Source organism: Arthrobacter sp. SLBN-112, from assembly GCF_006715225.1.
Lineage (GTDB): Bacteria > Actinomycetota > Actinomycetes > Actinomycetales > Micrococcaceae > Arthrobacter.
On record NZ_VFMU01000001.1, the window covers coordinates 569,654 to 680,916 of the forward strand.

The window sequence follows — 111,263 nt, forward strand, 5'->3', positions numbered from 1 at the left end:
TCCTCACGGGCGAAGCGCTGTACCACCTGGACAAGGGCCGGTTCGATACGGGTCGGGAAATGATCTCGGTTTCGCACCTCAGCGCCGTGTTCGGCCTGGTGGAGATCTGCAGCGAACTGGTGGATCTGGTGGACGATCCGGAGTTCGAGCGGGCGTGGCTGCAGTACTGCCGCCTGTTCCTGGCCAGCAAGGAGGAGCAGGTGGATGCCGTGGGCCAGCCGCTCGACGGCATCTACCTCACCCAGGCGCACAGCCGGCTGACAGCCTACGCGGCGGCCAAGCTGAACGACCCTGATCTGGCAGCCCGCGCGTGGCAGAACTTCGCCAAGGGCGGCGAGCACCTGAACCACGAATCCGCCTTCACGCTCCGCAGGATCGCGCCGCCGCACGTGCTGCTGCCAGTGGACGAAGCGCCCACCGTCTCCACCAACGACACCGCCCAGTTCGGGCTCGCAGTCATCCAGAACCTGGCACTGGTGGGCCAGTACCTGGGCTGACGCTGCCGGCCCCAAACAGACCGCGGCGGCGGCACCCACCCACGTGCCGCCGTCGCGGTTTTCCATGCCCGCTGAAGTGAGGCTCTGGAAACATCCGCACCCAAAAGGTATGTTGGTAAGCATGCTGATGATTTTTCCTACTCATCAGTTCCCGGTAGCAAAGCGAAGGAGACGTTATGAGCACGAAGGTGGAAAAACGCATTCTGGTGAACGTACCGGTGAGCACCGCTTATAACCAGTGGACGCAGTTCGAGGAGTTCCCGCACTTCATGGGCGGCGTCAAGAGCGTGACCCAGCTCAGTGATGACCGGCTGGAGTGGGTGGCCGAGATCGGCGGCGTCCGCAGGCAGTGGGAAGCCAAGATTTTGGAGCAGGTTCCGGACCGCAAGGTTGCCTGGGCCGCAACCGAAGGTGCCACGAACGCCGGCGCTGTGGAATTCGAAGACGTGGGAGGCGGCCAGACCTCCATCCGGCTGACCCTCGAATACGAACCCGAAGGCCTGATTGAGAAGGTGGGCGACAAGCTCAACGTCGTGGACCGGCAGGCCGAGGCCGACCTCCAGCGGTTCAAGGAATTCATCGAGGACGAAGGCTACGCCAGCGGTGCATGGCGCGGTACCGTCAACCCCGGCGCCACTGTGGGCACGCCCGGCGTTGAGCACGCGGGCGCATCCCGCGGTGATTCCGGCAAGGCCGGCGTCTCCGGCAAGGTTGCTGCCGGCGTGGGCATCGCAGCGGCGGCCGGCGCAGCAGCAGCCATGGCTGCCAGCGGCAACAAGGGAGAAACAGCGGCTGCCGATGAAACGGTAACGCCAGTAACTCCCGGGGAGCCGGCCACCGTCACCCCGCTGACGACGGACACGACCACCACAGACACTTCATCCACCGGCACCGCCCGCGCAGTCCCAGCCGAGCCCCTCACCACCGGCGCCACCACTGGCAGCGCCTACCCGGGCACGGGGACAGCTGACACCACAACGGCAGGCACGACGTCGGCAGCCGGCACCTCCGGCTCCCTCGCCGACCTGGATGACGGCAGGATCGGCCACACCTTCGACCAGACCAACGGCCTGGTGGACACCACGGGTGAGTCCGATGAAACACTCGAGGGTGAGAACCTGAGCGCCGGAGAACGGCGCGGGGATGACCGCAACGACGGCGGCCTGCCGCCTGTCGGTGGCAACCTCGGCGGCCACTGACCGCCACCCGCAAAAGCAAGTGCCGCCCGCCTTCCCCCAAGGCGGGCGGCACTTTGCCGTTATGCAGGGTGGGTTACTTGGCCTTTCCTGCGTAGAAGACTGCCGGCGCGGCGGGGGTCTGCATGCCCTCGCCAATGAAGAAGCTCGGGTGTGGAGGCTGGTTGTAGCCCACTGTTTCGCGGGCTACCGCGGTCCGGTACATCGGGTCGTGCATCAGGGTGCGGAGCCGGACCCCGGTGGGCGAGGTGGTGGTGTAAACCCGCAGCTCGGTGCTGTCCGCGGACGGGAACACCAGCTCCTCGCGCCAGTCGCCCAGCAGGTCCGCCTGAAGTGACGGGTTTCCCTTGGTGTGGTTGTTGGTGCGGGCGCCGGTGGCCGTCAGGAGCCGGTCGCTGGTTTCGGTCTCCCAGTTCCACTTGGAGATGGTGGGTACGCCCACGCCGGCCTCGGCATTGAAGTCGTGGTCGACGATTTCCCGCAGCAGGTCGCCGTCCCACCACGCCATGAAGTTGGCGGCCGGGATCTTGTCCGAAATCCGCTCGCCCTTGGCGGACATCAGGAACCCGACGGGCGAGTTCCAGGCAGCGTCGCCGCCTACGGCCCAGCTTTCCGAACCGGGAAAGCGGGGGTCGATGTCGCCGGTGGCGCCGCGGCCGGTGTCCTTGACCGCGGGAATGCTCCACAGCACCTCACCTGTTGCGGCATCGCGGAATGTGGCTCCGCGGTTGCCGCTCTGGCTCATGCTCTCGTGCACGGCGAAGGTCTCCAGGCCAGGCCGTGAGGGGTCCAGATCACCGGTGTGGATGGCGTCGCCGTGGCCCAGCTTGGTGTTGTACAGCGGGGTGCCGTCGTCGTCGATGGTCATGGAGCCGAAGACGAACTCATCCTTGCCGTCCTGGTCCACGTCCGCCACGGACAGGTTGTGGTTGCCCTGGCCCTTGTACTCGGCGCCGGCAACGTCCGAATCAAACTTCCACCGCTTGACCAGCTTGCCGTTGACCAGGTCATATGTGACCAGGACGGTGCGCGTGTAGTAGCCGCGGCTGAACATCAGGGACGGGTGTTCACCGTCGAGGTACGCCACGCCGGCAAGGAAACGGTCAACACGGTTGCCGTAGCCGTCGCCCCAGGCGGCAACGCTTCCGCGGGGCGGATCGTAGGGAACGGTGTCCATGATGGTGCCACTGGCGCCGTTGAACACCGTGAGGAATTCCGGCCCGGACAGGACGTAGCCGGCGCTGGTGCGGTAATCCGCCGCCGGATCGCCGATGACGGTCCCTGCCGCATCGGTGGTGCCGTCCGCCGTTTTGAAGGCCACTTCACCCTTGCCATCGCCGTCGAAGTCATAGGCCAGCATCTGGGTGTAGTGGGCACCGGCCCGGATGTTGTGGCCCAGGTCGATGCGCCACAGCTTGGTGCCGTCCATCTTGTAGGCGTCCACGTATACGTTGCCGGTGTAGCCGGACTTGGAGTTGTCCTGCGCGTTGGAGGGGTTCCAGAGCTGGATGATTTCGTATGCGCCATCGCCGTCCAGGTCCGCCACGGTCGAATCGTTGGCCGTGTAGGTGTACGGCTTACCGTCCTTGCTGACGCCATCGGCCGGCTTGTCCAGTTTGATGGGCAGGTAGTTCTGCGCCAGCGGGCTGAACTCCGCACTGAGCTTGTCCTGCCCATTGCCGTTGCCCACCGTCTTGATGACGTACTTCGAGGCCGCCGTTCCCGTCGGGTCCACATAGGTGGTGGTGCTGCGGATGGGCTCGTCGGTGATCTGGACGCCGTCGCGGATGACATGGAAGCCCACGCTGTCCTTGTCCAGGCCCAGCATCCGCCAGCCCAGGGTGACGCCCTGGTCCGTGAGCACTGCCACCGGGGCGCGGTCCAGGTTTTCCACCTGGCGCGTGGGTCCGGACGCTGCCGGGGCTGCCGGGGCTGCCGGGATTGACTGGCCGGGATCAGCAGCGGCGAACGGGACGCCGGTGAAAGCGAGAGCCGCTGCGGCGAGAGTGGCCGCGGCTGCGGCAGGGGCCACCTTCCAGGCTCTGCCCGCCGGGGACTTCGGGGAACACATTGAGGGGTGTGCCAAAAGAACATCTCCTTTGATGCGGCGGCAGCTGAGTCTGCCGCACGACAGTTTTGTAACGTTTCATTCACCAGCCGCACATGCCCTCAAAAGTGATTTCGAGGGGAGTTGGGCTGCGAGGAAACGCTTTCTGCCCTTCAGGTTTATCAGCGCCTGACAAAGCCCGTCAACAGTTTGACCGAAAGTTATTGGGAGAATTTGTTCTATTGCGTTTGCTTCTACAATCGCCACTGTGCCGCTATCTGCGTGTTGCCGCCTGCAGCAGCGGGAGGGTGCGGGTGGGCATGACCTCCACCAGGGACATGGCCGTGCTGGTGCGGACGACGCCGTCAATCGCCAGCATCGCGTTGGTGATGCGATGCAGGTCGGCCGGGTCCTTCGCGGCCACCTTGGCGAGCAGGTCAGCGTCACCGGTGGTGGCATGCATCTCGATGATTTCCGGGATGGTCTGCAGTGCCGCCACAGCAATGTCACTGGAGGACTGGCTGATGGAAATGGAGATAAAGGCCAGCAGCGGCAGGCCCAGCGCTTCCGTTCGCACCCGCTGGCTGAAGGGCGCCAGGCTCCCGTCGCTGGCAAGGCGGCGGAGCCGGGCGTGCACAGTATTCCGCGCCACACCCAGCGTCCTTGAGAGGGACAGCACGGTGGCCTGGGGGTCCTGGTCAAGTGTGAGGAGGATCTCTGCATCAAGAGCATCGATGAGGTGCATACTAAGCATTTTGCCACCCCCACCCTTCATACAGCCCCGATCTGTCCTCCACCAAACAGTTGTGTTGCGCAAACGTCCTGAATCCGCGCACCATGCTGTCCATGACCAGCACCCTTCCCGAAGCCGCGGCACCCGAGGTCCGCGCCGCCGTCGCCCAGCTTCCCGCCTACGTGGCCGGCAAGAGCGCGCAGTCTGCCCTGACCGCTGCCCTGGCCTCGAATGAAAGCCATTTCACTCCCCTGCCATCTGTCATCGAAGCCATCTCAGTCGAGGCGGGCAGGATCCACCGGTACCCCAGCATGGGTGCGGTGGAGGCAAGGGATGCCATCGCCCGCCACTTCGGTGTCAGCGCCGGGGAAATTGCCGCCGGGCCGGGAAGCTCGGGGGTGCTGCAGCAGATCATCTCCGCCGTCTGCGGCCACGGCGACGAGGTGGTGTACGCGTGGCGTTCGTTCGAGGCCTACCCCATCCTGGTGGCAGTGGCAGGCGCCGTTTCGGTCCCCGTGCCGCTGCTGGCCAACGAACACCATGACCTCGACGCCATGGCCGCGGCCATCACCGACCGCACCCGTCTGGTGATCCTATGCTCGCCCAATAACCCCACGGGCGTGTCCATCAGTGAGGCCGCCCTGGAGGAGTTCCTCCGCTCCGTTCCGCCGCGCGTGCTGGTGGTGCTGGACGAGGCCTACATCGAGTTCCAGCGCGGTCCAGGCGTGAATTCGCTGGATTTCTACCGCCGCTACCCCAACCTGTGCATCCTGCGGACCTTCTCCAAGGCATACGGGCTCGCAGGCCTGCGGATCGGCTACGCCATAGCCCGCCCCGACATTGCGGAAGGCCTCCGCCGCACCGCCGTCCCCTTCGGCGTCAACAGGATGGCGCAGGCGGCCGCTGTTGCATCACTGGCGGCCGAGGACGAGGTCCTTGAGCGGACCGAGGCGGTAGCCCGGGAGCGCACCCGGGTCATCGAGGCGCTTCGGAGCTACGACTGGGATGTGCCGGACAGCCAGGCCAACTTCTACTGGCTGCGTGCCGACGACGATCTGCGCGTGCGGCTGCTCGATGCGTTGGCAGACGCCGACATCCTGGTCCGCGGCTATGCCGTCGACGGTGTACGCATCACCCTGGCCGATAAAGCCACGAATGATCGTGTCCTTGCTGTCCTGGCGGACCGCGCGCGGTTCCTGCGCGGGGCGGGCACGGCCCAGTGAGTACCTCCACAGAAGCACCTGCTGCCGCAACCCCTGCTGCCCCCGCCCCGCACATGGAAGGGCCGACGGCGGCACCTTCAGCGCCGCCGTCGGCCGTCCGTCATTCTGTGGTTGAGGACGTCCTGGGCATCCTGACCGGCACCTTCGCCGCGTCGTTGGGACTGTTCCTCCTCAAGTCGAGCGGGGCGGTGACCGGCGGTACCGCCGGCCTGGCGCTGCTGCTCAGCTATTCGGTCGCGCTGCCATTCGGCGTCATCTTCTTCACGGTGAACCTGCCGTTCTTCGCCCTGGCGGTGTGGAAGAAAGGCTGGAACTTCGCCCTCCGCACCGGTGCCGCCATCGCCCTGGTCTCGGTGATGGCCAGCCTGCACCCTGCCGCCCTGGGATCGCTGCATATTGACCCGGTGTACGGCGTGCTGGGCGGAAACCTGCTCGCCGGCGTCGGCCTCCTGATCCTGTTCCGGCACCAGTCCAGCCTGGGCGGCTTCAACATCCTGGCCCTGCTGCTGCAGGAAAAGCTGAAATGGCGGGCCGGCTATGTGCAGATGGTGCTGGACGTGGCCATCGTCCTGGCATCGCTCATCCTCGTGACGCCGCTGATGGTGCTGCTGTCCGCGGCCGGGGCCACCCTCCTGAACCTGATCCTTGCCCTGAACCACCGGCCGGGCCGCTACCTGGGGAAGTAGGCAGGTGACCGGGCATTTATTCCCCGCAGGCCGCTGAAATATCTGCGCGGGGACCTGCGTTGGCGCCCATATGACAACAATCGGAATCATCGGTGCAGGACATATTGGAAGCCAGGTTGCACGGAAGGCCGTGGAACTGGGCTACGACGTAGTCATCAGCAACTCCCGAGGCCCGGAAACCCTCCAGGACCTGGTTGCTGAACTTGGCCCCAAAGCCAGGGCGGCCACGGCAGCTGAAGCGGCAGCCGCCGGCGACTTCGCCGTGGTCACAGTGCCACTGAAGAACTACAAGGACGTTCCCGTGGAGCCGCTCGCGGGCAAGATTGTGATCGACACCAACAACTACTACTGGGAGCGGGACGGCAGGATCCCCGCCCTGGACAACGGTGAAGCCACCACCTCGGGCCTGCTGCAGGAGCACCTGCCCCAGTCCAAGGTGGCCAAAGGCTTCAACCACATTATGGCCAAGGACATCACCACCGACGGAACCCCGGCGGGCACCGAAAACCGGCGTGCGCTGGCCACCGCCAGCAACTACCCCGAAGCAGCGGAGCTGGTAACCCGCCTCTACGACGAATTCGGCTTCGACACCGTGGACGTCGGGCCGCTGTCCGAGAGCTGGCGCGTCGAGCGGGACCGCCCTGCCTACGTGAAACGGCAGAACGCGCTGGAGCTGAAGGACAACCTGGCCAAGGCGCCCCGGACTGTCTGATCCGCCCCCTCCATAACTTTCGTCCCGTCAAACTGGCTGGCAGTTCCTACTGCCAGCCAGTTTTCTGATTTCGGCACTACTTCCACGCGGGTACCAGCACCACTTCGAACGGGCTTGGCGGCTGGTTGAACTGGGCATTGACCGCAGCGAGAGTGCCCTCACCGAACAGGGCCACGGTGGTGGGGATATTGAATGCGTCGCTCTTGATGATGTTCCTAGCCTCGGCGGAGGACAGGTCACTGGAAAGATCAAGGCGCGTTATCTGGTTCAGCTGGTTCTGGACCGCCCAGACGTTGTCGCCGCGCACCAGGATGCCGTCCACAAACGGTACGCTGGCGCCGTTGATCGCGGCACTCTTACCGTTCCTGGGGTTGACCGTGTACAAGGCTCCGTTCATGGAGTGGGCCACAATGAGCACCTTGCCGTCCTCAGAGGCGGCAATGCCGTTCAGGTTGAACCCCTGCGTGAGCTCCGACGCCGGGCCGCTGAGCTTGAGGGTCTTCACCTTGCCCAGGTGGCCGTGTTCGCCCACCGGCAGGAAGTAGAGTTCCGCCGCCGCTGAATTGGTGAACCAGGCTCCGTCGCCGGTGAGCGTAACGTCGTTGATGAACCCTTTGCCCAGGTCGAAGTCGGCAACGGGCGTGCCGGTTTCGGTGCTGTAAACGAACGCCTTGCCGGTGGCTCCCCCTGCCACAAACAGCAGATCGTTGCAGGTATCGGCCTTCATCCCGGCGGCGGCGCGGCCGGTGGGAGCGTCGATGAAGCGGGTTGCGGTGCCCTTGCGGATATCGCCGCGGAAAATATCGCCAGTGGTGAGCTCGCCTGCGTAGAAAGTCTTGCCCTCCCCTGCCGCGATGCCCTCGGCGGAGGTGGCGCCGTCGAGCACGATCTCCCTGGGATCCGGCGCGGCCAGCGCCGGAAGGGCAGTGGGAAGAAGCAATGAAAACGAGGCCACGAGCCCGGCGGCGGCACGGCGGCGTACTGTTTGGCGCATGCTGGTTCCTTAGTCTGGGTTGATGCGCGCGGGGCCCATCTGCGGAAGCTCCGCACGATTGGTGCTGCTAGTTTAAGCGCCCGTATTGGGCTTGCGAAGGCATGGGGCTACCCAATCTGCTTACAATCGAAACCTCTGACCACTACTGAGGGACCCATGAAGAAATTCGCCACAGCCCTGTTTGCCGCCGGCCTCGTTGCTTCCGCCACGGCCTGCTCCGCCACGCACCAACTGTCCACCGCTGAAACCTGTGAGCGGATCCAGGCCGTTGTGTCGAACCCCGCCAACAACGCCGGCAAGACGGGCATGAACAACCTCGCAAACCAGATCCGCCCCATCCACGCGGTTGCCTCGGACGATCTCAAGCCCGCCCTGGCCTCGATCCTTGCGTACACGGATGAGCAGGCCAAGGAAAACCCGGACAAGGACAAGCTGGCCGATCTCCAGTCGGGCTACCAGGAAGCAGGCAGCACGTACAGCAAGTTCTGCGGCCAGGCCGGCGGCTAAACCACCCGCCTAAAAGGGGACCGGCCGCCTGCGGACAGGCGGCCGGTCCCCTTTTCGTGTCCGGGCCTAGAGCGTGGCCGGATCCGTATTGGCGCCGCACAGGATGACCGCAACACGTTCATCCTTCCCCGGCACGTAGGCGCCGGAGGTCAGCGCGGCGTAGGCAGCTGCAGCGCCGTGCTCCACAACTATCCGGTAGTCGTTCCACAGCGCGGAGCGTGCGGCAATGATCTGTTCATCGGAGACCAGGACGCTTTCGACGCCGCAGCGGACCGCGACGGAGAATCCAATGTCGCCTACGCGCCGGGCGCCCAGGGAGTCCGCCGCCACTCCCGATACCGCTACGTCCACCGGCTTGCCCGCCGCCAGCGCAGCGTGCAGGGTGGGGGCGGTTTCGGGCTCAACGGCCACGGCTTTGGCAAAGCCTTCGACGGCGGCAGCTACTCCCGCCATCAGCCCGCCGCCGCCGACGGCCACCAACACGGTGTCCACGTCCGGCACCTGTTCCAGTAACTCCGAGCCAACGGTCCCGGCACCCGCGGCGATTTCCGGCTGGTCATAGGCATGGCAGTAGATGGCGCCGGTCTCCTCCGCGTGCACGACGGCGGCCTGGTAGGCGGCTGCGTACTCCGCGCCGCCCTGGACCACGGTGGCGCCGATGGCCTTCAGTTTGCTGACTTTGACGGCCGGCGCTGCTTCCGGCACGAAGACGGTTGCGGGCACCCCGAGCTGCCTGGCCGCATAGGCGTTGGCCAGGCCCGCGTTTCCGCCGGACGCCACCACAACGCCCACGTCCGCCCGCAATTCACCCCGCTCCTTGTTTGCCAGGATCCGGTTGAGCGCACCCCGGGCCTTGAACGTGCCCGTGTGCTGCATGAATTCGCATTTGAACCAGACCTGGCCCTTGAATCCGTCAGGATCAGCCTGCAGGACCGGCGTCCTGCGGATGAGGCCGGCGGTCCGGTGCGCGGCCTGGTCGATATCGGCGCGGGTGATCATCCGTCAGACTTCGTCATCCCACGTGCCGGGCTCCTCCAGCGCCTCTTCGGGCTTGTGCTCCGGCGCCGCTGCCCCGCCGCCCACGTACGACGCCGGGACTGTGCCGGCAGCGTGTGCCTGCTGTTCCTCCCGGATGTTCGACGCACCCGGCTGTTCAGGGTGCATGCCGGCCTGCGGCGCCTCTTTGGCTTCGTTGCTGGCCTCGTCCGGGTCTCCCGGTCCGCGAAGGTCTGCGGTGTTCTGGGGATCGTCGCTGGAAACGGTCATGGTCCTGCCTTTCACCTGGGGACTGCTGTGCAACCGGCCGGGTAACCCCGCCCGGCCTCCAGCCTACGGTCTAGAGGTAGTCGCCGGCCCGTTCCCGCGCGATTTCCAGCAGGGTTGAGTGGAAGGCGACCTCCGCCGGGGCGTACACCTTGTCCTGCCGCTGCGCCAGCAATACCCTGCGCAGCGGCGCAGCCTCGCCCAGGCTCAGTACCCGCACGTCGGGGTGCTGCAGTGCCACTGCGGTCTTGGGGACCATGGCCACCCCCATCCCCACGCTCACCATCGCCTGGGCCTCCTGGTAGTCGTTCGCCTGGAAGGCAATCACCGGCTCGAACCCGGCGTCATGGGCGGACCGCTGAAGCACCTCCACCACCGGGTGCGCCTCCGCCCGCACAATCCACGATTCGGCGCGAAGATCCTCCATGCTGACCTCCTCCCGGTCGGCCAGCCGGTGCCCCCGGGCCACAAGGACAACGGTGCTCTCACGGAAGACTTCCGTGACGCGGATGGCGTCGTCATGAAAGGGATTCCACGGGTAGTCCCAGAGCAGGCACAGCCCGGTAACCCCGGATTCGAGGTCCGCCACAAGCTCATCGAAGCGGGCGCTGCGCAGGGACAGGCCTATCGCGGGGTAGCGCTTCTTGAAGGCACGGATGACGAGCGGCAGGAAGGATCCCGCCAGCGTTGGAAACGTACCTACAGTCAGGGAGCCGCGGTTCAGTCCTGCCAACTGGTTCAGGTCGGACTGCGCCGCCCGCATCTGGCGCACGATCTTGCGTGCGTGGCCAGCCAGCATCTGTCCTGCTTCGGTGGGCACCACCCCACGCGAGCGGCGGTTCAGCAGCGGTTGCCCCACCTCCTGCTCCAGCTTCCGGAGCTGCTGGGACACGGCCGACGGGCTGTACATCTTCAGCTCGGCTGCCGCGGTGATTGAGCCCTGCTCCACCACCTCCAGCAGCAGGGCGAGCCGCCGGATATCGAATAAATAGTCCTCTTCTTCGTGAAGCAACCCTTCATCCTTCCCTGGATTCAGTTCACTGACTGAAGTCGCTCGAATAAAACCTGATTCCTGCGGAAGTTTTAGAGTGGCAAGCGCGAAAATTGCTGCTCCCTGCGCCCCGTACTTCTGCTGATTGAAGCAATGCTACATCCCTCTTCAGCTATTGAACATTGTCTTAATTTGTGATCTGGCTCATTCTCGATTCAGGCGCCACAACGAAAATCAGGCACAAGGAGATGTGGGAAACAATGAGGTTTGAAGCGGAATGGATGCGCGGGGGCACCAGCAAATGCTGGGTGTTCGAGGCCGGGCACCTCCAGGAGGGCGGCGCCAGCCTGGATGTGCTGCTGCCGCGGCTGTACGGGAGTCCCGACTCCCGGCAGATTGACGGCGTAGGCGGGGCCACGTCCACCACCAGCAAGGCAGTGATCCTGCACCGGCCGGCCGGGGAGGGCGTGGACATCGAGTTCACCTTTGCGCAGGTAGGCATCGAAGAGGCCACCGTGGACTGGGGCAGCAACTGCGGAAACTGCTCGGCAGTAGTTGGCCTGTACGCCATCGAGAAGGGGTGGGTGATTCCGGACGGCGACGTCACCCGCGTCGTCACCAGGAACACGAACACCGGCCAGATCATCGTCCAGCGCGTCGCCACTCCGTCCGGGGAACTGCCGGACGTACCGTCGGCCCACATGCCCGGCGTACCGTTTGCGGGCCACTTGGTGGGGTTGGGTTTCCAGGACCCCGCCGGGAAGACCACCGGGGCCCTGCTGCCCAGCGGCGCACCGAGCGACACCATTTCTGCCGGCGGGACGCCTTGGACTGTCTCCATGGTGGATGCCGGAGCTCCTGTGGTGATGGTCCGGGCCGCTGAACTCGGCCTGGACCCGGCCCGCTACGAAACCTGGCAGTCCGGCATCGAACAACAACTCGACGTCCTGGAACAGATCCGGCGGCAGGCAGCGGTGCGGATGGGGCTGGTTTCCACCATCGCCGGCGCGGCCCGCGCCATCCCCAAGCTCGCCGTCGTCGGACCTCCCGCTGACCGGGACCCGGACTGCGATGTAAACGTCATGATGCTTTCGATGGGCAAGCCGCACCCGGCGCTGGCCATCACCGGGAGCATCGCCCTGACCCTGGCCGCACGCACGCCGGGAACTGTGCTGCACGCCATGACCGGCGGCCCCCTGGGCGCCACCCTGCGCCTCCGCACCCCGGCCGGGGTGATCGAAACGTGGACCGAGGACCACGACGGAAGCCTGCTCGTCGGCGTCGACCGCACGGCCCGCACCATCGCCACCACCATCATCCATCTCCCCGAGGTTTCCCGCAGCGCCGCCGCTGCAGCCCTCGCGGGCGCTACCTTCTGAGGAGACCATCATGACCAATACTGTCCAGACCAAAGATGTGCTGGCCGACGACCCGCAGACCAAGGACGTGCCGGCCCACGGCGTGGAGCCCGGCGCAGCTCATGTACCGGAAACACAGGATAAGCGCCCCGCGCGCGCTTCCTCCCGGCGTCGTCGTATCCTGCTGTGGGTGGTGGCCGGCCTGGCCATCCTGGGTGTGATTGCCCTCGTTGTCGGCGGCATCTTCAACCAGGGAGCCGCCACGGACCCGGAGCCGACCATGACCGCTGTCCAGATCATCCCGCTGGTGATCCTCGTGGTGATGTTCGTCGTGGCCACCAAGTGGCCGCTGAACATCGGCGTGATGGGGCTCGTGGCGTCCTTCGGCGTCGGCTACTTCATGCTGGGGATGACCGACAAGCAGATCCTCGAAGAGTTCCCTGCCAGCATCGTCCTGACCATCATCGGTGTCACGTACTTCTTCAGCATGGCCCAGCGGAACGGCACCATCGACATCATCGTCAAGGGCTGCGTGCGGATGGTCCGCGGCAAGACGCTGCTGCTGCCGTGGGTGTTCTTCCTGATCGCCGCCGCACTGACCTCGCTCGGAACGTTCTCCCCCGCCGCCATCGCACTGCTGGCACCGGCCGCCATTGGATTCGCGTACGAATCGCGCATCCACCCGGTGGTCATGGGCGCCTTCATCATCAACGGTGCACACGCCGGTGGCTTCTCCCCGCTGTCCGTGGCCGGCGTCCTGGTCCACGACATCGCACTGAAGAATGACTTCCCGATTTCCCAGGGCGGCCTGTTCATCGCCAGCTTCGCCCTGAACCTGATCCTGTCGGTGCTGACCATCGTCCTGTTCGCCCTGATCGGCAAGCTGCGTGACGGCGCAAGCGGGCAGCACGTGGACGTTGACACGTCCTCCACCGGGCGCCCGCACGGCCAGCAGGTCCTGACGCTGGCGCTGATCGCGGCAATGCTGGTGTGCACCCTCGGTTTCCACATGCCCATCGGCTTCGTGGCCCTCACCGCCGGCCTGCTGCTCGCATTCATCAATATCAAGGAACACAAGACCTTCATCGGCGGCATCTCCTGGTCCACCGTCCTGCTGGTGGCCGGCATGATCACCTACGTGTCCCTGCTGCAGCACGTGGGCGTCATCGACACCCTGGCCGAGCAGGCCCTGGCCCTGGGGGCTCCGCTGCTGATCGCGCTGGTCCTCTGCTATGTGATCGGCGTTGGCTCCGCCTTCGCGTCGTCCACCGCCCTGCTGACCGCGTTTATCCCTCTGGCCGGCCCGCTCCTGGCCACCAGCTCGCTCAGCGCCTCCGGAACCGTTGCCGCCCTGGCCATCGCCGCCACCGTCGTCGACGTCTCCCCCTTCTCCACGGACGGTGCGCTGGTCGTAGCCAACGCCCGCGACGACGACCGGCAGCGCGTCTACAAGCAGCTGATGTTCTACGCAGGCGGCGTGGTGCTGGTAGCCCCCGCCCTGGCCTGGGCATTGCTGGTACCCACCGGCATCATGTAGGCCAGCTCTTTCACCACAAACGGCCCGTCGGCATGTGCTGACGGGCCGTTTGGCTGTTCCCTTTAATTCCGCTCTCCTGCCCGAATCTGTCTTCCAGCTGTGAATTGCAGCCCACCCGGGACGTTGCGCCCGCCCGCGGCGTTAAACGGAACGGCGGAAGGAGGCCGGATGATCATTGCGCTGACGGGCATCGACGGATCGGGGAAGTCGACGGCGGCCCGCGCCCTGGTGTCCTCGGTGCGGGCGCAGGGCGGCAGGGCGCTGCTGTTGAGCAACCACGCGGGCCGGCGGGTCATGTCCCTGCTGGCCGCCCGGCTGGGAGTGCGCGTGCCCGTCCAACTGGCTGACGCCGTCGAAACCGCCCTCCGGGTGGGCAACGTCCTGGTCTCGCACCTGCGCGCCCGCCGCTTTGACGGCCTGGTGGTCATGGACCGGCACCTCCACTGCCAGCTGGCGCTGCGTGCCGCCAACGGACTGCCGCGCGGGCAGTTCCTGCCCTGGCTGCTGGCCCGACTGCCGCAACCGGACGCCATCGTCCACCTGGACATCGACCCCGCCGAGGCACACCGCCGCATCGTTTCGCGCGGAACGGATTCCGAGAACCTTGCCGATCTCGCCGCCTTCCAGGCCGGGTACCGGGAACTGCCGGAGTACGCGGGGTTCGTGAAAGTCGACGCCTCCGTCCCGAAAGAGCAGCTGATGGCGGAGCTGCTCTGGCGGCTGGCCGACGTCGGTGGAAACGGGCTGCGCCATATCCCGCTAGACGCCTTGTCCTTACAGAAAAGGGGGCGGGCCAGGATAGAAAAGTCCTGGCCAGCCCCCTGATCAATGTTGCGGAGTGGGCGCCGCTACCGGGTGGCCGTCGGAGAGGCCGACGACGTGGAGCCGCTGCCCGAGGACATCGTCGCCGAAGAGGTGGATGTGGCCGTGGACGAGGCTGAGCTGCTCGGCGAGGACTTGCTAACCGAACCGGACGAGCTGGTGGAGGTGGGGCTCGACGTTGCAGCGCTTTCGGCCTTCTGCAACACGTCGTTGATGAGGTCTTCAAGCTCCTTCTGGTCCTGGTCGCCCAGGTCCGTGCCGCTCTTGGTGGCAACCACCAGCAGGCGGCCGTCGGCAGCGGAAACCTGCATCAGCTTCTGCTGGTTGTCGCCGCTGCGGGTGCTGACGGTGGCGAAGGTCTTTTCAGCGTCCGTGTCCGCCTTCAACTCCTGGCTGGAAACGTCGTACTTCTGGCCCAGGGCTGAGACCGAGAACTTGGCGCACTGACTCATCTTGCCGCTGATGTCGTTCAGCGTCTTGACGGCGTCCGGGCCCTCGCTGCCGGACTGGGCGGACAGGGTGCGCGGCTGGTTGCCCTCGGAGAGCGCCACGGCAACGTCGCCGCTTTCCACCTTGTCCAGCAGGCCGGCGGTGGCGATGTCCTTGCAGTCCTTAGGATCAATGGTTGCCGTGCTCATGAGCAGGTTGGCGATGTTTCCGCCCTGGTCAACCTGTTCCTTGGAGTAGAGCTTGAGTTCGTTCCCGTCGGCGTCCTTCTTGCCCGAAATAAGGTTGCGGAGCTCATCCTCCGAATACACCTTGGCGTTCGCGGTCTGGGTGGGGGAAGGGGTCGCGGATGTGGTGGTGCCTGACGGGGTGGCAGTACCGCCGCCTCCTCCCGTGCAGCCGGCCAAGGCCAGCATCGCCGCAGTCACCACTCCAAGCGCAGAAACTTTTCGCATCAGGATCAACCTCCGAAATAGACAGCATGCTTAGTAGTTCTAAGCGTAGAGGGTGAAGGGCGGGGACGGAAATAACGGAATGATTTCAAATCCGGCGGGTTCGCCCCCAGTTGACCGCGGCTCAGGCGGGGAAGTGCCCCGATGGTGGGCTGACGCCCGGCCCGGCAACAAAGGTGGCCTGGCGGCGCCGACGGCCCCCGCCTATGGAATAATCCAAGCAGGTGGTCCGGACCGGACTTATCCAGCAGCAGGAGGGGCCCCAATTGTTCGCCAAATCAAGGAGCGCCGCGGGAGCGGCGGCCACGGCCATCAATAACACCCAGGTCCCCAAGCACGAGCAACTGCGGCTGATCATACTCAAGCTCGCCAAAGAGGAACTGGAGCCCGGCGCCCGGCTTCCCAGCGAGCGGACGCTCATGGACTCTTACGGCGTCAGCCGCATCACAGTCCGCGCCGCCATCGGCCGCCTGGTCAATGAGGGGCACCTGGTCCGGGTTCCGGCGAAAGGTACCTTCGTGGCGGATTCCCCAGTGCAGTCAACGCTCCACCTGGCCTCGTTCACGCAGGAAATGGAGGCGATGGGACACGTGCCCAGTACGGTGGTGCTGGTGGCCGAGGCGGGCACTGCCCCCGCGGATACGGCCGAGGCACTCAGCCTGCCACCGGGCTCCGAGGCCATCCACTTGAAGCGCCTCCGCCTGGCAGACGGCCGGCCGGTCAGCGTGGATGACGCCTGGTACAACCCCGAGCATGCCCGCGGACTTCTGGATATCGACCTGACAGGCTCGGTTTACAAAGCCCTCGCCGCGCAGTTCGGGCACCAGATCGACAGGGCCCGGCAGAGCGTGAGGTCCGAGGGCGCCCCCGCGGATGTGGGGGCGCTCCTCGGAACCGGCACAGGGGCGCCGGTACTGGCCTTCGACCGGGTGTCCTATTCAGGGCCCCTTGCCATCGAACATTCTCGCTCGTGGTACCGCTCCGACCGCTACTCCCTGAACATGGAAGTCCGGCTCTAGAAACAAACCCCTAGTCCAGCGAGAACAGCTCCTGGCCGGCGGTGACAGCGCCGGCTCCAGTGAGCGTTGCCATGTCCGGCTTGGTGTCGAGGACGACGACGGGACTCACCATCGAGTAACCGGCCGCGAGGGCGGCGGTGGGATCGACGCGCATGACGGCAGCGCCGGCGTCGACAGTGTCGCCTTGGGCAATCAGCAGCTTAAAGCCTTCGCCTTTGAGTTTGACCGTGTCGATGCCCACATGGGTGAGCACACCGCGCCCTGAGGACTCAACCACTACAAAGGCATGCGGCAGCAGCTTGATCACCTTTCCCGCGACCGGGGAGACGACGTCGAACATTTCGCCTGCCGGCGGTTCCACTGCGGCGCCGGAACCCACCATCTGGCCGGCGAAAACAGGGTCGGGGACTTCGGCAAGCGGAACTACGGTACCGGCAATGGGTGCCAGCACCACCAGGGACTGTGCCACTAGAGGAGGTCCTCGATGTCTTCGGCCAGGGTGTCGGCCTCGGGGCCAACGATGACTTGGACAGCCGTGCCGGAGGCCAGCACGCCGTGGGCTCCGGCGGCCTTCAGGGAGGCCTCGTTCACCAGGGAACCATCTTTAACCTCAGTGCGAAGGCGGGTAATGCAGGCTTCAATCTCCACGATGTTGCCGGCTCCGCCCAGTCCTTCAATGATCTTTTCTGCTTTGGACATGGTTGCCCTTTCTGACGGTGCCCGCTCGGAGCACTGCTTCCTCACCGGGGCCGGCGGCCCAAGTGCGACCAATTATGGCTTCCACCACCGGCCTTTTGAATGGCCCGGCAGGATTTCCCATTGCCTTGACAGGCGCTCGTGGGATGGATCACACTGATCTGGTCATAACCAGACAGTACCGGCTGGAACCCCTCCTTTACAAGCCCCACCAGAACCCGCAGAGGTGCAACCATGTCAACATCCGAGACCGCCGCCTTGGCTCCCGAAAAGAAGCCAAACAAGGCGTTTGCCACACTGCAGCGCCTGGGCCGCACCCTGATGCTGCCCATCGCTGTTCTTCCCGCCGCAGGCATCCTGCTGCGCATTGGCCAGGCCGACCTGCTCGGGGCCATCCCTGGATTTGAAGGTGGCGCCGCCGTCATCTCCGCAGCCGGCAATGCCGTTTTCACTTGGCTGCCGCTCATTTTTGCAGTGGGCATCGCCATCGGCTGGGCCAAGAAGGCCGATGGGTCAACCGCACTGGCCGCTGTGGTGGGCTACATGGTGATTGACGGCGTCTTCAAGGCCATGTCCCCGCTGGTCCTGGCCGGACAGGTTGATCCGGCGGGCAAGCCCGCCATGATCAACTACGGTGTCCTCGCCGGCATTGTGGTGGGCCTGCTTTCCGCCACGCTGTGGCAGCGGTTTTATCGCACGAAACTGCCTGACTTCCTCGGATTCTTCAGTGGCCGCCGGTTGGTGCCCATCCTGACCTCCGTCACGAGCCTGGTGGCCGGCGTCGTCCTTGCCCTGGCCTACCCGCTCTTCAACGCCGGCCTCTCTGCAGTGGGCCAGGCCGTGGCCAGTAACGCCGTAGCCGGCGGCGGCATCTACGGCTTCGCCAACCGCATGCTGATCCCCGCCGGACTGCATCACATCCTGAACTCCGGTGTCTGGTTCCTCATCGGCGACTACACGGACGCCTCAGGCCACCTGGTCCGCGGTGACCTCAACCGCTTCTTTGCCGGGGACCCCAGCGCGGGCATCTTCATGACGGGCTTCTTCCCCATCATGATGTTCGGCCTGCCTGCAGCTGCACTTGCCATCTGGCGCCACGCCAAGCCCTCGCAGAAGAAAATCGTGGGCGGCATCATGCTCTCCACCGCGCTGACCGCTTTCTTCACCGGCATCACCGAACCGCTTGAGTACTCCTTTATGTTCGTGGCCTTCCCGCTCTACATCGTCCACGCCGCCCTAACCGGAACGTCCATGGCGCTGGTCAACGCGCTGGGAATCCATCACGGGTTCACGTTCTCTGCAGGCCTGATCGACTTCGTCCTCAACTTCGGCAAATCACAGAACGGCTGGCTGCTCATCCCCATAGGACTGGGCTACGCGGCGATCTACTACTTCCTCTTCTCCTTCGTGATCAAGCGCTGGAACCTGCGCACCCCTGGCCGCGAGGACGACGAGGTCACCGTGGAGACCGACGCTGCGAAGTAGCGTCACGCGCCTTCATCCTCATCTCCCGCAACTGCAACCGGAAGCACCCAGACCGCATGGAAATCATCATTCTCCCCACCCCTGCCGAGGTCGCCCGCGCGGCCGCGGACGCCGTCGAGGACCAGGTCCGCCGCGGCCCGTCCGTCCTGGGCCTGGCCACCGGGTCCACGCCACTGGGCACCTACCAGGAACTTATCGAACGGCACCGCAGAGGCGGCCTGAGCTTCGCAGAGGCCCAGGCGTTCCTGCTGGACGAGTACGTGGGACTGTCCGCCGGGCATCCGCAGTCATACCACTCGGTCATCCGCGAGGAATTCACGGCAAGCGTGGACTTCGGCGCCGACGCGGTGCATGGCCTGGACGGCATGGCGGAGGACCTGCAGGCCGAGGCGGAGCAGTACGAGGCGCGGATTGCAGCTGCGGGAGGGGTGGATCTCCAGATCCTTGGCATCGGCACGGACGGGCATGTGGGCTTCAACGAACCGATGTCCTCGCTCGGCTCGCGCACCCGGATCAAGACCCTTACCCGCCAGACGCGCCAGGACAACGCCCGCTTCTTCGACTCCGCGGACGCTGTCCCGGACCACGTCCTGACCCAGGGGCTGGGCACCATCCGCGAAGCCCGGCACCTGCTGCTGCTCGCCATGGGCGAGGCCAAGGCCGAGGCCATCGCGGCCGCCGTCGAGGGCCCGGTCGCCGCCAACTGCCCCGCGTCCGCGCTCCAGCTGCACCCGCACGTCTCGGTCCTGGTGGACGAGGCCGCAGCCTCGCGGCTGGCCCACCGGGACTACTACACGGACACCTTCGGACGGAAGCCGGCGTGGCAGGGGCTCTGAGCACGGGACAGGGCACGCCGGCTGCTGTCCGCCGCCCGCAGCTGGAACTTGCCGTGGAAAACGCCGACGGCGTCCTGCTGGCCGCCGCCGTGGGCGCGGCCCGGGTTGAACTCTGCGCCGCCCTGGCGGAGACGGAGGGCATCACGCCAAGCATCGGCACCATCGAGCAGGCGTGCGGCCTGGGCCTTCCCGTCCACGTCCTGGTGCGTCCGCGGCCGGGCAACTTCACCTATTCGCCCGGTGAGCTCGATGTCATTGAGCGTGATGCCGCTGCGGCTTTGGGTGCCGGAGCCGCGGGCGTGGTGGTTGGTGTCCTGGCATCCGACGGCGGCCCGGATGTTAAGGCAATCCGGCGCGTCGTGGCAGCAGCGCGGGCCGTGAGGCCGGACGCCGAAGTCACGTTCCACCGCGCGTTCGATGCAGCCCTGGCCGCCGGCCTGGACCCCGCCGAGGCGCTCTCCCGGCTGGAGGAGGCCGGGGTGGACCGGGTCCTCACCAGTGGTGGTGGCCCCGACTGCGCAGCAGGGTTGGAGATGCTTGGCAGGATTGTGAAGCAGGGACGCCGGAGTGCTCCCTCGGTCCAGATCATGGCAGGCGGGGGTGTCACCCTGGCGCTGGTACCGTCGCTCCTTGAAGCGGGAGTCCATGCCGTGCACACCTCGGCGCGGCCCCGGTACGGAGGCGGGGACCGGGCTGGCGCCGCAGACCACGGCCTGGCCGCCCGCATGGCTGCCGCCGTGTCCGCCGTGCCGCTGATGCAACCGACGAACGAAGGACAGTAAACGATGGGCAATGAACTGTTTCTTCGCGGCCGTATAGTCACCGCGTCGCTGGATATCGCGGACGGAGTAGTGGCGGCCGACGACGGCCTGGTCACCTTCGCGGGCCCGGCGGAGGACTTCCCCGGGGTACTTCCGCCGGACGCACCCGCCGGCCGCGTCCTGCTGCCGGGCCTGGTGGACGTGCACTGCCATGGCGCCTATGGTTCGGATTTCTCCGAGGGCGATCCCGACGGCGCCGAGCGGGCTGCACGCTACCTGCACAGCCGTGGAACCACTACCCTGCTGGCCAGCGTGGTCACCGGAGAGCCCGCGGACCTGGTGCGGAACCTCGGGATGTTGCGGGAGCTGGTAAGCCTGGGGCTGATTGCGGGATCGCACCTGGAGGGTCCTTTCCTCTCGGGCCAGCAGTGTGGCGCGCACGATCCCGCCCTGCTCCTGGAACCAGATCCGGATGTAGTGGCCCGCATGCTGGCCGCGGCAGGGCCGACCTTGGCCTCCATGACCTTGGCGGCCGAGCTGCCCGGCGCCCCCGAACTTGCTGGCCAGCTCGCCGCCCGCGGCATCATCCCGTCGCTGGGCCACACGGCCGCGGACCATACGACGGCTTCAGCCTTCCTGGCCCGCGCGGCGGCGGCTTTGGACTCGGCTGGCAATTCCACCCTGAGGAACCGCCCGACGGTAACCCACTTGTTCAATGCCATGCCTTCCCTGCACCACCGCTCCCCCGGCCCTGTCTCGGCCAGCCTCAGCGCGGCAAAAGCTGGAAAAGCAGTGGTGGAACTCATTGCCGATGGCGTGCACCTGGCCCCGGAAACTGTGAAGCTGGTGTTCGACCTTGTGGGTGCGGAGAACATCGCCCTGGTTACCGACGCGATGGCCGCCACCGGCCTGGACGACGGACGGTACCGGCTGGGTTCCCTCTCGGTGACCGTCAGCGGAGGCGTGGCGCGCGTGGATAACACGGGGGCCATCGCTGGTGGTACCAGCACTTTGCTGGACGTCGTCCGGGCCACCGTTGCTGCTGGTGTTCCCCTGCGGGATGCGGTGACGTCCGCGACCGCCGTCCCCGCCGCCGTGCTGGGGCTTTCAGCTAAGGCAGGCGACCTGCGGCCCGGGATGCCCGCGGATGTGGTCCTGGTTGATCAGGACCTGAACCTGGCCGGGGTGCTGCGAAAGGGTGCTTGGGCCACCGCACCAAGCTGAGTGGCCCGATACGGCAAGTCCCGGTCGTCCTGGCCGGGGCTTGATGCCTGGGAACCGTAGTTCGCAGACCCAGTTGCCTATGCTGCCTCGGGGCCTCCCGCAATGCGCCGCCGACGAAGCGGGATCCGTAGAGCGCGCTCCCCGGCAGCCAGAGCCCGTAGCCGGGGCGCAACTCCCATGGCCAGCGGCGGCCCATGGCCGGGTGCCAGCAACCGGGGGCCCAGCTCCGCCAGGCGCGCAGCCGAGTCCTTTGACAGCTTCCAGTTCCACGTGGTGTACCGGGGCGGTCCGGACAGATCCGGCACCCCGAACAGGATTCCGCCGATCGAATTCAGGTTTACTGTCACAACAGCATCGCCGGTGATCAGGACGCCGTCGCTGGAGCGCCAATACGCTACATGCCCGGCGGTGTGGCCAGGGGTGGGGACGGCAGCCCACTCGGGCAGGCCAGGCACTTTCCCGTCCGGGGGAAGGCTCTGCACCACGTCGGTAATGTCGCCTGCCGCTTCGATCCGCCGGCGTGCCCGGGCCGGCAGGGACCACAGGAACGGGGCGATGAACCACCTGTCCAATGGCATGGAAAACTCAGGGATGTACCGCCCGGAAGCCATAGGCAGCTCGGCCTGGTGGACGAACACCGGGACGCCCCACAGCCGCGCCAGGGCTCCGGCTGCGCCGGAGTGGTCCGGGTGGATGTGCGTCAGGAAGATGGCTGCGGGGGCGTGGCCGGATCCGAGCATTTTTTCCACCGCGGCCCGGACCGGTTCCGCGCTGCCCGCCCATCCGCAATCAACCATCACCCACGTGGGACCGGACCTCACCAAGTAGAGGTTTGAGGCCGTCGGTCCGGAGCCTGTGGTCATGAGGATCACTCCGGAGGCAATCTCCCGTGGTTCTGAAATCCGCATCATTGCCCTCTCACACCACCGGGTGGCGAATCAGGGTGCGCAGCTTTTCCGGTGCACTGCGCCGGGGATCACCCAGGTAAATCTCGTGGTGGCGCCCTCGGACCTTTAGTCCGGCTTCCGTGATGGCTGCGTCCAGTCGGGCAATAGTGGGACCTTCGTCCGCGTAGGGACCGATATGGAGCACTTGGGCGCACCGGCCTTCTTCCCAACGTTCGAAGCGGACCAACGCCAAGCCGGGAAGACCTTTGGGACGGGAGCCGTCCAGGGCCCGTTCCAGAAGGGCTTCATCGACAGGTTCCGGCTGGACCATCATGGCCTGCCACCGCCATGATTCCCGGGGAATGCCTGAGAGTCCCGTAAAGCCAGCGGCCACGCCTTCCAGACTTTCCGCATGATTCGGGTCCTCAAACCACCACAAGGCTTCCAGGGGCATCACTTTTGTCACCTCACCGGACTGCTTCCTGAGCCCGAAGTGCGCCGCGTAGCTGACGGTAAACAGCGCCTGGACCGCCTCGGCGAATGCCGGTCCGTCAGGGTCCCCCTCACCCTGGACAAGGGCGAAAAGCAAAGGAGGGACGTCCACGAAGTCGACGGACCCCTTGCGTGTTTTATAGAGAGCCGCAACGTCCTGCCGAAGGTCGCTCACCGTACATGCACTCCATTCGGCTGCCTTGGATGGAAGGGAATGGAACGCCTACGGTCACCCCGGGTGACCTGCACGGGAACGGGAGCGAACAGGCCCGGCAAGCCAAGGCGTTCAGGGCCAAGCCAGCTGCCGAGCGCCATGACGGCCCCGCCCGCAATGGACGTCAGCGCAACGACTGCAAGCACCGCCAGGAGGGCAACCCGCCTCATGGCCTCACTCCAATGGACCTCGCCATGAAGCCAGTTTTCCCCCGCCCTGGAGTAGCCAGTAGGGCCGAATGTCCTTCTCTACCCGTCTGCCCCGGGCAGGCACACTTCCACGAGCTCCCCACTCACGCGGGTCTCGAAAACCGGCTGCCGGGAGGTGGCGGGACCGGCCTTCACTTCGCCCGTGCGCAGCGCGAAAGTGCTCCGGTGCCAGGGGCAAACCACGCAGGCCTCCCCGGCCATGTCTTTGATCTTGCCTTCATGCAGCGGCCCGGACAGGTGGCTGCAGACGTCGGACAGCACGTTGACGGTGCCGCCTTCACGGTGGACCAGCAATGGAATCCCCGCCACCTCGCGCTTATGGAGGCCGCCCTCCGGCAGCTCGGTCAGCGGTGCCAGCGGATGCCAGCCGGACGGAAAACGGTGCGCGATTTCCTCGCTGTGGTTGACGCCGGCGGCCTGCCGGTATGTGAGGTGTCCGCCCAGGAAGCCGCCGGCGCTGACTGTGGCAAGCCCCAGATACGCAAGTACCTTGCCGCTGCCCTGGCCGCCCCTGGCCCGCTGGACCAGTGACGCAATGTAGAGCCCGGTTGCCGTGACGTTGGCTGCTGCATGCACCAGGCCCACCCTCTGCTGCTGCGGATGCAGCTGCGTCCAGTCGGTGAGTCCGGCCAGCGCAGAGGGAAGCACACTTGCGGTACCCACACCGATCAACAGCCTGGCAGCTTTCTCACCACCCGGAACGGCATCAAGGACACCGGCCGAGAGCCAGGCGCCGATGGGGACCTGCACTGCAAGGGGGTGCACCGGGTGGCCGATGGGAACGCCATGCAGGAGGTCGCGGGCCCACTGTGGCTTGATGACCTTCTTGACGGCTTTCCGAACGCTCTTGGCCAGCGGGTCCAGCCATTCAGCTTCCTCAAGACGGGTGACAAGCTCAAGTGCAGGCAGCGGCTTCATGTGTGTCCCCTTACCCCGTTTCCAGGTATCCAGTCGATGCCCGAGAGCATAGTCCTGGATCAGGAGGGGGAACAGTGCTGGGCCGGAAGTCAGGTGGCAACGGTCAGCGCAGGGGTGACCCCAGCACCGTGAACCGGTGGCCTCCCATCTCCCCGGACAGCAGTGGCATCGCCTCGGCGATCGCGGCCCTGGTGATGTCCAGTTCCAGCGATGCCCGGTGGGCCTCCGCCGATTCCCACAGTTCGGAAACGAAAACGGTGTCCGGCATGTCATCGTTGATGCCCACCTCATAAAGGAGGCAGCCGGCGTCCTTCATTCCGGTCTTGGGTCGCAGCAGGATGGCCACGAGGGCGTCGCGCTGGCCGGGCTTGGTTCCAAGTACTCCCACATTGGCAAATGTCATAGGGACAGTGTGCAGTACCATCCGGACAACGGTCCCGGCCCACAGCCGTACCCTCGCAGGCTCTTGAAATCTCTGCGCAAGTAGGGTAGGCCGCCCCCTAGCGCAGCGTTGGACACAGGCGGAGGATTGAACGACCGGATCACCACTCACAGCGAAGCGGAAGGGTCCGGAGTCGAAGCCGCCCGCATTTCCGGGCTGGCAGTTAAATGGGGCGGGCAGTGCCGCCATGCTGTATCAGTGAAAATGCTTATTATGTGACGGCTTCAGGCTGCCCGCAAAGGTGAATCGCACCCTTTGAGGAGCAACGAGAAATATGTCCAACACGCAAAAAAACCACTCGACCCGGGCAAAGGTGGCCCTGGTTCCGGTTCTGTCATTAGGTATGTTCGGAGGTTTCCTGGCTCTGGCCGCACCGGCCAATGCCGAAACCAGCCGCTACGGCTGTACGGTCGACCCGCTTGATCCAGAGGACCTCCGCGGCGACAAAGTCGACTTCAGTATTAAGGTCGATTGCAACGGCGAAAAGACCGTCGAGATCCGCCAGTGGATCTATGAGGACGAACGAGGTCATCACCACGACGACCGCCTGGCGGAAAGGACGGTCAGCGTGGATTTTGACCGTCATGACGACGCAACGACTATTCACTGCTACGTGGATTTCGGCGACGACCATGGACGCCATGACTACGCGATGAATAAGCACGACGACTGTGAAGATCTCGAAATGGATGACCGCAAACATGACCGCAAGGTTGAAGAGGTCTACCAACTCGTCTCCTTCCGTGTTCAGAACCACGGCGGACACTGGTCCGACTGGACTGATGGGGAGAAGAGCGCCGTAGTGGAAGTGGACCATCACGGGCACTAGGCCTTGGACGCCCGCACCCGCAAAGTAAGGAGCCAGGGCCGGCGCCCCTGGCTCCTTACTGCTCTTGCCGCTTCACTCAGCGGCACCCAGGCTTCCAGCATGGACGACGGCGCCACTCGCCGTCGTGTCTTCCTTCAGCATCCAGCCCACTCGCTTGACCGTCCGCAGCATCACCGCGCTCTCCACGATCTCAATGCCGGGAACCTTCTGCTGCAGCGCCAGCTCGGCGGACATGACGTCGGCCAGCGTGTGCAGCCACATGATGATCACGAAGTTGGTGGGCCCGGTGGTGGAGGCACTGAGCCGGACATTGCTGATGGTGCGGATTCCGGCGGCAGCTGCCTCATGCTGCCCCGCCGGAACGTTGACGAACCACTGGCACGTCACCGGGAAGGACGAATACCGCTGGGCGATTTCGCAGCGGAACGACAGGATGCCGCTGGCCAGCACCCGGTTCAACTGGCGCTGCACGGTCGCCGGATGACGGCCAAGGGCGCGGGCGATGTCGGCAGCCGTTGCGCGGCCGTCCCTGGCAAGGAACGGCATCAGGTCGAGATGGCTTTGCGGAAGTTGCGCCGGCTGAACGGAGGCCGGACCAGCCGGGGCGGCAAGAGTCCGGAGCGTGGCAAGCTGTGAACGGCTAAGGACATTCAGCCGCCAGTCGTCGCCACTGCTGTGCAGCCGGGTACAGAGGGCCACCTGGTATTTGGTGAGCCCCTCAATAGCCTTGAGCCTGGTGATGACCCTGTCGCTGAACTCCTCCAGTGACCGCGTAATCACCGTCAGCATCAGGTCCCTGTTGCTGGCCGCCTCCTCCACCGTGATGATCTCCGGAACGGCGGCCAGTTCCGCCGTAACACTGTCCCGCCGGTTCATCTCGCAGTCCACCGCCACGTAGGCCAGGAGCATCTGCTTCGGGTCGCCCGCGAGGTGTGCCGTCACCCATGCGGCGCCGCTGGCGGCAAGCCGTTCCCAACGGGCTGCCAGCGTGGTGGCATGCACATCCAGCACCCTGGCGGCATCCGCCCAGCCCAGGCGCGGCGCGGCCTGCAGGACCTGGATCAGGGCAAGATCATCCTCGCTGAGCTCCATCACACTTCCTTCACTCATGCATAGATCCTGCCGAGAAGCAGTCTCCACTGAATAATTACTGCGCTTTTGCTACATGTGAACCACGCCACTTCAGAATAGTCCCTAAGCCCCGATGCCCATATCCAAGGAGTGACACGTGCCCATAATCGACGACGCCAAGGACCTGCAGGAAGACCTCACCAGGCTCCGCCATGACCTGCACCGGCGGCCGGAAATCGGCCTCCACCTCCCCCGCACACAGGAGCGCGTCCTTCAGGCGCTGGACGGACTTCCCTACGAGATCACCCTGGGCAAGGACACGACGTCGGTCACTGCGGTCCTGCGCGGCGGGCACCCGGCTGCCGGGGAACCGGGAACCGGAGGGCAAAGGAATGCCGGCGGCAGCAATGCCCGCCCTGCCGTCCTGCTCCGCGCCGATATGGACGGGTTGCCTGTTCAGGAAAAGACCGGTGTTGCCTTCACTTCCCAGGCCGATGGTGCCATGCACGCCTGCGGCCATGACCTGCACACCTCCATGCTCGCCGGTGCCGCCACCCTCCTTGCGGAGAAGAGGCACCAGCTGCACGGCGATGTGGTCCTGATGTTCCAGCCGGGCGAGGAAGGCTTCGACGGCGCCAGCTTCATGCTGCGCGAGGGCGTCCTTGACGCTGCCGGACCCCGGGTCCAGGCAGCCTACGGCATGCACGTGTTCTCCTCCCTCGAGCCGCACGGCACCTTCTGCACCAAGCCCGGCGTCATGCTCAGCGCCTCCGACGGCCTGGAAGTCACGGTGCTTGGCGCCGGCGGCCACGGTTCGGCCCCGCACTCGGCGAAGGATCCCGTCACGGTGGCCGCGGAAATGGTGACGGCCCTGCAGGTGATGGTCACCCGGCAGTTCAATATGTTCGATCCCGTGGTCCTGTCCGTGGGTGTGCTCCACGCCGGCACCAAGCGGAACGTCATCCCGGAATCGGCCCGCATCGAGGCCACCATCCGGACGTTCTCCGAAGCATCGCGCCTAAAGATGATGGAGGCCGTACCGCGGCTGCTCAAGGGGATCGCGGCCGCGCACGGGGTGGAGGTCGCCGTCGACTACCTGCAGGAATACCCCCTCACCATCACCAACGAGGACGAAACCCACACCGCCGAAAAGGTGATCACCGAGCTCTTCGGCGAGCGCCGCCTCTCGCGCTGGGCCACTCCCCTCAGCGGCTCGGAAGACTTCTCCCGGGTCCTCGAGGAGGTGCCCGGCACGTTCGTAGGGCTCAGCGCCGTCGCCCCGGGCGGCGATCCGGCAACCTCGCCGTTCAACCATTCGCCGTACGCAACGTTCGACGACGGCGTGCTGGCTGACGGGGCCGCCCTCTATGCGGAACTCGCCATCTCCCGGCTGGCCGCACTTTCGCAGGCCGCCTAAGGCCGGCAGCAGCTCCACCGGTATCCCCCAGACCCAACCGACCAGGAAGAAAACCATGTCCGTTGCAGCAACCAAGGCACAGACTGGGCGCATGTCCACCGCCAAAACCGTCATCGGCACCGGCATCGGCAACGCCGTTGAGTGGTACGACTGGGCCATCTACGCCACGTTCACCCCCTTCATCGCCAGCCAGCTGTTCAGCAAGGCGGACCCCGCGTCGGCCGTCCTGTCCACCCTGGCGATCTTCGCCGTCGGCTTCGTCGCCCGGCCCTTTGGCGGTTTCCTCTTCGGCTGGATCGGCGACCGCGTGGGCCGGAAGACGTCGATGACCCTCGCCGTCGGCCTCGCCTCACTGGGCAGCCTGATGATCGGCGTCGCCCCCACCTTCGCCAGCGTCGGGGCGTTCGCTTCCCTCATGCTGCTGGTGGCACGGCTGGTGCAGGGCCTGGCGCACGGCGGTGAGCTGCCGTCGTCGCAAACGTACCTGTCCGAGATGGCTCCCAAGGAGCACCGCGGTTTCTGGGCCACCCTGATCTACACGTCAGGGACCGTGGGCATCCTCTTCGGCACCCTGCTGGGCGCCGTCCTGAACATGAGCCTGAGCACCGAGGCCATGAACGCGTGGGGCTGGCGGATCCCGTTCCTGATCGGCGCCGCCATGGGCCTGTATGCACTGATCATGCGGTCGCGGCTGCACGAAACCGAGGCCTTTGAAGGTGAAGCCACCTCCGAACGGCGCGCCCCGATCTGGCCGCAGATCATCCGGTACCGCAAGCAGGCGCTGCAGGTCATCGGCCTGACGGTGGGTCTCACGGTGATCTACTACATCTGGGGCGTGGTGGCCCCGAGCTACGCCACCACTGCCTTGAAGATCGACCGCGGCGAGGCGCTGTGGGCCGGCGTCATCGCCAACATCGTGTTCATCGCCGCCCTGCCGGTGTGGGGCAAGCTCTCGGACCGGATCGGCCGCAAGAAGGTTCTCTGGGCCGGCGCCACCGGCTCCGCTGTCATGCACTTCCCCATGACCTGGCTGCTGAAGGATTCCGCCTGGCAGCTGGCGGTCAGCATGTCCGTGATGCTCGTCTTCATTGCCGCGAGCGCCGCCATCGTCCCGGCCGTATACGCCGAATTGTTCCCGACGTCCATCCGCACCGTGGGAGTGGGCGTCCCCTACTCCATCTGCGTGGCAGTATTCGGCGGCACCGCGCCCTACCTGCAGCAGTGGCTCGGGTCCTCGCTGGGTGCGCCGCAGGTGTTCAACGTCTACGCCGTGCTGCTGCTGGTGGTCAGCGCCGCGTTCGTGTTCACCATCCCCGAAACCAAGGGCAAGGACCTGACACACTAGGCATCCCATAGGCAGCAAGGTCCCCGGCGCCGTTAGGTGCGCCGGGGACCTCTTGCGTTTGTTACTGCGGGCTGCCACCGTCAGTGCGCGCCAATCTTCAGCGCCTCGCGAACTGCAGCTTCCGCCCCTTGCTTCCAGGGCTCGCCGTGGCCCGGCAGCAACGTGGTGGCCCCCGTGGCGGCAATGGCCTCCAGCGATGCCAGCGCCTGCCCGGTGTCCTTGGTGGCGGCGGAGGCCACGATCTGCGGTCCGGCCTCACCGGTGTAGGGATCCAGGGTCACCAGGGCGTCGCCGGTGAGGAGGATGCCCCGGTCCGGGAGGTGGAGGATGCAGTGCCCGTCCGTGTGGCCGGGAGTATGGACGACGGCGGGACGGCCAGTCAGTCCGTCCGCGACCCCGGCGCCTAATGGCTGTGTGTCGGAGATGCCCTTGACGGCCAGGGCACCTGCCGCTGCCATGCTGCCGAGCCGGGGCAGCGATTTGGGGTGGGTGAACGGGTAGAGGAACCTGTTCCGCTGCGGCTTGTAGCGGTAGGGATGCGCTGCCAGTCTGGCGTCCCCTTGATGCACCAGCACCGGGATCCCCCACTGCCGGCGGGCCCGCAGCGCGAATCCCACGTGGTCGAAGTGGCCGTGCGTGAGGACCAGGGCCTTGACGTCCTGCGGGCGCCGGTTCCGTTCCTCAAGGAGCTGGGTGAGCATGGGCCACATGGTGGGCAGGCCCGCGTCCACCAGGGTCACGCCGTGGTCGTCCTCGATCACATAGCAGTTGACGTTGGCGTGGGTAATCAGGTGAACGCCGTCTGCGACGCTGGGGATGATCATTGCCGGGGGCTCCTTCAGGCGGGCTGCTTGGTCACTGTCCCCTGGACGTACCCAGCAACAGGCAGACTGAAGCCTCAGGCGGACACTTGTCCTGTCCCATGTGTCCCAGCCCCGGTGGTGCCGAGGGCTAGTGCCGGGGAGGCCCGATGGAAGAGCGGCTCACCAGCGGGCAGCCCAAAATGGTCGGGCGAACCGCCGTTTGGGGCAGGTCGGATTTGCCCTCTATCGCATCAATCAGATGCTCTGTGGCCCAGGCTCCCATGGCATAGTGCGGCAAGGCCACGGTGGTCAGGCCCGGATGGAGATTGGCGGCGATCAGTTCCTGGTCGTCGAAGCCGACGACTGAAAGGTCGGCGGGGATGGAGAGCCCCAGCTCGGCGGCGGCGCGGTAGGCTCCCATTGCCATGCGGTCGTTGTAGCAGAACAGGCCAGTGGGCGGCTCCTCCCCTGCGAGGATCCGCAGCGCCGCCTCATAGCCGCCCTGCGCATCGGAGGCCGCGGACTCGACAGGTGCCGCGTCGCCGTCGATCCCCGCTTCAGTCAGTGTGGTGCGGAAGGCTTGAAGCCGCTGGCGGGTTGAGGGTACGTCAGTGGTGTTGTTGTTGATGAAACCGATCCGGGCGTGGCCGGCTTCAAGGAGCGCGCGCACGGCAACTCGGGCACCCCCTGTTTCATCGGGGATGACAGCGATGATGTCACCGTCGGCCGCTACGGAATCGACCAGGATGGAGGGCACGCTGCCGAGGTTTGGCGGCAGCTCAACGCTGCGGTGGTACATGGTGGCGTAGAGGATTCCGTCCACCCGGCGCTCCAGGAGGGCCTCGACGTCGGCCTGCCGGGATTCCAGGCTGGCTGAGCCGGAGGTGTTGATGACCATGAGGTTGTACCCGCGCGCCCTGGCGGCTTCATCCGCGCCGAGGATGATCCTTCCAGCGTGGGGCGTGGTGGCGATGTCCTCGCTGAGCAGGCCCAGCAGCCCGGTCCTCTGGGTGCGGAGGGCCTGGGCCAGGCGGTTGGGCCCATAACCCAACTGTTCCGCGGCGGACCGCACCTTGTTCCGGGTTTCCTGGCTTACCCTCGCGTAGGACACCTCGTTGAGGACGTGTGAAACGGTGGTGGCGGACACGCCGGCGGCCACGGCTACGTCCTTGATGCCAATATTCCTGTTGCTCATCTGTCTCGGACGTCCTCATGTTTGGATGCTGCCGCGGGGGTTACCAGTAGGCTACTCGTTCCTGGTCCACACCTTGACGGCTCAGAGCGTCATGCTGCAATGCAATGAAGTGTCAGGCAGCCACCGGCAGCACCAGGAGATACCCGGCAGGCAGGCTGCTGCTCCAGCGGCGCGGCTCGCGGACCACGAACTGCGTGGCCAGCTCCCCGGGCGTGAGCATGCTGTTGGGGACAGGCGACGGCCCCCACTGTCCGCTGCCGTACGGGTAGAGCGGGTCGAGGACGCGGATGCCGGTCACGGCGAAGTCGGCGAACTGCCGGGGGTCGCCGAGGGACTCGAATCCGCTCATCACCCAGGCATGGCGCCCGCTCCACATGACCAGCCCCACCGGACGGCCCGTGTCAGCGATGGCACGGGCAGCGGTTCGAACCGCCTCGCCATAGTCGGCAATGCTCACCACGCGGTAGGGCCCCATCCCCGATTCCGTCAGCACCTGCGCCCAGCCGAACGGGTTGGCGCCATTGAACGAATCAGAGGAGCGGGCGCGGGCCATCTCCCACAATTGACCCTGCTGCGTGGAGTCAGCCCAGGTTCCACCGCCCGTGTCGTCGATAAGGTTGTGCGCCATCTGGATGCTCGCCGCCACGCACCAGTCGAAGGTGTACTGCGGAACGAAGTCCCCCTCCCGATAGAGGTTCAGGGCGAACGGCTGCGGCGCTGGGGCAGGGGCAGGGGCTTGGGCGGGGACCGGTTCGGGGCTTGGAGTCGTCGCCGGCTCAAGGGGAGCCGGCGGTGCTGCAAGGGCGGTACCCCCCGACGCGTCTTCAGGCGGCCCCGCCTCAACCGATGCGGCGCTGGAAGCGGAGGCAGCTGGGCCGCCATCCTCCTGCGGCCCCGCGACCGGAATGCAGGCGGTGAGGAATCCGGCCAGGGCGACGAGCCAGGCCACAAGACGCAGACGGGCACCGGTCATGATCGCTCGAGTCCATTCCTGTTGAGCTGGCTTACCTCATACCAGTCTCCTGCCCTTGGCTCCCCTTGACTACCCCACCCGCGTTCCCTACACTTTTCATAAAGCAGAATCTAAATTCCACAAAGCGGAAACGGTGACGAAGCCGAAAGCAAGGGAAGATAGATCAAAGCCCCTCCTCGGAAGGACCTACGATGACGTACACAGTGAACTGCTCCATCCTCCTCACGGAGCTTCCCCTGCTCGAGCGCCCTGCTGCAGCAAAGGCAGCAGGCTTTGACGCCGTCGAGTTCTGGTGGCCCTTCGAGGCCTCGGTCCCGGCAGACAGCGAGATCACCGAGTTCGAGAACGCCATCACGGACGCCGGCGTGCAGCTGACCGGCCTGAACTTCAACGCCGGCAACATGCCTGCCGGCGACCGCGGCCTGGTCTCCTGGAAGGGCCGCTGCTCCGAGTTCAAGGACAACATCGACGTCGTGGCCGGCATCGGCGAGCGCCTGGGCTGCAAGGCCTTCAATGCCCTCTACGGCAACCGGCAGGACGAATTCACGCCCGAAGAGCAGGACGAACTCGCGGTCAAGAACCTGGCTGCAGCGGCAGAAGGCGTCGCCCGCATCGGCGGCACCGTCCTCCTGGAACCCGTCAGCGGCGCACCCAGGTACCCCCTCCTCACCGCCGACGACGCACTCAAGGTCATCGCCCGCGTCAAGGCGGAGGCCGGCGTCGGCAACATCAAGCTCCTCGCCGACTTCTACCACCTGGCCGTCAACGGCGACGACGTCCCGGCCGTGATCGAGAACCACGCCAAGGACTTCGGCCACATCCAGATCGCGGACAACCCGGGCCGCGGCGCCCCCGGCACCGGCACCCTCCCCCTCGGCGAATGGATCGCCCGCAGCCGTGAACTTGGCTACGAGGGCTACATCGGCCTCGAATACAAGGAACCGCAGGAGACTGCCTTCAGCTGGGCCATCCGCGAACACGCCGCCAAGTAATCCCCACCCGCCCAACTGAGTAGCAGTAGATGTCGTTTAGACCGCCCAAAACGACATCTACTGCGACCTAGTTGGGTAACCCCGACACAGACTTTCAGGAAAGAGAACCATCATGAGCAACGTTGCAGTCATCGGACTCGGAATCATGGGCCTGCCCATGGCCATCAACCTGGTCAAGGCCGGCCACACCGTCACCGGCTTCAACCGCAGCCAGGACAAGATCGACAAGCTCGTCTCCGAAGGCGGCAAGGGCGCCTCCAGCATCGCCGACGCCGTCAAGGATGCCGACGTCGTCATCACCATGGTGCCCGACTCCCCCGACGTCGAGGGCGTAGTCAGCGGCAAGGACGGCGTCTTCGCAAACGCAAAGCAGGGCGCCCTCTGGATCGACGCGTCCAGCATCCGCCCCGACGTCGCCGTCCGCCTCGCGGCAGAGGCCAAGGAAGCAGGCATCCGCCCCCTCGACGCACCCGTCTCCGGCGGTGAACAGGGCGCCATCGACGCCCTCCTCTCCATCATGGTGGGCGGCGACAAGAAGGACTTCGACGACGCCCAGGACATCCTGAACGCTGTCGGCAAAACCATCGTCCACGTGGGCCCCTCCGGCTCCGGCCAGACCGTCAAGGCTGCAAACCAGCTGATCGTCGCCGTCAACATCGAGGTCCTCGGCGAAGCAATCGCCTTCCTTGAGGCCTACGGCGTGGACACCGACGCCGCCCTCAAGGTGCTCGGCGGCGGCCTGGCCGGCTCCAAGGTCCTGGACCAGAAGGGCCAGAAGATGCTGGACCGCAACTTCGAGCCCGGCTTCCGCCTTGCCCTGCACCACAAGGACCTGGGCATCGTCACCTCCGCCGCCCGTGAAGCCAACGTCGCCATCCCGCTTGGCGCCCTCGTCGCCCAGCTCGTCGCCGCCACCGTCAACCAGGGCGACGGCGCACTGGACCACTCCGGACTCTTCAAGCAGGTCCTCCAGCTCTCCGGCCGCAGGTAACCCCGGCAGCAGGCGAACCAGCCCCTCCATAACGGGGCACTTCGACACAGACACGCCGGCCGCCGTCGTCAATTACGACGGCGGCCACCCCCAAAGTGCCCCACGACGGTTCGTGGGGGTACTTCAGCACACCCAAAAACCGACTTCCCAAGCTTTCAAGGAGCACCCCATGAGCAAGATGCGTACCGTTGATGCAGCGGTGGCCATCCTGGAAAAGGAAGGCGCCATCGAGGCGTTCGGACTGCCAGGCGCCGCCATCAACCCCTTCTATTCCGCAATGCGCGCCCACGGCGGTATTCGCCACACCCTGGCCCGCCACGTTGAAGGTGCCAGCCACATGGCTGACGGCTTCAGCCGCGCCAAGGACGGCAACATCGGCATCTGCATCGGCACCTCCGGCCCCGCCGGCACCGACATGATCACCGGCCTCTACGCCGCCTGGGCAGACTCCATCCCCATGCTCTGCATCACCGGCCAGGCCCCCGTGGCCAAGCTGCACAAGGAAGACTTCCAGGCCGTGGACATCGAGTCCATCGCCAAGCCCGTCACCAAGATGGCCATGACCATCCTGGAGCCCGGCCAGGTTCCCGGTGCCTTCCAGAAAGCCTTCCAGCTGATGCGCTCCGGCCGCCCCGGCCCGGTCCTGCTGGACCTGCCCATCGACGTGCAGCTGGCCGAGATCGAGTTCGACATCGACACCTACGAGCCCCTGACCGTCGAAAAGCCCAAGGCCTCCCGCAAGCAGCTGGAAAAGGCCCTGGACATGCTCCTCGCCGCCAAGCACCCGCTGATCGTGGCCGGGGGCGGCATCATCAACGCCGGCGCCTCCGCCCAGCTGGTGGAGCTGGCCGAGACCCTGAATGTGCCCGTGATCCCCACCCTGATGGGCTGGGGCACCATCCCGGACGACCACCGGCTCATGGCCGGCATGGTGGGCCTGCAGACCTCGCACCGCTACGGCAACGAGAACTACCTGCAGAGCGACTTCGTGATCGGCATCGGCAACCGCTGGGCCAACCGCCACACCGGCGGCCTCGAGACGTACACGGCGGGCCGGAAGTTCGTGCACATCGACATCGAGCCCACGCAGATCGGCCGCGTGTTCTCGCCGGACCTGGGCATCGCGTCCGACGCCGGTGCGGCGCTGGCCGGGCTGGTTGAGCTCACCAGGGAGCGCAAGGCGGCAGGGTCCCTGCCGGACTACAGCGGTTGGGTTGCCGAATGCCAGGAGCGCAAGGCCTCCCTGCACCGCAAGACGCACTTCGAGAACATCCCCATCAAGCCGCAGCGCGTGTACGAGGAGATGAACAAGTCCTTCGGCCGCGACACCACGTACGTGTCCACCATCGGGCTGTCCCAGATCGCCGGCGCCCAGATGCTGCACGTGTTCGGCCCGCGCAAGTGGATCAACGCCGGCCAGGCAGGCCCCCTGGGCTGGACCGCCCCGGCCGCGCTCGGCGTGGTGCGCGCCAACCCGGAACAGACCGTGGTGGCCCTCTCCGGTGACTACGACTTCCAGTTCATGATCGAGGAACTGGCCGTGGGCGCGCAGTTCAACCTGCCGTACATCCACGTGGTGGTGAACAACTCCTACCTGGGCCTGATCCGCCAGTCCCAGCGCGGCTTCAACATGGAGCAGAACGTGTCCCTGGCGTTCGACAACGTCAACAGCGCGGACTTGTCCGAAAACGCACGCGGCTACGGCGTGGACCACCTCAAGGTGGCTGAAGGCCTGGGCTGCAAGGCCGTCCGCGTGGAGGACCCCAGCGACCTCGCCGCCGCGTTCGACAAGGCCAAGGCCCTGATGGGCGAGTTCCAGGTTCCCGTGGTGGTGGAAGTGATCCTGGAAAAGGTCACCAACATCTCCATGGGCGTGGAGATCAACGCCGTGAACGAGTTCGAGGAACTGGCCGAGACCGCCGCGGACGCCCCTACCGCCATCCTGGCCCTGCAGGCATAACCATGCGCGTGGTTATCGCCCCGGACAAGTTCAAGGGATCGCTCTCCGCCCCGGAAGTCTGCAGCCACCTGGAAAAGGGCCTGCAGCGCGGGGCGGGCGGGAACCTTGAGGTGGTCCGGATTCCGGTGGCCGACGGCGGCGAGGGTACCCTTGACGCCGCCGTCGGCTCCGGCTTCACCCGCCGCGGCGCAACGGTCACCGGTCCCACGGGCCAGCCCGTGGAAGCGGACTTCGCCGTCCGGGGACATGAAGCCGTCATCGAGATGGCCACGGCGTCCGGGCTCGCGCTGGTGCCGGGCGTGCAAAACGGTGGCCGGCCGGACTCGGCAGCCGCCACCAACGCCACCAGCCTCGGGACTGGCCAGCTCATCCGCGCCGCATTGGACGCCGGCTGCCGCCGGATCATCCTCGGCGTGGGCGGCAGTGCCAACACTGACGGCGGCGCCGGGCTCCTGCAGGGACTCGGCGCCAGGTTCCTGGACAGCAGGAACAATGAACTCCCACCGGGCGGGGCTGCGCTGGCAAACCTGCACAGCATCGATTTCACTGATTTCGAGCCCCGGCTGGTGGACACCCGCTTTGTGCTGGCATCCGACGTCGACAACCCGCTGCTGGGCGCCCAGGGCGCCGCAGCCGTTTTCGGCCCGCAGAAGGGCGCCACACAACAGGACGTCGGCATGCTCGACGCCGCCCTGGCCAGGTTTGTCGAAGTCCTGGCCAGGGAAATCGGATTTCGCGCCGTCAAGGCTGCCGAGGCTCCCGGAGCCGGGGCAGCCGGAGGCGTGGGCTACGCCGCCATCGCCGTCCTGGCCGCAACGCGGCGGCCGGGCATCGACGTCGTCCTCGAATTCACCGGGTTGGCGGACCGGCTGGCGGGCGCCGACCTGCTGATCACGGGAGAAGGCAGCCTGGACGAGCAAAGCCTGCTGGGCAAGACCCCCATGGGTGTTGCCCGCGCCGCCGCTGCCCAGGGCGTTCCAGTCGTCGCCGTCTGCGGCCGGACCACCTTGGACCCCGGCCAGGCGGCTGCCGCCGGATTCGAGGACATCCACGCTTTGACGGCGCTGGAAAGCGATGTAAACAGGTGCATAGCAGAGGCAGGACCCCTGCTGGAGCAGCTGGGCACCCAGATCAGTGCGGGACTCGCGGCCAACAGGCCCGCCACCGCAAGTACCAAGGAGGACCTCCGTGTCTGAAGAACGTTTTGACCTGGTCATCCGGGGCCAGCGCATCCTCACCACCGCCGGCATCGCCCCGCGCGAGGTGGGCGTCCGCAACGGCAGGATCGTGGCCATCGAACCGCTGGGCAACGGCCTGGCCAGTGCCGAAGTCATTGAACTCGCCGACGACGAAACCCTGCTGCCCGGCCTGGTGGACACCCACGTCCACGTCAATGAGCCCGGCCGCACCGAGTGGGAGGGCTTCGCCTCCGCCACCCGCGCCGCGGCAGCCGGCGGCGTGACCACCATCATCGACATGCCGCTGAACTCCGTCCCGCCCACCACAACCGTGGAAAACCTCAAGCTCAAGCGCGAGGTGGCCGAGGACCAGGCATTCATCGACGTCGGATTCTGGGGCGGCGCAATCCCCGGCAACAAAGCCGACCTGCGTCCCCTGCATGACGAGGGCGTGTTCGGCTTCAAGTGCTTCCTCCTGCACTCCGGCGTGGACGAGTTCCCGCACCTGGATGCCGACGAGATGGAGGAGGACATGGCCGAGCTGAAGTCCTTCGATTCCCTCATGATCGTCCATGCGGAGGACTCGCACGCCATTGACCGCGCCCCGCACCCCGGCGGTGACCACTACCAGACCTTCCTGGCCTCCCGCCCCCGGGGCGCCGAGAACAAGGCCATCGCCGAGGTCATAGAACGGGCCCGCTGGACCGGTGCCCGTGCGCACATCCTGCACCTGTCGTCGTCGGACGCGCTCCCCATGATTGCCAGCGCAAAGCGCGACGGCGTGAAGCTCACCGTGGAAACCTGCCCGCACTACCTCACGCTGATGGCGGAGGAAATCCCGGACGGTGCCACCGCCTACAAGTGCTGCCCGCCCATCCGCGAGGCCTCCAACCGGGAACTGCTGTGGCAGGGCCTGCAGGACGGCACCATCGACTGCATCGTCTCGGACCACTCCCCCTCCACACTGGACCTGAAGGACCTGGAAAACGGCGACTTCGCCGTGGCCTGGGGCGGAGTTTCCTCGCTGCAGCTGGGCCTGTCCCTGATCTGGACCGAAGCCCGGCACCGCGGGATCCCGCTGGAGCAGGTGGTGTCCTGGATGGCGGAGAAGCCCGCCAACCTGGCACGCCTCACCAACAAGGGGCAGCTGGCGCTGGGCTACGACGCGGACTTCGCCATTTTCGCGCCGGACGAGGCGTTCGTGGTGGACGTGTCAAAGCTCAAGCACAAGAACCCGATCACCCCGTACGACGGCAAAGCGCTGTCCGGCGTGGTGCGCAAGACCTTCCTCCGCGGTGCCGCAGTGGACGGCCAGACCCCTACGGGCAGGCTGATCCGCCGCGGCGGCGTCTAGGGACGCGCCATGGCAGTGGAAGTCCACCATCCAAGGACGGCGTACCGTCCACGGTTGGCCCCGCCCAAAGCTGCCGCCCGCGGACTTGCCGTTTGGGTGGTCCCGGCCGAAGGAACCAGCCCGGAAATCCTGCGCCACGCCGCCCAAATGGTCCTGGCAAGGGCCCTCGAAACTGCTCCGGAGGCGGAAGTCCATTGGCCTGCCGCCGGAGCCCCCACGTCCGCCGCGGAAGGAGACGCAGCCGACTCCTCTCCGTCTCCTTCCACGGCGGAGGCAGCCGGCCCGGCACTTCCAAAGGACGACGACGGCACGCGGCTGCCGCCGTCGGCCGGCCCCGTCAGCCGGGTCGCCGTGGATCTCGCCGCCGACACCGTCCTGCTGGACGGCAGGCCGGTGGCGCTGACCGGCGTCGAATACAAAGTGCTGCGCTACCTGGTGACGCACCTGTCACGGACGGTGGGCCGCGAGGAACTGCAGGAGTTCCTGGAATCGCTGGATTTTCCCGGCGCCACGGCGCGCTCCATCGACGTCTACGTGGGCAGGATCCGCAAGAAACTAGGCAACGCCCGCCATGCCGTGGCCACCGTGCGCGGCGGCGGATACCAGTTTGTGCCGGGCCCGCACGCAGCCGTTCGTGGACCGGCGGAATACTGCATATGACGCGCTGGTTTGTATCACTAAGCGGCAACCCGCTTCACTTGATGTTTGGCCATCACTGACCGAGTCTTACAAAGGAACGCCATGAGCCCCACCCTGACCACCAAGCTTCAGCCCGGCACCCCGGCTCCTGAATTCACCCTCCAGGACGCCCAGGGCCGGGAGACCTCCTTGGCCGACTTCCGCGGCAGGAACGTCATTGTGTACTTCTACCCGAAGGCCGCCACCCCCGGCTGCACCACCGAGGCCTGCGACTTCCGCGACAGCCTGGCATCCCTCCAGGGCAAGGGCTACGAGGTCGTCGGCATCTCCCCGGACGCCCAGGAAGCCCTGGCCGGCTTCACCGGTGATTTCTCCCTGACCTTCCCGCTGCTCTCCGACCCCGACCACACTGTTGCCCTGGCCTACGGCGCCTGGGGCGAAAAACTGGTCCACGGCGAAATCCACGAGGGCATTGTCCGCTCCACCGTTGTGCTGGACCCCGAAGGAAAAGTCACCCTGGCCCAGTACCAGGTGCAGGCCGACGGCCACGTCGCCCAGCTCAAGGAAGCCCTGGGCGTCTAGGACGCTCCATCACCTTCCGCAGGTTCCCCTGGACGCTTCCGCAGATGCTGCGGGAGCGTCCGGCCTTTAACCGGCCGCCTTCGCTTCTGCCGCCACCTGCGCATACGAATCCGATACGCGGCGGTAGACCGGCGTCAGGAAGGCCAGCAGGGCGGCCGCGATCATGATGATGCCGCCCACCAGGAAAACCAGTGCGATGCCCCGCGAGGTGCCCTCGCCCAGCAGCGGAGCCAGCCGGGCGGCGCCGTCCGCGGACCGCGCGTAGGGAATGATCCAGAACTGGGCAATGGGGGCGATCACGAACGCCGTCACGGGCGCCGCGGCTGACTCGAATGCCATGGCGAAGCCAAAAACCCTGCCCTGCCGCTCCAACGGAACCACCCGCTGGATCACGGTTTGTTCGGCCGCCTCCACGAACGGGACCAGCACCAGGTAAAGCCAGATCCCCAGGATGTAAAGCCACGCCCACTCCCGCAGCGTGAACACTGCACCGATCACGCCCATGGCCGCCACCGCAGCCAGCAGGGTCCGCAGGGGATTGGCGCCGAGCCCGAACTTGCCGATCAGGGCGCCACCGATGATGAACCCGGTGGATCCCACCGCGAAGACGGCGCCCCACATCTCCACGGAGAACATTTCCAGCCCGTACGGATCCATCAGCGCCATGTAGACGCCGCCGATGAAGTTGTTGAACGTGGAAAACAGGATCAACGCGAACAACCCCGAGATGGCCAGCACGGCCGCGAGCGAGCCCCGGAGGTCGAACCCGCCGTGGGCGTCCGTTGCAGCGGCCCGCACCTCCTCCGGCATCCGCAGGGTCAGCAGGTGGACAAAGGCCACCGCCGTGAGCACCAGGGCGGCGGCAATGGTCCAGCCCATGCCCAGCAGGCCCACCGATAATCCGGACAGCAGGGAGGTGACGATGAACATCAGTCCCTGCACCATCCCCACCAGCCCGTTGGCGTTGGCGCGGCGCTCCGGTTCGATGAGGATGGTCACGGTGGTGGAGAGGGCAATGTTCCGCAGGTTCTCCACCACGGCGCCGATCAGGATGACCAGGGTGAAGACCCAGAACCACGGGCCCGCAAGGTCCAGCAGGGACGTAGCCGGCGTCAGCAGGAACATCACCCCGGACAGCACGAACATCACCAGCGTGAAGCCGGCGGCAAAGCGCATCACGGCCAGCTTGCGGTACCGGTCCACGAAGGTGCCGAAGCTGATGCTGGAGAGGGCAATGAGCAGCATGTACGCGCCGCCCACCACGCCCGTGGCGATCACGTTGCGCGTCTCCAGGTACAGCCAGAACGTCAGGGCGAACCACAGATAGCTGGTGGTGATGTTGGCCAGGGCGGTGTTGACCAGGATGCCGGTGAAGGTCCGGGAGCGTTCGGCTGGACTGCGCAGGGAGGTGCCGACGGTATCCGGACCCGCAGCAGCCTTCCCCGGTTCCTGCTGGGTCATGGGTTCCAGTGTAGTGAGGCACCATAATTGCCAACAGGGTGGAAACTAGGCTGATGGGGAGGTCGTTGGCGCACAGGGAAGGGACGGGCATGGACCACGGGACGGAAAAGGAAACCCCGGACGACAGGATCGATCCCCGCCTCCTGTTGCTGTTGACCTCGGTCTTTGGGACAGGCCCCGACGCAACCCTGGAACTCACCGTGGTGGTTGACGGTGCCGTCATTTCGGGGTCGGTGGTGTCGGAGCATTCGTGGACCCAGCGGCAGAATGACCAGGTGCGGATCGGCAGCTGGGCCATCGCCGGGGTTCTCGACTCGTGGGAATCCGGCGCGGATGAAGCCGATATCCGCTCTGGAGGCCAGCCACGGTACATCCATTTCCTGGGGCCAGTCCTGCTTTCAGGAGGTGTCAGGGTGCCCCTTCAGGCAACCAGGGTTGATGTCCGCAAGGTCGCCGCCTGGAGCATCGGCAGGATGCCGGAAGACTAGGATGGCGGCATGGCCATTGAGGTGCACCCGGCGACGAACTTCGAGGACGTGAAGGCAGTGCTGGGGCCCAAACGGCCGGATGCCACCGTCTGCTGGTGCCTGAGCTACCGGATCCCTTCCAAACAGAACATCTCCCTCCGTGCTGAAGAGCGCGGGGAGCTGGTCAGGCAGCTGGTGGCCCAGAATCCGCCCCCCGGAGTGGTGGCGTACGACGGCGGCGCACCAGTTGGGTGGGCAGCAGTCCATCCACGTGCGGACACAACCTTTGCCCGCAACAGAAGAATTCCCCATGTGGACGATCAGGACGTGTGGTCCGTGTGGTGCCTTCGCGTCCGTCCCGGCCACCGCGGCATAGGTATCTCGCACCATCTCCTGGCCGGCGCCGTGGCTATGGCCCGCTCCCACGGGGCACGCGCCATCGAGGGCTATCCCGTGGACAACAAGGGCAGCAAGGTGGACCTCACCATGGCCTACGTGGGCACCCGGAAGCTGTTCGAGGACGCGGGCTTCACCAAGGCGGCGGACACCCAATCCGTGCTGAACGGCTTCCCGCGGGTACTCATGCGGCTGGAGCTGGCATGACTGGGGAAGTTTTGGCGGCAGTCCTCGCTGAGCTGTCCGCACTCGAAGACCCACATGTGCGCGGGGCCAACCAAAAGCGCGGGGATGACCACGGCGTCAACCTCGCCCGGCTGCGGGAGATCGCCAGGCGTTTGAAGACCCAGCAGGACCTTGCCCTGGATCTTTGGGCTACCGGTGATACGGCGGCGCGGCTGCTGGCTGTGTTGATCTGCCGCCCGAAAGACTTTGGTCCAGACGAACTGGACATCATGCTCCGCGAGTCGGGCGCACCTAAACTGCAGGACTGGCTGGTGAACTATGTGGTCAAGAAGACACCTCACGCCGCGGCCCTGCGGCTCGCCTGGATGGCTGATCCCGACGAACGTGTTGCAAGTGCCGGCTGGGAGCTGACCGCCGACCGGGCAGCCAGGAAACCCGATGGACTGGATCTGCCAGGCCTCCTGGACACCATCGAAGCGCAGATGAAGGACGCTCCGGGCCGGCTGCAGTGGTCAATGAACACCACCCTCGTGCGGATCGGCATTGAACACGCGGATCTCCGGGCCCGGGCCCTGGACATCGGCGAGCGCCTGGGCGTCCTGAAGGACTACCCCACGCCACCCAATTGCACGTCGCCGTACGCGCCTGCATGGATCAATGAGATGGTCAGCCGGCAGCAGCGGGCCTAACCGGCAGTACACCCGGGCCGGAACGCGATGGGCAGGTGGGAGGCTACTTCCGCCGCCAGTATTTGCCCCAGTCGACTTCCATGGCCCACAGCGCCAGAAGCAGCGCGTCCATGGTCATCAGCCCTGCCAAAAGGTACGCCCAACCCGCCAAAGCACCCACTGCAATCTCCTGACTATCCCCAGCCAATCGATTGCTGCTAAGTGTGGCACCTAGAGCGCCGGGACGGAATGCCCTCCACCCGCAGTTTTAAAAAGCACGCCCAACCTGTGGTGCGCCTCGGTCTCCAGCTTGAGCCGGCGGGTCAGTTTCTCCACGTGCCGGGACATCTCCTCCCCCACCGGGAGCCGGTCTCCGGGCCAGCTGGACGCTTCCCGGGATTCCGCCAGCGCGTCCTCCAGTTCCCTGGCCGCCGCCCGCACTTTGCGTGAATGGAAATAAAGGCGGAGCAATGCCTTGGCCTTGTCCGCACCGTTCCTTTTCATGTGTTCCATTGGCTTCCCCGCCTTCCGCAAGCCGTGCAGCCCCCAAACGGCCGTCGTCGTACCGTCTCTTGTGGAAAGCTGCTGCGTTCCTTCGAGTGTGACCGGCGTTCCTCAACGTCCCGGCAAGCAGATGCCAAGATTTCCGCAAGATCTGCTGAGTGGCTGTGCAGTACTGGCGGAAGTGGACAAAGACAACCGTGCTGTCAGCGAAGTCACGGAAACCGGGAGCGCACGAAATGTCCTGTGCGCCTTAATACTGTAGAAGTAGAGCTATGGTCTCTCCCCCCGAAATCCGCCGTGCGGTGGTCATTGAAGATGACCCGGACACCCGAGGGCTGCTGGTCCACGTCCTGGTCAAGCAGGGCTTCGAGGTCACCCAGGCCGGCGCAGGGTTGCCGGGAGTGGAGGAGGTCCGCCGCATCAAACCGGATCTGGTGACCCTGGACCTGAACCTGCCGGACCTTGACGGGCTGGAGGTATGCAAGCTCCTGCGGGAATTCTCGGACGCATTCATCGTGATGCTCACCGCCCGTGCAGACGAACTCGACAAGCTGACCGGCCTGGACAACGGCGCCGACGAATACATCAGCAAACCGTTCAGCCCCCGGGAACTGCAGTCCCGCATCAACGCCCTGTTCCGGCGCCGCCCCTCACCCGCAGCGGAATCCGCGTCGCGGGGCGAGCTGGAACGCGCCACCGAAGTGCAGCAAAGCCTCCTGCCCAAGGAAGATATCCGGGTTGAGGGTTACGACATGGCGGGCTTCTTCCGCCCGTCCCGCAGCGTGGGCGGGCACTTCTACGACTGGTACCAGACGCCCGACGGGCTCCACCTCACCTTTGCCGACGCCATGGGCAAGGGGGCAGGGCGATCCACCACGCCTCCCAGTTCAGGGAGGCCATCCAGCGCCACGCGATGTAGTTCAGGCCGGTCAGGACTGGTGGTTGTTAAGACCGACATGACTGAAGCTGTTCCGTCACCGCTTGACACCGCCATGGGCCTGCTCTTGAATATTACGTATGCTGAAATAACAGTTCCATGATGCGGAAGCTCTGTTGATGGTGATCCATGAACGGGCGCCGACCTCTCCGGCATCCGCATAGCCGTCACCATGGATGCCAGCATGACCATCGAGGAAGACGCCAGCATGAAGCTTGCCGAATTCAACGCCGCCGATTCCGCCGCGGCCCAGGCCACCCTCCGGCCCTGCATCGACGTCAGCCGCTGGGTGGAGGTGGTGGCAGCAGCACGGCCATTCAGCAGCCGTGACCAGCTGCTGGAGTTCGCCGCCCAGGCAGCAAATCCGTTCACCCCTGCAGAGGTTGAAGCCGCCATGGCCCACCATCCCAGGATCGGGGAACGTCCGACGGCGGCCAGCACCGAAGCGTCCATGTCACGTTCCGAGCAGGCCGGGGTGGACCCCGCGGATGCCGCGGCAGCCGAGTCCCTGGCCCGGGGGAACCGCGAGTATGAGGAGAAGTTCGGCCGGGTCTTCCTTATCCGGGCCGCCGGTCGCACAGCCCCGGCGATCCTGCAGGCCCTGAACCAGCGGCTCACCAACTCCCCCGAAGAAGAAGACACCATCGTGGCCCAGCAGCTGCGCGAAATCGCCGTACTGCGGCTTGAAGGACTGATCAGCGAATGAGCATTTCCCACGTGACCACCCACATCCTTGACACCGGTGCCGGGCGCCCGGCGGCGGGGGTCGCCGTCGTCCTTTTGAAGAACTACTCCGGCAACTGGCGCGAGCTGGCAGCGTCCAGCACGGATACCGACGGCCGGGCCAAGGACCTGGGGCCGGAGCAGCTGGAACCCGGGCACTACAAGCTGAACTTCGCCACAGGCAAGTACTACGCCGGGCTGGGGACGGCAACGTTCTTCCCGGAGGTGGACCTGGTCTTCGAAGTCACCGGCCCAGAGCACTACCATGTGCCCCTGCTTTTGAGCCCGTTCGCCTACTCCACCTACCGCGGCAGCTAGCGGGAATTCCGGGAGCCGCTGCGTCAAGCGCGTTAACCCAATGTCATGGCCGTCACAGTTCCCGGCATAGGATCAGGAAGTATGGCTTCGAATAGAGATCCTGAATCCGATACCGATGCCGACGGCGGCCAGTCCGGCGGGGTGCAGTCCGTGGAGCGCGCCCTGACGGTTCTGGAAATCCTGGCCCGGGAGGGGCATGCCGGGGTGAGCGAGATCGCCGAGGAGATGGGGATCCACAAATCCACCGTTTCGCGGCTGATGGGGTCCCTGGTAAGCCGGGAGATGGTTCACCAGAACAGCGAGCGAGGAAAGTACCAGCTCGGATTTGGCATCCTGCGCCTGGCCAGCTCCATTCCCGCGCGGCTCAGCCTGGTCCACGAGGCACGGCCCGTCCTGGAAAGCCTGGCGGAGGAATTCAAGGAAACGGTCAACCTTGCCGTCCTGCGCTCCAACTACGCGGTGAACGTGGACCAGGCCATGGGCCCCTCCACGCTGGCCACCTACGACTGGGTGGGAAGCCTGACACCGCTGCATGCCACGTCCAGCGGCAAGGTGCTCCTGGCCGCGCTCAGCGCCGATGAGCGCGACCGCATCCTGAGGGAGACGGGCCTGGCTGCCCGCACAGCGCGCACCATCACCAGCCGCAAAGAACTCGACGCGCAGCTGCTCGAGGTAGCCGCCAAGGGGTACGCAGTGGTGCGTGAGGAGTTCGAGATCGGACTGAATGCCGTGGCCGTGCCCGTCTACAACCACCAAGGCACGGTAATTGGTGCCCTCAGCATCTCAGGGCCGGCCTTCCGCTTCGAGCCGGAGCAGATTCCAGGCCTGCTGGAATCACTCAAGGAAGCCGGGCTCAAAGTCAGCGCAAACATGGGCTACACCCACCGCTGAGACGGCGCGTTCCTCCAGCGGCGCAGAAAAAGCAATGGGCGAAGGGACGCCCCACGCTGGCAGCGCTCAGAGGTCCTCGTCGAGCCGGCCGGTGAGGATCCGGTTGGCGTTGACCTGCAGGATGCCGAGCGACTCCTGGATCAGGGGTGAGGCGATGCTGCCCCTGCGCACCGCAGCGACAATGCGGCGCGTGGGCTTTGCCTTACCGGTGATGCGTAGCCGAACCACGTTTTCGGCGCCATGCAAAGGCGCCAACCGGGGCAGCAGCCCGACGCCCAGCCCCGCACCCACGAATGCGATGTGGGTTTCCCATTCGACGGCCTCATGGGCAATCCGCGGTGTCACCCCGACTGCCGTGAACGCCGCCGTGAAGAGGGAATGGTAAGTGGAACCGGCGGCCTCCGTGATCCAGGGTTCGGACGCCAGCTCTTCAAGCGTCGCTGTTTCGCGTGACGCCAGGGGATGGTCACCGGGAATGATCACGTCCAGTGGATCGTCGAGCAGAACCCTCTGCTCGAAACGCGGGTCGTCCTCGCCATAACTTCCGGACTGCATGGCGACAATGACTGCAAGGTCGATTCGTTCCGCAACCAACAAGTCGAAGCAGCGGGCCGGATCAGCCTCCAGAACCTGTACCTCCAGCAGGGGGCGTGTTGAGCGCAGGGTGGCGGCCAGCGGCGCGAGCAAGTGGGCGGCTGCAGAGGAGAACCCGCCGAGGCCAAAGTGGGATTGCACCTGGTCGCCGGCCTCCATGGCTGCGGCGCGCAGGCTCTCCCACTGGGCAATAAGGGGATCCGAGCCCGCCACGAGAAAGCGTCCCGTGGCGGTAAGCCGCACGCCCCGGCCGTCTTTCGTCAGCAGCTGCATTCCAAGCACGCGCTGGAGCTCCCGCAGTTGCGCGGAGACGGCAGATGGAGAATACCCCGTGAGCTCCGCAGTAGCGCCGATGGTGCCACAGCGGGCGAACACTCGGAGAGTGGTGAGTCGCGGATCAATCATGCACCTATTTTGCATTGTTATCTTCAAAATCTCGCGCTTTTGTTGCAGCACTTGTGACCCTAATCTCATCACTACAGGTTCTTCGACGATGCCGCCAGCACCCACGCACCCTTCGTCAACACGCAACACCCACTACCCATGCCTCCCGGGAGGAAACCCATGACTGCTTCTGTGAACACGCCCCTTAATTCACGCGGAAAACTCGCTGCATCTTTGCCTGCCGAGCAGCTGGCAGAGATCACCGCGTTGTTTGAGTTCCGGCGCACCGGCTACTCCCTCGATGCCCCCTTCTACACCGATCGCTCGATCTTCAACATCGACATGGAGGCCATTTTCGGCCGGCACTGGATCTTTGCCGCCAGCACCGCCGAACTGCCGGAGCCGGGCGACTACGTCACCGTCGATTACGGGCCCTACTCCCTGATTGTGCTGCGCAACGACGACGGCGCCGTGAACGTCCTGCACAATGTATGCCGCCACCGCGGTGCGCGCGTTCTCACCGAAGCTGCAGGGTCAACCGGAAACCTGGTTTGCGGGTACCACTCCTGGACCTACTCCCCGGAGGGCAATTTGATCCATGCCTCCGCGCCCGGGGAAACGAAGTTCGACAAGAGCTGCTTCGGCCTCAAGCGCGCCCACGGCCGCGAGGTCGCCGGACTTATCTTCGTCTGCATTGCGGATGAACCGCCCGCGGACTTCGACGAAACCGCAAAGATCTTCGAGCCCTACCTCGCGCCCCACGATCTCTCGAAGACAAAGATCGCCTACCAGCAGAACATCATCGAAGAGGGCAACTGGAAGCTCGTCATGGAGAACAACCGTGAGTGCTACCACTGTGACGGCCACCCCGAGCTCGCCTGCTCCCTCTTCCCCACCTGGGGCCTGACGGAAGGGCTGATCCCGGCGCACCTTGAGGAGGTATGGGACCGTAACAAGGAGGCTGAGGCCTCGCTCGAGGAGCGTTGCCGCCGCTACGGCCTTCCCTACGAGGTGGTGGAGCAGCTGGACACACGCATCGCGGGAATCCGCATTTCACGGGAACCACTCGACGGAGAGGGTGAATCGTTCTCCGCGGACGGGCGCAGGCTCTCCAAGAAGCTGCTGGGCGACTTGCCGGACTTCCGCCTTGGCCGCTGCTCGATGCACCTGCAGCCCAACAGCTGGTTCCACTTCCAGAGCGACCACGTCATCACGTTCGGTGTCTTCCCCATCAACGAACACCAGAGCCTGGTACGCACGACGTGGCTGGTGGCTGACGACGCCGTGGAAGGCGTGGACTACGACCTGGAGAAGCTCACCTACACTTGGAAGCAGACGAACCTGCAGGACAAGGCGTTCGTGGAGCTGTGCCAGCAGGGTGCCGGCAGTCCCGCCTACGAGCCCGGTCCCTACATGAAGAGCGAATACCAGGTCGAGGCATTCATCAACTGGTACGTGCAGCGCGTGCAGGAGCACTTGGCATGATTGAACTCCTCACCGAAACGGCAATCCAGGAACCACAGCGTATTCGCGGTCTTGAGATGCCGTGGAACAGGGTGATGGGAAGCCCGGAGACACCTGCCCGGGCAGCCCGTGCGCTGGGGCCATGGCACCCCCAGGAGTTCATGGCCGAATGTGTCGAGACCGTTCCCGAGGCCGGCGCCATGATGACCTTCGTCTTCCGGCGCTGCGACGGTGCGCCCCTGGCGTTCCGCGCCGGCCAGTACGTGAACGTCGCATTTCCCGTGAATGGCGAGGACCAGGAACCGGTGGATCGCAGCTACTCGCTGTCCAGTTCGCCCACGGAGCCGTGGACCTTCAGCATTACCGTCAAGTGCGACCCCACGGGATTGGTCTCGCCCTGGGTGCACGAGAACGTCAGACCCGGGACCATTCTTGAGATGCTGGGACCCGTGGGAGCCTTCCACCTGCCCGACGCCGACCGGCGGGCACGGTATCTCCTGCTTGCTGCCGGCGCAGGCATCACTCCAGTCATGTCCATGGTCCGGACCATCCACTCCCTGCCCGGGCACGCCGATGTTGTGGTGCTCTACCACGGCTCGGATGCTGGAGGCTTTGCCTTCCACCGGGAACTGGCCTATATCGCCTCCGTGGACTCTCGCTTCAAGGTCCACTACTCCCTGGGCGACCGTAGCGTACCGGAGCGGTGGGAAGGGCTTAGAGGAAGGCTGACGGCGGCCATGCTCGAGGAGGTGGCCCCCGATGCCAACGGCCGCCAGGTATACGCATGTGGTCCCGAGGGCTACTTGAACACCGCCACCGAGCTCCTCCAAAAGGTCGGCGTCGATGACACTTCCATCTACATGGAGTTCTTCTCGGGAGACCGCCAGACGCTCCTTGAATACCAGGCGGAGGTGGCGCTGGCAACGGACATTGCAGAGGAAATCGCCGAGGAAATCGCTGATTCCGCCGAGGACTACTTTGAAGGCCAGCCCGCAGCGTTCGGGCTCTACGAGCCCGGCTACGACGCCGACGGGACCCTGGAGGCCTCAGGGCTGCCGCTGGAAATCAGTGACCCGAAAGCACCCGGCTCCGACCCCGCCGTCGACAGCCCGGGCATGGAGCCGGAAGCCGGTTCCCCGGATGCCTCAAGCTTCGACACCGTGGGAACAGGCAGCCTCACCATGTCCTTCATGCGTACCGGCATCAATGTCCGGATCGACCCCACCGAGCACATCCTCGAGGTGGCCCAGCGTGCGGGTGTCAGGATCGGCGCGAACTGCAAGGAAGGCATGTGCGGCTCTTGCAAGGTCGTCAAGCTTTCAGGGGATATCGAGATGAACCACCAAGGCGGGATCCGGGCACGGGAAATCTCTGCAGGCAAGTTCCTGCCCTGCTGCTCCACGGCGCAGACGGACCTGGTGATCGATGCCTAGCCCCTGCTCCGAGCCACTGTCAAGGCGGAGCAGGGCAGCCCAGAAATAGGGCTTAAGACTTCAGAAAAACCTTGACACGCGATTGTGGTCCCGGCCACTCTGTTGCTTATAGCGAGACGTGTTGATCCTTGCGGAACAAACGACCGCGATGAAGGCACAGCTGGCCTTGCTTACTGAATGCCAGGAAGCCCGCGATCTTCCACCCGGCTTGGGGACGCCGGAGTACAGCACAGCCCATGAATTCAAACCAAAGGACTTGACATGGCTTTGAACAGCGACATCCGCCCGGATGCCCAACCCCACCTTGAGCTGGAGGAACCCAACCTCGTTTCCGCACCGGAGAACCTTCCTTCCTCCCACGAACCACATGACGTGGAGGACACCCAGCAGATCATGCAGGAACTCCGCCAGACCAAGGCCGAACAGGCTGTGGCACAACGCCGGAACCGTAAGCTCACCCTCGACAAGGCCACCTTTGGCATCACAGGCGTCCTGGCACTGGCCTTCGTGGCCTGGGGTTTCCTCGGCCGGGAGAGCCTGGCCGCCACGTCAACAGCCGCCCTCGGGTGGGTGATGGAGTACACGGGCTGGCTCTTTATGGTCCTGGCCTCGCTGTTCGTTGTTTTCGTCCTCTGGCTGGCCCTGGGCAAGTGGGGCAACATCCCCCTCGGCAAGGACGGGGAGAAGCCCGAGTTCCGGACCGTGTCATGGATTGCCATGATGTTTGCGGCCGGCATGGGCATTGGCCTCATGTTCTACGGTGTGGCCGAGCCGCTCTACCACTACATCTCCCCGCCGCCGGGAACGGTGGACGGCCGGACGCCGGCAGCCATCCAGACGGCCATGGCAACCTCCATTTTCCACTGGACCCTGCACCCCTGGGCGATGTACGCCGTCGTGGGCATTGCCATGGCCTACGGCACCTACCGCCTGGGCCGCAGGCAGCTGATCTCCGCTGCCTTTACCTCACTCTTCGGGCTCCGGGCAGTGGAAGGCCCCGCCGGAAAGTTCATCAACATCCTTGCCATCTTCGCCACGCTCTTCGGCACCGCCGCATCCCTGGGCCTCGGGGCCCTCCAGATCGGCAGCGGCCTGACCTCGAACGGCTGGGTCGGGGAAATCGGCACGCCGGTCCTGGTGGCCATCGTTGCCATCCTGACGGCGTGCTTCGTGGCTTCGGCCGTTTCCGGCATCAGCAGGGGCATTCAATGGCTGTCCAACATCAACATGGTGCTGGCCGTGGTCCTGGCGCTCATCGTCTTCATTGCCGGGCCTACCCTGTTCATCCTCAACCTCATCCCTGCCGCCGTGGGGGACTACGCGAGGGACCTCGCGGAAATGTCCTCCCGCACCGAGGCGGTAGGTGATGAAGCCCTGCGCAAATGGATGTCCGGCTGGACCATCTTCTACTGGGCCTGGTGGGTCTCCTGGACGCCGTTCGTGGGAATGTTCATCGCCCGCATCAGCCGCGGCCGCACCATCCGCCAGTTCGTGACGGGTGTCCTGCTGGTTCCCAGCATCGTCAGCGTCATCTGGTTCGGCATCTTTGGCGGCACGGCCTTCCACATCCAGCAGGAAGCGGACAAGGCGGGAACGCCGGGAATGGTGACCACAACCAACGGGGTCCCGAGCATCGACTTCGACGGGGCACTGTTCGACCTGGTGAAGAACATGTCCATGCCCGCCTGGCTGACCGCGGCCGTCATCGTCCTGGCCATGGTGCTGGTAGCCATCTTCTTCATCACCGGGGCCGACTCGGCGTCGATCATCATGGCCTCCCTGAGCTCCAACGGCGCCGCCGATCCCAAGCGCGGCCTGGTCATCTTCTGGGGGCTCCTCACCGGCGCCGTGGCCGCGGTCATGCTGCTGGCCGGCGGCGACGAACCGTCCGAGGCGCTCTCCGGCCTGCAGCGGATCACCATCGTGGCGGCCCTGCCGTTCGTGCTGGTCATGCTGTTGCTGTGCTTCGCCCTGGTCAAGGACCTCCGCCGCGATCCGCTCTCCCTCCGGCGCCGGCTGGCGGACTCCGTAGTGGAGCGCGCCATTCGCAGCGGCGTGGACCAGCACGGCGGCGCCCAGTTCGACCTCGTCACCAAGCATCAATGTGATCAGCGCTGTCAGGACGACAACCGCTGCGCGGCTTCCTCCGCTGACACCCAAGCCCCCGCAAAGAACCAGGAGTAGACCATGACCACAGTCCTCGAAGGCCGCCCCACCGGTAACGCGACAGTGGAGGCCGGCGACGTTGCCGGCGTCCGCGGTACCGACACCGCACAGTACGTCCTTACCCTTGCCTGCCCGGAGCGCCCCGGAATCGTCCGGGCCATCACCGCCTTCCTTGCTGACCGCGGCTTCGACATCGTTGAACACCAGCAGTTCGATGACCACATGAGCGGCAAGCTCTACCTGCGCACGGCCTTCACCCCGGGAGACAAGGAAGTTTCCGCAGAAGGCCTGAGCGCTGAGTTCGCCACCGTTGCAGATGAATTCGGCATGGAGTTCACCATCCACGACGGCCGCCCTCAGCGCGTTCTGGTGATGGTCTCAAAGTTCGGCCACTGCCTCAACGACCTGATCTTCCGCTGGCGCGCCGGCAGCCTGGGTGCGGAGATCGCCGTCGTGGTGTCCAACCACGAGGACCTCCGCCCCATGGCGGAAGCTGCCGGCCTGCCGTTCATCCACGTCCCGGTGACTGCTGATACCAAGCCCGAAGCTGAAGCGCGCCTGCTGGAACTGGTGGAGGAGTACCAGGCAGACCTGGTGGTCCTGGCCCGCTACATGCAGGTACTCTCGGACAGCCTCAGCAAGACCCTCCGCGGCCGCGCCATCAACATCCACCATTCCTTCCTGCCCGGGTTCAAGGGTGCCAAGCCTTACCACCAGGCCTATGACCGCGGCGTGAAGCTCATCGGAGCCACCGCGCACTACGTGACCGCAGACCTGGACGAAGGCCCGATCATCGAGCAGGAAGTGTTCCGGGTGGACCACAGCCTGGACCCTAACGCACTGGTCACGGTCGGCAGGGACGCCGAATCCCAGGCTCTGTCCCGCGCAGTTAAGTGGCACTGCCAGCACCGGGTCCTGCTCAACAACACCCGCACCGTCGTCTTCCGCTAACGCCAACGCCCGCCAAGCAAAACAGGAGAACAACACCCATGAGCGCATCACCACGCGTTGTCATTATCGGCGCCGGCATTGTCGGAACCAACCTTGCCGACGAACTCGCTGCCCGCGGTTGGACCAACATCACTGTGGTGGAACAGGGCCCGCTGGAACTTGCCGGCGGCTCCACGTCGCACGCGCCGGGCCTGGTGTTCCAGAACAACCAGTCACGGACCATGACCGAATTCGCCACCTACACGGTCAACAAGTTCCTCTCCCTGAGCAAGGACGGGGAGTCCTGCTTCAACCAGGTGGGCGGCCTGGAACTGGCCACCACCCCCGAACGACTGGCCGATCTCCACCGCAAGATGGGCGTGATGACCTCCTGGGGAGTCGAAAGCCGGATCGTCGATGCCGACGAATGCGAAAAGATCTACCCCCTCCTGAACACCGGCAAGCTCACCGGCGGCCGCGAGGTCCTGGGCGGCCTGCTCATCCCCACCGACGGCCTGGCCCTGGCCGCCCGTGCGGTGCAGCTGCTGATCGAGCGCTCCAGCGAGGCCGGCGTGACGTACCAGGGCAACACCACCGTCACCGGCATCGCCCAGGAGGGCGGCAAGGTCACGGGTGTGGAAACGTCTGAGGGTTTGATCCCGGCGGACATCGTGGTGTCATGCGCAGGTTTCTGGGGCCGTGAACTCGGCAAGATGGTGGGCCTCGAAGTCCCGCTGCTGCCCCTGGGCCACCAGTACGCCGTTACCACCCCGCTGCCCGAACTTGAGGGCGTCAACGAGCTTCCCAAGGGTGCGAGCAAGCCCATCCTGCGCTACCAGGACAAGGACCTGTACTACCGCGAATGGGGCGACCGCATCGGTATCGGAAGCTACGCCCACCGTCCCATGCCGGTGGATATGTCCGCCCTGCCAAAGGTTTCCGCAGAGGAAATGTCGGACCACCGCATGCCCTCCCGCCTGGATTTCACCCTGGAAGACTTCCTGCCCGCTTGGGAGGACAGCCAGGACCTGCTGCCGGCGCTGCGCAGCTCCGCGATCGAGGACGGCTTCAACGGCATTTTCTCCTTCACCCCCGACGGCGGCCCGCTCATGGGCGAGGCGCCCGACCTCGAAGGCCTGTTCGTGGCCGAAGCCGTCTGGGTCACGCACTCAGCCGGCGTGGCCAAGGCAATGGCGGAGCTGCTGGTGGAAGGCCGGTCCCGCACGGACCTGCACGGCTGCGAGCTGACCCGTTTCGAGAAGGTACAGACCTCCGACGCCTATGTCAGCGAAACCTCCCAGCAGAACTTCGTGGAGATCTACGACGTGATGCACCCGCTGCAGCCCAGGGAATCCCCGCGGGACCTGCGCGTCAGCCCGTTCAACGTGCGGCAGAAGGAGCTGGGGGCGTTCTTCCTGGAGTCCGCAGGCTGGGAGCGGCCGCACTGGTTCGAGGCCAATCGCGGGCTGCTCGAGGAACTGCCGGCAGAGTGGCAGACGCCTGAGCGCGACTCCTGGTCCGCCATGTTCTCCTCCCCCATTTCCGCAGCCGAAGCGTGGAAGACGCGTACCGCCGTCGGACTATACGACATGACGCCCCTGAAGCGGCTCTCCGTGGTGGGCCCGGGCGCGCAGGCGCTGCTGCACCGGCTCAGCACGGGCAACATTGCCAAGAAGCCCGGTGCCGTGACGTACTGCCTGCTGCTGGAGCACGACGGCGGCATCCGCAGCGACGTGACTGTCGCACGGCTGGCGGAGGAGGACTTCCAGCTGGGCGTCAACAGCAACGTCGACTTCGATTACCTGCGGGTGGAGGCGCGGAAGCAGTCCGCCGCCGATCCCTCCCAGTGGGTGCATGTTTCGGACATCACCGGCAGCACCTGCTGCATCGGACTGTGGGGCCCGCTGGCCCGCGAGGTCATCGGCAAGGTCAGCGCCGACGACCTCACCAATGACGGCTTGAAGTACTTCCGCACCAAAGAAATCTCGGTTGGTGGCATCCCCGTCACGGCCATGCGCCTCTCCTACGTGGGCGAACTCGGCTGGGAGCTCTACACCACCGCCGAGTACGGGCTCAGGCTCTGGGATCTGCTGTTCGAGGCAGGCCAGGAGCACGGCATTATCGCCGCCGGCCGCGGGGCGTTCAACAGCATGCGCCTTGAGAAGGGCTACCGGCTGTGGGGCACGGACATGACGTCCGAGCACCACCCGTACCAGGCCGGCCTGGGCTTCTCGGTGGCCAAGGACAAGACCGGGTTCGTGGGGGCGGAAGCCCTGGCGGCCCTGCGGGAACAGCCCGCCGCCAAGACGCTGCGCTGCCTGACGGTCGACGACGGCACGTCCATCGTGCTGGGCAAGGAACCGGTGTACGTGGCCGGGGAAGCCGTGGGCTACGTGACCAGCGCGGCGTACGGCTACACCGTGCGCAAGCCGATCGCCTACGCCTGGCTGCCCTCCTCCGTGTCCGAAGGCGACAGCGTGGAGATCGAGTACTTCGGCAAGCGGGTGGCCGCCACCGTCACGGCCGAACCGCTGTTCGACCCGGGCATGGAGCGCCTCCGCGGCTGATTGTTGGGGGGAGGGCACGACATTGCCCGTGGGCTCCCGCTCGCAGGTCGAGGCCCGCGGTTAAATGTCGTACCCTCCCGCGATGATATTGGTATGCGAAAAGCGGCGGTGGCGAAGGCGTTTGCGGACATCAAGGCTGCCCTTGCTGTGCTCAACGCGGAGGTGGATGGGTGTGGTTCGGAGCCGTTCTCGGCTGCTGATCCGTTGGCCGGGCTGGCGGATGGGTGCCTGGACATTCTCGCCGGTGCCCGGGAGGTGGAAGCCGGGTTCGCAGGGTTGAAGGCCCGTGCTGCCGTGAAGTACGCGGACACCGCCCACGCCCTGGCGCCCGATATGCCGGTGCAGGCGCAGGAAATGGCCGTCGCGGCTGAAATCGGGGCAGTGCTGGTCATTGGGGCTCGGGCCGCAGGTTCATTCCTGGCCGCTTCCCATGCGGTGAACACCACGTTGCCACTGACACTCTCGGCCCTGCAGGCCGGAACAATCTCCTGGCAGCATGCCCTGGCCCTGGCGGACGAGACTGCCGCCCTTGACCCCGCCGGCGCCGCTGCCCTGGAGGCCCACTTCCTCGACCCGGACACACCCCGGCCTGCCACCGCGGCAACGATCGGGGAAATACCCGCGCACCGGCTCCGAATCAAAGCCCGGACCTGGCGCGAACGCCACCACGCAGAATCAATTGAGAAACGCCACGCCAAGGCCGTGGCGGACCGGCGCGTCGACTACAGGCCGGACCAGGACGGCATGGCCTGGCTCTCGGCCTACATCCCCGCCGACCAGGCATTGGCGGGCTGGAACCGGCTCGACGCACTCGCCCGGACCGAACAAGGACCCGACGAGCCCCGCACCCTCACCCAGATCCGGGCCGACCAGTTCTCCTCAGCGATCCTCACCAGCGGAACCAATAGCGGTACCAGCGACAGGGCAGGCGCAGGAACGGATACCACCCCTTCGTCGTCGATCCGGGCCCAGGTCCTCGTCACCGTGCCGGTATTCGCACTCATGGGCCGGACCGATGAGCCCGCCATGCTGGACGGATTCGGCCCCATCCCGCCGTCCATGGCGAGGGACCTGGTCGCGGAGGGAGCTGATTCGTTCCACCGCGTCCTGGTCGACCCGCGGGACGGGGCGCCCCTGGAAATCGGCAGGACCAGGTACCGGGTGACCAAGGCGATGCGGAACTGGCTCCGGCTGCGGGACGGCAAGTGCCCCTTCCCCGGCTGCAGCAACAACTCCCTGGACAACGAAGCGGACCACCTTCTCGCCTGGCACCACGGCGGCACCACAGGAGTATCGAACCTCGGTCAGCCGTGCCCGAAACACCATAGACTCCGGCACGCCAGCGGCTGGAAACCAACACCAGCCACCAAAACCGAACCACCCGGCTGGATCTCACCAAGCGGGCGCCACTACAAAAGCGAACACCAGGACTGGGAACCACCCCACTGGCCGGACGAACTGATCCCGGAACTGAAGCGCCTCTACGGAGCAACCGTTGGGTTTACCGACTTTGCTTACATCGGACTGTCCCCGGCAGAAGAGGGCTTGGCACGGTTCCTCCAGGCCCCACCCGCCTGATCGGCCGAAGGGCGGATGAATCGCAAGGATGAGTCGATACCTTGTGTCTCTCGCGCCTGTCTCTCGCGCCGGTTTCAGCGGGCTCAAACAACGCGGGTTGGGACGGGTGCAACCATCGTGTCCTGGGTGTCTGGCGGCATAACGTTGCCTCGTCCTGCAACTGGTGCTTGGCTGGAGGGATGGCTGATGACGCGATTTCCAAGAACATTTCGGACGACGAGCATCTGCGGCAGGATGTCGCGCCGGAGTCGGAGGGAGAGCCCCAGGACGATCAGAACAGCGGATTCATGCCCGGGCAAACCAACGCCGGCCAGCAGGTGGGCGGGCTTGCCTCGGCCGGCGGCTATGGCCAGGACCTGGATCCCGAGGCAGAGCCCGACAGCAACAACCCCGTATAAGCGGCGGCCCAAGGGACAGAAAAGCGACGGCGACCTTCGGCACGTGCCGAAGGTCGCCGTCGCCGTTCTGGCTGTTTGAGACGAAGCTCAGCGCGGACTACACCGCCGCGGCAGGCTCCAGCTCCTCTGAAGAAGCCTGTGCGGCGTCTTCAGCAAGGTGCGGCTCGAAGCGGACGAACATCGCCTTGAAGCCGGGGGTGTTGGACACCCGGGCCACGTTTTCCTTGTGGACCAGGGCGTTGGCTTCCGGGAAGTAAGCGGCGGCGCAGCCCTTGGCGGTGGGGTAGGCCACCAGGCGGAACTTGTCTGCCCTGCGGTCCACGCCGCCGAAGGTGCTCACCACGTCCACCAGTTCGCGGTCCTGGAAGCCCTGCTCCGCAAGGTCTTCAGGATGGATCAGGATCACACGGCGGCCGCCGGAGATGCCCCGGTAGCGGTCATCCAGGCCGTAGAACGTGGTGTTGTACTGGTCGTGGCTGCGGATGGTCTGCAGCACCAGATGCCCGGGCGGCGGCGTGAGGTACTCCAGCGGGCTGACCGTGAACCGGCCGCGGCCGATGTCCGTGGCGAAGGAGCGGGTGTCGCGCGGCGGGTTGGGCAGCACGAACCCGTTCTTGGTCCGCACCCGGGCGTTGAAGTCCTCGAAGCCGGGCAGGACGCGGGCGATGTGGTCCCGGATGACGTCGTAGTCCTCGGCCATCCCTTTCCAGTCCACGGGGTGGTCCGGGCCGAAGGCGGCCTCCGCCATCCGGGCCACGATCACAGGCTCGGCCAGCAGGTGCTCCGAGACCGGGGTGAGCCGGCCCTGGGTGGAGTGGACCACGGACATGGAGTCCTCCACGGACAGGAACTGCGCGCCCTTGGGGTGCTTGTCGTCCCTGTCTGTCCGGCCCAGGGTGGGCAGGATCAGCGAGGTACGGCCGTGCACGATGTGGGAGCGGTTGGGCTTGGTGGAGATATGCACGGTCAGCCCGATCCGCTGCATCCCCGCTTCCAGGGCCTCGGTGTCTGAGCAGGCCAGCGAGAAATTGCCGCCCATGGACACGAACACGTCCACCTCATCGCGTTCGAACGCCTCCATGGACTCCACCGCGTCGTAGCCGTGGTGCCGCGGGGAAGTGATCCCGAACTCCGTATCCAGCGCTGCGAGGAGCCATTCCTTGGGCTTCTCCCAGATACCCATGGTCCGGTCGCCCTGGACGTTGGAGTGGCCGCGGACGGGGCAGGCACCGGCGCCGGGCTTGCCGAAGTTGCCCTGCAGCAGCAGGACGTTGACCATTTCCTTGATGGTGTCCACGGAGTGCGGCTGCTGCGTCACGCCCAACGCCCAGCAGAAGATCGAGGCCTTGGAAGCCACCAGCATGGACGCGACTTTTTCGATCTGCCCACGGTCCAGGCCGGTGGCCGTCTCCGTTTCGTCCCAGTCCAGGGTCCGGCGGGCTTCGCGGTAGGCGTCAAACCCGTCCGTCTGCGCGGCAATGAAGGAATGGTCGACGACGGTCCCGGGGTTTTTCTCCTCGGCCTCCAGCAGCAGATGGCCCAGTGCCTGGAACAGGGCCAGGTCACCGCCCACCTTGATCTGCAGGTACTCATCAGCCAAAGGTGTGCCCCCGCCCACCACGCCGGAGACGGTCTGCGGGTCCTTGAAGTTGAACAGGCCGGCCTCGGGCAGCGGGTTCACGGCCACCACTTTGCCGCCCTTGTCCTTGCACTCCTTCAGGGCGGACAGCATGCGCGGATGGTTGGTACCCGGGTTCTGCCCCACCACGAAGATCAGTTCGGCGTCATGAATGTCGTCCAGGGAGACCGTGCCCTTGCCGATGCCGATGGTCGGATTCAGGGCCGAGCCGGAGGACTCGTGGCACATGTTGGAGCAGTCCGGCAGGTTGTTGGTGCCCAGGGACCGCGCGAACAACTGGTACAGGAACGCGGTCTCGTTCGCCGTGCGGCCGGAGGTGTAAAAGACGCACCGGTCCGGGGTGCTGGCGCGGACGTGTTCGCCGATCAGTTCGAACGCGTCGGCCCAAGAGATCGGCGAGTAGTGGGTCTCCCCCTCGCGGATGACCACCGGCTCGGACAGCCGGCCCTGGTTGCCCAGCCAGTACTCGGTCTTCTCCGACAGCTCCGCAATGGAGTGCTTGGCCCAGAACTCCGCGCCCACGGTACGGAGGGTGTTCTCCTCGGCCACCGCCTTGGCGCCGTTCTCGCAGAACTCCGCTGTCTTGCGTTTCTTGTCCGATTCCGGCCAGGCGCAACCCGGGCAGTCGAACCCGCCGCGCTGGTTCAACCGGAGCAGCGAGTGCGCCGTGCGGGTAACCCCTGCCTGCGCCACCGCGCGCTCCAGGGCCACCATGACGGCCTTGACCCCGGCAGCTTCGGTCTTGGGCTTGTGGACTTCGAGGTTGTCCTCATTGATGTCCGCAACGGGGGCGGGCTGCTTTCCGAACTTCATTGTTCCAACTTCCTTACCGGCTTATGCTGTTCGACCGCCAGTGAAAGGCGCGCCGGGTGTTCCCGGCGCGCCTTTCACTGGCACTTCATTGACTTCCCGCTGGCTACTGCCTGACCTTTGCCAGCGTTTCCTGCTCGGCGGCGATGGTGGTGCTGTCACCGTGGCCGGTGCGCACCACGGTTTCGCCCGGAAGCGTCAGCAGCCGTTCACGGATGGACTTCAGGATGGTGGGGTAGTCGCTGTAGGAGCGCCCCGTGGCACCCGGGCCGCCGTTAAACAACGTGTCCCCGGTGAAGACCGTCCCCTCGCTCTCCAGGTAGAAGCAGGTGGATCCGGGCGAGTGGCCGGGCGTGTGGATGGCGAGCAGGGTTGCTCCACCCACCTCGAACACGTCACCGCCGGCGTGGTAGCGGTCAGGCTTTGCGTCGGGGTACACCTGCTCCCACAGGACCAGGTCCTCCAGGTTCAGGTAGATCGGGGCGCCCAGTGCCCCGGCCACCTCGCGGGCAGCGCCAATGTGGTCGTTGTGCGCGTGCGTGAGCAGGATGGCCTTCACCTTGCGGCTGCGGACCTGGTTGATGATCGCGGCAGCGTCGTGGGGGGCGTCGATGATGACGCATTCCTCGTCATTGCCCACAATCCAGACGTTGTTGTCCACATCCCAGGTGCCGCCGTCGAGCGAGAACGTGCCCGAGGTGACCAGGTTTTGAATCGTGACACTCATGCGGACGCCCCGGCCGCCTGGATCTCCACCACGGAACGCAGCACCTTGCCTTCGTGCATCTTGCCGAAGGCTTCCTCCACCTGGTTGATGGAGATGCGCTCGGACACGAACGCGTCCAGGTCCAGGTTGCCCTGCTTGTAGTGGGACACCAGCATGGGGAAGTCCCGGGAGGGCAGGCAGTCGCCGTACCAGGAGGACTTCAGCGACCCGCCGCGGCCAAAGACATCCAGCAGCGGCAGCTCGAGGCTCATTTCCGGCGTGGGGACGCCGACCAGGACCACGCGGCCGGCCAGGTCACGGGCGTAGAAGGCCTGCTTGTACGTTTCGGGACGGCCGACGGCGTCAATCACCACGTCTGCTCCGTGACCTCCGGTGAGGGCACGGATGGTTTCCACGGCGTCCTCCTGGCGCGAGTTCACGCCGTGGGTGGCACCCAGGGACTTGGCCATCTCAATCTTGTTGTCGTCGATGTCCACGGCGATGATCGTCGTCGCACCGGCCAGCCTGGCCCCGGCGATCGCCGCGATGCCCACGCCGCCGCAGCCGATCACTGCCACGGACTCGCCGCGCTTGACCTCTCCGGTGTTGATGGCGGCGCCGATGCCCGCCATGATGCCGCAGCCCAGCAGGCCCACGGCCGCGGCGTCAACATCTGCGTCCACCTTGGTGCACTGGCCGGCGGCAACAAGCGTCTTCTCGGCGAACGCACCGATGCCCAGGGCCGGCGAGAGCTCCGTTCCGTCCTCCAGGGTCATCTTCTGCGTGGCGTTATGGGTGTTGAAGCAGTACTGCGGCTGGCCTTTGGCACAGGCCCGGCACTCGCCGCAAACCGCACGCCAGTTCAGGATGACCCGGTCACCGGGCGCCACAGAGGTGACGTCGGGGCCGACAGCACTGACCACACCCGTGGCCTCGTGTCCCAGCAGGTAGGGGAAGTCATCACCGATGCCGCCCTGCTTGTAGTGCAGGTCCGTATGGCAGACACCGCAGGTAAGGATGTCCACCAGGGCCTCCCCCGGGCCCGGATCGGGCACCAGGATGGTTTCCAGCGACACCGGGGCGTTCTTCTCTTTGACTACAACTGCCTGGACTTTGTGAACCATGGTCCTTGTGTTCCTTTCCTGGATCCGGCCGGATCCGGTGAGTCGGCACCAAGTGCCAATGTAGCTGACGAGCACTCCCGGATACCGCCCCATTCCGCTGTCCGCGCGTGCGGACAATTGCGTATTACACAACAGGATGCGTATACCGCCTACTGCGAATATGGCAGGGGCTACCGTCGCTGTCAATAGATATATCAGTCTCCGGGCAGTTGTTCGCCAGCCGCCGCGAGCCCGTTTTTCCGTGTGCTCCATTACCGCCAGCCCTACCCGACCGCATTACGTGCAGCAAATTGCGGGCAGTAGGCTGGATGGTATGGCTTTTGAAGAATCTCCTGCCGAGCGGCGCGAAGTGACTGTCCGCCGGGCGCCCAAGTACGTTCCCTTCCTGGTCCTGGGTGCGCTGGCGGGTGTTGCTGCAGCCGCGGTAGTGGCCTATGCGGTGCCGGGCGATGAGACCTTCGACCCGGGCGCGGTGTTCGGATTCTTCATGGTGATGTTTGCGGCAGGCGGCGCAATCCTGGGTGCCGCACTGGCTCTGGTCCTAGACCGCCGCAGCGTGAAGCGGCAGGAGAAAGCCGTGGTGGAGGCCGTCCCGGATTCGGAGCCGGACACGGATCCCCAGGCTTAGCAAGTCACAAACCAGCGGCCGGAAAAGTCGTACCCCATATCGTGAGATAATCGACCAGTGGCACGCGGCGATGGAAAACTTTCCCATGATCTTCTCCCCGGCGAAAAAGGCCCGCAGGACGCTTGCGGCGTCTTCGGCGTCTGGGCCCCAGGCGAAGAAGTAGCAAAACTTACCTATTACGGGCTGTATGCACTGCAGCACCGCGGTCAGGAGTCGGCTGGCATAGCTACCAGCGACGGCAAGCGGATCAACGTCTACAAGGACATGGGCCTTGTGTCCCAGGTCTTCGACGAGACCACGCTGAACACCCTGACCGGGCACCTGGCCGTCGGCCACTGCCGCTACTCCACCACCGGCGCCAGCCACTGGGCCAACGCGCAGCCCACCCTGGGCGCCACTGCCACCGGCACAGTCGCCCTGGCACACAACGGCAACCTGACCAACACCGCCGAGCTCAACGCCATGATCACCGAGCGCAATGGCGGCCAGCTCACCGGCGAAATGAAGCAGGGCAACACCTCGGACACCGCCCTGGTCACCGCTCTCCTGGAGGGCGAGCCGGGCAAGACCCTGGAGGAGACCGCCACCGAACTGCTGCCCAAGATCAAGGGCGGCTTCTGCTTCGTCTTCATGGATGAAGGCACGCTCTACGCTGCCCGTGACACCTTCGGCATCCGCCCGCTGGTCCTGGGCCGCCTGGAGCGCGGCTGGGTGGTGGCCTCCGAGCAGTCCGCCCTGGCCACCGTGGGTGCCAGCTTCATCCGGGAGATCGAGCCGGGCGAGTTCATTGCCATTGACGAGGACGGCGTGCGGTCCAAGCGGTTCGCAGAGCCGACGCCGGCCGGTTGCGTTTTCGAGTACGTCTACCTTGCGCGCCCGGACGCCGCCATTGCCGGCCGCTCCGTCTATGAGTCCCGCGTGGAGATGGGCCGCCAGCTGGCCCGCGAGAACACGCAGCAGGCGGACATCGTCATCCCCGTGCCGGAATCCGGAACCCCCGCTGCCGTGGGCTACGCCGAGGAATCCGGCATCCCGTTCGCACACGGCTTCGTCAAGAACTCCTACGTGGGCCGTACCTTCATCCAGCCCTCCCAGACCCTGCGCCAGCTGGGCATCCGACTCAAGCTCAACGCCCTTGAGTCCGTGATCCGCGGCAAGCGCGTTGTAGTGGTGGATGACTCGATCGTCCGCGGCAACACGCAGCGCGCCATCGTCCGGATGCTTCGGGAAGCCGGCGCCGCGTCGGTGCACGTGAAGATCTCCTCCCCTCCGGTGCAGTGGCCCTGTTTCTACGGCATCGACTTCGCCTCCCGCGCTGAGCTGATTGCCAACGGCGCCACCATCGAGGAGATCTCCCAGGCCATTGGCGCCGACTCGCTGGCCTACATCTCCGAGGACGGCATGATTGACGCCACCCGCCAGCCGCGCGAGCGTCTCTGCACCGCCTGCTTCACCGGCAAGTACCCCATCAAGCTCCCGGACGCGGACAAGCTGGGCAAGAACTTGCTGGAGCGCACAGACCTGGGCGGCCTGAAGCCTTCCCCGTCCGCGCTTCCCGGCGAAACCGCCGCCCTGGCCATTGACGCCACCGAGGACCCCGCCGAGAAGGCCGGCGCCACCGGCTGCGATCCGGGCCCGGACTCCGAATTCGAGAACCTGCTGACCGAAGCCGACCTTGTGCCCGACGTACCCGCCGCCACCAGCGCCGACAAGAAAGAGTCCGTATGACTTCCGCTAACACCGCCGCAGAGAACTCCGGCATCACCTACGCCTCCGCGGGCGTGGACGTTGAAGCCGGGGACCGCGCCGTCGAGCTCATGAAGGATGCCGTCAAGGCAACCCACAACTCCTCGGTGATCGGCGGGGTGGGCGGCTTCGCCGGCCTCTACGATGTCTCCAGGCTGCTGACCTTCAAGAAGCCGCTGCTGGCCACGTCCACCGACGGCGTGGGCACCAAGGTTGCCATCGCCCAGGCCATGGACATTCACGACACCATCGGATTCGACCTGGTGGGCATGGTGGTGGACGACATCGTGGTGGTGGGCGCCGAGCCGCTGTACATGACCGACTACATTGCCTGCGGCAAGGTGGTCCCGGAGCGCATCGCGGGCATTGTCCGCGGCATTGCCGCCGCCTGCTCCGTTGCCGGCACCGCCCTGGTTGGCGGCGAGACCGCCGAGCACCCGGGCCTGTTGGGCGAGCACGAATACGACGTTGCCGGCGCAGCCACCGGCGTCGTCGAGGCCGATGCACTCCTGGGCCCGGACCGTGTCCGCGCCGGGGACGTGGTGATCGGCATGGCCTCATCCGGCCTGCACTCCAACGGCTACTCCCTGGTCCGCCGTGTCATCAACCACGCCGGCTGGGCCCTCGACCGGCAGGTATCCGAACTCGGCCGCACCCTGGGCGAGGAACTCCTCGAGCCCACCCGCGTCTACGCCGCCGACTGCCTTGACCTGGCCCGCACCTTCCCGGTCAGCGCCGGCGCGGCCGTTCACGGCTTCAGCCACGTCACCGGCGGCGGCCTGGCCGCGAACTTGGCCCGCGTCCTCCCCCGGGGCCTCGTGGCCACCGTGGACCGCGCCACCTGGGAACTGCCCGCCATCTTCAAGCTGGTGTCCGAACTCGGCAACGTGCCCCTGGCGGACCTGGAGCGCACCCTGAACCTCGGCGTCGGCATGGTGGCCATCGTGTCCCCCGAAGCCGCCGACGCCGCAGTTTCCCGCCTGAACGACCGCGGCCTGCCGTCCTGGATCATGGGCACCGTCACCGAGGATTCAGACTCCATCCTCAAGTCCGGCCCGGACTACGTCCAGGGCGCCAAGGGCGTGGACGGCGGAGCAGTACGCCTGGTCAACGCCTACGCCTAAGACCCTCCATCGAGTGCTCCGCACTTGTCGTTTTCACCCCTGATAACGACATCTACGGAGCACTCGATGTGTTTAAGCGGCCGGTTCAACCCTGCACTTGGATGAGGTTGAGGATTCCACCCTGGGGGTCCTCGATGGTGGCCAGTGATCCTGGAGCCGGATGGTCATCCGGCTCCACCAGCACTTCGCCGCCTGCTGCCATGGCGGCCGCTGCCGCCGCCGCAATATCGGCCGCGCCAAAGTAAATCTGCCAGTCGGCTTCCTCGTCTTCGTCGGCAGGGACAATGCCTGCCACCTCACTGCCGCCGATCAGCAACGTGCTGTAGCTGCCGCCGTCGTGCTGAGGATACTCGGTGACACCGTGGCCGAACAGCTGCTGGAAAAAGCCGATGGCCGCCTGCGGCTCGGGCGTGAAGAGTTCAGCCCAGGCCAAGGCGCCGGGCTCGTTAAAGAGATGGCTGCCGTAGTGGGTGCCTGCCTGCCATATCCCCGTGGTCCCGCCGCCGGGCGGGACCAGGAAGCCCAGCACGCCGGTGTCGCCCACCCTCTCGGGCCCGAACTGTACGGTACCCCCGGCATGGCCGGCTTCCTGCAGCAGTTCCGCGGCGTCCGGGACCGCAAAGTAGACGTTCCACTCGGCGGCAGTCCCGGCTTCCAGCTGCAAGGGATTCTGCGGCGCTATGGTGGCCACCAGCTGCCCGCGGACAAAGGCCTGCGCGTAGCTGCGGCCGTCCGGGGTGGGGAAGTCCTGGTAGGTCCAGCCAAAGAGCCGTCCATAGAAGTCTTTGGCGGCAGCAACATCGGGGGTCTGCAGATCCGCCCAGCAGGGCTCGCCGCTGGCGTATGTGGTCCGAACAGTCATGCGGTCAGGTTACCAACCAACACGGAAAGCCCGCTGCCCTACCGGTAATCCGGTATGGCAGCGGGTTCCGTGAAGTAAGCGGTCACCCGAAACCGGGTATCAAAGAGGAGGTCGGCACATTCCCTGGATCCACACAGCAGCTCCTGCAAAATCAGAATGTGCTTTCGCGCCACAGCAGCCGGGCCCGGGGGCCACAGCAGGCTTGCGACAACTAACCGATGCGACGGTGGTCTACCTCGTCGTCATCGTCATCCAAATCATCCGCGTACTTATCCACATAAGCCGAATAATCCGGTTCGACCGGTTCATTCGAGTAATGGCTCGTTGAACGGCTGCCCGGGCCCGTCAGCTCACGCTGAAGTGCCGAGTAGTCAGTGTTCGGGGAGTAATACTTAATGTCCCGAGCCTGCTTGGTAGCTTTTGCCTTTTGACGGCCGCGCCCCATGGCGTGACCCCCTTTTGTACTTGGACCGGAGGTGGTCACCTTGGCGATCGGTGAGGCCCCGGAATGTTTGGTCAATTTGTCGTACACCTAGATTACATGCTTTCGGCGGGTCCCGCTTGCCGCCTCGAGGTCCGGACGGCCGGGTGGGGTACCATGACGCACCTCCACCCGCGGGATTCCGGCATTTTTCTTCGGTAGAGTCACTTAGGAACTGCCGATTTTATCTGGCCTTTGGCGAGCCGCGGAACCAAAACCCAGGAGGATGCGAACCCGTGAACCACCAGGACATCCCGCCCAAACCGGCCTCGCCCCCGCAGACCGGAAGCGTGCCAAAGATCCAGGGCGGGACTGGCCCGGCCCCCGCTCCGGAATCCGTCACCTGGTCCCAGCCCCGCCACGATCCCGCCCCGGAAAAACGCGCCAACAGGAAGCCCGCCATGTGGAAGGCGCTTCTCGTCGTCGTCATCCTCGCCGTAGCAGGCTCACTGGTATGGCTTGCCGTCTGGCTGAATTCTTCACCGGGCAGCGAGGCGGCAAAGAAAGACGCACAGGGAGTGCTGCAAACCGCCGTGACGCCGCCGGCCACTCCCCAGCCCCTTCCCCGGGAGGGTGTTGCACCCGCTGCCTACGCGGTCGGTGACTGCTTCAAGGATTTCGATCCGCAGGCCCTCGCATCCACCCTGGTGCCGTGCGACACCGGCCACTCAGCCCAGCTCGTTGCCACTCTCCGCTACCCGGACAGCGCTGAGTATCCGGGCGCCGAGCCGCTGAAGGCCAAAGCCCTGGAAGTCTGCCAGGCGGCGAAGCTCGGTCCGGCCGCCAAGCAGTTCCAGCTCAACTACCAGCGCAGCTTCCCCAGCAGCACCAGCTGGGAATCCGGCGACCGCAGGGTGGATTGCTACGTCGCGGCCGACACCGGCAATGTGATTAACGCAAGCGTGCTGCCCTGACGGTTCACCCGCCAGGGCAGCACGGCCCGCACCACAACGCCGGCCGCTAGTCCTTCCGGCGGACCGACAATCCGGAACTGGGGGCACCGGTCATGGTGTCCACGTTGCCCTCGGTCAGTTCGCCGAAGTCCGGCGCCGTATCAACCAGCACGGTGTCGCCGTCGCTGATCTCACCGGCGAGGATGGCCTTGGCCAGGCGGTCGCCGATCTCGCGCTGCACCAGGCGGCGCAGCGGCCGGGCACCGTAGGCGGGGTCGAAGCCGGACAGCGCCAGCCACGCCTTGGCGCCGTCGGTGACATCGAGGGTGAGCCGCCGTTCGTGCAGCCGCCGCCCCAGTTCGGCCACGTGCAGCTCCACGATGTGGGCCAGTTCCTCCACCGTGAGGGCGTCGAACAGCACCACTTCATCGAGCCGGTTGAGGAACTCCGGCTTGAAGGACGCGTTCACCGTGGCCATGACGGCATTGCGCTTGGCCTCGGCGTCCAGGGACTGGTCCACCAGGAACTGGCTGCCCAGGTTGGAGGTGAGCACCAGGATCACGTTGCGGAAGTCCACGGTGCGGCCCTGCCCGTCGGTGAGGCGGCCGTCGTCGAGCACCTGCAGGAGGATGTCGAACACCTCGGGGTGCGCCTTCTCCACTTCGTCCAGCAGCACCACGGAGTAGGGACGACGGCGGACGGCCTCGGTCAGCTGCCCGCCTTCCTCGTAGCCGACGTATCCCGGAGGCGCCCCCACCAGCCGCGCGACGCTGTGCTTCTCGCCGTACTCGGACATGTCGATCCGCACCATGGCGCGTTCGTCGTCGAACAGGAAGTCCGCCAGGGCCTTGGCCAGCTCGGTCTTGCCCACGCCGGTGGGGCCCAGGAACAGGAAGGAACCCGTGGGCCGGTTGGGGTCGCTGATGCCGGCGCGGGCACGCCGGACGGCGTCTGACACAGCGGCCACCGCCTTGCTTTGGCCGATGAGCCGCCTGCCGAGCTCCTCCTCCATGTGCAGCAGCTTCTGGCTTTCGCCCTGCAGCATGCGGCCGGCGGGGATGCCGGTCCAGGCCGAAATGACCTCGGCGATGTCTTCCGCCGTCACTTCCTCCGCCACCATCTGGGCGGACTTGTCCGTCACGGCAGCCTCGGCCTCGGCGGCGGCGTTCAGTTCCCGTTCCAGCGCCGGGATTTCCCCGTAGAGGATGCGGGAGGCGGCCTCCAGGTCGCCTTCGCGCTGGGCCTTGTCCGCGGCGGAGCGCAGCTCATCCAGCTTGGCCTTCAGGTCACCCACCCGGTTCAGGCCCGCCTTTTCGGCCTCCCACCGGGCGTTGAGCGCGGAAAGTTCCTCTTCCTTGTCCGCCTTGTCGGCCCGGAGCGCGGCCAGCCGTTCCACGGAGGCGGCATCGGTCTCGCCCTCCAGCGCGAGCTCTTCCATGGTCAGCCGGTCCACCTGGCGCCGCAGCTGGTCGATCTCCTCCGGAGCGGAGTCGATCTCCATGCGCAGCCGGGACGCGGCCTCGTCCACCAGGTCGATGGCCTTGTCCGGCAGCTGGCGGCCCGAGATGTAGCGGTTGGACAGGGTGGCTGCCGCCACCAGGGCGGAGTCCGCGATGGACACTTTGTGGTGCGCCTCGTAGCGCTCCTTGAGGCCGCGGAGGATGCCGATGGTGTCCTCGACGCTGGGCTCGCCCACGTACACCTGCTGGAAGCGGCGTTCCAGGGCTGCGTCCTTTTCGATGTTCTCGCGGTACTCGTCCAGCGTGGTGGCACCGATCAGGCGCAGCTCGCCGCGGGCCAGCATGGGCTTGAGCATGTTGCCGGCATCCATGGAGGAATCACCAGTGGCGCCGGCACCCACCACGGTGTGGATCTCATCGATGAAGGTGACGATCTGGCCCTCGGAGCCCTTGATCTCCTCCAGTACCGCCTTCAGCCGCTCCTCGAACTCACCGCGGTACTTGGCTCCGGCCACCATGGACCCGAGGTCCAGGGAGATGAGGGTCTTCCCGCGCAGGCTTTCCGGGACGTCGCCGGCCACCATCCGCTGCGCAAGGCCTTCCACTACTGCGGTCTTGCCCACGCCGGGTTCGCCGATGAGTACCGGGTTGTTCTTGGTGCGCCGCGAGAGGACCTGGACCACGCGCCGGATTTCGGAGTCGCGGCCGATCACGGGGTCCAGTTTGCCGGCGCGGGCCATGGCGGTGAGGTCGGTGCCGTACTTCTCGAGTGCCTGGAACGTATTTTCGGGATCCGGGCTGTCCACCTTGCGGTCGCCGCGGACCCCCGGCAGGGCAGCCAGGAGCGCTTCGCGGGAGGCGCCGGCGTCGCGCAGCAGGCGGGCCGCGGCATCGTTGCCGGCCGAGAGGCCCACCAGGAGCACCTCGGTGGAGACGAAGGAATCGCCCAAGCGGTCCGCCTCCTCCTTGGCATGCTGGATGGCCTGCAGGGCGGGCCGGGACAGCTGCGCCTGCTGGCTTGAGCCGCCGGAAGTGGCGGGCAGGGCCTTGATGGCGCTGCTGGCCTGGACGCTGACGGCATCGGGATCGGCACCGGTGGCGCGCAGCAGCGCGACGGCGACGCCCTCACGCTGGTCCATCAGCGCCTTGAGGAGGTGGGCCGGTTCCACCTGCGGGTTCCCGGCCGTCGAGGCGTTCATTGCCGCGGCGGAAAGAGCCTCCTGGCTCTTGGTGGTGAATTTGACGTCCAAAGAGAGCTCCTTTCGGGGGCTTGTTGACTAAGTTGAGTCTACTACGCTCAACTTTGGACGACGAGGTCCATTAGCCATGTTTGCCCAGGGCGAAATACCTGTCCAGAGCCGGAGGTCCCGCCGCCCTAGGTTCCGTATACGGACACGGCGGCGGCCTTAACCACGAAGTGCACCGCCATGCCGGGAACAAGTCCCAGGTCCGCGGAGGCGGCAGGGGTGATGTCCGCGGCCAGGCCGCCCGCCCGGACGCGGATCTGGTCGCCGTGCGGCTCAAGGTCCGTAATGGTGACGGCGAACGAGTTCCGGGGGCTGCCGTGCGCGTCGTTGAGGAACACGGAGACGGCCGACGGCGGGAAGACAGCGACGCCGGGACCCTGCGGCCTGGGCAGCGGGACAGGTTCGCCGTGCGGGCCTGGTTCCGGAGCCCAGGATTCGTCATCATGGCCGGTGATTGTGAGTCCCTCGTGGGTCCGCACCCCTGCGCCGTCCAGGGTGCCCGGAATAAAGTTCAGCCCGGCGAGTCCGGCAGCAAAGGAACTGCGTGGCCGTTCCAGTACGGCGCGGGTTGGGCCTTCCTCTACGATCCGACCGTCCTCCAAAATGACCACCCGGTCCGCGAGCATCAGTGCATCCAGCACGTCATGGGTGACGATGATGGCCTGCCGTCCGGCAAGGACCCGCTTGAACAGGCGGCGCAGCAGCGGGGCGGAGTGGATATCCAGGGCCGCCAGCGGCTCGTCGAGCAGGAGGAGCGCCGGGTCGGCGGCCAGTGCACGGGCCACTGCCACGCGCTGGGCCTGGCCGCCGGAGAGTTGGGCGGGACGCCGTGCGGCCAGGTCCCCGGCTTCGACCTCAGCCAGCCAGCGCCGGGCCTGCTCCTCCGCCGCCCGTTTGGGCATGCCGGCGCTGCGGGGGCCGAAGGAAACATTGTCCAGGGCGCTCAGGTGGGGGAAGAGCAGGGGTTCCTGGGCAAGCAGGGCGGTCCCGCGGTGGTGCGGCGCCGCCCACGTGCGCTTTCCGCCGTCGAGGTCGAAGAGCGTCCTGCCGTTGAGTTGGGCCTGGCCGCCGTCAGGCCGCAGCAGTCCCGCGATACTGGCCAGCAGGGTTGATTTGCCGGCGCCGTTGGGCCCCATCACGGCCACGGTTTCGCCCGGCGCCACCGTCAGGGCCACGTCGAAGCCCCGCCCGGCCAGCACTGCCTGGAAGGACAACGTCACCGGACGTCCCCTCCTGCCGGGGCCGGCGTCGTCGTCCGTTGTCCTGCTTCGGCACGGCCCACACCCGGGCGCCGGTACGCAAGCGCAACCACCGCCACGGCCACGGCCACCAGGACCAGGGACAGGGCGACGGCGGCGTCCGGGTCCGTTTCGCGCTGCAGGTAGATTTCCAGCGGCAGGGTCCGGGTCACCCCCTGCAGGCTGCCCGCGAAGGTCAGTGTGGCGCCGAACTCGCCCAGGCTGCGGGCGAAGGACAGGACGGCGCCGGAAGCCAGCCCGGGCAGGACCAGCGGAAGGGTGACGCGCCGGAACACCGTGCCGGGCCGGGCGCCCAGCGTCGCCGCCACGGCCTCGTACCGTGAGCCGGAGGTCCGCAGTGCGCCCTCGAGGCTCACCACCAGGAACGGCAGCGCAACGAACGTCTGCGCCAGGACCACCGCCGTGGTGGAGAACGCGATCTGCAGGCCGAGCACATTCAGCGTCTGCCCCAGCAGCCCCTGCCGGCCGAACGTATAGAGCAGGGCAATACCGCCCACCACCGGGGGCAGCACCAGCGGCAGGAGCACCAGCGAGCGCAGCAGCCCCTGCAGGCGGAAGGTATCCCGGGCAAGCACCAGGGCCAGTGGAACTCCCAGCACAATGCACAGCATGGTGCTCGCCGCCGAGGTCCGCAGGCTCAGTCCCAGCGCGGTCAGTGACGACGCGGAAGTCACCAGCGGAAGGAATTGCGCCCAGTCCACGCGGAGCACCATGGCCAGCAGTGGAAGCACGACGACGACAGAGGCCAGGACGGCCAGGGCGCGGACCCAGGCGGGGATGCCTGAGTAGGCCGGACGTGGGGTGGGCAGGCGTGCCGGCGGTGGGCCGGCTTGCTGACGGGTCATGTGCTGCTTCCGTTACCGGGGGTGGGCGGGCCGAATCCCGCAGCCGCGAGAACCTCTTGCCCTTCCCGGCTGGTCACCAGGTCCAGGAAAGCCCGGGCGGTGGCCCTGTTCCGGCTGCCGGCAACCCCGGCGATGGGGTAGATGTTTACCGCGCTTCCCGACTCCGGGAACTGGATGCCGGCCGCCTTGGATCCGGCGGCTTTGATGTCCGTGCCGTAGACCAGGCCGGCGTCGGCCTCGCCGGAGGTGACCTTGCCCAGGACGTCGGTGACGGCGTTTTCCTCACTGACCGGATTCAGGCCCACTCCAGCAGTCTCCGCCGCCTTGGCCGCGGCTGCCCCGCAGGGCACCTGCCTGGCGCAGGTGACCAGTTTGACGCCTGGCCGGGCAAGGTCCTTGAACCCCGTGATTCCCGCCGGGTTGCCCGGCGGCACTGCGATGGCAAGGGTATTGGTGGCGAAGTTCCGGGGCGCGCCCTCCGTGAGGCCGTCGTCCTGCAGCTTCTGCATGGTGTCTCCGTCGGCCGCGGCGAACACGTCCGCGGGTGCTCCCTGGCTGATCTGGCTGGCCAGGTCCGAGGACCCGGCGAAGCTCAGGGTGACCGCGGTGCCAGGGTTTTCGGCCTCGAAAGTGTGGGCGAGCTGGGTGAAGGTGGCTTTGAGGGAGGCGGCGGCGAAAACGGTGATGGTGCCGCCTGGCTTGGCGCCGGAGCCGGCTCCCGGAGCGCTGCCCGTTGGTGCGCAGCCGGAGAGGAAGGCGGCCAGCAGCAGCACGGCGGCCGGCAGGATGCGTCCCCGGGTCATGCGGTGGCCCGGCCCTTCGGGGATTCGATAATGACCGTTGTTGCCTTGACCACCGCGGTGGCCACCGAGCCGGGCTCCAGGCCCAGCTCGCGCACGGCTTCGCTGCTCATCAGCGAGACCACCCGGAACGGCCCGCACTGCAGTTCCACCTGCGCCATGACCTTGTCCGTGATGACGTTGGTGACCAGGCCCACGAACCGGTTCCGCGCCGAGCTGCTGCCGCTCTTGGGGTCGTCGGGAAGCTGGGCCTGCTTCTGCGCATGCGTTGCCAGCTCCAGTCCGTCCACGGCGAGCCGCCCGGAGTCGTCCCGGAGCGGTGTCAGCGTTCCGTGCTCCGTCCAGCGCCGGACGGTATCGTCGCTCACGCCCAGAAAACGGGCAGCTTCAGAAACGCGAATGAGGGCCATGCTGTGATTCTAATCCGCAGAAGCGGAGATACGCCTAGCTTCAGCAGGTATTTGAGGATTCCGGCCGGCTACGTCGTTTCCGGTCTGGGCACCAGGGGCGCCGCTAGACTCCTTCCATGGCCATCTACATCGACCCGCCGCTGTGGCCTGCACACGGAACGCACTTCTCGCATCTGGTATCGGACACGTCCCTCGATGAGCTGCATGCATTCGCCGCTGCCTCCGGGATCCCGGAGCGGGCGTTCGACGGCGACCATTACGATGTGCCGGAACGCCGCATTGAGGAGCTGGTGGCGGCAGGCGCGGTCCCCGTGGAGGGCAGGGTGCTGGTCCGCAAACTCATTGCCAGCGGATTGCGGATCCCGGCGCGACGGCGGAACAAATCGCTGAAAGTCCCGCTGCTGACCCGCTGGGAGGCTATAATGCCCGGCCACGACGCACTCTTCCTGGACCTTCTGGACCGCTGGAGCGAACCGCACCGACACTACCACGGCTGCACGCACCTGTTATCAGTGCTGGAGGCGCTGGACCTGCTCACCGAACCGGGAGAGGCACCCCGGACAGTGCTGCTGGCGGCCTGGTTCCACGATGCCGTGTACCGCGGGTCGGCGGGCCAGGACGAGGAGGAGTCTGCCCGGCTGGCGGAAAGCCGGCTGGCCGGAACCGGACTGCCGGAAGATGAGGTGGCGGAAGTGGCACGGCTTGTCCGCCTTACGTCTGACCACCGGCCGGAGCCATGGGACGACGACGGGGCCCTCCTTTGCGACGCGGACCTTTCGGTTCTGGGCGGCGATCCGGAGGAGTACGCCCGCTACCTTGGCGCCGTCCGGAAAGACTACGCGCACATCGGTGACGCCGACTTCTCAGCCGGCAGGGCCGCCGTCGTGCGCCACCTGCTGGAACTGGACCCGCTCTTCCACCACCCGCGGGCCCGGGAACTGTGGCAGGACGCCGCGCACCGGAACCTGAAAGGCGAACTGGCATGAACGCTCCCGGCTCCAGCCCGCGGCACACGCACTCTGCCAATGCCGCGCACCGCCAGCTCCCTTTCACGGTCAGGCTGGACTGGGGGCTGGAGGGAGCCAGGACCGTGGCATCAGGCGCCGACATTGCAGTGGTGGTGGACGTCCTTTCCTTCGGCACCTGCGTCAGCGTGGCGCTGGACAGGGGCGCCGACGTCTTTCCCTACCCGTGGCGGGACACCAGCGCCGAAGACTTCGCCGCCCACCATCAGGCACAGCTGGCCGGCCCCCGCGGCGGCGGCGGGCTGAGCCTCTCCCCCGCCAGCTTCCGCGCTGCAGAGTCCCTGGAAAGAGTGGTCCTGCCCTCCCCCAACGGGTCGGAACTCTGCCACGCGCTGGCCGCGGACGTGCCGCTGGTCGCCGCAGTCTGCCTTCGGAACGCCGCAGCCACTGCCGACTGGGTGGCGGCGAACCTCCCGGGTGACGCGGTACTGGCAGTGGTGGCCGCCGGTGAGCGCTGGCCTGACGGCAGGCTGCGGCCCGCCGTGGAGGACCAAATCGGCGCCGGGGCGTTCATCGCAGGGCTGGCGGCCGCCGGCAGGGGCGGCTATGAAGCCGGGGACGGCAGGCACGGCTACGCGCCGGAGGCTGTGGCCGCCATGGCCGTATTTGAATCCGCGGAACCGCGGCTGCGCGAAATGCTGCAGCAGTGTTCCAGCGGCCGTGAGCTGTCCGGAGGCGGCTATGCGGAGGATGTGGACATTGCCGCTGAACTGGACCAAAGCGATTCGGTGGCCATCCTGCGGAACGGGGCGTTCCGGCCACTGTGACCGGAGGGGTACCCTGCCGCGCCCTGTGGCCGGACGAATCTGCCTAGCGGTAGCTGCTGACCGGGTAGTTGCTCACGAAAGGCGTATTGGTGGGCACGATCTGTTTGCCCAGCGGCATGAGGGATACCGGGATGAGCTTCAGGTTGGCGATGGCCAGCGGGATGCCGATGATGGTCACGGCCATGGCGAACGCGGTCACCACGTGGCCGATGGCGATCCAGATCCCGGCCACGAGCAGCCAAATCACATTGCCCAGCAGCGAGAAGACACCGGTGCCGCCGGGCTTGTCCACCACCATGCGGCCAAACGGCCACAGGGTGTAGGAGGCAATCCGGAATGAGGCAATGCCCCAGGGGATGGTGACGATCAGCAGGCAGCAGACCACGCCTGCCAGGAAATAGCCCAGGGCCAGCCAAAAGCCGCCGAAAACCAGCCAGATGATGTTCAGAAGTGTCTTCATGCACCTATTGTGCCCCCAGCCGTTGCGGGACCGGGCTGGGGGACTCCCCTGATTCTGCCCTGATCCCCGCCCTGGGCTGAATCAGGTGCAGCGCCTAAACCGTGGCGGCTGCCTTGGCCGCGTGGACAAAGGCCCGGACCTTGGCCAGGTCCTTCACGCCGCGGGACGCTTCCACGCCGGAGGAAACGTCCACTCCCCAGGCATGCGCGGCCGCTGATGCCTGGGCCACGTTGGCGGCGTCGAGGCCGCCGGCGAGCAGCCAGTTCCGTCCCTGCAGCGCCGGCAGGGCCGCCACGGAGGCGTAGTCCCAGGATTCCCCTGAGCCCGGCACGGCGGCGTCAATCAGGAGCAGGTCCTCGCCCCAGTCGTCGAACTCATCCTGGCCGGCACCCATGGTGATGGCCCTGATCAGCTTCATGCCGGCGTCGTGCACCGTTGCCACGTCCGTGCGTGACCGCGCCCCGTGCAGCTGGATCCATTCCAGGCCCGCGGCCCGGGCGATGGCGATGGCATCCGCCACCGGCTCGTCCCGGAAGACCCCGATGGGGGAAACTCCGCTGGGGACCGCTGCCCGCAGGGAGGCAGCCTGCGACGGCGAGACAACCCGGGGGCTGGCGGTGAGCACAAATCCCACGGCATCCGCGCCGGCATCCACCGCTTCGCGCACCGATTCGGGGGTGCTGAGACCACACACTTTGACGAACATTCCCGGCTCCTTCAGGCTGTTTTCGTGATGACCCCCCGCAGGAGAGTAGCAGGGACAGGGCACACGCTGCGACGCGTGACCACCGGGGGGAACTAGGCTGGGCTGATGCAGATCATCCGCTTCGCTGAGCTCAAGGCCGAACCATGGCGCAACGGCGGCGGCGTGACCAGGGAAATCGCACGCAAGGGCACTGACGATGGCGGCTGGGACTGGCGGGTGAGCATCGCTGACGTCGCCAAGGCAGGGGACTTTTCCACCTTCCCCGGCATGGAGCGCGTCCTGACGGTCATTGAAGGGGAACTGCTCCTGCTCAGCGTGGACGGAGCGGAACAGCCCCTGGAAAAGTACCGTCCCTTCAGGTTCGACGGCGGCGCGGCCACCACGGCCAAGCTGCCCACCGGCGACATCCGGGACCTCAACGTCATCACGCGCACGGCCGCCTGCAAGGGCTACACCTCCATCATTGAGCTGTCCAAAAAGCGCGCCCACCCCGTCTTTGAGGGGCAGCTTGGCGTGCTGCTGCAGGGACAGGCGAAGGTCAGCGAAAGCGGGGCCGAACCGCTGGAGCTGGGCCGGTATGACGCCGTGGTGGGTTCCGACGCCGACTCCCCCGAAATCCTGGGCCGCGGCTTCCTGGCAGTGGTGTCGATCGACCCGATTACCGCGCAGGGCTGAACTCCTCCACCGCTGCGACGGTGCCCCGCCGGCGCGCGTGCTCAGCGGCAAAAACCACGCCGTGGCTGACAAGCGACTCCTCCAGTCCCGACACGACTCCTGACCAGTCTCCGGTGGCCAGCGCCCCCACCCAGGCCTGCACGAGGCCCCTGTCGCCGCCCTCGTGCTTTTCGCCCTGGAGCTGGGCAGCAGCGGCCGGGATCGGGTAAACGGTGGTTTCCCCGGTCAGGAAGTCATAGGCCGAGACGGTGCCGGCCTCGACTGTGATTTCCCCGTGACTGCCGAAAATCCTGGTGATCCGTGGGCCCTTGGCGGTAAAAGCGGTGGCTGTGAAGGCGGCCGTTGTCCCGTTTTCGTACTCAATGTTCACCACCTGGTGGTCCACCACGTCGTTGTCTGACGAATAGACGCAACGGCCGTAGGGACCCGTTACCAGCGCCTGCCACAGCGATTCCCGTGTGCCGCCCGGGTCCACCACGTCGGCAAAGTAGGTCCGGGCGGGGTCCGCCGCTTCACCGATCGGAGGCCGGCCCGGCCCGTAGATGCGCAGGGCCGAATAGGGGCAACGCGGTTCAGCCGGGCAGCTGATGCAGCGGTCGGACGCGCCCTCCGGCGCCTCCCCGGGCCGGAAATGCGAGAGCCGGCCAAAGGAGGACACCCGCACGGGCCGGCTTCCGATGATGAAGGAAAGCCAGTCCACGTCGTGGGTGCACTTGGCCAGCAGGAAGGGGCTGGATTCTTCCTCCCGCCGCCAGTTCCCGCGCACGTACGAATGCGCGAAGTGCCAGAAACCCACAGGCTCCAGGTGCTGGACGGAGATAATCCGGCCTACGGCCCCTGCAGAGAGGAGCTGCCGCAGCAGAGCCGTCAGCGGGGTGTAGCGCAGGACGTGGCAGACGGCGGCCCTGATCCCCGATTCCTGCTGCAGGCGGGCCAGCTCCGCGCAGCCGGCGGGGTCGGGGGCGATGGGCTTTTCGAGGAGGACGGGGTAGCCGTGGGCTGCCGCGGCGGCGAACGGCCTTCCGTGTTCGCGGTCGGGGGTGGCAATGATGATGCCGTCCGCCGGCAGCCGGGTGCGCAGCATGGCCTGCCAGTCCTCGAAAGCACCCGCGGCCGGCACGCCAAGCTCCGCCGCGAGGGCTTCGCGCAGCGGGCGGCGCGGCTCCGCGATGCCCGCCACCACGGCGCGGCCGGTATCCACTGCAAGCCGGGCATAGGCGGAGCCCCGTGCACCGGCGCCGGCAATGAGGAGGCGCACGGGTGCTTTGGGCACGGGGGCGGACGACGGCGGTGCCTCCATGGGTCAGCCGGCGTCGGCGGCGTCTGGGTCGGCGAGCCATTCCAGCGCAACGGCCGCCGTCCAGGACTGGTCCATGCTGCCCAGCGGCTCGCCCGTAAACGGCTCGTAGTACTCGGCGAAATGGCCTTCCATCAACTGGGCAAGGGAAGCTTCACGCAGCCGCCGGTACCGTGCTTCGTCGCCCCGCCTGCGGAGGCAGCCCGCCAGGTACCAGTTCATCACCGGCCAGACCGGTCCGCGCCAGTATTGCCGGGGCTTGAGGCCCTCGTGGGTGGTGGAAGTTGATGCCGGCAGCGGGAAGGCCAGGCGCGGGTCGCCGGTCCAGTCCGGCCCCTCGAAGATCTCCAGCTGGCGCCGCAGCAGGGAGTGGTCCGCCGTGGAGATCAGCGGGGCAAACCCGGCCATGGTGGGCAGCCCGATCCAAACACCAGCCAGCACATCCCGGTCCCGCGCCAGCCCTGTGTGTTCATCAACGGTGGCGTCCACGCCCTCCCGGAACTCCTGTGCCCACTCCCGCAAGCGGGGCGCGTTCCCGCCCAGGCCGATATGTTCCGCCAGCGCGGCCAGGTCCTCGTTGGCCGCCGCGAAGATCGCCGACATGAAGACGTCCTTGACCTGGAAATCCATCACGCCGGGCAGCCGGGCGTCGTCGAACCGGACGTCGGCCATCTGCTGCACCAGCCAGAGGTAGCGGCTGTATTCCTCGTCGCTGGGCCGCTGGCTCAGGTCGGTGACCTTCAGTGTGTCGGTCCGGACAAAGGGCTCCATTTTCCCGGGGCGGACCCTGGAGTAGGGTCCGTCGAACCTTGGCGAGTTGTCCATCCCGGACTCCCAGCCATGGTAAATCGTGAGCAGGCCCGAGCCGTCGCCGCCGCGGCTGCTGCGGAGCCAGGCGTGCCAGCGGATCCACTGCGGCAGCGTCCGCCGGGTGAACTCTTCGGCGAGCCTGGCATCCTCGCCGCCGGCCGCCGTCGCGCGTTCCACGATGCGGCGCAGCAGCGTGGCATGCACAGGCGGCTGGCAAATGCCGCTGGACTGCACTCCCTCCGGCGACGCTCCGCGGGTTCCCCACCGCTCCACGTCCGGGAAATAGCCGGGGACGTCGGAGAAGACAATGTGCGGAATCATCCCGCTCTTCCACTGCGCCGCGAGCAGGTGGTCCAGCTCCTGCAGCGCCCGGGCCACGCTCATGGTGGACAGGCCGGTGGCCACGAACGCCGCGTCCCAGCTCCACATGTGCGGGTAAAGATTCGGTGCGGCCGTGACCATGGTGCCCAGGTCATTTCCGGCCAGGACATCCCTGGCCCGCTGCCGCATCTCCCCAAGGTCCCGAAGCGGAAACCCGTGTGCGTCCGCTTCTGTGCTCACGCCGTCAGTCCCAACTGGGTTTCAGTGTCGAAGAAGCGGAGCGCGCTTTGCTCGAAAAGCAGCCCCACCGTGTCCCCTGCGGAAACCCGGGCCGTGGAGGGGACCTGAACCTTGACGGTCTGGCCACCCAGGTCCACCGTCAGCAAGGTGGCGTGCCCCAGCGGCTCCACCACCTCCACCGCCGCGTCCAGGGATCCCTCCGAGCCGCGCTGGGCCAGGGCGATATTCTCTGCCCGGATGCCCACCATGACCGGGGTGCCACCGGTGCGCGCTGCTGCCTTGGCCAGGAATTCGGGCGCCGCGATGCTCTGGCCGCCCACTTCCAGGGCACCCTGCTGGGTGATGCGGCCGTCCAGGAAATTCATGGGCGGCGAGCCGATGAAGCCGCCCACGAAGCGGTCCGCCGGCTCCTCGTACACCGTGATTGGATGGCCCAGCTGGGCGATCTGGCCCTTCTTCATCACCGCAACCCGGTCCGAGAGGCTCATCGCCTCCACCTGGTCGTGGGTGACGTACAGCGTGGTGGAGCCAAGCTGCTGGACGATCTTCTTCAGCTCGGCGCGGAAGTCGAGGCGAAGGAGGGCATCGAGGTTGGACAGCGGCTCATCCATGAGCAGCACATCGGCGTCCATGACGATGGCCCGGGCGACGGCGACGCGTTGCCGCTGCCCGCCGGAGAGGTTGGCCGGATAGCGGTCCAGGTACGGGCTGAGCTGCAGCAGGTCCCCGGCCCACGCCACCTTCCGCTCCAGTTCCTCCCGCGGGACCTTCTTCATCATCAACCCGAACCCGATGTTGGTGCGGACAGTCCTGTGCGGGAAGACGGCATAGGACTGGAACACCATGGAAAGGTTGCGGTCCTGCGGCGGCAGATAGGTCACGTCCCTCCCGCCGATGGAAATGCTCCCCTGGTCCGGGAAGTCCAGGCCCGCCACCATTCGGAGCAGGGTGGTCTTTCCGCAGCCGGAAGGACCCAGCAGCACCATGAACTCGCCCTCCGCAACCTCGAGGGAGACGTTGTTGGTGGCCAGCTCGGTGCTGCCCGGGTAGGTCTTGTGCAGACCCTTGATGGAGATGTCAGCCATGGGACGGCCTCTCTGGGACGCAATCAGCGGATGGTGGAGCCCCACATGTTGGTGAGGTAGCGGCGCATGAAGAAGATGAAGACCAGGGCCGGGACCACCAGCAGGAAGCCGCCGGCGAAGCGGTAGGCGAGTGGCGATTCGGCGAGGGAGCTGAGGACCTGGGCGGGGAGGGTGCGCTGGTTCAGGGTCAGGATCGACGCGCCAAGGACTTCATTCCAGGACATGACGAACGTGAAGATCGAGGCCGCTGCGATGCCAGGTATGGCCATGGGCAGGACCACCTTGAGGAAGGCCTGCACCGGGCTGCAGCCGAAGATCCGCGCCGCTTCCTCAACGTCCCGCGGAACACCGAGGAACACAGAGGCTGTAATCAGGATGGTGGTGGGCAGGGCCAGTGCGCTGTGGAGCAGGACGACGGCGAGGACGCTGTCGTAGAGCCCGGTTTGCAGGAAGAGCTGGGCCAGCGGCACGGACAGCACGACGATGGGCAGGGCGCGGGTGAACAGCAGGAACAGCTGGTACGGCTCCCTGCCGCGGAAGGCGAACCGAGCCACAGCGTACCCTGCGGGGACACCGATGAGCAGCGACAGCACAAGGGTGAACACGCCCACCTGGACGGAGTTGATCAGGCCGCCCAGGATGCCGGTGGACTGCAGGAATGTCTGCATGGTCTCGGTAGAGAAGTTGTCCGGGATGAAGCTGAGCGGAAACTTCTGCAGCGACTGCCTGCTGGACATGGCGGCCAGGGCGATCAGGTAGATCGGCAGTGCCATGAAGAGGGTGATCAGGATGCAGGCCACCTGGAGGAGCACCCGGTTGCGGCGCCGCCGCGCCAGCGGCCTGCGGTCCACGCCGGGTTCAGGCCGGTTGGTCCCGGCATCGGTCCTGGCCGTTGTCGCATGGCTCATCGTGCCGCCTCCGTCTGGTCCCTCAGGAGTTTCAGGTAGCCCACTGCCGTGACCATGGACACGGCCATGACCACCAGGGCCAGCGCGGAGGCCACGTTGGGATCCTGCAGGCCGGTGTACCAGCGGTAGGTTTCGCCTACCACCAGCGGAAAGTTCTGGCCGGTGAGGGCAAGGGCCACAGCGAAGGTCTGGAAGGCCAGGATGGTCCTCAGGATCAGGGCTGTTTGGAGGCTGGGGCGCAGCAGCGGCAGGGTTACGTGCCTCAGCCGGTTCCAGAAGCTGGCCCCGAAGACGCCGGCGGCTTCCTCGTAATCCTTGGGGATGGACTGCAGGCCGGCCACGACGATCACGAACACCAGCGACGTGGCCCGCCAGACCTCCGCGATCAGCACGGCACCGAACATGGACGGGTAGTTGTCATAGGCGAGCCAGGAGACGGGCTCCAGGCCCAGGGACGCAAGGAGCGAGTTGAGGTAGCCGCGGTCCGTGAAGACGGTCAGCCACACCAGGCCGGCAGCGAGGTCGCTGACTGCCAGCGGGATGGCCCAGATGTAGAAGTAGGCAGACGCCCCCCGCGGCTTGGCCCGGATCAGCAGGGCCATCGCCAGTGCCAGGACAAACTGGATGGGGATCATCACCACGATGAGCAGGAGGGTGTTGCCCACGGAGGACCAGAAGTACGGGTCCTGGGACATCCTGGTGAAGTTCGCCGTCGTCAGGCCTTCGGGACCGCCGAACGCCTGCAGGACGCCGCTGACCATCGGCCAGCCGAAGAGCAGCGTCATGAACACGATTGACGGGGCGATCAGCAGCAGCGCCGCGGAACTCCCCCTCCTCCTGGGTGCGCGGACCCTTGGACCGGGAGGGGGAACGTGCGGCCTGGCTGCCGCCGGCGCATCCGGGGCCGCCATCACGCAACCTTGCAGGGGGACGTCTTCGGATCCGGTGCCCAGCACGGGACGTTCAGGGTGTCCATGATCTTGGCTAGTTCCGCCCCCTGCCGGTCCAGCGTGGCCTTGACGTCCGCGTTGTTCAGGCAGATCTCCTGGAAACAGTTCTTGAACAGCTGGGAGACCTGGGGGTCCTTGTCGCCCAGGCCCACCGGCGGCAGGGCGAGCAGGGCGTCGGAGGCCTCCTGCTGCGCCTTGACCGCCTTTGCTTCAAGGGCCACGCCGCCGGGGAGGTCGCCGCCGATGTCCGTCTTCACCACGGGGAAGAAAGAGTTGGATTTCAGTGTCTCGATCTGCGCCTCGGGCTTGGACAGCGACTTGATGAGCTCGAAGGCCTTGTCCTTCTCGGGCGAGCCCTTCGGCACCGCCATACCGCCCACGATCAGGAGGTAGCCCCTGCCCTTGGGCCCGGACGGCGCCGGAACCATCTGCCAGTCGTCCGGCTTGTCCTTGACTGCGTTGATGAGGCGCGCCACATGGTCCCATGCCACCAACACCTCGCCGTTGGCCAGGGGCTCCTGCATGAAGTCGTAGTTGGCGGAGGCGGGATTCATGTTGGCCCAGAGCTCGCGCATGTAGGTCCAGGCAGTGACGGCGTCCTGGTTGCGGAAGGTGGTGATCTGTCCGCCTGTGAAGCTGGGAATCAGGAAGCCCTGGTAGAACCGGTGGTGCAGACCCTTGGGTCCAGCGGGAAGGCCGAAGACGGGGCGGCCGCTGGCCTCCTTGGCCGCCTTGGCCCACGCCAGGTACTGGTCGTACGTGAGCTTGTTGACGTCAGCCCCAGATGGCAGCCATTGCAGCGCCTTTTTATTGATCGCCAGCACGTAGGTGGCCTGGATCCACGGGATGTAGCGGGGGACGTCGGTGCCAAGCTTGGCAAGCTCAGCCACGTCCTTGGAGTAACCGGCCGAGGAGAGGTCCTTCATCAGCGAGCTGAGGTCCTCCAGCTGCGAGGCGAAGGGGGCGAGGTCGCCGTGGAGCCCCCCTGCGATGCCCACCTCAACCTTCCCCGCGGCGAGCTGGGACTTCAACGTGGTGTTGAAGACACCGGTATCAACAGGGTTGTAGGCAACGCTGATGTCCCCCGCGAATTTCTTGAGGGTGGCCTCGTACTTCTGGCGTTCCTCCACCGGGGAGAACTGCGTTGAGAGGAAGCTGACGGATCCCTTGCCGCCGCTTCCGCTGGTATTCACCCCGCAGGCTGCAAGCACCGGGCAGGCCGCCAAGACCGTAAGGCCCCCCTTCAACAATGCTCGCCGGCTGACGTCGTGGTGGGCGGAAACGGACATTAGAGCCTCCTGGGGGTGAAGGACTGCTAGGTTTTTTGTCTGATGATCGATCATAATTGTGTGATATAGATCACGTCAATGATGAGCCGGCCAATCCGCGTACCCGCAGTGGACGGATCAGACGCATGAGGAAAGGAATCCGGCCGCAATGACGGAGCAGAGGACGCTGGTGGGAGAGGTTGCCCAGCCGCCGGCCGGTCCTGCCACCAGCGCCGGGCACCTTCTCCAGCTCCTGCGCTCCAACGCCTCGGGGTACAGCCGAGCGGACCTGCTGGAGATCACCGGAATGGCGCGTTCCACCCTTTACGAGCGGCTCGATGCGCTTTTCGCGGCCGGACTTGTCTACGAGTCCACTCCCCTCCGCGCACAGCGTGGCAGGCCGCCCCGTTCGCTCCGTTTCGATGACCGCAACAAGCTGGTGCTGTGCCTGGAAATCGGCCATACGCACGCCGGCATCCATCTCCTGTCACTGGGCAGGGAGGTGGTGGCTTCCGCACGTATCCCCGTGGAGATCGGGAACGCCCAGGAGGTGGTGGTCGGCCAGGTGGTCGGCGAGGCGCTGCGGCTGCTCGACGGCCGGCAACCGGTAGGCGCAGGAGTAGGACTGCCGGCTCCCGTGGACCCGCTCCACCGTCTAGGGCTGGAGCGGACCGTCCTTGCCCATTGGGACCTGCAGCTGTTGCAGGAGGCGATGGAATCCATGCTTGACTGCCCGGTCCTGCTGGAAAATGACGCCCGGTCAATGGCTGTGGGGGAGGTCCGGGGCCCGCTCGACTCCCTGGTCGCGGTGAAGGTGAGCACCGGGATCGGCTCCGGGATCATTGTCCGGGGTTCGCTGGTGCGCGGTGCCCACGGCGCCGCCGGGGACATCGGGCACGTGCGCATCCCGGAGGCCGCGGGTTGCCGGTGCCGCTGTGGCAGGGACGGCTGCCTGGCGGCAGTGGCTTCCGGGCGCGCGCTGCTGGCCAGCCCGCACTTTGCGCATTACGGGACGCTGCGCCGGTTGGTTGACGCTGCCGACGACGATCCGGACGTCCAGGCCGCAATCGCGGAGGCCGGAAGGGTGCTCGGACGCGCCCTCGCCGCCGTGGTGGGCACGCTGAACCCCGGCCGGGTGGCGGTCGGCGGGCTGGTGGGAGTGCTTCCAGGCTTCCTGCAGGCGTGCCGGCAGCAAATCCTCACGGACGCCTTCGAACCTTCCCTGGTTGATCTGGAGATCGTCCCTGCGGACAGCCGCAACGCCACCGCGGTGGGCCTTTGCCGGCTTGTGGAGGAAAGCCTCTACGCGCCGGAGCGGGTGGAACAGCTGCTGTCCCAGCATGGCGGCTGAGCAGGCACAAGGGCTGGTGAGGTGGGGCACCAATGTGGCCCCCGCCGTCGCGCCTTGCTACCTTGGAATCCAAGGCTCCATCCCGAGCCTCCGGACGACGGTTCAGTACCCGGCACGCGACAAGACTGGCCAAAGGATCTGGTCATGTCCTGGTTAATCCTCATTCTTTCCGGTGCGCTGGAGGCCGTCTGGGCAGCCGCCCTGCACCGTGCTTCCAAGGCTTCCGGACGCCGGCGCCTGGCCCCTGCAGCCCTGTTCCTTGTGGCCGTTGCTGCGAGCACCGGCGGCCTGGCGGTGGCGATGCAGTCCATTCCCACCGGCACGGCGTACGCGGTATGGGTCGGTGTGGGCGTGGTCCTGACCTCCGCCTACGCGATGGCCACCAGGGTGGAACGTCCGACGGCGGCGCGCCTGTTGCTGCTGTCCGGCATCGCCGCGTGCGTGGTTGGCCTCAAAGTGGTGGCGTGACGATGAAGCGTTCTGTTCCCTGGCTGATGCTCCTGGCCTCCGCTGTCCTGGAGGCAGTCTGGGCCACGGCCCTGGGCCTGTCGGACGGTTTCAGCAGGCCGCTGCCCACGATTGTCTTCGCCGTCACCGCAACCCTGAGCATGCTCGGCCTGGGGATGTCGATCCGGAGCATTCCGCTGGGCACCGCCTACGCCATCTGGGTGGGCATTGGCGCCGCGTTGACGGTGGGCTGGGCCATGGCCACCGGCGTGGAACCGTTCAGTGTGGTGAAGCTGCTCTTCATTGCCGGCATCGTGGGCTGCGCCGCCGGCCTCAAGGCGCTGCCTGCGAAGGACGCGGCGCCCGCGCGCAGCAGTGACTAGGCTTTTGCCATGGACTCCCCCGAGATCACCAACGCCCTGGACGCGCTGCGGCGCCGGGTAGCCCCCGGAACGCGCACCATCCTGGGCATCGCAGGGGCGCCGGGCTCCGGCAAGTCCACCTTTGCCGCATGGCTGCAGGAGCAGTTCACTCCGGGGACGTCGGTTGTAGTCCCCATGGACGGCTTCCACCTAGGCAACGCGATCATTGAGGGAACCCCGCTCCGGCAGCGGAAAGGCGCCATTGATACGTTCGACGCCGGCGGCTACCTTTCGCTGCTGCGGCGCCTGGCGCGCCGGGACGAGGCCGTGGTCTACGCACCGGAGTTCCGCCGCGCCATTGACGAGCCGGTGGCCGCCTCCATCGCCGTCCCGGCTGACGTCCCGCTGGTGATCACGGAAGGCAACTACCTGCTGGCGGACCAGGAGCCGTGGAAAGAGATCCGGGCGCAACTGGACGAGGTGTGGTTCCTGGAAACGCCGCCCGCCCTGCGGCTGCAGCGGCTGGTGGACCGCCACGTGTCATTCGGGATGGACCCGGAGGCCGCGGCGGCCTGGGCCAACGGACCCGATGAAGCGAATGCCCACCTGATCCAGGCCGCCCGCCAGGCCGCGGACCGCATCATCCCCTGGCTTTAGTCAAACTTTCTGGAAATAAGGAAACGAACAGGAGCACCCATGGCAAACACGCCCACTAATCCCGCAGGCACTGTCCAGCTCGGCGACGGCCTGGCCGTCAGCCCCCTGGGCTTCGGGGGCATGGCCCTCACCCCGGTGTACGGCGAGGTTGACCCGGCAGAGGCACTGCGGACGCTGCACCATGCCGTCGATGCGGGCATGAGCTTCATCGACACCGCGGACATCTACGGCGGCGGCAGCAACGAGGAACTGATCTCCCAGCTGCTTAGGGACCGGCGGGATGAGGTCCAGCTGGCTACCAAGTTCGCCCTGGTGGGCACGCCCACTGACGGCTACACGGACATCCGCGGCGACGCTGAATACGTCCGCCAGGCGGTGGACCGGAGCCTCCAACGGCTGGGCACCGACGTCATCGACCTCTACTACATGCACCGCCGCGACGTCCGGGTCCCCATCGAGGAAACCGTGGGCGCCATGGTCGAGCTGGTCAAGCAGGGCAAGATCAAGCACCTGGGCCTGTCCGAAGTGACGGCCCAGGAACTGCGGGACGCGGCAGCGGTCCACCCGATCGCCGCGGTCCAAAGCGAATGGTCCATCTGGAGCCGGGACGTGGAACGCAATGTGGTTCCCACCGCCGCAGCCCTGGGCGTGGGCTTTGTCCCCTACTCCCCGCTGGGCCGCGGCTTCCTCACCGGAACCGTTGACACCGCAAGCCTGGGCGAGAAGGACTTCAGACGGAACATTCCCCGGTTTGCCCCGGACGCCGCAAGCGCCAACCAGGCCGTGGTGGACACCGTCCGGTCCGTGGCGGACCAACTCCGCGCCACACCGGCGCAGGTGGCGCTGGCCTGGCTCTTCGCCCAGGGAAAGCGGCTCGGCCTGCCGGTCGTTCCCATTCCTGGCACCCGCAAGGCCGCCCGGATCGACGAGAACCTTGGCGCGCTTGCCCTGGACCTGACCCCGGCGCACCTGGAGGCCCTCGACGCAGCGTCGGATGCCGTCGTCGGCTCCCGTTCCGCGGACCCCAAATGGGTGTCCGAAGGGCGGGAATAAGCGCATCCTTTGAAAGCCCGCACACCCTGACGTAACCACCATCCCAAGGAGCCCCATGCCTGCCATCATCCACTTCGAAGTACAGATTGACCCTGCCCACCGCGACGACGCCGCCAAGCACCTGTCCGAAACGCTTGCAGCCACCCGCGCCTGGCCCGGCAACCAGGGCATTGAAGCGCTGGTGGATGACGCGGACCCCTGCCACATCCTGGTGGTGGAAACCTGGGCCACCACGCAGGACCATGACGACTATGCCGCCTGGCGGACCACGCCGGAAGGCAAGAGCGGCCTGCATAAGATCCTCGCCGGGCCGCCGTCCAAGCAGGTCTACTCCACCACCATGCCGCTGGACCTGTAGCCCGTGCCCGGACCGAAGCCCATGGACTCACTTCTCTACGACCTGCCGGCCCTCACCATCCGCAGCATCTCCGTCAGCGCAATGGACAACAACGTGTACCTCCTGACGGCCAAGGAGAGCGGTGCACAGCTGTTGATTGACGCCGCCGACGACCTGCCCGCCATCCAGCAGCTGCTGGCGGACGGGGCTGCGGACACGTCGGCAGCCCCGCACGTGGCACTGATCGCCACCACCCACCAGCACTGGGACCACGTCCGCGCGCTGAAGGAGCTGGTGGAGGCCACCGGGGCGCCGACAGCGGCCGGAGCGGACGACGCCGACGCGCTGCCGGTTGCGGCGGACCGGCGGCTTGGGCATGGGGACACGGTAGCCGTGCCCGGCTTTGAGCTGGCCGCCGTGCACCTGCGCGGCCACACTCCCGGCTCCATCGCGTTTGTCTACCAGGACCCCGAGGGGCCCGCCCATATTTTCTCGGGGGATTCGCTGTTCCCGGGCGGTGTGGGCAACACGCAACAGGACCCGGAACGGTTCAACCAGCTCCTGTCCGACGTCACCGAGCGGTTGTTCGGCGCATACCCGGACACCGCCGTCGTCCATCCCGGCCACGGCAAGCCCACCACCTTGGGAGCCGAGCGGCCGCACTTGGAGGAGTGGCGCGCCCGCGGCTGGTAGCCGTTTAAACGCATCGAGTGCTCCGTAGTTGTCGTTATGACGCGTCTAAACGACAACTACGGAGCACTCGATGTTGGGCGAGGGAGCCGGTGGGGACTAGCGGCTGCGGCGCTCATTCGACGCCGGGGCGGAGGCGCGGCGCGGGCCGCTGCGGGCGGGACGGCCCGAACCGCCGTTGCCGGAGGCGCCGCTGCCCGAACCGTAAGAACCGCCGGAGGTTCCACCGGTGTTGGAGGACCAGACGGCCTTGCTGCCGCCGGCTGCGCCTGCACCCGCAGAGCGCTGGCCCGATGCTCCTGCTGCTGCGCGCTGGCCGGTTGCGGGGCGTCCACTGCGCTGGCCGCCGCCGGAGGCCGGGCGTCCGCCTGAGGCGGGGCGGCCGGTGCCGCCGCGGGGGGCGGCGCTGCGGGTGATCCGGGAATCACCGCGGCCCTCAGCTGCACGTCCGTCCGAACCGCGGCCGGCCGATGAGCGGCCACCTGCCGCGGGGACGTCGTTACGGTGTGTGCCGGCAGCGGTGCCGCGGCCGCGGGCGTTGCGGCGGGCAGCGGCTGCTGCCACGGCGCGGTCCTCGTTCTGCTCTGCATTGCGGTCGAAGGCTGCGCGGGCTTCCGTGCGTCCTTCGAAGGCGACAGCCCGGCGCTCGGCGCGGGGTACATCGGTGCGGGCGGGCTCGGCCGAAACCTTGCCGCGTCCACCACGGCCGCCGCGGCCACCTGCAGCCGGTGCAGCCTGGCGGCGTGCACGCTTGCGCTCGGCGTTGGCACCTGTCGAGGTGCCGCCGCCCTGCCTGGGGGCCTTGGCGGCCATCAGTGCGGCGCGGGTGCGGGGGTCCACCTTGTCGGCGATTTCGCCCACCAGGCCAGCCACGATCGGGGAGTTGGCGGTGACGCGCTCGAAGTTCACGTCAACGCCGGCAGCCTTCATGAGCTTCTTCACGTCGGCCTGCTGCTCGGGCAGCGTCAGGGTGACAACGGTGCCGTCCGAACCGGCACGCGCGGTGCGGCCGGAGCGGTGCAGGTACGCCTTGTGCTCGGTGGGCGGGTCAACGTGGATGACCAGTTCGACGTCGTCGACGTGCACACCGCGGGCGGCGACGTCGGTGGCCACCAGGACGCGGACGTCACCGTTGGAGAACTCGGCGAGGTTGCGGTCACGGGCGTTCTGCGACAGGTTGCCGTGCAGGTCCACGGCGGGGATCCCGGCGTCGGTCAGGGTCTTGGCCAGCTTGCGGGCGTGGTGCTTGGTCCGCATGAACAGGACGCGGCGGCCGGCGCCGGAGGCGAGCTCCACGATCAGCTGCTTCTTGACGGTCTGGTCATTGACCACCAGCACGTGGTGCTCCATGGTGGTCACCGCGGCCTGCGGATCGTCCACGGAGTGGGTGAGCGGGTTGGACAGGTAGCGCTGGACGATCTTGTCCACGCCGTTGTCCAGGGTGGCGGAGAAGAGCAGGCGCTGGCCCTGGCTGGGGGTCATGTCCATGAGCTTCTTGACCACGGGAAGGAAGCCGAGGTCGGCCATGTGGTCGGCCTCGTCCAGGACGGTGATCTCCACGGCCTCGAGGGTGAGGATGCGCTGGCGGATCAGGTCCTCCAGGCGGCCCGGGCAGGCGATGACGATATCGACGCCGGCCCGCAGTGCCTTTTCCTGGCGCGCCTGGGAGATGCCGCCGTAGATCACGGTGGTGTTCAGGCCGGCGGCCTTGGCCAGGGGCTCGATGGTGGCGTTGATCTGGGTTGCCAGTTCACGGGTGGGTGCCAGGACCAGGCCCATGGGGCGGCCGGGCTTGCGGAAGTGCTTGGCTTCCCGCTCAGCGAGTCGTGCTACAAGCGGGATGGCGAAAGCAATTGTCTTACCGGATCCGGTCCGGCCGCGGCCCAGGACGTCACGGCCGGACAGCGTGTCCGGGAGTGTCTTGACCTGGATGGGGAACGGTTCAACGATTCCCTGCGCGGAAAGGGTGTCTGCAAGGGCCTTGGGAGTACCGAGGGCAGCAAAAGTAGTCATGTAGTTTTTACGGTCTTTCAGGCGGTATCCATGCGGATATCGGCCCCCGATGCCGGTTGGACCAGGGGTTCGCCGAAGAAAAGTCAGGTGATCAACCGTGCCGCTGCAAATTAGGACAGCCGGCAGGGACCAAATGGAACGCGTTCATCGACGCAGGATGTGCCTCTCACATGAAGAAAGCCCACTCCCTGGAAAGGATCTCCAGTCAGGAGCAGGCGGCATCACTGCACATCAAGTTCCTCCAGTCTAGCATCCCGCGGCCCATCCCCCGTCCCGGGCGTTGCCTTCGGGGCCATGGCGGGGCAGTGTTGAGGCATGAGCGAACAGCCGGGGCAGCGCCAGGACAGGCACCAGAACGGAACGCACCAGCCTGACACGCACGACGGCGGCGGCGCGCCGGAGGCGATTGGCGGCGGCATAAACCCCGCAGCGGCCTGGGACGAACGGTACCGCAGCAAAGCGCGGCTCTGGAGTGGGAAGCCCAACCCGCAACTCGTCCGTGAAGCCGGCGGCCTGCATCCGGGAAAGGCGCTGGAACTGGGCTGCGGCGAAGGTGCCGACGCTATCTGGCTTGCCCGGCAGGGCTGGTTCGTGACCGCCGTCGACGTTTCCGCAGTTGCCCTTGAGCGGGCGCATTCCCACGAGTTGGCCGAACTGGCACGGGAAAGCGTGAACGCCTCGAACGGGGACATCCAAAGCCGGATCACTTGGCAACTGGCGGACCTGACGCAGTGGCAACCCGATGCTTCCTACGACCTGGTGACCTCGCAGTTCCTGCATTCCCGGGAGCTCGACTGGCGGATCCCGCTGCGGACGGCCGCCTCGGCCGTTAAGCCCGGCGGGACCCTGCTGATAGTGGGACACCACCCGGACCGGCTCCCGCCGTGGGGCAACGACCACCACAACCATCTGGACATGTTCTACACAGGCGACGATCTGGTCCGCGAATTGGGGCTGGACGGTCCCGAGTGGCAGCTTGAGGTCCTCACCAGCCGGGAGCGTCCGGTGACCGGGCCGGACGAACAGGAAGCCACCATCGCCGACGTCGTCCTGCGCGCCACCCGCCTGCCCCTAGTCCGGTAAGCCCTTCTTGGTGGTGACCCGCGGCGCCACCAGCGCCGCGGCGACGCCAATGGCCGCGGTGAAGGCGAAGACGCCCGCGAAGGACTGGACCGCCGTCGTAAAGGCCGCGAAGACAATCCCCGTGGTGGCCAGTGACAACGCTCCGCCGAGGGAGTCCGAAATGGACATGGCGGCGCTGTTGAAGCCCTCGTTCTCCTTAGTGGACAGCGCCAGGGTCATCACGCTCAGGCGCGGATAGAGCAGGCCCATGCCGCCGCCCGCCAGGATCCAGCCGGCGATGGCGACGGCGGCCGGCCAGTGCAGCGCCGTAGTGGCCAGGGCCAGGAACACAGCGGCCAGGACCATGAGCGACCCCACCTGGACGGCGCGCAGGTCCGGCAGCCTCGAGCCCAGCCGGCCCTGGACGGCGGCGGCACCGGCCCAGGCCAGCGCACCTCCCGTAAGGGTCAGGCCAGCCAGGGTGGGCGGGAACGCGTACCGGTCGATCAGGAGGTACGGCAGATAGACCTCCGCGCCGAAGAATGATGCCGATGCCAGGCCCCGCGCCAGGATCACGCTGGGCAGCCCGCGGCGGGCGGTGAGGGTGCCGCCGGGCACCAGTGGCCGGACAGCCACCAGGGCCAGGACGACGGCGGCGCACGCCAGGAGTGCCGTGGCGGCGGGAAAAGCGGGGATGCGGACATCGGCGGAGAGGTTAAGGCCCAGCACGGCGAGCGCGGCCAGCGCCGCCCACCCCAGGCGGTCAAGGGCCCACGGCGGGACGTTTTCTTTCGGGCGGCCTGCCTTCTCCAGCCCGTCCGCCGCGCCCGGTTCATCGGTTCCCCGCAGTACCGGAGCGATCATCGCCAGCGCCGGAATGACCAGGCCCACCACGCCCAGGAACACCCAGTGCCAGCTGAAGACCTGGGCCACGACGCCGGCTGCGAAGGGCCCCACCAGGGACGGGATCACCCAGGCCGCGGAGAACGCGGCGAAGATTTTCGAGTGCAGCGGCCCGGGAAAGAACCGCGCCACCAGCACGTACAGCGCCACGGTGAGGGCGCCGCCGCCGAGCCCCTGGACCAGCCGCCCGGCCACCAGCATGGGCATGGAAACCGAGGTGCCCGCGATCAGCAGGCCGGCCACGAACAAGGCCACGGAGGTATACAGCGGCATGGCCGGGCCGCGGCGGTCAGACCAGTTCCCGGCCCCCACCATGCCGATCACGCCGGTGGCCAGCGGTCCCGCGAAGGCCAGGGCGTAGAGGCCTGCGCCATTCAGCTCCCGGCTGACCAGGGGCATGATGGTGGTCACGGCAAGGGATTCGAACGCGGCCAGGAACACCAGGGCGCAGGTGCCCAGGGTTACCCAGAAATACGGAGGCCGGAAGATCCCGGTGGCGGGGTGGGCGGCCGGAAGGGTGGAATCGCGCAAAGCGGCGCCTAGCCCACGTACCGGTTCCGGCCGGACCGGTAGCCGAAGACCGCCGCGAGCAGGCCCACCACCATGAACAGGATTCCGGCGGGAATGAAGGACCCGGTGGCCTGGTGCAGCTGGCCCACCATGAGCGTTCCGGTGGAGCCCACGCCATAGCCAACTCCCTGCATCATCCCTGAGAGGTGGGCGGCGGTGTGCCCGTCGCGGGTGCGGAGCATGATCAGGGTCAGTGCGCAGGCAGTGAGGCTTCCCTGCCCGAGTCCCAGCAGCCCGGCCCACACCCAGATCAGGTCCAGCGGGCCCAGGATGCTCAGCACGAATCCGCTGCCGGTCATCAGGGCCACCACCGTGTTGATGGCGCGCTGGTCCCGGAACCGCGCCGCCAGGGCCGGGGCGAACAGGGAACCCAGCATCTGCAGCACGATGCAGCCGGCAACGATGAGGCCCGCCGTGGCGCCGTCAACACCCCGCTCGCGAAGGATGGGCGCCAGCCAGGCGAAACCGCTGAAGGACATCATGGCCTGGAGCGCCATGAAGATGGTCACCTGCCAGGCAACGGAGGAGCGCCACACATTGACCCCGTCCTTCACCGCCTGGTGCCGGACAGTCCCCTGCCGGACAGCGACGGGAAGGAACAGGAGAAGGACGACGGCGGCGGGCACCGCCCAGACCCACAGCGCCTTGGTCCACTCCCCCGTCGCCGTGTAGACCGGGTAGGTGAAGCCGGCCCCGAGCGCGGCGGAGGCGCAGATGGCGGTGGTGTAGAGGCCGCCCATGAGTCCCAGCCGGTGCGGGAAGTCGCGCTTGACCAGGCCCGGGAGAAGCACGTTGCACAGTGCGATGGCCGCGCCGCAGGCTGCGGTGCCAAGCAGGAGGGCAGGCAAGTGGCCGGCGCCGCCAAGGGCTGCACCGGTGTCCACTGGCCGCAGCAGCAGCCCCGCGGTCAGCAAGGCCATTGCCCCCAGCAGCACGCGCTCCGCACCGAACCGGCGGGCCAGGACCGGCGCGAGCGGCGCGAACACACCCAGCAGCGTGACGGGAACGGTGGTCAGCACCACCACGGACCAGCCGGGCAGCGCTGCCTGGGCGGTCACCTCCGGAAGGACCGCGGAAAGGCTGGAAAAGACGCTGCGCAGGTTCAGCCCGATCAGGACAAGGCACACCCCAAGGTAGGCAAGGGCACGGCGGCTGCCCACCCGGGTGGGTTCCGCAGGCGGCATCTCATCGATTTCGGCATCCACAAGGGTGCCGGGTTCCACCAGGCTGCTGCCCGTCCGGGACCGTCCCTGTCCGTCCCCGGAGGCGGCCCCCCGCCGCCGCTTCACCGCTTCGGCATTCGTTGCGTCCGTCATGCGCCCATTCTTGCAGGAGTGCACCGCCGGTCTTCTGGGAGAGCACGGCCGGGAAGTTTTCCACATGCGCGACAAAGCGCCTTCCGGCGCCCTCTTGCAGCTTCATAGGTTGTAAGCAGCCGCGGCCCGGCAGACGGCCGCAACAACTCACGGGAGCACCATGGAAACTACACCGCCGCCGGATTCACGTCCCACGCCGCCGCAAACCACTTCCAAGAGCGCATCCCCGGCCGGGACCAGCCCACCTTCCGCCCTTCAGGGGCATCCTGGCCACCCCCCGGGCGTGCCCGGCAACAATCAGCCTGGCAACAACCTGCCCGGCAACGAAGGGCCCGGGAACAAAGGAACAAACAGCCTGGTCCTGGCGATCCTTGCCCCTGCAAGCATGATCCTCACCGCACCTGCTTCCATGTTCGCCATGTTGATGACGTATTCGGACGACGGCACTTCCACCAGGCCATGGGTGACTCCCCTGGTGCTGTTCAGCCTGCCTCTTCTCTTTGCATCGCTGGCCCTGCGGCAGGCAATCCCGGCGCTGAAGCTGTCACCGCGGAGATCAGGCAACTGGACGGCGGCGGCGGTCGCCCTCTGTATCTGCGGCCTGGTCTTCGCCCTGGCGCTGGGTCCGGCGCTGGACAACGTGGGGGTGTTCTGACCCCTCCGGTTCCGGGCCAGCGCCGCGGCGCTATTCTGGAAGGGATGAGCGAATCCCCTGAAAACCCCCAGCAGCCGCATGTTCCCAGGCCTGTCACGCCCGGCACCCAAGCGTCCTTCGGCACCTACGGCGGCCGTCCTGTCAGCTTCGTGCGCCGCGGCACCCGGCTGCAGGGCCGGCGGCAGGCCGCCTGGGCCGAGCACGCCGAACGGTGGGCGGTCAACGTGCCACGGCACGTGGCCAACACCTCGGTCCACCCCGACTACACCTTCGACGCCGCCGCGGAGTTCGGCCGCGAGGCCCCGCTCATCGTCGAGATCGGTTCGGGCCTTGGCGACGCCATCTGCCATGCGGCCGAACAAAATCCGGACACCAACTTCCTCGCAGTGGAGGTCTACACTCCGGGGCTGGCCAACACCATCATCAAGATCAACAGCCGGGGCCTGGACAACGTCCGCGTGGTGGAGGCAAATGCCCCCGAGGTACTGGCCACCATGCTGCCCGAAGGCTCGGTCAGCGAACTGTGGGTCTTTTTTCCCGATCCCTGGCACAAATCGCGGCACCATAAGCGCCGCCTCATCCAGCCCGAGTTCGCCGGGCTGGCGGCACGGGCGCTGAAGCCGGGCGGCCTGTTCCGGATCGCCACCGACTGGTCCAACTATGCGGTCCACGTCCGGGACGTCATGGCAGGCTCCCCGGACTTCGAAAACCTCCACACCGGCGAGCGCCGCGGGCCCGAAAGCCCGTTGACCCAGGTGTGGCAGTCCGGCGTCGAATCGGTGGTGGGGGGCGCCCCCGTCCGTGAGGGTCGTGCACCGGTGAGCACTGAGCACACCGGCCCCAACGAAGGCGTGGATGAGACGGGTGGCTGGGCTCCCCGCTTCGAGGGCAGGATCCGGACCAGCTTCGAGGCGAAGGCCCACGAGGCGGGCCGGCTCATCTTCGATCTCTGCTACCGCCGCCTCTGACGCGCGCCGCTGACCGTCGCCGTGCGGCGGTCAGGCCACGCTGATCGAGGCGACGATCTCCTTGAGTATCTCCAGGCGGGGTTCCGCTTCGGGGTTCAGGTAGGGCCAAATGACCACCACGCCAATGAACCGCCCGCTTTCCCACACACCCACCGTGGCTGCCACCTTGGCCGGGCCGCCGTCGTCGCCATATCCCACAACCACCGCGTACGCGGCCTTGCCGGGCAGGTCCAGCTCACCCTCCGCCAGGAGGGTGCCGCCGCGTTCCTCCAGGTAGAAGCCTGACATCAGGTGGGCCCAGCCGTTGGCCTGCGGCGCATCCTGCACCGACGTGTCATCCTTGATCACGGTTACCAGGACGCCGCCCAGCAGGCCGTACTGCTCGCTGTTGGGCCCGGCCGTGGAGTCCTCCAGGACCTGGGTGTGCTCGGGGAAGTCCGCGGTGAAGCCCAGCGGTGATTCGATGTGCACTGACATTGGTTTCAGAGCCTCTCGAGCTTGGTGTCGTTGGGGACTTTATAGTACGTGGACACATTGGTGGTGGCCTGGTTCTCGCTTTTGACGTCCACCTCACCCACCTTGACGTCGAACCCTGCCTCGTTCGTCGCGGTGACCACGGAATTCACCTGGATGGTGGCCGAGCCGGCCTCATACAGCCGGGCTGCATCGCGGGCGGCGCCGGCCTCGTTGCCCAGGGCGATGTTGCGCAGGTAGCTGTCGATGACTGGCCGGTTTTCCGGTGAGTAGTCCACCTCAATCTTCACGGTGCCCTGGGTTCCGGCCGTCACGGTGGAATCGAACTTGGCGGCCTCGGACTTCACCCCCGAGGTCACGCCCTGGGCCACAGTGCCGTCCATTGACACGGAAACGGAATCGATGTTGTTGCCCTTGTCCATGTTGACCTGCAGCCCGCCCTTGCCGGAGGCCTCGAACACGCGGCCGTCCAGGTTGAGCTTGCCCTGCGCCGAGACCTCGCCGCTGGCTGTGGAGGTACCGTCCGTGAGGTTCCGCTCGTAGGCAAGGTCAAGCTTGGCCCCGCCGGACGCTGTCCCGGACTTGGCCGAGGCATCGAGCGAAAACGTTCCCTTGGCCTTGTCCGTCTGCCCGGTGGAGCCATTGTCCTTGGCCGCATTCTTGATGGTGTCCAGGATGTATCCGGGCGGGTTGCCGGCCACGTCCTTGATTTCGCCGATGCTGTCCGGCGGAAGGTCGCGGTACATCTGTTCACGCGCTGCCATGGCTTCTTCCACGCTGGCGAATGTGTACTCGCGGGAGACCTCCCCCGTCAGCGTGGCCCCCGCCGTTCCGGTGGTGTCGTTGACGCCCAGGCCCATGTTTCCGTAGACCTTCATGGTGGCGGAACCGTCGGCGTTCTCCACCACTTCCGTCCCCACTTCGGCACCGCCGTGGACCCAGGCGACCCGGGCCTCGATGGAGGCCTTGCCCGTCTCCGAATAAACCGGGATGTCCGCCTTGGCCAGTTCCTGCAGGTGCTGCTTGGCCAGTTGCTGCGCGGCCGCGGGAATGCCGCCATCCATGCGCATGAGGACCTCGGCGAATGGGCCGTCGCTGCCTTCGCCCTCAATCAGGTATTTCCGGTCGGCGTCGGACAGGCCGGCCCACCATTTTGCCTGTTCGTCCGGGCTGGCATCAACCATGCGGTCCAGCCCGGACTCCAGCTCCCGGCGGTGTTCGGCGGCTGCCCTGGCTGCCTCGGCCTTTTCCGCGAACCACTCCCTGGCCTGTCCGGCCAGCGAGGTCAGCCGGTCCCAGGTGCTGCTGCCGGAACCGCCGGCGGCGGAAGTGGACGCTTTTTCCTGCTCGTCGGCATGCTTCAGCAGGATTCTTGAGTTTTCCCGCAGGCTCGCCACCACTTTGTCCAGGCTGGGCCGGTGGCTGGCGCTCCACTCCTGGCGGAACCGTTCCCCGTCCCGGCCCTTCCACGGCGCCGACTGGATCTGGCTGTGCAGGGAGCCGGCACGGCTGCTCAGCAGTGACGCTGCCCGGTCCGCCGCTTTGGCCAACGCCCGCAACTGGCTCACGTCTGCGCCGTAAAAAGTCATGGTTTCCCCCGGGAAAGAGTGCGATCCCTGTCAATCGCTGGTGCTTATGGTTGCACAGCTGATGGAACCCGGCGATGGGGATCCCTCCCCATCGCCCCGGCTTCCCGTTACCACCGGGCCCCGGCCGGGCATCCAGCGAAGCAGTACTGGACCGGCTGTTCGGGACCCGGCCGGCGTGGGACGATGGCGGTGTACGAAGGGCACGCACAGCAGCGCACAACGCGCCTGTCCGAAGGAACGACAATTAGAGAAGAACTAAAACAGGCCGTGGACAAGGCCGAGGACGTCACCAATTCACGCGTCCTTGAGGTCTTTGCCAGGTCCGGATTCGCCGCGAGCGGCATCCTGCACCTGCTGGTGGGTGCCATTTCCATCCGCCTGGCCATGGGCGGTACGGGCCACGCCGACTTCAGCGGCGCGGTGGCGGAGCTGGCCACCATGCCCGTTGGGCCCTTCCTGCTGTGGGGAAGCTTCGCGGCCTGCACGGCGCTGTCGCTCTGGCAGGCGGGCGATGCCATCTTCGACTTCAACCACCAGGCCACAAAGAAGAAGATCAAGAACAAGGCCAAGGCCGCGCTGCAGGCGATCGTCTACGCCGTCCTGGCCCTGACCGTGTGGCACTTCGCCATGGGTACCGGCACGGGTGAGGACAACCGGAAGGCCACCAGCGACTTCACCATTTCCATGATGGAGGCCCCGGGCGGGGTGGCGCTGCTCGTCCTGATCGGCGTGGCAGTGGCAGTCACGGGCGTGGCGTACGGCATCCGGGGACCGAAAAAATCGTTCGAGAAGCAGTTGCGGATGCCTGCCCCCGGCCCGGCCAGGACAGCGGTAACAGCCCTGGGAGTGGCGGGCTACCTGGCCAAGGGAACCGTGCTGCTGCTGGCCGGGCTGCTCATCGCCATCGCCACCCTCAAGGAGCACCCGGAGGATTCCACCGGCCTGGACGGCGGCCTGCGGGCCCTCCGCGACCAACCGCTGGGGCCCTGGCTCCTGGCTGCGGTGGGTGCCGGGCTGGTCTGCTACGGCGCGTACATGATCATGCGTGCGCGGCTGGCCAAAATGACCAGGTAACCCCCGGCGGCGTGGTTAGGTTGAGCCATGCCCCAGGTACGTGCCGAACGTGTGATCCGCATCGATCCGGAGACGGCCTTTGCCTTCTCCCAGACCACCGGGGACTTCCGGCTCAAGTGGGACCCCTTCATTTCCGCCCAGGGCTTCCTTGACGGGGCGCAGGCGCCGGGAAAAGGCGTCCGCACCCGCACCAGGTCCCGGCTTGGCCTGGGCATGGTAAGCCAGTACGTCTCCTATGCTCCGCCCCGCAACGTGGGCATGACCATGGTGTCCGGGCCGTGGTTCTTCACCAACTTTGGCGGCGGCTGGCGTTTCAGCGCGGACGACGCCGGCACCCGGGCAGTCTGGAAATACACCTTTTCATGCCGCCCGGCCGTGCTGCGCCCACTCATGGAGCGGATCGGCAGCCGGCTGCTCGGCTACGAGATCGAACGGCGGATCGAGGCCTTCGCCCGCGCCTGTGAGGACGAGGCCCTGGTGGCGGAGTTCAGGGCGCTCAAACCCTAAGGGACGGTAATGACCGCCACGGAGCGCTGGGCGCCATCGCGCAGTTCCACACTCGAGATGCTGCCAAGCTGGAGGGGCGTCGCCCCGGTCACCTTGACCTTCCCGCTGGGTGTGGCTGTCCAGGCACAGGCCCGGTCCTCTCCGCCGGCACGGTCGCGCACCCACAGGGAGAGGGTACCTTCCGCGGGCAGGCTGCTGCCGCTCACCGCGAGCTCGGTTCCCCACGTCTTCCGGGCCATGTCGATGTTGACCTGAAGCCCTCCTCCGGACGCCACCGAGTAGGTGGCGTCCGGCTGCGGCGGCCTGGCGAGCAGGGGGCCGGCCGCCAGTCCCACGGCAAGGCACGCAGCGGCAAGGGCCCCTGCCAGCGCCACCCACCGCCGTCGCAATGTCCTGCGCCGGCGGGCCAGTTCGTCAAAAAGGCGGGCGGGGACGCTGGTGTCCGGGGCGTCGCTGCCGCCGGGAACGGCTGTGAGCGCCACGGCGTCAGGCACTGGAAGTGAGTCCAGGAGCATGGGCACCTTCTCCAGCTCCGCCAGTTCCTTCCGGCAGGCGCCGCAGTCCTGGAGGTGCGCCTCGAAGAGGGTGAGGTCGGCGGGATCAAGGCCCCCCAGCACATATGCCCCCAGCAGGTGGTGCGGATTGCTGTTCACCGTTCCACCCCCATTTCGTCCAGGATGGTGCGCAGTGCCCTCAGCGCGTAGAACGCGCGGGACTTGACCGTTCCGCTGGGGATGTTGAGCTGGACGGCGGCCTCGTTGACCGTGAACCTGCGGTAATGCAGTGCCACCAGAACCTCCCGGTGTTCCTTGCTCAGCCGCAGCAGTGCTTCCTCCATCAGGACGCGGTTGAGCATCCCGTCAACATGGCCCATCATTGCTGCGGGGTCGGTAAGGCTGCTCTCCAGGGCCTCCGGCGGGCGGCGCTGGCTCCGGCGGTAGTTGTCGATCATGATGTTCCTGGCCGTGCGGTACAGATAACTGCGGAAGCTGCCGTTGATGTCCGGGGCGTGCTGCCAGACGCGGAGCACTGTTTCCTGCACCACGTCCTCGGCCAGCTGCGGATCCCGGGTGGCGCTGAGCACGAACCGGCGCAGGGCACTCCCGTGTTCACGGTAGATGGCCTCCACCACGTCGTCGTCGAGCGGCATGCCACTCCTCCCGTCCCTGGCCCTGCACACTGTGTGGAACGCCACGGTATCCTGCGCTCCCGGCTGTTACGACGTCCGGAAGCAGGAAACGGTTCAATCGTGGAGTTCCACAGCGCACCTGTGAACCATTCTTTACCGGGAAGCGTCGTAGGGGTTAGCGTCCGGTGATTCGACGCCGGGTGCCTGCTCAAAGCATCAGCAAATACACCAACCGGGAAAGTTCAGCCAAGGAGCACACCATGAAACACCATGTCGGGCCAGGCCTTGCCATCCTGGCCCTCGCGGCAGCCCTCTCCGCCTGCGGCACCAGCACCGGCACAACCCCGGCGGCCACCAGCCCGGCCCCGGGCGCCACCAGCACTGCCTCCGGCGCGGCTTCTTCGTCCAGCACCGCTTCCGCCTCCGCCTCGTCCACGCAGCCAAGCGCCGCCGTCGACCTCAAAACAGCATCCTCCTCGGCAGGCAACATCGTGGTGGATGCGAAGGGGATGAGCCTCTACTTCTTCACCAAGGACACCAAGGACTCCGGAACCAGCGCCTGCACCGGCTCCTGCCTGGTCCAGTGGCCGCCGCTGACCACCACCTCGGGGTCACCCGTGGCAGAAGGCGTCACAGGGAAGCTGGGGACCATCAACACCCCTGACGGGAAGAAGCAGGTGACACTGAACGGCATGCCCCTCTACTACTACGTGAAGGACACCAAGCCCGGCGACGTCCTGGGCCAGGGCGTGGGCGGCGTCTGGTACCTGTCGGACCCGTCCGGGGCGATGATCAAGCCGGCCGGCCAGGGCTATTAAGCCTGCCGGCCGCCTGCACTAATTCAGGGGAACGTCCGGCACCTTGCCTGGCAGGGGGACTTCCGTGGGGACGGGAACGGGCAGCTTCGAGCCTTGTTCCAGGCCCTTCCTGACGTCCTCCGGAACAGTGGCGGGCAGCGACGGTTCGGCGGGTGCCTCCACCGGTTTCCGGGCGGCAGCGCCATGGCTGGGAGTGCTGCCAGGCCGGGCAGGAGTGCCCGATGGCGCCACTCCGGCGGGTGCGGAAGCCGGCGCGGGTGCCGGGGGGACGGCGTCCGGGCCGCTGGGTGCCGGCGGCTGCGGCGCCGCGGGCCGGGGCGCGGGCAACTGCGGGGCGTCATGACCGGCGTTCGCCGCGCTGGATCCTGTCACGAACGAAGTGACGGCGTGGTTCAGCTGGGTGAAGGATTCGCGGAACCCCTGGTCGGATGCGGCGGCAACAGCGCCGCCGGCTGCGAGCGACGCGGCCACCGACAAGGTGGTCAGCGTGATGCGGCGCCTGGCCTGGCGGCGCGCGGCGAGCTGATCGGCGGGCCGGCCGGCGGGAAGCACGGCGGTGGCAGCGGGTTCTGCAGCGGGAAGCACTGCGGTGGAAGTCCCCGCCATCAACGCCGCGATTTCGGCGGAAGGCTGAGGAGTCTCCGCTGCCAGGGCGCGCAGGGTGACCAGGGCGTGACGGAGCTGGCCGTCGGCGTCCATGCCTGCCTCCAGCAGGAGCTGGTCGATGGCCCCGTCGTTGCGGGATCCTGCGGTGTCACTCATGATTCGCCTGGTTTCTTTTGAGCGTTTGTGCCTTGAGGTTCTGCAGGGCGCGGCGCTGGAGCTGCTTGATGGCTCCGGCGCTCTTGCCCATGATGGCGGCCACCTGGTCGATGGACAGGTCCGCCACGACGCGCAGGGCCAGGACCTCCTGGTGTTCCTCGCTGAGGCCTTCCAGCATCGCCGCGGCGCCGCCGTTCAGTTCCACGGCGTGGTCCTCCGCGGACGGGGAGGTGCGGCCGTCCTGCTGGGGGTCATACGGTGTCAGCTGCGGCCTGCGCTCCAGCCGGCGGTAGTGGTCCACCATCCGGGCATGGGCGATGGAAAAGATCAGGGACTTCGCGCCTGCCAGGCCCCCGGTGAGGGTGCCGATCCTGGGATAGAAGGCCAGGAAGACATCCTGGGTGACGGCTTCGGGATCATCCAGTCCCCGTGCCTTGAGGTAGCCCTGCACCGGGCCCGCGAAGGTTCGATAGGCAGCCGCGAACAACACGGCCGGATCCGTTCCGGCTGCGTTGTCGAATATGTCGATCTCTTCTTGGGCCAAAGTGTCTAGCACCTGCGGCTCCTCCATCCCGGGATCCAGCCTGCGCCTTGTCCCGGTCTCCGGTGCGGACTGTCAGTCCCCGCGGTCTTCCAGCTGCCTCGTTGCATGCCTGGCAGGGGTACACCTCCACTGGTGTGCGCCCCGGCCGGCTGCCTGGACTGCGGACGCAGCCGGAGCGGCGGCCGCAGTCCAGACTAGCCAAGGTGCCTTAGCGGGTGGAAACCGACGGCGCGTGGACGGTGTTGCCGCCCACGGCGGGAACGGCAGGAACGGCAGGAACGGTGGTTTCGCCGTCGACGCCAGGAACGGCAGGAACAGCGGGAACGGACGGAACCTCAGGCTTTTCAACCTCAACGGCAGCCGAACCCTTGGTTTCGGCGCTGCCCTCGGCGGTGGCGTCGGCCTTGGCCAGGACGTCGGTGCAGTAGCTTTCGATGTTCGCGTCGCCCTGGGCTGCGATGGACAGCGAGGAGAACGCCTTGGAGGAAGCGTCGACGCCGCCATGGGTGTAGGCGGTGCAGAGGCCCAGGGCAGCCGGACCGGCGGCGTCAACAGCGGTGTTGACTGCCGCGGAAGCCGTTGCGTCGGCGGTGACCTCTTCATCGGAGGCGTCAGCGGCGGCGGAAGCCTTGGCGGCGGCATCGGCGTCGGCGGTCTCCAGGGCGCCTGTTACAGCGCCGGTGGCCGTGGGAGCGGGGGTGGCCTGGGCGTCAGCGGCTGCTTCGGCTGCAAGCTTGGGGGCGGGAGCGCCGAAGAGCTCGTGGGCGGTCTGCTGGGCCTGGGCGGGAAGGACGCCCGAGACGGCTGCGGCGCCGGTTCCTCCTACGGCCAGGGTTCCGGCGGCCAGGACTCCGGCGGCGACTTTGCTGGTGGCAAGAACGGTGAACACAGACATCTAACTTCTCCAAACCTAGACAACACATCAGAGTGGGTCCGCCGTGCGGACCCATCACGGACTACATCGCCCGGGATTGCGGAAAGGTTACGGCTGGCTGGATTTTTCTTTTTCTGCGCCCAAATCGCTGGAAACGTTCGGGATCGCCGGTCCGTTCCGGCTATTTCGCAGCGCTCCCACGATCCGCGAAGCAGCGGCGCCGGCGCGGGCCACCCGCCTGCCGGCCAAGTCAGGAACCAGCGCCGCCAGCCGCTGAATGTACGGCCCCACTTCCTCATCGTCCAGGACCAGCAGGTCCGGCTGGCCGCACAGCCAGCGGGCATTGAGGGCGGTGATGTTCTCGTGTTCCAGCAGCTCCTCGAACTCGCCGTCGAGCTCATCCATCCGGAAGACGCCGTCGGGAAGGGGCCCCGTGCCGCCGGGCCCTTCCAGGTAGGCGGCGGTCAGTACGTCGTAGGCAGCCACGGCCCGGTTGAACAGGTCGAAGTGTGCCGTGGCGCCCATTCCCGCCATGCCCTCCCGGACCAGCGCGTCCGTGGCGGTCCGGGCGGCCGCCATGACGGCATACTGTGCGAACCCGCCCTCCAGCGCCTGGCAAAGGTAGAAGTCCACGAAGTAGCTGCGGACGGCCACCGGTGACATGAGCTCGGCTCCCAGCAGGGCGTTGTGCATCGCGTCGATGATGGCCACGTTGGCCTCCACCACCTCCTCGTCCCTGCCGTCGATGCTGCTGCTGGTCAGGACAACGGGCTGCTGGCTGGTGGTCATGGCACTCCTTACTGGGGGTGGCGGTACGCCGGACGCCTTCACGCTACGGCGGCCCGGTCACGGCAGCCTGGGGCAGGAAATGAACGTCACGCGAAGTTTTCGGGGCCGGCTGGGAGGGCACCCGGCATGGGCCTGCCGCCGGGCGAACTAAGATGGATCAGATAACCACCCACCGGACCCGGCCCCGCCGTGACCTGCCGAAAGTAGCGCGTACATGCCATCCCAACCGGACGAAAGTGCGGAACTGGCAATACAGACACCCGCCATCAACGACCGCTCGCTGGCGGCGGGGCTGGCGTATGCCATGGCCAGCAGGGTCTCGGGCATATCGTTCGACGGCGGCACGGGGCTCATGCTGGGAAAGGTCCGGGGTGGCGCGGAGGTTCCTTATTCCACCACGGCCAAGCTGGTCCGGAAGGGCGGCGGCTGGAGCTGCACGGTGGGTGTGTGCAGCTGCCCTGTCCGCAAGGACTGCAAGCACGTGGCGGCCCTGCTCTTCGCGGCGGAGGACAACCCGGCCATCCGGGTGCAGCTGCTGTCGCCGTCCTCGTCCACGCAGGTGTCCCGTGCCCCCTCGGCGGCGCTCTCCGACTGGGAGCAGGCCCTCAGCCCGCTGATCTCCCAGCCAGGTTCCGCCCCATCCACCAGCGGGGTTCCCCTGGCCCTGCAGTTCGAGGTGGAGGAACCGCCGCCGCATTTCTCCTACACCGGCCGCCGGGACCCGGTGCGCGGCGTGCGGCAGCTCAAGGTGCGGCCCGTGATCATGGGGGCCAAGGGCAAGTGGATCCGCGGCGACGTTTCCTGGAATACCTTGAGCTACCTGAACTTCCGGCGCGAATCGAACCAGGCGCACGTGGAATGGCTGCAGGAGTTCCTTGCCGGCCACTCCTCCGCCGCCAGCCGGATGCACAACTCCGCGGGCCTGTGGCTGAGCCTGAACTCCTATGCGGGCAAGAACCTGTGGGGCCTGCTGTCCGACGCCACGAAGATCGGGCTCTCCCTGGTCCACTCGCGCGGCACCGAACCGGTCCGGCTCGCCGAAGCCCCTGCCGCCGTCGGGCTTTCCCTGAGCCGGTACGGCACCCCGGTGGCCGACGCTGCGGAGGCCGGCAGCACGGCCAAGGCAGAGGCGTCCGACGGCGGCCTGGAGCTTTCGCCTACCATCACCGTGGAGGGGGCTGAGGTTGATCCGGCGTCCGTGGGCACCATCGGCAGGCCCGCGCACGGCCTGTTCTTTACCTCCGGCGAGGCCGCGCTGCCCGGTGTTCCCGACCCCAACGGAACCATCACGCTGGCACCGCTGGAGAGCGGGCTGAGCGAGGAGTTGCTGGCGTTTGTCACCGCAGCCAGCACCCTGCACATTCCGGCCAGGGACGAGTCCCGGTTCCTCACCGGCTTCTACCCAAAGCTGAAGCAGACGGCCCGGGTCACGGCGCGCGACGAATCCGTGGAACTGCCCGAACTGGCCGCCCCCACCCTGTCTCTGCTGGCCAACTACGGGGCTGACCACCGGGTGCGGCTGCACTGGGAGTGGCACTACAAGACCGGCAAGCTGGTGACCGCGCAGCCGTTGTGGCGGCACCCCGGCGATGCCGGCTACCGCGACGACACCGCGGAATCCCGCATCCTGGAGGGCATCGGCCGGCCGTGGGACGTGGTGCCGGCCCTGGGCGAATCCGCCACCGGCGGCTGGGGCACCCCCCGGCTGGCCGCCTCCGCCGAACTGACGGGGCTGGACACGCTGGCGTTCACGGAGGAAGTACTGCCCCGGCTGCGCGAAGCCCCGGACGTGGACGTGGAGACGGTGGGCGACATTGCCGACTACCGCGAGGCCGAGGAGGCACCGGTGGTCTCCATCTCCACCAAGGCCACCGAACAGCGCGACTGGTTCGACCTGGGCATCCAGATTTCCCTGGAAGGCCAGCCCGTTTCCTTCGCCGCCGTGTTCTCCGCCCTCGCCGCGGGACAGACCAAGATGTTGCTGCCCAGCGGCGCCTACTTCTCCCTGGACCTGCCGGAGCTGCACCAGCTGCGCGCACTGATCGAGGAAGCCAGGTCCCTTCAGGACAACAAGGACGCTCCACTGCAGATCAGCCGGTTCCAGGCCGGGCTGTGGGATGAGCTGGCGCAGCTGGGGATCGTTGACGAACAGGCTGCCGCATGGCGGTCCGCGGTGGGCGGCCTCCTGGAGGGCGGCACGGACGGGCTGCCGCTTCCTGCCTCCCTCAACGCCGAGCTGCGCCCTTACCAGCTGGAGGGCTACAACTGGCTCAGCTTCCTGTACAAGCACGGGCTGGGCGGGATCCTGGCCGACGACATGGGCCTGGGCAAGACCGTGCAGGCACTGGCCCTGATGTGCGCGGCAAAGGAACTGGCTGTTGAAGCCGCGGCGGCACTGGAAAGGTCCGACGACGGTGCTGCCGCCGCCAGTGTTGTGGACGGCGCAAACCAGCCCGCCGCCGTCGCGCCCTTCCTGGTGGTGGCGCCCACCAGCGTGGTGGGCAACTGGGCAGCCGAAGCCGCACGGTTTGCTCCTGGCCTCACTGTGCGCACTGTCGGCGAGACCTTTGCCAAGAGCGGCCAGGAGGTGGCTAAGTCGCTCGGCGGGGCCGACATCGTCATCACCTCCTATGCCTTATTCCGCATCGACTACGAGTCCTACGCCTCCCGCACCTGGTCCGGACTGGTGCTGGACGAGGCGCAGTTCGTGAAGAACCACCAGTCCAAGGCGTACCAGTGCGCCCGCAAACTTCCGGCGGCGTTCAAGCTGGCCATCACGGGCACTCCGCTGGAGAACAACCTCATGGAATTCTGGGCGTTGACGTCCATCGTGGCTCCGGGCCTGTTTTCCAGCCCCAAGCGCTTCGCCGAGTACTACCAGAAGCCGGTGGAGAAGAACGGCGACAAAGGGCAGCTGGAGAAGCTCCGCCGCCGTGTCCGGCCGCTGATGATGCGGCGTACCAAGGACCAGGTGATCAAGGACCTGCCGCCCAAGCAGGAGCAGATCCTTGAGGTGGTGCTGAACCCGCGGCACCAGAAGGTGTACCAGACGCACCTGCAGCGGGAGCGGCAAAAGATCCTGGGGCTGATCGAGGACGTCAACAAGAACAGGTTCACCATTTTCCAGTCGCTGACGCTGCTGCGGCAGCTGAGCCTGGACGTGTCCCTGGTGGACCCGGCACTGTCAGCGGTGCGGTCCAGCAAGCTGGATGTGTTGTTCGAACAGCTCGAGGACCTGGTGGCCGAGGGGCACCGCGCCCTGATCTTCAGCCAGTTCACCGGGTTCCTGGGCAAGGTCCGGGAACGGCTGGACGAGGAGGACATCGAGTACTGCTACCTCGACGGCAGCACGCGCAACCGCGCCGACGTGGTCAGCGAATTCAAGAACGGCAGCGCACCGGTGTTCCTGATCTCGCTGAAGGCCGGAGGGTTCGGGCTCAACCTCACGGAGGCCGACTACGTGTTCCTGCTCGATCCCTGGTGGAACCCCGCCTCCGAGGCGCAGGCCGTGGACCGCACGCACCGGATTGGGCAGGCCCGGAACGTCATGGTGTACCGGCTGGTGGCCAAGGACACCATCGAGGAAAAGGTCATGGCGTTGAAGACCCGGAAGTCCCAGCTGTTCGCGGACGTCATGGAGGGCGATGCCCTGGCCGGCGGCGCCATCACGGCCGAGGACCTGGCAGGGCTGTTCAAGGAGTAGGCTGCATCGGTTTCGACGCGCTTTTGCAGATTCGACGCGCAGATTCCTTTTCGCGACCCGAATATCCGTAGCGCCTGGGAATGTGCGCAGCGCGAATGGATATGCGCCTCGATAATCGCAACCTATGCTGGTTCCAACGGAAAAGTACAACGTTGGAGAAGCGATGTCACAGCAGCAGACGGCACAGCAGAAATCCGCGGAAGCGCCGGCGCCATACCTTCGCGCAGACGCCTTCCCTGTCCCCTACCGGGATCCCGTTTGGGACGGCCCCACCGACCCCGTGCTCGTCGCCGACCACCTCAAGGGCGAGTGGGTCCTGTTCTACACCCAGCGCCGCGCCACCGCACCGGGACTGACGGGGGTCGAATGGGTGCACGGAACCGGCATCGGCATCGCCAGGTCTTCCGACGGCGGCACCACTTGGCGCTACCAAGGCACCGTCGAGGGACTGATCCCGCCGGGAACGGAACTGCCCGCAACCCTCTGGGCGCCCGACGTCGTACGCATTGGAGACCGTTGGATTATGTACCTCACAGTCCTGGGCGGCCGACGGACGGACTGGACCGGCACGGCGGAAATCGTCGAGTTCGCCAGCCATGACCTGGAAACGTGGGATTACCTTGGCCGCATCAACCTGGACTCGCCGCGGGTGATCGACGCCGCCGTGGCCCGCTGCGGGGACGGCCGCTACCGGCTCTGGTACAAGGACGAAACCCGCGGATCGAACACCTGCAGCGCGGTCAGCGACACCCCGGACGATCCCTCGGCGTGGCAACCGGAAGGCATCGCCATCCCCGGCCGGCCGCACGAAGGGCCCAAGGTCTTCCGGCTCGGCGGCTGGTACTGGATGATCGTGGACGAATGGCGCGGCCAGGCCATCTACCGCTCCCCCGATGCAACCGGCAACTGGGTCCGGCAGGAGCACTTTGGCGGGCTGATCCTCACGGCGCCGGAGAGCGTGGACGGAAGGGCCGTCGTCGGACGCCATGCTGACGTGGTGCCCTTTGCAGACGGGACGGCCGGTGAAACGTCCGACGGCGGTACGCAGCGTGCGCTGCTGGTGTACTTCACCCATCCGTACTGGGGCGGCGAGGACATCGACACGATGGCGCCGGACCCGCGCACCCGCCTCAGCCACGTGCGGGCCGCGGTACTGGAAGTGCGCGGTGGAAGCCTGGTCTGCACGGAACATTAGCCGGGCACAACGAAGGGCCAAACCCCGGAACTATAAGCCGGCTGGTGCCGGCACCGGTCCAAGGTTTGGCCCTGATTCGTGCGCTGCAGCTAGACCCGCTGCGGCGAGCCCAGTTCCACCGGGTCCTCGTCCGTCAGGTACGCCAGCTCGGAGTGGGCTGCGAGGTCGATGCCGCGCAGTTCGTCCTCGGGTTTGATGCGCAGGCCGATGGTCTTGTCCAGGATCTTTGCCAGGACCCAGGTTATGCCGAATGAGTAGACCAGCACCGTGATGGTGGCCAGCGCCTGGACGCCCAGCAGTTCGAAACCGCCGCCGTAGAAGAGACCGGTGACGGCGTTGGGTGCTGCGTCCGTGGCGAAGAGGCCGATGAGCAGGGTGCCCAGGATACCGCCCACGAGGTGGACACCGACGACGTCGAGGGAATCGTCGAAGCCGAGCCGGAACTTCAGCTCGATGGCCAGGGAGCAGACAGCCCCGGCGATGGCGCCGATGGCCACAGCACCCAGCGGGCTGACGGCACCACAGGCTGGAGTGATGGCCACGAGCGCGGAGATCAGCCCGGATGCGGCGCCCATGCTGGTGGCTGCGCCGTGGCGGACCCGCTCCACCAGGGCCCAGGCGAGCAGGCCGGCGGACGCGGCTACTGCAGTGTTCAGGAAGACCACCGCCGCCGACTGGCCGGCGGAGAGGGCCGAACCGGCGTTGAAGCCGAACCAGCCGACCCACAGCAGGCCCGCGCCCACCAGGACCAGCGGCCGGCTGTGCGGCTTGGCGTGCTCCACCTTGGGCCAGCCGGAGCTCTTGCCCAGGACCAGGGCCAGGGCAAGAGCGGC

General features: G+C 66.6%; 108 protein-coding genes, 2 pseudogenes and 1 riboswitch (2 of these 111 running past the window's edge). Of the genes and pseudogenes, 60 read left to right on the forward strand and 50 right to left on the reverse strand.

Annotated elements, in window-relative coordinates:
- Both FBY33_RS02700 and FBY33_RS02705 read left to right on the forward strand, forming a co-directional pair.
- Positions 1-497, forward strand: partial view of an exo-rhamnogalacturonan lyase family protein gene (locus FBY33_RS02700; RefSeq protein ID WP_142032466.1) — the final stretch only. The gene continues 2,146 nt to the left of window position 1, outside the view; 497 of the gene's 2,643 nt are visible here — the last part of the coding sequence; the start codon falls outside the window, past its left edge; it ends in the stop codon at positions 495-497.
- A 176-nt stretch (positions 498-673) separates the two neighbouring features.
- Positions 674-1,696, forward strand: a complete 1,023-nt coding sequence (locus tag FBY33_RS02705) for an SRPBCC family protein (protein WP_142029191.1) — start codon at positions 674-676, stop codon at positions 1,694-1,696.
- A 73-nt stretch (positions 1,697-1,769) separates the two neighbouring features.
- Here the strand turns inward: FBY33_RS02705 and FBY33_RS02710 are convergent, their stop codons facing one another.
- Positions 1,770-3,764, reverse strand: a complete 1,995-nt coding sequence (locus FBY33_RS02710; protein ID WP_142032468.1) for a rhamnogalacturonan lyase — start codon at positions 3,762-3,764, stop codon at positions 1,770-1,772.
- 250 nt (positions 3,765-4,014) lie between these two features.
- On the reverse strand, positions 4,015-4,494 hold the full coding sequence (locus FBY33_RS02715; protein ID WP_142029192.1) for an Lrp/AsnC family transcriptional regulator: 480 nt from the start codon (positions 4,492-4,494) through the stop codon (positions 4,015-4,017).
- An 83-nt stretch (positions 4,495-4,577) separates the two neighbouring features.
- Here FBY33_RS02715 and hisC point away from each other — a divergent pair, with 83 nt between their 5' ends.
- The 3 genes from hisC (at position 4,578) to FBY33_RS02730 (ending at position 7,094) form a co-directional block, all read left to right on the forward strand.
- Positions 4,578-5,696: a histidinol-phosphate transaminase gene (gene hisC, locus FBY33_RS02720; protein ID WP_142029193.1), complete on the forward strand. Its 1,119-nt coding sequence runs from the start codon at positions 4,578-4,580 to the stop codon at positions 5,694-5,696.
- Between the two features lie 53 nt (positions 5,697-5,749).
- Positions 5,750-6,382, forward strand: coding sequence for a YitT family protein (locus tag FBY33_RS02725; protein WP_142032470.1), 633 nt, complete (start codon positions 5,750-5,752; stop codon positions 6,380-6,382).
- Between the two features lie 70 nt (positions 6,383-6,452).
- Complete coding sequence (locus tag FBY33_RS02730) at positions 6,453-7,094, forward strand: NADPH-dependent F420 reductase (protein ID WP_142029194.1); 642 nt, start codon at positions 6,453-6,455, stop codon at positions 7,092-7,094.
- A gap of 76 nt (positions 7,095-7,170) precedes the next feature.
- Here FBY33_RS02730 and FBY33_RS02735 read toward each other — a convergent pair whose 3' ends face one another.
- A complete protein-coding gene (locus FBY33_RS02735) occupies positions 7,171-8,088 on the reverse strand; it encodes an SMP-30/gluconolactonase/LRE family protein (protein ID WP_142029195.1) in 918 nt (305 codons plus the stop codon).
- A gap of 156 nt (positions 8,089-8,244) precedes the next feature.
- Here FBY33_RS02735 and FBY33_RS02740 point away from each other — a divergent pair, with 156 nt between their 5' ends.
- Complete coding sequence (locus tag FBY33_RS02740; protein WP_018770711.1) at positions 8,245-8,595, forward strand: hypothetical protein; 351 nt, start codon at positions 8,245-8,247, stop codon at positions 8,593-8,595.
- A 66-nt stretch (positions 8,596-8,661) separates the two neighbouring features.
- Here FBY33_RS02740 and FBY33_RS02745 read toward each other — a convergent pair whose 3' ends face one another.
- The 3 genes from FBY33_RS02745 to FBY33_RS02755 form a co-directional block, all read right to left on the reverse strand.
- Positions 8,662-9,594 carry a threonine/serine dehydratase gene (locus tag FBY33_RS02745; protein WP_142029196.1) on the reverse strand — a complete coding sequence of 311 codons (933 nt, stop codon included), beginning with the start codon at positions 9,592-9,594 and terminating at the stop codon, positions 8,662-8,664.
- Between the two features lie 3 nt (positions 9,595-9,597).
- The gene (locus FBY33_RS02750) at positions 9,598-9,861 is read right to left on the reverse strand and encodes a hypothetical protein (protein WP_142029197.1); all 264 of its coding nucleotides are present in this window, start codon (positions 9,859-9,861) and stop codon (positions 9,598-9,600) included.
- Positions 9,862-9,931: 70 nt separating this feature from the next.
- Positions 9,932-10,870: a LysR family transcriptional regulator gene (locus FBY33_RS02755; protein ID WP_142029198.1), complete on the reverse strand. Its 939-nt coding sequence runs from the start codon at positions 10,868-10,870 to the stop codon at positions 9,932-9,934.
- 239 nt (positions 10,871-11,109) lie between these two features.
- Between FBY33_RS02755 and FBY33_RS02760 the strand changes: the two genes are divergently transcribed.
- From FBY33_RS02760 to FBY33_RS02770, 3 genes are all read left to right on the forward strand, one after another.
- Positions 11,110-12,228: a PrpF domain-containing protein gene (locus FBY33_RS02760; RefSeq protein ID WP_142029199.1), complete on the forward strand. Its 1,119-nt coding sequence runs from the start codon at positions 11,110-11,112 to the stop codon at positions 12,226-12,228.
- A gap of 10 nt (positions 12,229-12,238) precedes the next feature.
- Positions 12,239-13,744 (forward strand): SLC13 family permease, encoded by a 1,506-nt coding sequence (locus FBY33_RS02765; protein ID WP_442858311.1) that lies wholly within the window; start codon positions 12,239-12,241, stop codon positions 13,742-13,744.
- A 168-nt stretch (positions 13,745-13,912) separates the two neighbouring features.
- Positions 13,913-14,569, forward strand: a complete 657-nt coding sequence (locus FBY33_RS02770) for an AAA family ATPase (RefSeq protein WP_142029200.1) — start codon at positions 13,913-13,915, stop codon at positions 14,567-14,569.
- 23 nt (positions 14,570-14,592) lie between these two features.
- Here FBY33_RS02770 and FBY33_RS02775 read toward each other — a convergent pair whose 3' ends face one another.
- Entirely contained in the window at positions 14,593-15,468 is an 876-nt protein-coding gene (locus FBY33_RS02775) for a hypothetical protein (protein WP_235010400.1), read from the reverse strand.
- A gap of 263 nt (positions 15,469-15,731) precedes the next feature.
- On the opposite strand from FBY33_RS02775, the gene FBY33_RS02780 reads away from it, so the two are divergent.
- Positions 15,732-16,484 (forward strand): GntR family transcriptional regulator, encoded by a 753-nt coding sequence (locus FBY33_RS02780; RefSeq protein ID WP_142029201.1) that lies wholly within the window; start codon positions 15,732-15,734, stop codon positions 16,482-16,484.
- Positions 16,485-16,494: 10 nt separating this feature from the next.
- Here the strand turns inward: FBY33_RS02780 and FBY33_RS02785 are convergent, their stop codons facing one another.
- Together FBY33_RS02785 and FBY33_RS02790 are read right to left on the reverse strand one after the other, a co-directional pair.
- Positions 16,495-16,953, reverse strand: coding sequence for a PTS sugar transporter subunit IIA (locus FBY33_RS02785; protein WP_142029202.1), 459 nt, complete (start codon positions 16,951-16,953; stop codon positions 16,495-16,497).
- Positions 16,953-17,183 carry a glucose PTS transporter subunit EIIB gene (locus FBY33_RS02790; protein WP_050053469.1) on the reverse strand — a complete coding sequence of 77 codons (231 nt, stop codon included), beginning with the start codon at positions 17,181-17,183 and terminating at the stop codon, positions 16,953-16,955. Before FBY33_RS02790 ends, FBY33_RS02785 begins: the two co-directional genes overlap by 1 nt.
- Before the next feature lie 231 nt (positions 17,184-17,414).
- On the opposite strand from FBY33_RS02790, the gene FBY33_RS02795 reads away from it, so the two are divergent.
- Genes FBY33_RS02795 through FBY33_RS02810 form a run of 4 tightly spaced genes read left to right on the forward strand, consistent with a single transcriptional unit; the run spans position 17,415 to position 21,486 of the window.
- Positions 17,415-18,665, forward strand: coding sequence for a PTS transporter subunit EIIC (locus FBY33_RS02795; RefSeq protein ID WP_142029203.1), 1,251 nt, complete (start codon positions 17,415-17,417; stop codon positions 18,663-18,665).
- Between the two features lie 56 nt (positions 18,666-18,721).
- Positions 18,722-19,501: a glucosamine-6-phosphate deaminase gene (gene nagB / locus FBY33_RS02800; RefSeq protein ID WP_142029204.1), complete on the forward strand. Its 780-nt coding sequence runs from the start codon at positions 18,722-18,724 to the stop codon at positions 19,499-19,501.
- Positions 19,486-20,283 (forward strand): copper homeostasis protein CutC, encoded by a 798-nt coding sequence (locus FBY33_RS02805; protein WP_235010402.1) that lies wholly within the window; start codon positions 19,486-19,488, stop codon positions 20,281-20,283. The genes nagB and FBY33_RS02805 overlap by 16 nt, the downstream gene beginning before the upstream one ends.
- 3 nt (positions 20,284-20,286) lie before the next feature.
- The gene (locus FBY33_RS02810; RefSeq protein WP_142029205.1) at positions 20,287-21,486 is read left to right on the forward strand and encodes an N-acetylglucosamine-6-phosphate deacetylase; all 1,200 of its coding nucleotides are present in this window, start codon (positions 20,287-20,289) and stop codon (positions 21,484-21,486) included.
- A gap of 77 nt (positions 21,487-21,563) precedes the next feature.
- Here FBY33_RS02810 and FBY33_RS02815 read toward each other — a convergent pair whose 3' ends face one another.
- The 4 genes from FBY33_RS02815 to FBY33_RS02835 all read right to left on the reverse strand — a co-directional run bounded on the left by FBY33_RS02815 (position 21,564) and on the right by FBY33_RS02835 (position 24,609).
- On the reverse strand, positions 21,564-22,397 hold the full coding sequence (locus FBY33_RS02815; protein ID WP_235010404.1) for an MBL fold metallo-hydrolase: 834 nt from the start codon (positions 22,395-22,397) through the stop codon (positions 21,564-21,566).
- A 7-nt stretch (positions 22,398-22,404) separates the two neighbouring features.
- Positions 22,405-23,040, reverse strand: coding sequence for a GyrI-like domain-containing protein (locus FBY33_RS02820; RefSeq protein WP_142029206.1), 636 nt, complete (start codon positions 23,038-23,040; stop codon positions 22,405-22,407).
- A 287-nt stretch (positions 23,041-23,327) separates the two neighbouring features.
- Entirely contained in the window at positions 23,328-24,206 is an 879-nt protein-coding gene (locus FBY33_RS02830; protein WP_142029208.1) for a Rieske 2Fe-2S domain-containing protein, read from the reverse strand.
- 103 nt (positions 24,207-24,309) lie between these two features.
- Complete coding sequence (locus tag FBY33_RS02835; protein ID WP_142029209.1) at positions 24,310-24,609, reverse strand: putative quinol monooxygenase; 300 nt, start codon at positions 24,607-24,609, stop codon at positions 24,310-24,312.
- Positions 24,610-24,922: 313 nt separating this feature from the next.
- On the opposite strand from FBY33_RS02835, the gene FBY33_RS02840 reads away from it, so the two are divergent.
- On the forward strand, positions 24,923-25,477 hold the full coding sequence (locus FBY33_RS02840; protein WP_142029210.1) for a hypothetical protein: 555 nt from the start codon (positions 24,923-24,925) through the stop codon (positions 25,475-25,477).
- A gap of 72 nt (positions 25,478-25,549) precedes the next feature.
- Here the strand turns inward: FBY33_RS02840 and FBY33_RS02845 are convergent, their stop codons facing one another.
- Positions 25,550-26,569: an Lrp/AsnC family transcriptional regulator gene (locus FBY33_RS02845; RefSeq protein ID WP_142032480.1), complete on the reverse strand. Its 1,020-nt coding sequence runs from the start codon at positions 26,567-26,569 to the stop codon at positions 25,550-25,552.
- Between the two features lie 136 nt (positions 26,570-26,705).
- Between FBY33_RS02845 and FBY33_RS02850 the strand changes: the two genes are divergently transcribed.
- Together FBY33_RS02850 and FBY33_RS02855 are read left to right on the forward strand one after the other, a co-directional pair.
- On the forward strand, positions 26,706-27,965 hold the full coding sequence (locus FBY33_RS02850) for a M20 metallopeptidase family protein (protein WP_142029211.1): 1,260 nt from the start codon (positions 26,706-26,708) through the stop codon (positions 27,963-27,965).
- 55 nt (positions 27,966-28,020) lie between these two features.
- On the forward strand, positions 28,021-29,310 hold the full coding sequence (locus FBY33_RS02855; RefSeq protein ID WP_142029212.1) for an MFS transporter: 1,290 nt from the start codon (positions 28,021-28,023) through the stop codon (positions 29,308-29,310).
- A gap of 80 nt (positions 29,311-29,390) precedes the next feature.
- On the opposite strand, the gene FBY33_RS02860 is transcribed toward FBY33_RS02855, so the two are convergent.
- From FBY33_RS02860 to FBY33_RS02870, 3 genes are all read right to left on the reverse strand, one after another.
- A complete protein-coding gene (locus tag FBY33_RS02860; RefSeq protein WP_142029213.1) occupies positions 29,391-30,134 on the reverse strand; it encodes an MBL fold metallo-hydrolase in 744 nt (247 codons plus the stop codon).
- Between the two features lie 127 nt (positions 30,135-30,261).
- The gene (locus tag FBY33_RS02865; RefSeq protein ID WP_142029214.1) at positions 30,262-31,308 is read right to left on the reverse strand and encodes a LacI family DNA-binding transcriptional regulator; all 1,047 of its coding nucleotides are present in this window, start codon (positions 31,306-31,308) and stop codon (positions 30,262-30,264) included.
- 112 nt (positions 31,309-31,420) lie between these two features.
- The gene (locus tag FBY33_RS02870; RefSeq protein WP_142029215.1) at positions 31,421-32,281 is read right to left on the reverse strand and encodes a hypothetical protein; all 861 of its coding nucleotides are present in this window, start codon (positions 32,279-32,281) and stop codon (positions 31,421-31,423) included.
- A gap of 191 nt (positions 32,282-32,472) precedes the next feature.
- Here FBY33_RS02870 and FBY33_RS02875 point away from each other — a divergent pair, with 191 nt between their 5' ends.
- The 7 genes and pseudogenes from FBY33_RS02875 to bcp all read left to right on the forward strand — a co-directional run bounded on the left by FBY33_RS02875 (position 32,473) and on the right by bcp (position 39,977).
- A complete protein-coding gene (locus FBY33_RS02875; RefSeq protein ID WP_142029216.1) occupies positions 32,473-33,273 on the forward strand; it encodes a hydroxypyruvate isomerase family protein in 801 nt (266 codons plus the stop codon).
- 100 nt (positions 33,274-33,373) lie between these two features.
- A pseudogene (locus tag FBY33_RS02880) lies at positions 33,374-34,264 on the forward strand (2-hydroxy-3-oxopropionate reductase); the annotation flags it as partial.
- A gap of 169 nt (positions 34,265-34,433) precedes the next feature.
- Entirely contained in the window at positions 34,434-36,224 is a 1,791-nt protein-coding gene (gcl, locus tag FBY33_RS02885; RefSeq protein WP_142029218.1) for a glyoxylate carboligase, read from the forward strand.
- Positions 36,225-36,226: 2 nt separating this feature from the next.
- Positions 36,227-37,420, forward strand: a complete 1,194-nt coding sequence (locus tag FBY33_RS02890) for a glycerate kinase (protein ID WP_142029219.1) — start codon at positions 36,227-36,229, stop codon at positions 37,418-37,420.
- Positions 37,413-38,756: an allantoinase AllB gene (allB, locus tag FBY33_RS02895; RefSeq protein WP_142029220.1), complete on the forward strand. Its 1,344-nt coding sequence runs from the start codon at positions 37,413-37,415 to the stop codon at positions 38,754-38,756. Before FBY33_RS02890 ends, allB begins: the two co-directional genes overlap by 8 nt.
- A 9-nt stretch (positions 38,757-38,765) precedes the next feature.
- Positions 38,766-39,416: a winged helix-turn-helix domain-containing protein gene (locus FBY33_RS02900; protein WP_142029221.1), complete on the forward strand. Its 651-nt coding sequence runs from the start codon at positions 38,766-38,768 to the stop codon at positions 39,414-39,416.
- Positions 39,417-39,497: 81 nt separating this feature from the next.
- Positions 39,498-39,977 (forward strand): thioredoxin-dependent thiol peroxidase, encoded by a 480-nt coding sequence (gene bcp / locus FBY33_RS02905; RefSeq protein WP_142029222.1) that lies wholly within the window; start codon positions 39,498-39,500, stop codon positions 39,975-39,977.
- A gap of 66 nt (positions 39,978-40,043) precedes the next feature.
- Here bcp and FBY33_RS02910 read toward each other — a convergent pair whose 3' ends face one another.
- Positions 40,044-41,438: an MFS transporter gene (locus FBY33_RS02910; protein ID WP_142029223.1), complete on the reverse strand. Its 1,395-nt coding sequence runs from the start codon at positions 41,436-41,438 to the stop codon at positions 40,044-40,046.
- An 89-nt stretch (positions 41,439-41,527) separates the two neighbouring features.
- On the opposite strand from FBY33_RS02910, the gene FBY33_RS02915 reads away from it, so the two are divergent.
- The 3 genes from FBY33_RS02915 to FBY33_RS02925 are packed head-to-tail and all read left to right on the forward strand — an operon-like array spanning position 41,528 to position 43,176.
- A complete protein-coding gene (locus FBY33_RS02915) occupies positions 41,528-41,926 on the forward strand; it encodes a hypothetical protein (RefSeq protein WP_142029224.1) in 399 nt (132 codons plus the stop codon).
- A gap of 9 nt (positions 41,927-41,935) precedes the next feature.
- A complete protein-coding gene (locus FBY33_RS02920) occupies positions 41,936-42,508 on the forward strand; it encodes a GNAT family N-acetyltransferase (RefSeq protein ID WP_142029225.1) in 573 nt (190 codons plus the stop codon).
- On the forward strand, positions 42,505-43,176 hold the full coding sequence (locus FBY33_RS02925) for a DNA alkylation repair protein (RefSeq protein ID WP_142029226.1): 672 nt from the start codon (positions 42,505-42,507) through the stop codon (positions 43,174-43,176). Before FBY33_RS02920 ends, FBY33_RS02925 begins: the two co-directional genes overlap by 4 nt.
- A gap of 210 nt (positions 43,177-43,386) precedes the next feature.
- Here the strand turns inward: FBY33_RS02925 and FBY33_RS02930 are convergent, their stop codons facing one another.
- A complete protein-coding gene (locus tag FBY33_RS02930) occupies positions 43,387-43,668 on the reverse strand; it encodes a hypothetical protein (protein WP_235010422.1) in 282 nt (93 codons plus the stop codon).
- 263 nt (positions 43,669-43,931) lie between these two features.
- Here FBY33_RS02930 and FBY33_RS02935 point away from each other — a divergent pair.
- From FBY33_RS02935 to FBY33_RS02950, 4 genes and pseudogenes are all read left to right on the forward strand, one after another.
- A pseudogene (locus FBY33_RS02935) lies at positions 43,932-44,525 on the forward strand (response regulator); the annotation flags it as partial.
- A 279-nt stretch (positions 44,526-44,804) separates the two neighbouring features.
- A complete protein-coding gene (gene uraD / locus FBY33_RS02940; RefSeq protein WP_142032482.1) occupies positions 44,805-45,302 on the forward strand; it encodes a 2-oxo-4-hydroxy-4-carboxy-5-ureidoimidazoline decarboxylase in 498 nt (165 codons plus the stop codon).
- A complete protein-coding gene (uraH, locus tag FBY33_RS02945) occupies positions 45,299-45,637 on the forward strand; it encodes a hydroxyisourate hydrolase (protein WP_142029228.1) in 339 nt (112 codons plus the stop codon). The genes uraD and uraH overlap by 4 nt, the downstream gene beginning before the upstream one ends.
- A gap of 81 nt (positions 45,638-45,718) precedes the next feature.
- The gene (locus tag FBY33_RS02950; protein ID WP_142029229.1) at positions 45,719-46,528 is read left to right on the forward strand and encodes an IclR family transcriptional regulator; all 810 of its coding nucleotides are present in this window, start codon (positions 45,719-45,721) and stop codon (positions 46,526-46,528) included.
- 66 nt (positions 46,529-46,594) lie between these two features.
- On the opposite strand, the gene FBY33_RS02955 is transcribed toward FBY33_RS02950, so the two are convergent.
- Positions 46,595-47,527, reverse strand: a complete 933-nt coding sequence (locus FBY33_RS02955; RefSeq protein ID WP_142029230.1) for a LysR family transcriptional regulator — start codon at positions 47,525-47,527, stop codon at positions 46,595-46,597.
- A 159-nt stretch (positions 47,528-47,686) separates the two neighbouring features.
- Here FBY33_RS02955 and FBY33_RS02960 point away from each other — a divergent pair, with 159 nt between their 5' ends.
- The 7 genes from FBY33_RS02960 (at position 47,687) to FBY33_RS02990 (ending at position 58,042) form a co-directional block, all read left to right on the forward strand.
- Positions 47,687-48,991, forward strand: a complete 1,305-nt coding sequence (locus tag FBY33_RS02960) for an aromatic ring-hydroxylating oxygenase subunit alpha (protein ID WP_142029231.1) — start codon at positions 47,687-47,689, stop codon at positions 48,989-48,991.
- Entirely contained in the window at positions 48,988-50,403 is a 1,416-nt protein-coding gene (locus tag FBY33_RS02965; protein ID WP_142029232.1) for a ferredoxin reductase, read from the forward strand. The genes FBY33_RS02960 and FBY33_RS02965 overlap by 4 nt, the downstream gene beginning before the upstream one ends.
- 261 nt (positions 50,404-50,664) lie before the next feature.
- Positions 50,665-52,587: a BCCT family transporter gene (locus FBY33_RS02970; RefSeq protein WP_142029233.1), complete on the forward strand. Its 1,923-nt coding sequence runs from the start codon at positions 50,665-50,667 to the stop codon at positions 52,585-52,587.
- 3 nt (positions 52,588-52,590) lie between these two features.
- Positions 52,591-53,520 carry a formyltetrahydrofolate deformylase gene (gene purU, locus FBY33_RS02975; protein WP_142029234.1) on the forward strand — a complete coding sequence of 310 codons (930 nt, stop codon included), beginning with the start codon at positions 52,591-52,593 and terminating at the stop codon, positions 53,518-53,520.
- Between the two features lie 38 nt (positions 53,521-53,558).
- A complete protein-coding gene (locus FBY33_RS02980; RefSeq protein ID WP_142029235.1) occupies positions 53,559-56,066 on the forward strand; it encodes a GcvT family protein in 2,508 nt (835 codons plus the stop codon).
- A 93-nt stretch (positions 56,067-56,159) separates the two neighbouring features.
- On the forward strand, positions 56,160-57,644 hold the full coding sequence (locus FBY33_RS02985; protein ID WP_142029236.1) for an HNH endonuclease signature motif containing protein: 1,485 nt from the start codon (positions 56,160-56,162) through the stop codon (positions 57,642-57,644).
- A 179-nt stretch (positions 57,645-57,823) separates the two neighbouring features.
- Positions 57,824-58,042: a hypothetical protein gene (locus tag FBY33_RS02990; protein ID WP_142029237.1), complete on the forward strand. Its 219-nt coding sequence runs from the start codon at positions 57,824-57,826 to the stop codon at positions 58,040-58,042.
- A 97-nt stretch (positions 58,043-58,139) separates the two neighbouring features.
- On the opposite strand, the gene FBY33_RS02995 is transcribed toward FBY33_RS02990, so the two are convergent.
- From FBY33_RS02995 to FBY33_RS03005, 3 genes are all read right to left on the reverse strand, one after another.
- A complete protein-coding gene (locus FBY33_RS02995; protein ID WP_142029238.1) occupies positions 58,140-60,494 on the reverse strand; it encodes an FdhF/YdeP family oxidoreductase in 2,355 nt (784 codons plus the stop codon).
- 103 nt (positions 60,495-60,597) lie between these two features.
- Positions 60,598-61,218: an MBL fold metallo-hydrolase gene (locus FBY33_RS03000; RefSeq protein WP_142029239.1), complete on the reverse strand. Its 621-nt coding sequence runs from the start codon at positions 61,216-61,218 to the stop codon at positions 60,598-60,600.
- A complete protein-coding gene (locus tag FBY33_RS03005; RefSeq protein ID WP_142029240.1) occupies positions 61,215-62,321 on the reverse strand; it encodes an S-(hydroxymethyl)mycothiol dehydrogenase in 1,107 nt (368 codons plus the stop codon). Before FBY33_RS03005 ends, FBY33_RS03000 begins: the two co-directional genes overlap by 4 nt.
- Before the next feature lie 313 nt (positions 62,322-62,634).
- Between FBY33_RS03005 and FBY33_RS03010 the strand changes: the two genes are divergently transcribed.
- Genes FBY33_RS03010 through purM form a run of 3 tightly spaced genes read left to right on the forward strand, consistent with a single transcriptional unit; the run spans position 62,635 to position 65,819 of the window.
- Positions 62,635-62,949: a hypothetical protein gene (locus FBY33_RS03010; RefSeq protein ID WP_142029241.1), complete on the forward strand. Its 315-nt coding sequence runs from the start codon at positions 62,635-62,637 to the stop codon at positions 62,947-62,949.
- A 57-nt stretch (positions 62,950-63,006) separates the two neighbouring features.
- On the forward strand, positions 63,007-64,677 hold the full coding sequence (gene purF, locus FBY33_RS03015) for an amidophosphoribosyltransferase (RefSeq protein ID WP_142029242.1): 1,671 nt from the start codon (positions 63,007-63,009) through the stop codon (positions 64,675-64,677).
- A complete protein-coding gene (gene purM, locus FBY33_RS03020; RefSeq protein WP_142029243.1) occupies positions 64,674-65,819 on the forward strand; it encodes a phosphoribosylformylglycinamidine cyclo-ligase in 1,146 nt (381 codons plus the stop codon). The genes purF and purM overlap by 4 nt, the downstream gene beginning before the upstream one ends.
- A gap of 85 nt (positions 65,820-65,904) precedes the next feature.
- Here purM and FBY33_RS03025 read toward each other — a convergent pair whose 3' ends face one another.
- Together FBY33_RS03025 and FBY33_RS03030 are read right to left on the reverse strand one after the other, a co-directional pair.
- Positions 65,905-66,681 (reverse strand): VOC family protein, encoded by a 777-nt coding sequence (locus FBY33_RS03025; protein WP_142029244.1) that lies wholly within the window; start codon positions 66,679-66,681, stop codon positions 65,905-65,907.
- Between the two features lie 211 nt (positions 66,682-66,892).
- Positions 66,893-67,126, reverse strand: a complete 234-nt coding sequence (locus tag FBY33_RS03030; protein ID WP_142032484.1) for a DUF3073 domain-containing protein — start codon at positions 67,124-67,126, stop codon at positions 66,893-66,895.
- 272 nt (positions 67,127-67,398) lie between these two features.
- On the opposite strand from FBY33_RS03030, the gene FBY33_RS03035 reads away from it, so the two are divergent.
- Positions 67,399-68,076: a septum formation family protein gene (locus FBY33_RS03035; protein ID WP_142029245.1), complete on the forward strand. Its 678-nt coding sequence runs from the start codon at positions 67,399-67,401 to the stop codon at positions 68,074-68,076.
- Between the two features lie 46 nt (positions 68,077-68,122).
- On the opposite strand, the gene clpB is transcribed toward FBY33_RS03035, so the two are convergent.
- The 5 genes from clpB to FBY33_RS03060 all read right to left on the reverse strand — a co-directional run bounded on the left by clpB (position 68,123) and on the right by FBY33_RS03060 (position 74,076).
- The gene (gene clpB / locus FBY33_RS03040; protein ID WP_142029246.1) at positions 68,123-70,765 is read right to left on the reverse strand and encodes an ATP-dependent chaperone ClpB; all 2,643 of its coding nucleotides are present in this window, start codon (positions 70,763-70,765) and stop codon (positions 68,123-68,125) included.
- 125 nt (positions 70,766-70,890) lie between these two features.
- A complete protein-coding gene (locus FBY33_RS03045; RefSeq protein ID WP_142029247.1) occupies positions 70,891-71,982 on the reverse strand; it encodes a sulfate/molybdate ABC transporter ATP-binding protein in 1,092 nt (363 codons plus the stop codon).
- Entirely contained in the window at positions 71,979-72,866 is an 888-nt protein-coding gene (locus tag FBY33_RS03050) for an ABC transporter permease (protein WP_142029248.1), read from the reverse strand. Before FBY33_RS03050 ends, FBY33_RS03045 begins: the two co-directional genes overlap by 4 nt.
- On the reverse strand, positions 72,863-73,669 hold the full coding sequence (gene modA / locus FBY33_RS03055; protein ID WP_142029249.1) for a molybdate ABC transporter substrate-binding protein: 807 nt from the start codon (positions 73,667-73,669) through the stop codon (positions 72,863-72,865). The genes FBY33_RS03050 and modA overlap by 4 nt, the downstream gene beginning before the upstream one ends.
- Positions 73,666-74,076 carry a TOBE domain-containing protein gene (locus FBY33_RS03060; RefSeq protein ID WP_142029250.1) on the reverse strand — a complete coding sequence of 137 codons (411 nt, stop codon included), beginning with the start codon at positions 74,074-74,076 and terminating at the stop codon, positions 73,666-73,668. The genes modA and FBY33_RS03060 overlap by 4 nt, the downstream gene beginning before the upstream one ends.
- Positions 74,077-74,192: 116 nt before the next feature.
- Here FBY33_RS03060 and FBY33_RS03065 point away from each other — a divergent pair, with 116 nt between their 5' ends.
- Both FBY33_RS03065 and FBY33_RS03070 read left to right on the forward strand, forming a co-directional pair.
- Positions 74,193-75,062 (forward strand): DUF4031 domain-containing protein, encoded by an 870-nt coding sequence (locus tag FBY33_RS03065; protein ID WP_142029251.1) that lies wholly within the window; start codon positions 74,193-74,195, stop codon positions 75,060-75,062.
- A complete protein-coding gene (locus FBY33_RS03070) occupies positions 75,059-75,868 on the forward strand; it encodes a 2-phosphosulfolactate phosphatase (RefSeq protein ID WP_142029252.1) in 810 nt (269 codons plus the stop codon). Before FBY33_RS03065 ends, FBY33_RS03070 begins: the two co-directional genes overlap by 4 nt.
- Positions 75,869-75,911: 43 nt before the next feature.
- Here FBY33_RS03070 and FBY33_RS03075 read toward each other — a convergent pair whose 3' ends face one another.
- Both FBY33_RS03075 and FBY33_RS03080 read right to left on the reverse strand, forming a co-directional pair.
- Complete coding sequence (locus tag FBY33_RS03075) at positions 75,912-76,328, reverse strand: YccF domain-containing protein (protein ID WP_142029253.1); 417 nt, start codon at positions 76,326-76,328, stop codon at positions 75,912-75,914.
- 94 nt (positions 76,329-76,422) lie between these two features.
- On the reverse strand, positions 76,423-77,034 hold the full coding sequence (locus FBY33_RS03080) for a phosphoribosylanthranilate isomerase (protein ID WP_142029254.1): 612 nt from the start codon (positions 77,032-77,034) through the stop codon (positions 76,423-76,425).
- Positions 77,035-77,139: 105 nt separating this feature from the next.
- Between FBY33_RS03080 and FBY33_RS03085 the strand changes: the two genes are divergently transcribed.
- Positions 77,140-77,709 (forward strand): HutD/Ves family protein, encoded by a 570-nt coding sequence (locus FBY33_RS03085; RefSeq protein ID WP_142029255.1) that lies wholly within the window; start codon positions 77,140-77,142, stop codon positions 77,707-77,709.
- Here the strand turns inward: FBY33_RS03085 and FBY33_RS03090 are convergent.
- The 6 genes from FBY33_RS03090 to FBY33_RS03115 all read right to left on the reverse strand — a co-directional run bounded on the left by FBY33_RS03090 (position 77,693) and on the right by FBY33_RS03115 (position 84,513).
- Positions 77,693-79,009: a Gfo/Idh/MocA family protein gene (locus tag FBY33_RS03090; RefSeq protein ID WP_235010424.1), complete on the reverse strand. Its 1,317-nt coding sequence runs from the start codon at positions 79,007-79,009 to the stop codon at positions 77,693-77,695. The genes FBY33_RS03085 and FBY33_RS03090 overlap by 17 nt on opposite strands.
- Positions 79,010-79,012: 3 nt before the next feature.
- The gene (gene ggh / locus FBY33_RS03095; RefSeq protein ID WP_235010431.1) at positions 79,013-80,377 is read right to left on the reverse strand and encodes a glucosylglycerate hydrolase; all 1,365 of its coding nucleotides are present in this window, start codon (positions 80,375-80,377) and stop codon (positions 79,013-79,015) included.
- On the reverse strand, positions 80,374-81,462 hold the full coding sequence (locus FBY33_RS03100; RefSeq protein ID WP_142029256.1) for an ABC transporter ATP-binding protein: 1,089 nt from the start codon (positions 81,460-81,462) through the stop codon (positions 80,374-80,376). The genes ggh and FBY33_RS03100 overlap by 4 nt, the downstream gene beginning before the upstream one ends.
- Before the next feature lie 23 nt (positions 81,463-81,485).
- Positions 81,486-82,370 carry a carbohydrate ABC transporter permease gene (locus tag FBY33_RS03105; RefSeq protein ID WP_142029257.1) on the reverse strand — a complete coding sequence of 295 codons (885 nt, stop codon included), beginning with the start codon at positions 82,368-82,370 and terminating at the stop codon, positions 81,486-81,488.
- Positions 82,367-83,155 (reverse strand): carbohydrate ABC transporter permease, encoded by a 789-nt coding sequence (locus FBY33_RS03110; protein ID WP_235010432.1) that lies wholly within the window; start codon positions 83,153-83,155, stop codon positions 82,367-82,369. The genes FBY33_RS03105 and FBY33_RS03110 overlap by 4 nt, the downstream gene beginning before the upstream one ends.
- Positions 83,156-83,280: 125 nt before the next feature.
- The gene (locus FBY33_RS03115) at positions 83,281-84,513 is read right to left on the reverse strand and encodes an ABC transporter substrate-binding protein (protein ID WP_235010433.1); all 1,233 of its coding nucleotides are present in this window, start codon (positions 84,511-84,513) and stop codon (positions 83,281-83,283) included.
- Positions 84,514-84,757: 244 nt separating this feature from the next.
- Between FBY33_RS03115 and FBY33_RS03120 the strand changes: the two genes are divergently transcribed.
- The 7 genes from FBY33_RS03120 to FBY33_RS03150 all read left to right on the forward strand — a co-directional run bounded on the left by FBY33_RS03120 (position 84,758) and on the right by FBY33_RS03150 (position 89,488).
- Entirely contained in the window at positions 84,758-85,939 is a 1,182-nt protein-coding gene (locus FBY33_RS03120) for an ROK family transcriptional regulator (RefSeq protein ID WP_142029260.1), read from the forward strand.
- Positions 85,940-86,007: 68 nt separating this feature from the next.
- Positions 86,008-86,073: riboswitch (guanidine-III (ykkC-III) riboswitch) on the forward strand.
- Between the two features lie 10 nt (positions 86,074-86,083).
- On the forward strand, positions 86,084-86,407 hold the full coding sequence (locus FBY33_RS03125; protein ID WP_056330883.1) for a DMT family transporter: 324 nt from the start codon (positions 86,084-86,086) through the stop codon (positions 86,405-86,407).
- A gap of 2 nt (positions 86,408-86,409) precedes the next feature.
- On the forward strand, positions 86,410-86,769 hold the full coding sequence (locus tag FBY33_RS03130) for a DMT family transporter (RefSeq protein ID WP_142032489.1): 360 nt from the start codon (positions 86,410-86,412) through the stop codon (positions 86,767-86,769).
- 9 nt (positions 86,770-86,778) lie between these two features.
- Positions 86,779-87,405: a nucleoside/nucleotide kinase family protein gene (locus tag FBY33_RS03135; protein WP_142029261.1), complete on the forward strand. Its 627-nt coding sequence runs from the start codon at positions 86,779-86,781 to the stop codon at positions 87,403-87,405.
- A 39-nt stretch (positions 87,406-87,444) separates the two neighbouring features.
- Positions 87,445-88,458, forward strand: coding sequence for an aldo/keto reductase (locus FBY33_RS03140; protein ID WP_142029262.1), 1,014 nt, complete (start codon positions 87,445-87,447; stop codon positions 88,456-88,458).
- A 55-nt stretch (positions 88,459-88,513) separates the two neighbouring features.
- On the forward strand, positions 88,514-88,816 hold the full coding sequence (locus tag FBY33_RS03145; protein ID WP_142029263.1) for a putative quinol monooxygenase: 303 nt from the start codon (positions 88,514-88,516) through the stop codon (positions 88,814-88,816).
- A 21-nt stretch (positions 88,817-88,837) separates the two neighbouring features.
- Positions 88,838-89,488: an MBL fold metallo-hydrolase gene (locus FBY33_RS03150; RefSeq protein WP_142029264.1), complete on the forward strand. Its 651-nt coding sequence runs from the start codon at positions 88,838-88,840 to the stop codon at positions 89,486-89,488.
- 96 nt (positions 89,489-89,584) lie between these two features.
- Here the strand turns inward: FBY33_RS03150 and FBY33_RS03155 are convergent, their stop codons facing one another.
- Positions 89,585-91,498: a DEAD/DEAH box helicase gene (locus FBY33_RS03155; protein WP_142029265.1), complete on the reverse strand. Its 1,914-nt coding sequence runs from the start codon at positions 91,496-91,498 to the stop codon at positions 89,585-89,587.
- A gap of 315 nt (positions 91,499-91,813) precedes the next feature.
- Here FBY33_RS03155 and FBY33_RS03160 point away from each other — a divergent pair, with 315 nt between their 5' ends.
- Positions 91,814-92,581, forward strand: a complete 768-nt coding sequence (locus FBY33_RS03160; protein WP_142029266.1) for an SAM-dependent methyltransferase — start codon at positions 91,814-91,816, stop codon at positions 92,579-92,581.
- On the opposite strand, the gene FBY33_RS03165 is transcribed toward FBY33_RS03160, so the two are convergent.
- Both FBY33_RS03165 and FBY33_RS03170 read right to left on the reverse strand, forming a co-directional pair.
- Entirely contained in the window at positions 92,570-93,994 is a 1,425-nt protein-coding gene (locus FBY33_RS03165) for an MFS transporter (RefSeq protein WP_200831304.1), read from the reverse strand. The genes FBY33_RS03160 and FBY33_RS03165 overlap by 12 nt on opposite strands.
- 8 nt (positions 93,995-94,002) lie before the next feature.
- Positions 94,003-95,349, reverse strand: a complete 1,347-nt coding sequence (locus tag FBY33_RS03170) for an MFS transporter (RefSeq protein ID WP_200831305.1) — start codon at positions 95,347-95,349, stop codon at positions 94,003-94,005.
- A 283-nt stretch (positions 95,350-95,632) separates the two neighbouring features.
- Between FBY33_RS03170 and FBY33_RS03175 the strand changes: the two genes are divergently transcribed.
- Together FBY33_RS03175 and trmB are read left to right on the forward strand one after the other, a co-directional pair.
- Positions 95,633-96,004 (forward strand): hypothetical protein, encoded by a 372-nt coding sequence (locus FBY33_RS03175; RefSeq protein ID WP_142029267.1) that lies wholly within the window; start codon positions 95,633-95,635, stop codon positions 96,002-96,004.
- Between the two features lie 44 nt (positions 96,005-96,048).
- On the forward strand, positions 96,049-96,972 hold the full coding sequence (gene trmB / locus FBY33_RS03180) for a tRNA (guanosine(46)-N7)-methyltransferase TrmB (protein ID WP_142029268.1): 924 nt from the start codon (positions 96,049-96,051) through the stop codon (positions 96,970-96,972).
- 30 nt (positions 96,973-97,002) lie between these two features.
- Here trmB and FBY33_RS03185 read toward each other — a convergent pair whose 3' ends face one another.
- The gene (locus tag FBY33_RS03185) at positions 97,003-97,449 is read right to left on the reverse strand and encodes a hypothetical protein (protein ID WP_142029269.1); all 447 of its coding nucleotides are present in this window, start codon (positions 97,447-97,449) and stop codon (positions 97,003-97,005) included.
- A 5-nt stretch (positions 97,450-97,454) separates the two neighbouring features.
- Entirely contained in the window at positions 97,455-99,035 is a 1,581-nt protein-coding gene (locus FBY33_RS03190; protein WP_142029270.1) for a hypothetical protein, read from the reverse strand.
- Between the two features lie 225 nt (positions 99,036-99,260).
- Between FBY33_RS03190 and FBY33_RS03195 the strand changes: the two genes are divergently transcribed.
- Together FBY33_RS03195 and FBY33_RS03200 are read left to right on the forward strand one after the other, a co-directional pair.
- Positions 99,261-100,109 (forward strand): DUF1206 domain-containing protein, encoded by an 849-nt coding sequence (locus FBY33_RS03195; protein WP_142032495.1) that lies wholly within the window; start codon positions 99,261-99,263, stop codon positions 100,107-100,109.
- A 27-nt stretch (positions 100,110-100,136) separates the two neighbouring features.
- On the forward strand, positions 100,137-100,616 hold the full coding sequence (locus FBY33_RS03200; RefSeq protein WP_142029271.1) for an SRPBCC family protein: 480 nt from the start codon (positions 100,137-100,139) through the stop codon (positions 100,614-100,616).
- On the opposite strand, the gene FBY33_RS03205 is transcribed toward FBY33_RS03200, so the two are convergent.
- Both FBY33_RS03205 and FBY33_RS03210 read right to left on the reverse strand, forming a co-directional pair.
- Positions 100,613-101,269: an anti-sigma factor family protein gene (locus tag FBY33_RS03205; protein WP_142029272.1), complete on the reverse strand. Its 657-nt coding sequence runs from the start codon at positions 101,267-101,269 to the stop codon at positions 100,613-100,615. The two genes, FBY33_RS03200 and FBY33_RS03205, sit on opposite strands and share 4 nt — an antisense overlap.
- On the reverse strand, positions 101,266-101,766 hold the full coding sequence (locus FBY33_RS03210) for a sigma-70 family RNA polymerase sigma factor (RefSeq protein WP_142029273.1): 501 nt from the start codon (positions 101,764-101,766) through the stop codon (positions 101,266-101,268). The genes FBY33_RS03205 and FBY33_RS03210 overlap by 4 nt, the downstream gene beginning before the upstream one ends.
- A 239-nt stretch (positions 101,767-102,005) precedes the next feature.
- Between FBY33_RS03210 and FBY33_RS03215 the strand changes: the two genes are divergently transcribed.
- Positions 102,006-102,563: a COG4315 family predicted lipoprotein gene (locus FBY33_RS03215; RefSeq protein ID WP_142029274.1), complete on the forward strand. Its 558-nt coding sequence runs from the start codon at positions 102,006-102,008 to the stop codon at positions 102,561-102,563.
- A gap of 18 nt (positions 102,564-102,581) precedes the next feature.
- On the opposite strand, the gene FBY33_RS03220 is transcribed toward FBY33_RS03215, so the two are convergent.
- The 4 genes from FBY33_RS03220 to FBY33_RS03235 all read right to left on the reverse strand — a co-directional run bounded on the left by FBY33_RS03220 (position 102,582) and on the right by FBY33_RS03235 (position 105,532).
- The gene (locus FBY33_RS03220) at positions 102,582-103,325 is read right to left on the reverse strand and encodes a hypothetical protein (protein WP_142029275.1); all 744 of its coding nucleotides are present in this window, start codon (positions 103,323-103,325) and stop codon (positions 102,582-102,584) included.
- Positions 103,318-103,896 (reverse strand): RNA polymerase sigma factor, encoded by a 579-nt coding sequence (locus FBY33_RS03225; RefSeq protein ID WP_142029276.1) that lies wholly within the window; start codon positions 103,894-103,896, stop codon positions 103,318-103,320. The genes FBY33_RS03220 and FBY33_RS03225 overlap by 8 nt, the downstream gene beginning before the upstream one ends.
- 181 nt (positions 103,897-104,077) lie before the next feature.
- Entirely contained in the window at positions 104,078-104,764 is a 687-nt protein-coding gene (locus tag FBY33_RS03230) for a protein tyrosine phosphatase (RefSeq protein WP_142029277.1), read from the reverse strand.
- Between the two features lie 87 nt (positions 104,765-104,851).
- Positions 104,852-105,532 carry a DMP19 family protein gene (locus FBY33_RS03235; RefSeq protein WP_235010434.1) on the reverse strand — a complete coding sequence of 227 codons (681 nt, stop codon included), beginning with the start codon at positions 105,530-105,532 and terminating at the stop codon, positions 104,852-104,854.
- Between the two features lie 214 nt (positions 105,533-105,746).
- Here FBY33_RS03235 and FBY33_RS03240 point away from each other — a divergent pair, with 214 nt between their 5' ends.
- Both FBY33_RS03240 and FBY33_RS03245 read left to right on the forward strand, forming a co-directional pair.
- Positions 105,747-109,235, forward strand: a complete 3,489-nt coding sequence (locus tag FBY33_RS03240) for a DEAD/DEAH box helicase (protein WP_142029278.1) — start codon at positions 105,747-105,749, stop codon at positions 109,233-109,235.
- A gap of 163 nt (positions 109,236-109,398) precedes the next feature.
- Positions 109,399-110,430, forward strand: a complete 1,032-nt coding sequence (locus FBY33_RS03245) for a family 43 glycosylhydrolase (protein ID WP_142029279.1) — start codon at positions 109,399-109,401, stop codon at positions 110,428-110,430.
- An 89-nt stretch (positions 110,431-110,519) separates the two neighbouring features.
- Here the strand turns inward: FBY33_RS03245 and FBY33_RS03250 are convergent, their stop codons facing one another.
- Positions 110,520-111,263: the 3' portion of an ammonium transporter gene (locus tag FBY33_RS03250; RefSeq protein WP_142029280.1), read on the reverse strand. It continues 546 nt past the right edge of the window; the window shows 744 of its 1,290 coding nt (coding positions 547-1,290); the start codon falls outside the window, past its right edge; its stop codon occupies positions 110,520-110,522.

Coding starts and splice junctions, on each gene's coding strand:
- FBY33_RS02705 (WP_142029191.1), top strand. CDS start 674: ATGAGCACGAAGGTGGAAAAACGCATTCTGGTGAACGTACCGGTGAGC.
- FBY33_RS02710 (WP_142032468.1), bottom strand. CDS start 3,764: ATGTGTTCCCCGAAGTCCCCGGCGGGCAGAGCCTGGAAGGTGGCCCCT.
- FBY33_RS02715 (WP_142029192.1), bottom strand. CDS start 4,494: ATGCTTAGTATGCACCTCATCGATGCTCTTGATGCAGAGATCCTCCTC.
- hisC (WP_142029193.1), top strand. CDS start 4,578: ATGCTGTCCATGACCAGCACCCTTCCCGAAGCCGCGGCACCCGAGGTC.
- FBY33_RS02725 (WP_142032470.1), top strand. CDS start 5,750: ATGGAAGGGCCGACGGCGGCACCTTCAGCGCCGCCGTCGGCCGTCCGT.
- FBY33_RS02730 (WP_142029194.1), top strand. CDS start 6,453: ATGACAACAATCGGAATCATCGGTGCAGGACATATTGGAAGCCAGGTT.
- FBY33_RS02735 (WP_142029195.1), bottom strand. CDS start 8,088: ATGCGCCAAACAGTACGCCGCCGTGCCGCCGCCGGGCTCGTGGCCTCG.
- FBY33_RS02740 (WP_018770711.1), top strand. CDS start 8,245: ATGAAGAAATTCGCCACAGCCCTGTTTGCCGCCGGCCTCGTTGCTTCC.
- FBY33_RS02745 (WP_142029196.1), bottom strand. CDS start 9,594: ATGATCACCCGCGCCGATATCGACCAGGCCGCGCACCGGACCGCCGGC.
- FBY33_RS02750 (WP_142029197.1), bottom strand. CDS start 9,861: ATGACCGTTTCCAGCGACGATCCCCAGAACACCGCAGACCTTCGCGGA.
- FBY33_RS02760 (WP_142029199.1), top strand. CDS start 11,110: ATGAGGTTTGAAGCGGAATGGATGCGCGGGGGCACCAGCAAATGCTGG.
- FBY33_RS02765 (WP_442858311.1), top strand. CDS start 12,239: ATGACCAATACTGTCCAGACCAAAGATGTGCTGGCCGACGACCCGCAG.
- FBY33_RS02770 (WP_142029200.1), top strand. CDS start 13,913: ATGATCATTGCGCTGACGGGCATCGACGGATCGGGGAAGTCGACGGCG.
- FBY33_RS02775 (WP_235010400.1), bottom strand. CDS start 15,468: ATGCGAAAAGTTTCTGCGCTTGGAGTGGTGACTGCGGCGATGCTGGCC.
- FBY33_RS02790 (WP_050053469.1), bottom strand. CDS start 17,183: ATGTCCAAAGCAGAAAAGATCATTGAAGGACTGGGCGGAGCCGGCAAC.
- FBY33_RS02795 (WP_142029203.1), top strand. CDS start 17,415: ATGTCAACATCCGAGACCGCCGCCTTGGCTCCCGAAAAGAAGCCAAAC.
- nagB (WP_142029204.1), top strand. CDS start 18,722: ATGGAAATCATCATTCTCCCCACCCCTGCCGAGGTCGCCCGCGCGGCC.
- FBY33_RS02810 (WP_142029205.1), top strand. CDS start 20,287: ATGGGCAATGAACTGTTTCTTCGCGGCCGTATAGTCACCGCGTCGCTG.
- FBY33_RS02815 (WP_235010404.1), bottom strand. CDS start 22,397: ATGATGCGGATTTCAGAACCACGGGAGATTGCCTCCGGAGTGATCCTC.
- FBY33_RS02830 (WP_142029208.1), bottom strand. CDS start 24,206: ATGAAGCCGCTGCCTGCACTTGAGCTTGTCACCCGTCTTGAGGAAGCT.
- FBY33_RS02835 (WP_142029209.1), bottom strand. CDS start 24,609: ATGACATTTGCCAATGTGGGAGTACTTGGAACCAAGCCCGGCCAGCGC.
- FBY33_RS02840 (WP_142029210.1), top strand. CDS start 24,923: ATGTCCAACACGCAAAAAAACCACTCGACCCGGGCAAAGGTGGCCCTG.
- FBY33_RS02845 (WP_142032480.1), bottom strand. CDS start 26,569: ATGGAGCTCAGCGAGGATGATCTTGCCCTGATCCAGGTCCTGCAGGCC.
- FBY33_RS02855 (WP_142029212.1), top strand. CDS start 28,021: ATGTCCGTTGCAGCAACCAAGGCACAGACTGGGCGCATGTCCACCGCC.
- FBY33_RS02860 (WP_142029213.1), bottom strand. CDS start 30,134: ATGATCATCCCCAGCGTCGCAGACGGCGTTCACCTGATTACCCACGCC.
- FBY33_RS02865 (WP_142029214.1), bottom strand. CDS start 31,308: ATGAGCAACAGGAATATTGGCATCAAGGACGTAGCCGTGGCCGCCGGC.
- FBY33_RS02870 (WP_142029215.1), bottom strand. CDS start 32,281: ATGACCGGTGCCCGTCTGCGTCTTGTGGCCTGGCTCGTCGCCCTGGCC.
- FBY33_RS02875 (WP_142029216.1), top strand. CDS start 32,473: ATGACGTACACAGTGAACTGCTCCATCCTCCTCACGGAGCTTCCCCTG.
- gcl (WP_142029218.1), top strand. CDS start 34,434: ATGAGCAAGATGCGTACCGTTGATGCAGCGGTGGCCATCCTGGAAAAG.
- FBY33_RS02890 (WP_142029219.1), top strand. CDS start 36,227: ATGCGCGTGGTTATCGCCCCGGACAAGTTCAAGGGATCGCTCTCCGCC.
- FBY33_RS02900 (WP_142029221.1), top strand. CDS start 38,766: ATGGCAGTGGAAGTCCACCATCCAAGGACGGCGTACCGTCCACGGTTG.
- bcp (WP_142029222.1), top strand. CDS start 39,498: ATGAGCCCCACCCTGACCACCAAGCTTCAGCCCGGCACCCCGGCTCCT.
- FBY33_RS02910 (WP_142029223.1), bottom strand. CDS start 41,438: ATGACCCAGCAGGAACCGGGGAAGGCTGCTGCGGGTCCGGATACCGTC.
- FBY33_RS02915 (WP_142029224.1), top strand. CDS start 41,528: ATGGACCACGGGACGGAAAAGGAAACCCCGGACGACAGGATCGATCCC.
- FBY33_RS02920 (WP_142029225.1), top strand. CDS start 41,936: ATGGCCATTGAGGTGCACCCGGCGACGAACTTCGAGGACGTGAAGGCA.
- FBY33_RS02925 (WP_142029226.1), top strand. CDS start 42,505: ATGACTGGGGAAGTTTTGGCGGCAGTCCTCGCTGAGCTGTCCGCACTC.
- FBY33_RS02930 (WP_235010422.1), bottom strand. CDS start 43,668: ATGGAACACATGAAAAGGAACGGTGCGGACAAGGCCAAGGCATTGCTC.
- uraD (WP_142032482.1), top strand. CDS start 44,805: ATGAAGCTTGCCGAATTCAACGCCGCCGATTCCGCCGCGGCCCAGGCC.
- uraH (WP_142029228.1), top strand. CDS start 45,299: ATGAGCATTTCCCACGTGACCACCCACATCCTTGACACCGGTGCCGGG.
- FBY33_RS02950 (WP_142029229.1), top strand. CDS start 45,719: ATGGCTTCGAATAGAGATCCTGAATCCGATACCGATGCCGACGGCGGC.
- FBY33_RS02955 (WP_142029230.1), bottom strand. CDS start 47,527: ATGATTGATCCGCGACTCACCACTCTCCGAGTGTTCGCCCGCTGTGGC.
- FBY33_RS02960 (WP_142029231.1), top strand. CDS start 47,687: ATGACTGCTTCTGTGAACACGCCCCTTAATTCACGCGGAAAACTCGCT.
- FBY33_RS02965 (WP_142029232.1), top strand. CDS start 48,988: ATGATTGAACTCCTCACCGAAACGGCAATCCAGGAACCACAGCGTATT.
- FBY33_RS02970 (WP_142029233.1), top strand. CDS start 50,665: ATGGCTTTGAACAGCGACATCCGCCCGGATGCCCAACCCCACCTTGAG.
- purU (WP_142029234.1), top strand. CDS start 52,591: ATGACCACAGTCCTCGAAGGCCGCCCCACCGGTAACGCGACAGTGGAG.
- FBY33_RS02980 (WP_142029235.1), top strand. CDS start 53,559: ATGAGCGCATCACCACGCGTTGTCATTATCGGCGCCGGCATTGTCGGA.
- FBY33_RS02985 (WP_142029236.1), top strand. CDS start 56,160: ATGCGAAAAGCGGCGGTGGCGAAGGCGTTTGCGGACATCAAGGCTGCC.
- FBY33_RS02990 (WP_142029237.1), top strand. CDS start 57,824: ATGGCTGATGACGCGATTTCCAAGAACATTTCGGACGACGAGCATCTG.
- FBY33_RS02995 (WP_142029238.1), bottom strand. CDS start 60,494: ATGAAGTTCGGAAAGCAGCCCGCCCCCGTTGCGGACATCAATGAGGAC.
- FBY33_RS03000 (WP_142029239.1), bottom strand. CDS start 61,218: ATGAGTGTCACGATTCAAAACCTGGTCACCTCGGGCACGTTCTCGCTC.
- FBY33_RS03005 (WP_142029240.1), bottom strand. CDS start 62,321: ATGGTTCACAAAGTCCAGGCAGTTGTAGTCAAAGAGAAGAACGCCCCG.
- FBY33_RS03010 (WP_142029241.1), top strand. CDS start 62,635: ATGGCTTTTGAAGAATCTCCTGCCGAGCGGCGCGAAGTGACTGTCCGC.
- purM (WP_142029243.1), top strand. CDS start 64,674: ATGACTTCCGCTAACACCGCCGCAGAGAACTCCGGCATCACCTACGCC.
- FBY33_RS03025 (WP_142029244.1), bottom strand. CDS start 66,681: ATGACTGTTCGGACCACATACGCCAGCGGCGAGCCCTGCTGGGCGGAT.
- FBY33_RS03030 (WP_142032484.1), bottom strand. CDS start 67,126: ATGGGGCGCGGCCGTCAAAAGGCAAAAGCTACCAAGCAGGCTCGGGAC.
- FBY33_RS03050 (WP_142029248.1), bottom strand. CDS start 72,866: ATGACCCGTCAGCAAGCCGGCCCACCGCCGGCACGCCTGCCCACCCCA.
- modA (WP_142029249.1), bottom strand. CDS start 73,669: ATGACCCGGGGACGCATCCTGCCGGCCGCCGTGCTGCTGCTGGCCGCC.
- FBY33_RS03060 (WP_142029250.1), bottom strand. CDS start 74,076: ATGGCCCTCATTCGCGTTTCTGAAGCTGCCCGTTTTCTGGGCGTGAGC.
- FBY33_RS03065 (WP_142029251.1), top strand. CDS start 74,193: ATGGCCATCTACATCGACCCGCCGCTGTGGCCTGCACACGGAACGCAC.
- FBY33_RS03070 (WP_142029252.1), top strand. CDS start 75,059: ATGAACGCTCCCGGCTCCAGCCCGCGGCACACGCACTCTGCCAATGCC.
- FBY33_RS03075 (WP_142029253.1), bottom strand. CDS start 76,328: ATGAAGACACTTCTGAACATCATCTGGCTGGTTTTCGGCGGCTTTTGG.
- FBY33_RS03080 (WP_142029254.1), bottom strand. CDS start 77,034: ATGTTCGTCAAAGTGTGTGGTCTCAGCACCCCCGAATCGGTGCGCGAA.
- FBY33_RS03085 (WP_142029255.1), top strand. CDS start 77,140: ATGCAGATCATCCGCTTCGCTGAGCTCAAGGCCGAACCATGGCGCAAC.
- FBY33_RS03090 (WP_235010424.1), bottom strand. CDS start 79,009: ATGGAGGCACCGCCGTCGTCCGCCCCCGTGCCCAAAGCACCCGTGCGC.
- FBY33_RS03100 (WP_142029256.1), bottom strand. CDS start 81,462: ATGGCTGACATCTCCATCAAGGGTCTGCACAAGACCTACCCGGGCAGC.
- FBY33_RS03105 (WP_142029257.1), bottom strand. CDS start 82,370: ATGAGCCATGCGACAACGGCCAGGACCGATGCCGGGACCAACCGGCCT.
- FBY33_RS03110 (WP_235010432.1), bottom strand. CDS start 83,155: ATGACGCTGCTCTTCGGCTGGCCGATGGTCAGCGGCGTCCTGCAGGCG.
- FBY33_RS03120 (WP_142029260.1), top strand. CDS start 84,758: ATGACGGAGCAGAGGACGCTGGTGGGAGAGGTTGCCCAGCCGCCGGCC.
- FBY33_RS03125 (WP_056330883.1), top strand. CDS start 86,084: ATGTCCTGGTTAATCCTCATTCTTTCCGGTGCGCTGGAGGCCGTCTGG.
- FBY33_RS03130 (WP_142032489.1), top strand. CDS start 86,410: ATGAAGCGTTCTGTTCCCTGGCTGATGCTCCTGGCCTCCGCTGTCCTG.
- FBY33_RS03135 (WP_142029261.1), top strand. CDS start 86,779: ATGGACTCCCCCGAGATCACCAACGCCCTGGACGCGCTGCGGCGCCGG.
- FBY33_RS03140 (WP_142029262.1), top strand. CDS start 87,445: ATGGCAAACACGCCCACTAATCCCGCAGGCACTGTCCAGCTCGGCGAC.
- FBY33_RS03145 (WP_142029263.1), top strand. CDS start 88,514: ATGCCTGCCATCATCCACTTCGAAGTACAGATTGACCCTGCCCACCGC.
- FBY33_RS03150 (WP_142029264.1), top strand. CDS start 88,838: ATGGACTCACTTCTCTACGACCTGCCGGCCCTCACCATCCGCAGCATC.
- FBY33_RS03155 (WP_142029265.1), bottom strand. CDS start 91,498: ATGACTACTTTTGCTGCCCTCGGTACTCCCAAGGCCCTTGCAGACACC.
- FBY33_RS03160 (WP_142029266.1), top strand. CDS start 91,814: ATGAGCGAACAGCCGGGGCAGCGCCAGGACAGGCACCAGAACGGAACG.
- FBY33_RS03170 (WP_200831305.1), bottom strand. CDS start 95,349: ATGACGGACGCAACGAATGCCGAAGCGGTGAAGCGGCGGCGGGGGGCC.
- trmB (WP_142029268.1), top strand. CDS start 96,049: ATGAGCGAATCCCCTGAAAACCCCCAGCAGCCGCATGTTCCCAGGCCT.
- FBY33_RS03185 (WP_142029269.1), bottom strand. CDS start 97,449: ATGTCAGTGCACATCGAATCACCGCTGGGCTTCACCGCGGACTTCCCC.
- FBY33_RS03190 (WP_142029270.1), bottom strand. CDS start 99,035: ATGACTTTTTACGGCGCAGACGTGAGCCAGTTGCGGGCGTTGGCCAAA.
- FBY33_RS03200 (WP_142029271.1), top strand. CDS start 100,137: ATGCCCCAGGTACGTGCCGAACGTGTGATCCGCATCGATCCGGAGACG.
- FBY33_RS03210 (WP_142029273.1), bottom strand. CDS start 101,766: ATGCCGCTCGACGACGACGTGGTGGAGGCCATCTACCGTGAACACGGG.
- FBY33_RS03215 (WP_142029274.1), top strand. CDS start 102,006: ATGAAACACCATGTCGGGCCAGGCCTTGCCATCCTGGCCCTCGCGGCA.
- FBY33_RS03220 (WP_142029275.1), bottom strand. CDS start 103,325: ATGAGTGACACCGCAGGATCCCGCAACGACGGGGCCATCGACCAGCTC.
- FBY33_RS03225 (WP_142029276.1), bottom strand. CDS start 103,896: ATGGAGGAGCCGCAGGTGCTAGACACTTTGGCCCAAGAAGAGATCGAC.
- FBY33_RS03230 (WP_142029277.1), bottom strand. CDS start 104,764: ATGTCTGTGTTCACCGTTCTTGCCACCAGCAAAGTCGCCGCCGGAGTC.
- FBY33_RS03235 (WP_235010434.1), bottom strand. CDS start 105,532: ATGACCACCAGCCAGCAGCCCGTTGTCCTGACCAGCAGCAGCATCGAC.
- FBY33_RS03240 (WP_142029278.1), top strand. CDS start 105,747: ATGCCATCCCAACCGGACGAAAGTGCGGAACTGGCAATACAGACACCC.
- FBY33_RS03245 (WP_142029279.1), top strand. CDS start 109,399: ATGTCACAGCAGCAGACGGCACAGCAGAAATCCGCGGAAGCGCCGGCG.